Annotated in this window: 97 protein-coding genes, 4 tRNA genes, 3 rRNA genes, 3 pseudogenes and 1 riboswitch (1 of these 108 running past the window's edge); of the genes and pseudogenes, 57 read left to right on the top strand and 50 right to left on the bottom strand. The window is 59.2% G+C overall.

Annotated features, from left to right (window positions below; translation table 11 throughout):
- Positions 1-643, bottom strand: partial view of an MBL fold metallo-hydrolase gene (locus tag ACI514_RS00535; protein ID WP_405122890.1) — the 5' portion only. The gene continues 2 nt to the left of window position 1, outside the view; only the first 643 of its 645 coding nucleotides appear in the window; it begins with the start codon at positions 641-643; only part of the stop codon is in view: it crosses the left edge, with 1 base visible at position 1.
- Between the two features lie 201 nt (positions 644-844).
- On the opposite strand from ACI514_RS00535, the gene ACI514_RS00530 reads away from it, so the two are divergent.
- On the top strand, positions 845-5,377 hold the full coding sequence (locus ACI514_RS00530; RefSeq protein WP_405122889.1) for a M10 family metallopeptidase C-terminal domain-containing protein: 4,533 nt from the start codon (positions 845-847) through the stop codon (positions 5,375-5,377).
- Positions 5,378-5,477: 100 nt separating this feature from the next.
- Here ACI514_RS00530 and ACI514_RS00525 read toward each other — a convergent pair whose 3' ends face one another.
- The 5 genes from ACI514_RS00525 to ACI514_RS00505 all read right to left on the bottom strand — a co-directional run bounded on the left by ACI514_RS00525 (position 5,478) and on the right by ACI514_RS00505 (position 15,157).
- Positions 5,478-8,210, bottom strand: a complete 2,733-nt coding sequence (locus ACI514_RS00525) for a LuxR C-terminal-related transcriptional regulator (RefSeq protein ID WP_160059364.1) — start codon at positions 8,208-8,210, stop codon at positions 5,478-5,480.
- 315 nt (positions 8,211-8,525) lie between these two features.
- Complete coding sequence (locus tag ACI514_RS00520) at positions 8,526-9,890, bottom strand: DUF1329 domain-containing protein (protein WP_160059365.1); 1,365 nt, start codon at positions 9,888-9,890, stop codon at positions 8,526-8,528.
- A 26-nt stretch (positions 9,891-9,916) separates the two neighbouring features.
- Positions 9,917-11,806: a DUF1302 domain-containing protein gene (locus tag ACI514_RS00515; protein WP_160059366.1), complete on the bottom strand. Its 1,890-nt coding sequence runs from the start codon at positions 11,804-11,806 to the stop codon at positions 9,917-9,919.
- 337 nt (positions 11,807-12,143) lie between these two features.
- A complete protein-coding gene (locus tag ACI514_RS00510; RefSeq protein WP_160059367.1) occupies positions 12,144-13,826 on the bottom strand; it encodes a fatty acid--CoA ligase in 1,683 nt (560 codons plus the stop codon).
- A 146-nt stretch (positions 13,827-13,972) separates the two neighbouring features.
- On the bottom strand, positions 13,973-15,157 hold the full coding sequence (locus tag ACI514_RS00505; protein ID WP_405122888.1) for an MFS transporter: 1,185 nt from the start codon (positions 15,155-15,157) through the stop codon (positions 13,973-13,975).
- Positions 15,158-15,242: 85 nt separating this feature from the next.
- On the opposite strand from ACI514_RS00505, the gene ACI514_RS00500 reads away from it, so the two are divergent.
- Positions 15,243-16,007, top strand: coding sequence for a helix-turn-helix domain-containing protein (locus tag ACI514_RS00500; RefSeq protein ID WP_160059369.1), 765 nt, complete (start codon positions 15,243-15,245; stop codon positions 16,005-16,007).
- 88 nt (positions 16,008-16,095) lie between these two features.
- Here the strand turns inward: ACI514_RS00500 and ACI514_RS00495 are convergent, their stop codons facing one another.
- Positions 16,096-16,725: a LysE family translocator gene (locus ACI514_RS00495; RefSeq protein WP_129395456.1), complete on the bottom strand. Its 630-nt coding sequence runs from the start codon at positions 16,723-16,725 to the stop codon at positions 16,096-16,098.
- Between the two features lie 91 nt (positions 16,726-16,816).
- On the opposite strand from ACI514_RS00495, the gene ACI514_RS00490 reads away from it, so the two are divergent.
- The 4 genes from ACI514_RS00490 (at position 16,817) to ACI514_RS00475 (ending at position 20,334) form a co-directional block, all read left to right on the top strand.
- Complete coding sequence (locus ACI514_RS00490; RefSeq protein ID WP_160059370.1) at positions 16,817-17,782, top strand: 2-hydroxyacid dehydrogenase; 966 nt, start codon at positions 16,817-16,819, stop codon at positions 17,780-17,782.
- A gap of 32 nt (positions 17,783-17,814) precedes the next feature.
- Entirely contained in the window at positions 17,815-18,813 is a 999-nt protein-coding gene (locus ACI514_RS00485) for a methyltransferase (protein ID WP_405122887.1), read from the top strand.
- A 51-nt stretch (positions 18,814-18,864) separates the two neighbouring features.
- A riboswitch (yybP-ykoY riboswitch) is annotated at positions 18,865-18,987 on the top strand.
- A gap of 88 nt (positions 18,988-19,075) precedes the next feature.
- On the top strand, positions 19,076-19,663 hold the full coding sequence (locus ACI514_RS00480) for a TMEM165/GDT1 family protein (RefSeq protein ID WP_160059372.1): 588 nt from the start codon (positions 19,076-19,078) through the stop codon (positions 19,661-19,663).
- A 134-nt stretch (positions 19,664-19,797) separates the two neighbouring features.
- Positions 19,798-20,334 (top strand): hypothetical protein, encoded by a 537-nt coding sequence (locus tag ACI514_RS00475; protein ID WP_160059373.1) that lies wholly within the window; start codon positions 19,798-19,800, stop codon positions 20,332-20,334.
- A 15-nt stretch (positions 20,335-20,349) separates the two neighbouring features.
- On the opposite strand, the gene ACI514_RS00470 is transcribed toward ACI514_RS00475, so the two are convergent.
- Positions 20,350-21,168 carry a M48 family metallopeptidase gene (locus tag ACI514_RS00470; RefSeq protein WP_007912815.1) on the bottom strand — a complete coding sequence of 273 codons (819 nt, stop codon included), beginning with the start codon at positions 21,166-21,168 and terminating at the stop codon, positions 20,350-20,352.
- 202 nt (positions 21,169-21,370) lie between these two features.
- On the opposite strand from ACI514_RS00470, the pseudogene ACI514_RS00465 reads away from it, so the two are divergent.
- Both ACI514_RS00465 and ACI514_RS00460 read left to right on the top strand, forming a co-directional pair.
- Positions 21,371-22,717: pseudogene (locus ACI514_RS00465) on the top strand (HAMP domain-containing protein); the annotation flags it as partial.
- Between the two features lie 12 nt (positions 22,718-22,729).
- On the top strand, positions 22,730-23,572 hold the full coding sequence (locus ACI514_RS00460) for a methyl-accepting chemotaxis protein (protein WP_405124183.1): 843 nt from the start codon (positions 22,730-22,732) through the stop codon (positions 23,570-23,572).
- Between the two features lie 76 nt (positions 23,573-23,648).
- On the opposite strand, the gene ACI514_RS00455 is transcribed toward ACI514_RS00460, so the two are convergent.
- From ACI514_RS00455 to ACI514_RS00445, 3 genes are read right to left on the bottom strand one after another with little or no spacing between them, the layout of a single operon-like run.
- Positions 23,649-24,272 carry an SOS response-associated peptidase gene (locus tag ACI514_RS00455; RefSeq protein ID WP_160059375.1) on the bottom strand — a complete coding sequence of 208 codons (624 nt, stop codon included), beginning with the start codon at positions 24,270-24,272 and terminating at the stop codon, positions 23,649-23,651.
- A 36-nt stretch (positions 24,273-24,308) separates the two neighbouring features.
- Complete coding sequence (locus ACI514_RS00450) at positions 24,309-24,569, bottom strand: putative signal transducing protein (RefSeq protein WP_405122886.1); 261 nt, start codon at positions 24,567-24,569, stop codon at positions 24,309-24,311.
- Between the two features lie 9 nt (positions 24,570-24,578).
- Positions 24,579-24,761 (bottom strand): CPXCG motif-containing cysteine-rich protein, encoded by a 183-nt coding sequence (locus ACI514_RS00445; protein WP_405122885.1) that lies wholly within the window; start codon positions 24,759-24,761, stop codon positions 24,579-24,581.
- A gap of 142 nt (positions 24,762-24,903) precedes the next feature.
- Here ACI514_RS00445 and ACI514_RS00440 point away from each other — a divergent pair, with 142 nt between their 5' ends.
- Positions 24,904-26,067: a 1-acyl-sn-glycerol-3-phosphate acyltransferase gene (locus ACI514_RS00440; protein ID WP_174244479.1), complete on the top strand. Its 1,164-nt coding sequence runs from the start codon at positions 24,904-24,906 to the stop codon at positions 26,065-26,067.
- 60 nt (positions 26,068-26,127) lie between these two features.
- Here the strand turns inward: ACI514_RS00440 and ACI514_RS00435 are convergent, their stop codons facing one another.
- The gene (locus tag ACI514_RS00435) at positions 26,128-26,406 is read right to left on the bottom strand and encodes a hypothetical protein (RefSeq protein ID WP_077574500.1); all 279 of its coding nucleotides are present in this window, start codon (positions 26,404-26,406) and stop codon (positions 26,128-26,130) included.
- Positions 26,407-26,599: 193 nt separating this feature from the next.
- Between ACI514_RS00435 and ACI514_RS00430 the strand changes: the two genes are divergently transcribed.
- Positions 26,600-26,806 carry a hypothetical protein gene (locus ACI514_RS00430; RefSeq protein ID WP_008083982.1) on the top strand — a complete coding sequence of 69 codons (207 nt, stop codon included), beginning with the start codon at positions 26,600-26,602 and terminating at the stop codon, positions 26,804-26,806.
- Between the two features lie 240 nt (positions 26,807-27,046).
- Here ACI514_RS00430 and ACI514_RS00425 read toward each other — a convergent pair whose 3' ends face one another.
- Positions 27,047-27,631: a YajG family lipoprotein gene (locus ACI514_RS00425; protein WP_160059378.1), complete on the bottom strand. Its 585-nt coding sequence runs from the start codon at positions 27,629-27,631 to the stop codon at positions 27,047-27,049.
- 204 nt (positions 27,632-27,835) lie between these two features.
- On the opposite strand from ACI514_RS00425, the gene ACI514_RS00420 reads away from it, so the two are divergent.
- Together ACI514_RS00420 and mqo are read left to right on the top strand one after the other, a co-directional pair.
- The gene (locus tag ACI514_RS00420) at positions 27,836-28,069 is read left to right on the top strand and encodes a hypothetical protein (protein ID WP_405122884.1); all 234 of its coding nucleotides are present in this window, start codon (positions 27,836-27,838) and stop codon (positions 28,067-28,069) included.
- A 708-nt stretch (positions 28,070-28,777) separates the two neighbouring features.
- Positions 28,778-30,286 (top strand): malate dehydrogenase (quinone), encoded by a 1,509-nt coding sequence (gene mqo, locus ACI514_RS00415; protein WP_160059379.1) that lies wholly within the window; start codon positions 28,778-28,780, stop codon positions 30,284-30,286.
- A gap of 67 nt (positions 30,287-30,353) precedes the next feature.
- Here the strand turns inward: mqo and ACI514_RS00410 are convergent, their stop codons facing one another.
- The 3 genes from ACI514_RS00410 to ACI514_RS00400 form a co-directional block, all read right to left on the bottom strand.
- A complete protein-coding gene (locus ACI514_RS00410; protein ID WP_127929737.1) occupies positions 30,354-30,641 on the bottom strand; it encodes a PA4642 family protein in 288 nt (95 codons plus the stop codon).
- 63 nt (positions 30,642-30,704) lie between these two features.
- Entirely contained in the window at positions 30,705-31,184 is a 480-nt protein-coding gene (locus tag ACI514_RS00405; RefSeq protein WP_137219522.1) for a hypothetical protein, read from the bottom strand.
- Positions 31,185-31,316: 132 nt separating this feature from the next.
- Positions 31,317-31,874, bottom strand: a complete 558-nt coding sequence (locus ACI514_RS00400) for a hypoxanthine-guanine phosphoribosyltransferase (RefSeq protein WP_064387625.1) — start codon at positions 31,872-31,874, stop codon at positions 31,317-31,319.
- Between the two features lie 162 nt (positions 31,875-32,036).
- Between ACI514_RS00400 and upp the strand changes: the two genes are divergently transcribed.
- Together upp and ACI514_RS00390 are read left to right on the top strand one after the other, a co-directional pair.
- Positions 32,037-32,675 carry a uracil phosphoribosyltransferase gene (gene upp, locus ACI514_RS00395; RefSeq protein WP_007912842.1) on the top strand — a complete coding sequence of 213 codons (639 nt, stop codon included), beginning with the start codon at positions 32,037-32,039 and terminating at the stop codon, positions 32,673-32,675.
- Between the two features lie 2 nt (positions 32,676-32,677).
- A complete protein-coding gene (locus ACI514_RS00390) occupies positions 32,678-33,952 on the top strand; it encodes a uracil-xanthine permease family protein (RefSeq protein WP_077574503.1) in 1,275 nt (424 codons plus the stop codon).
- 102 nt (positions 33,953-34,054) lie between these two features.
- Here ACI514_RS00390 and hemH read toward each other — a convergent pair whose 3' ends face one another.
- Both hemH and ACI514_RS00380 read right to left on the bottom strand, forming a co-directional pair.
- The gene (hemH, locus tag ACI514_RS00385; protein ID WP_405122883.1) at positions 34,055-35,080 is read right to left on the bottom strand and encodes a ferrochelatase; all 1,026 of its coding nucleotides are present in this window, start codon (positions 35,078-35,080) and stop codon (positions 34,055-34,057) included.
- Positions 35,081-35,093: 13 nt separating this feature from the next.
- Entirely contained in the window at positions 35,094-35,996 is a 903-nt protein-coding gene (locus ACI514_RS00380; protein ID WP_405122882.1) for a TIGR01777 family oxidoreductase, read from the bottom strand.
- Between the two features lie 197 nt (positions 35,997-36,193).
- Here ACI514_RS00380 and ACI514_RS00375 point away from each other — a divergent pair, with 197 nt between their 5' ends.
- The 12 genes from ACI514_RS00375 (at position 36,194) to ACI514_RS00320 (ending at position 46,319) form a co-directional block, all read left to right on the top strand.
- The gene (locus tag ACI514_RS00375; protein WP_405122881.1) at positions 36,194-37,180 is read left to right on the top strand and encodes an NAD(P)/FAD-dependent oxidoreductase; all 987 of its coding nucleotides are present in this window, start codon (positions 36,194-36,196) and stop codon (positions 37,178-37,180) included.
- Positions 37,177-37,392 (top strand): TIGR02450 family Trp-rich protein, encoded by a 216-nt coding sequence (locus ACI514_RS00370; RefSeq protein ID WP_405122880.1) that lies wholly within the window; start codon positions 37,177-37,179, stop codon positions 37,390-37,392. Before ACI514_RS00375 ends, ACI514_RS00370 begins: the two co-directional genes overlap by 4 nt.
- Before the next feature lie 213 nt (positions 37,393-37,605).
- Positions 37,606-38,568 (top strand): DUF523 and DUF1722 domain-containing protein, encoded by a 963-nt coding sequence (locus tag ACI514_RS00365; RefSeq protein ID WP_160059384.1) that lies wholly within the window; start codon positions 37,606-37,608, stop codon positions 38,566-38,568.
- Complete coding sequence (locus tag ACI514_RS00360) at positions 38,568-39,509, top strand: MerR family transcriptional regulator (RefSeq protein WP_160059385.1); 942 nt, start codon at positions 38,568-38,570, stop codon at positions 39,507-39,509. Before ACI514_RS00365 ends, ACI514_RS00360 begins: the two co-directional genes overlap by 1 nt.
- Positions 39,510-39,529: 20 nt before the next feature.
- Entirely contained in the window at positions 39,530-40,975 is a 1,446-nt protein-coding gene (gene phrB / locus ACI514_RS00355; protein ID WP_174244480.1) for a deoxyribodipyrimidine photo-lyase, read from the top strand.
- Positions 40,968-41,390 carry a nuclear transport factor 2 family protein gene (locus tag ACI514_RS00350; RefSeq protein ID WP_016987206.1) on the top strand — a complete coding sequence of 141 codons (423 nt, stop codon included), beginning with the start codon at positions 40,968-40,970 and terminating at the stop codon, positions 41,388-41,390. Before phrB ends, ACI514_RS00350 begins: the two co-directional genes overlap by 8 nt.
- Positions 41,387-42,169, top strand: coding sequence for an SDR family oxidoreductase (locus tag ACI514_RS00345; protein ID WP_160059387.1), 783 nt, complete (start codon positions 41,387-41,389; stop codon positions 42,167-42,169). The genes ACI514_RS00350 and ACI514_RS00345 overlap by 4 nt, the downstream gene beginning before the upstream one ends.
- The gene (locus tag ACI514_RS00340; protein ID WP_160059388.1) at positions 42,166-43,413 is read left to right on the top strand and encodes an NAD(P)/FAD-dependent oxidoreductase; all 1,248 of its coding nucleotides are present in this window, start codon (positions 42,166-42,168) and stop codon (positions 43,411-43,413) included. Before ACI514_RS00345 ends, ACI514_RS00340 begins: the two co-directional genes overlap by 4 nt.
- The gene (locus ACI514_RS00335) at positions 43,410-44,225 is read left to right on the top strand and encodes a DUF1365 domain-containing protein (protein WP_160059389.1); all 816 of its coding nucleotides are present in this window, start codon (positions 43,410-43,412) and stop codon (positions 44,223-44,225) included. Before ACI514_RS00340 ends, ACI514_RS00335 begins: the two co-directional genes overlap by 4 nt.
- Positions 44,212-45,477, top strand: coding sequence for a cyclopropane-fatty-acyl-phospholipid synthase family protein (locus tag ACI514_RS00330; RefSeq protein WP_160059390.1), 1,266 nt, complete (start codon positions 44,212-44,214; stop codon positions 45,475-45,477). The genes ACI514_RS00335 and ACI514_RS00330 overlap by 14 nt, the downstream gene beginning before the upstream one ends.
- Positions 45,470-45,961, top strand: coding sequence for a DUF2878 domain-containing protein (locus tag ACI514_RS00325; RefSeq protein ID WP_405122879.1), 492 nt, complete (start codon positions 45,470-45,472; stop codon positions 45,959-45,961). The genes ACI514_RS00330 and ACI514_RS00325 overlap by 8 nt, the downstream gene beginning before the upstream one ends.
- 52 nt (positions 45,962-46,013) lie before the next feature.
- A complete protein-coding gene (locus ACI514_RS00320) occupies positions 46,014-46,319 on the top strand; it encodes a YkgJ family cysteine cluster protein (RefSeq protein ID WP_077574517.1) in 306 nt (101 codons plus the stop codon).
- Positions 46,320-46,411: 92 nt separating this feature from the next.
- Here ACI514_RS00320 and ACI514_RS00315 read toward each other — a convergent pair whose 3' ends face one another.
- The 6 genes from ACI514_RS00315 to hemA form a co-directional block, all read right to left on the bottom strand.
- Positions 46,412-46,930 carry an acyloxyacyl hydrolase gene (locus ACI514_RS00315; RefSeq protein ID WP_141127540.1) on the bottom strand — a complete coding sequence of 173 codons (519 nt, stop codon included), beginning with the start codon at positions 46,928-46,930 and terminating at the stop codon, positions 46,412-46,414.
- Between the two features lie 112 nt (positions 46,931-47,042).
- Positions 47,043-47,834, bottom strand: a complete 792-nt coding sequence (gene murI, locus ACI514_RS00310) for a glutamate racemase (RefSeq protein WP_160059392.1) — start codon at positions 47,832-47,834, stop codon at positions 47,043-47,045.
- Positions 47,827-48,582 (bottom strand): molybdopterin-synthase adenylyltransferase MoeB, encoded by a 756-nt coding sequence (locus ACI514_RS00305; protein ID WP_405122878.1) that lies wholly within the window; start codon positions 48,580-48,582, stop codon positions 47,827-47,829. The genes murI and ACI514_RS00305 overlap by 8 nt, the downstream gene beginning before the upstream one ends.
- Positions 48,576-49,406, bottom strand: a complete 831-nt coding sequence (gene prmC, locus ACI514_RS00300; protein WP_405122877.1) for a peptide chain release factor N(5)-glutamine methyltransferase — start codon at positions 49,404-49,406, stop codon at positions 48,576-48,578. The genes ACI514_RS00305 and prmC overlap by 7 nt, the downstream gene beginning before the upstream one ends.
- The gene (gene prfA / locus ACI514_RS00295) at positions 49,407-50,489 is read right to left on the bottom strand and encodes a peptide chain release factor 1 (protein ID WP_160059395.1); all 1,083 of its coding nucleotides are present in this window, start codon (positions 50,487-50,489) and stop codon (positions 49,407-49,409) included.
- A complete protein-coding gene (gene hemA, locus ACI514_RS00290; RefSeq protein ID WP_007951716.1) occupies positions 50,486-51,772 on the bottom strand; it encodes a glutamyl-tRNA reductase in 1,287 nt (428 codons plus the stop codon). Before hemA ends, prfA begins: the two co-directional genes overlap by 4 nt.
- Positions 51,773-51,954: 182 nt before the next feature.
- Between hemA and ACI514_RS00285 the strand changes: the two genes are divergently transcribed.
- The 10 genes from ACI514_RS00285 to ACI514_RS00240 all read left to right on the top strand — a co-directional run bounded on the left by ACI514_RS00285 (position 51,955) and on the right by ACI514_RS00240 (position 60,644).
- The gene (locus tag ACI514_RS00285; RefSeq protein WP_160059396.1) at positions 51,955-53,679 is read left to right on the top strand and encodes a tetratricopeptide repeat protein; all 1,725 of its coding nucleotides are present in this window, start codon (positions 51,955-51,957) and stop codon (positions 53,677-53,679) included.
- A gap of 3 nt (positions 53,680-53,682) precedes the next feature.
- Positions 53,683-54,300, top strand: a complete 618-nt coding sequence (lolB, locus tag ACI514_RS00280; RefSeq protein WP_053123767.1) for a lipoprotein insertase outer membrane protein LolB — start codon at positions 53,683-53,685, stop codon at positions 54,298-54,300.
- A gap of 3 nt (positions 54,301-54,303) precedes the next feature.
- A complete protein-coding gene (gene ispE / locus ACI514_RS00275; protein WP_160059397.1) occupies positions 54,304-55,155 on the top strand; it encodes a 4-(cytidine 5'-diphospho)-2-C-methyl-D-erythritol kinase in 852 nt (283 codons plus the stop codon).
- A 36-nt stretch (positions 55,156-55,191) separates the two neighbouring features.
- Positions 55,192-55,266, top strand: a tRNA-Gln gene (locus tag ACI514_RS00270).
- 45 nt (positions 55,267-55,311) lie between these two features.
- Positions 55,312-56,253 (top strand): ribose-phosphate pyrophosphokinase, encoded by a 942-nt coding sequence (locus ACI514_RS00265; protein ID WP_003171603.1) that lies wholly within the window; start codon positions 55,312-55,314, stop codon positions 56,251-56,253.
- 141 nt (positions 56,254-56,394) lie between these two features.
- Entirely contained in the window at positions 56,395-56,994 is a 600-nt protein-coding gene (locus tag ACI514_RS00260; RefSeq protein ID WP_064387646.1) for a 50S ribosomal protein L25/general stress protein Ctc, read from the top strand.
- A 171-nt stretch (positions 56,995-57,165) separates the two neighbouring features.
- Positions 57,166-57,750, top strand: a complete 585-nt coding sequence (pth, locus tag ACI514_RS00255) for an aminoacyl-tRNA hydrolase (RefSeq protein ID WP_007912902.1) — start codon at positions 57,166-57,168, stop codon at positions 57,748-57,750.
- 22 nt (positions 57,751-57,772) lie between these two features.
- Positions 57,773-58,873 carry a redox-regulated ATPase YchF gene (gene ychF, locus ACI514_RS00250; RefSeq protein WP_034156038.1) on the top strand — a complete coding sequence of 367 codons (1,101 nt, stop codon included), beginning with the start codon at positions 57,773-57,775 and terminating at the stop codon, positions 58,871-58,873.
- Between the two features lie 156 nt (positions 58,874-59,029).
- Positions 59,030-59,854, top strand: a complete 825-nt coding sequence (locus ACI514_RS00245) for a DUF692 domain-containing protein (protein WP_160059398.1) — start codon at positions 59,030-59,032, stop codon at positions 59,852-59,854.
- Positions 59,844-60,644 carry a DNA-binding domain-containing protein gene (locus ACI514_RS00240; protein WP_160059399.1) on the top strand — a complete coding sequence of 267 codons (801 nt, stop codon included), beginning with the start codon at positions 59,844-59,846 and terminating at the stop codon, positions 60,642-60,644. The genes ACI514_RS00245 and ACI514_RS00240 overlap by 11 nt, the downstream gene beginning before the upstream one ends.
- Here the strand turns inward: ACI514_RS00240 and ACI514_RS00235 are convergent.
- The 7 genes from ACI514_RS00235 to ACI514_RS00205 all read right to left on the bottom strand — a co-directional run bounded on the left by ACI514_RS00235 (position 60,641) and on the right by ACI514_RS00205 (position 68,365).
- The gene (locus ACI514_RS00235; RefSeq protein WP_405122876.1) at positions 60,641-62,578 is read right to left on the bottom strand and encodes an aconitase family protein; all 1,938 of its coding nucleotides are present in this window, start codon (positions 62,576-62,578) and stop codon (positions 60,641-60,643) included. The two genes, ACI514_RS00240 and ACI514_RS00235, sit on opposite strands and share 4 nt — an antisense overlap.
- Positions 62,579-62,688: 110 nt before the next feature.
- A complete protein-coding gene (locus ACI514_RS00230) occupies positions 62,689-63,915 on the bottom strand; it encodes an MFS transporter (protein ID WP_160059401.1) in 1,227 nt (408 codons plus the stop codon).
- Positions 63,916-63,987: 72 nt separating this feature from the next.
- The gene (locus tag ACI514_RS00225; RefSeq protein WP_160059402.1) at positions 63,988-65,022 is read right to left on the bottom strand and encodes a cyclase family protein; all 1,035 of its coding nucleotides are present in this window, start codon (positions 65,020-65,022) and stop codon (positions 63,988-63,990) included.
- Positions 65,023-65,099: 77 nt separating this feature from the next.
- On the bottom strand, positions 65,100-65,744 hold the full coding sequence (locus tag ACI514_RS00220) for a glutathione S-transferase family protein (protein WP_160059403.1): 645 nt from the start codon (positions 65,742-65,744) through the stop codon (positions 65,100-65,102).
- Positions 65,745-65,799: 55 nt separating this feature from the next.
- The gene (locus tag ACI514_RS00215; RefSeq protein ID WP_160059404.1) at positions 65,800-66,018 is read right to left on the bottom strand and encodes a 4-oxalocrotonate tautomerase family protein; all 219 of its coding nucleotides are present in this window, start codon (positions 66,016-66,018) and stop codon (positions 65,800-65,802) included.
- On the bottom strand, positions 66,006-67,280 hold the full coding sequence (locus tag ACI514_RS00210; RefSeq protein ID WP_405122875.1) for an aminotransferase class I/II-fold pyridoxal phosphate-dependent enzyme: 1,275 nt from the start codon (positions 67,278-67,280) through the stop codon (positions 66,006-66,008). Before ACI514_RS00210 ends, ACI514_RS00215 begins: the two co-directional genes overlap by 13 nt.
- A gap of 20 nt (positions 67,281-67,300) precedes the next feature.
- On the bottom strand, positions 67,301-68,365 hold the full coding sequence (locus ACI514_RS00205) for an iron-containing redox enzyme family protein (RefSeq protein ID WP_160059406.1): 1,065 nt from the start codon (positions 68,363-68,365) through the stop codon (positions 67,301-67,303).
- Positions 68,366-68,790: 425 nt separating this feature from the next.
- Here ACI514_RS00205 and ACI514_RS00200 point away from each other — a divergent pair, with 425 nt between their 5' ends.
- The 5 genes from ACI514_RS00200 (at position 68,791) to ACI514_RS00180 (ending at position 74,471) form a co-directional block, all read left to right on the top strand.
- On the top strand, positions 68,791-69,693 hold the full coding sequence (locus tag ACI514_RS00200) for a LysR family transcriptional regulator (protein ID WP_160059407.1): 903 nt from the start codon (positions 68,791-68,793) through the stop codon (positions 69,691-69,693).
- A gap of 104 nt (positions 69,694-69,797) precedes the next feature.
- A complete protein-coding gene (gene leuC, locus ACI514_RS00195; protein WP_405122874.1) occupies positions 69,798-71,231 on the top strand; it encodes a 3-isopropylmalate dehydratase large subunit in 1,434 nt (477 codons plus the stop codon).
- 13 nt (positions 71,232-71,244) lie between these two features.
- Positions 71,245-71,892, top strand: a complete 648-nt coding sequence (leuD, locus tag ACI514_RS00190) for a 3-isopropylmalate dehydratase small subunit (RefSeq protein ID WP_405122873.1) — start codon at positions 71,245-71,247, stop codon at positions 71,890-71,892.
- A 171-nt stretch (positions 71,893-72,063) separates the two neighbouring features.
- Positions 72,064-73,053 (top strand): LysR family transcriptional regulator, encoded by a 990-nt coding sequence (locus tag ACI514_RS00185; protein ID WP_405122872.1) that lies wholly within the window; start codon positions 72,064-72,066, stop codon positions 73,051-73,053.
- Between the two features lie 14 nt (positions 73,054-73,067).
- Positions 73,068-74,471: an SUMF1/EgtB/PvdO family nonheme iron enzyme gene (locus tag ACI514_RS00180; protein WP_160059411.1), complete on the top strand. Its 1,404-nt coding sequence runs from the start codon at positions 73,068-73,070 to the stop codon at positions 74,469-74,471.
- A 46-nt stretch (positions 74,472-74,517) separates the two neighbouring features.
- Here ACI514_RS00180 and ACI514_RS00175 read toward each other — a convergent pair whose 3' ends face one another.
- Positions 74,518-75,735 (bottom strand): MFS transporter, encoded by a 1,218-nt coding sequence (locus tag ACI514_RS00175; protein ID WP_160059412.1) that lies wholly within the window; start codon positions 75,733-75,735, stop codon positions 74,518-74,520.
- A gap of 421 nt (positions 75,736-76,156) precedes the next feature.
- On the opposite strand from ACI514_RS00175, the gene ACI514_RS00170 reads away from it, so the two are divergent.
- Together ACI514_RS00170 and ACI514_RS00165 are read left to right on the top strand one after the other, a co-directional pair.
- Positions 76,157-78,214, top strand: coding sequence for a methyl-accepting chemotaxis protein (locus ACI514_RS00170; RefSeq protein WP_405122871.1), 2,058 nt, complete (start codon positions 76,157-76,159; stop codon positions 78,212-78,214).
- Between the two features lie 115 nt (positions 78,215-78,329).
- Positions 78,330-78,406: transfer RNA gene (locus ACI514_RS00165), tRNA-Met, on the top strand.
- A 68-nt stretch (positions 78,407-78,474) separates the two neighbouring features.
- Here ACI514_RS00165 and ACI514_RS00160 read toward each other — a convergent pair.
- Both ACI514_RS00160 and ACI514_RS00155 read right to left on the bottom strand, forming a co-directional pair.
- Positions 78,475-78,873 (bottom strand): helix-turn-helix domain-containing protein, encoded by a 399-nt coding sequence (locus ACI514_RS00160; protein WP_238785170.1) that lies wholly within the window; start codon positions 78,871-78,873, stop codon positions 78,475-78,477.
- A 190-nt stretch (positions 78,874-79,063) separates the two neighbouring features.
- Positions 79,064-80,164 carry a DUF2817 domain-containing protein gene (locus ACI514_RS00155; RefSeq protein WP_160059414.1) on the bottom strand — a complete coding sequence of 367 codons (1,101 nt, stop codon included), beginning with the start codon at positions 80,162-80,164 and terminating at the stop codon, positions 79,064-79,066.
- A gap of 267 nt (positions 80,165-80,431) precedes the next feature.
- On the opposite strand from ACI514_RS00155, the gene ggt reads away from it, so the two are divergent.
- From ggt to ACI514_RS00140, 3 genes are all read left to right on the top strand, one after another.
- Positions 80,432-82,264 (top strand): gamma-glutamyltransferase, encoded by a 1,833-nt coding sequence (ggt, locus tag ACI514_RS00150; protein ID WP_160059415.1) that lies wholly within the window; start codon positions 80,432-80,434, stop codon positions 82,262-82,264.
- Positions 82,265-82,513: 249 nt separating this feature from the next.
- Complete coding sequence (locus ACI514_RS00145) at positions 82,514-82,816, top strand: type II toxin-antitoxin system HigB family toxin (protein WP_095122959.1); 303 nt, start codon at positions 82,514-82,516, stop codon at positions 82,814-82,816.
- A 3-nt stretch (positions 82,817-82,819) separates the two neighbouring features.
- Complete coding sequence (locus ACI514_RS00140; protein ID WP_064387655.1) at positions 82,820-83,191, top strand: type II toxin-antitoxin system HigA family antitoxin; 372 nt, start codon at positions 82,820-82,822, stop codon at positions 83,189-83,191.
- A 41-nt stretch (positions 83,192-83,232) separates the two neighbouring features.
- Here ACI514_RS00140 and ACI514_RS00135 read toward each other — a convergent pair whose 3' ends face one another.
- The 4 genes and pseudogenes from ACI514_RS00135 to ACI514_RS00120 form a co-directional block, all read right to left on the bottom strand.
- Positions 83,233-83,865, bottom strand: a complete 633-nt coding sequence (locus ACI514_RS00135) for a LysE family translocator (protein WP_160059416.1) — start codon at positions 83,863-83,865, stop codon at positions 83,233-83,235.
- Positions 83,866-83,939: 74 nt separating this feature from the next.
- Positions 83,940-84,539 (bottom strand): flavin reductase family protein, encoded by a 600-nt coding sequence (locus ACI514_RS00130; RefSeq protein ID WP_160059417.1) that lies wholly within the window; start codon positions 84,537-84,539, stop codon positions 83,940-83,942.
- 189 nt (positions 84,540-84,728) lie between these two features.
- Positions 84,729-85,166 (bottom strand): annotated as a pseudogene (locus ACI514_RS00125) (methyl-accepting chemotaxis protein); the annotation flags it as partial.
- Positions 85,167-85,268: 102 nt separating this feature from the next.
- Positions 85,269-86,045, bottom strand: a pseudogene (locus ACI514_RS00120) (PAS domain-containing protein); the annotation flags it as partial.
- A gap of 238 nt (positions 86,046-86,283) precedes the next feature.
- Here ACI514_RS00120 and ACI514_RS00115 point away from each other — a divergent pair.
- Positions 86,284-87,654, top strand: a complete 1,371-nt coding sequence (locus tag ACI514_RS00115) for a gluconate:H+ symporter (protein WP_160059419.1) — start codon at positions 86,284-86,286, stop codon at positions 87,652-87,654.
- A 39-nt stretch (positions 87,655-87,693) separates the two neighbouring features.
- On the opposite strand, the gene ACI514_RS00110 is transcribed toward ACI514_RS00115, so the two are convergent.
- On the bottom strand, positions 87,694-89,007 hold the full coding sequence (locus ACI514_RS00110; protein ID WP_160059420.1) for an MFS transporter: 1,314 nt from the start codon (positions 89,005-89,007) through the stop codon (positions 87,694-87,696).
- Positions 89,008-89,358: 351 nt separating this feature from the next.
- Between ACI514_RS00110 and ACI514_RS00105 the strand changes: the two genes are divergently transcribed.
- The 6 genes from ACI514_RS00105 (at position 89,359) to ACI514_RS00080 (ending at position 98,209) form a co-directional block, all read left to right on the top strand.
- The gene (locus tag ACI514_RS00105; protein ID WP_208939769.1) at positions 89,359-90,777 is read left to right on the top strand and encodes a TIGR00366 family protein; all 1,419 of its coding nucleotides are present in this window, start codon (positions 89,359-89,361) and stop codon (positions 90,775-90,777) included.
- Between the two features lie 189 nt (positions 90,778-90,966).
- Positions 90,967-92,664, top strand: a complete 1,698-nt coding sequence (locus ACI514_RS00100) for a molecular chaperone HscC (protein WP_160059422.1) — start codon at positions 90,967-90,969, stop codon at positions 92,662-92,664.
- Between the two features lie 11 nt (positions 92,665-92,675).
- Entirely contained in the window at positions 92,676-94,403 is a 1,728-nt protein-coding gene (locus ACI514_RS00095) for a J domain-containing protein (RefSeq protein WP_160059423.1), read from the top strand.
- 99 nt (positions 94,404-94,502) lie between these two features.
- The gene (gene acpA / locus ACI514_RS00090; protein ID WP_405122870.1) at positions 94,503-96,197 is read left to right on the top strand and encodes an acid phosphatase; all 1,695 of its coding nucleotides are present in this window, start codon (positions 94,503-94,505) and stop codon (positions 96,195-96,197) included.
- Between the two features lie 119 nt (positions 96,198-96,316).
- Positions 96,317-97,504 carry a hypothetical protein gene (locus ACI514_RS00085; RefSeq protein WP_160059425.1) on the top strand — a complete coding sequence of 396 codons (1,188 nt, stop codon included), beginning with the start codon at positions 96,317-96,319 and terminating at the stop codon, positions 97,502-97,504.
- Positions 97,505-97,684: 180 nt separating this feature from the next.
- Entirely contained in the window at positions 97,685-98,209 is a 525-nt protein-coding gene (locus ACI514_RS00080; protein ID WP_160059426.1) for an SET domain-containing protein-lysine N-methyltransferase, read from the top strand.
- Between the two features lie 20 nt (positions 98,210-98,229).
- Here ACI514_RS00080 and can read toward each other — a convergent pair whose 3' ends face one another.
- Complete coding sequence (can, locus tag ACI514_RS00075) at positions 98,230-98,874, bottom strand: carbonate dehydratase (RefSeq protein ID WP_160059427.1); 645 nt, start codon at positions 98,872-98,874, stop codon at positions 98,230-98,232.
- 141 nt (positions 98,875-99,015) lie between these two features.
- Here can and ACI514_RS00070 point away from each other — a divergent pair, with 141 nt between their 5' ends.
- Positions 99,016-99,420 carry a serine kinase/phosphatase gene (locus ACI514_RS00070; protein ID WP_160059428.1) on the top strand — a complete coding sequence of 135 codons (405 nt, stop codon included), beginning with the start codon at positions 99,016-99,018 and terminating at the stop codon, positions 99,418-99,420.
- 97 nt (positions 99,421-99,517) lie between these two features.
- On the opposite strand, the gene rimI is transcribed toward ACI514_RS00070, so the two are convergent.
- Both rimI and ACI514_RS00060 read right to left on the bottom strand, forming a co-directional pair.
- The gene (gene rimI / locus ACI514_RS00065) at positions 99,518-99,970 is read right to left on the bottom strand and encodes a ribosomal protein S18-alanine N-acetyltransferase (RefSeq protein ID WP_007912963.1); all 453 of its coding nucleotides are present in this window, start codon (positions 99,968-99,970) and stop codon (positions 99,518-99,520) included.
- Complete coding sequence (locus ACI514_RS00060; protein ID WP_405124182.1) at positions 99,963-100,712, bottom strand: energy transducer TonB; 750 nt, start codon at positions 100,710-100,712, stop codon at positions 99,963-99,965. The genes rimI and ACI514_RS00060 overlap by 8 nt, the downstream gene beginning before the upstream one ends.
- A gap of 232 nt (positions 100,713-100,944) precedes the next feature.
- On the opposite strand from ACI514_RS00060, the gene mksB reads away from it, so the two are divergent.
- Genes mksB through mksF form a run of 3 tightly spaced genes read left to right on the top strand, consistent with a single transcriptional unit; the run spans position 100,945 to position 105,750 of the window.
- A complete protein-coding gene (gene mksB, locus ACI514_RS00055) occupies positions 100,945-102,222 on the top strand; it encodes an Mks condensin complex protein MksB (protein WP_026000484.1) in 1,278 nt (425 codons plus the stop codon).
- Entirely contained in the window at positions 102,212-102,913 is a 702-nt protein-coding gene (gene mksE / locus ACI514_RS00050) for an Mks condensin complex protein MksE (protein ID WP_007912968.1), read from the top strand. The genes mksB and mksE overlap by 11 nt, the downstream gene beginning before the upstream one ends.
- Positions 102,910-105,750 (top strand): Mks condensin complex protein MksF, encoded by a 2,841-nt coding sequence (mksF, locus tag ACI514_RS00045; protein WP_405122869.1) that lies wholly within the window; start codon positions 102,910-102,912, stop codon positions 105,748-105,750. Before mksE ends, mksF begins: the two co-directional genes overlap by 4 nt.
- A gap of 190 nt (positions 105,751-105,940) precedes the next feature.
- Here the strand turns inward: mksF and ACI514_RS00040 are convergent, their stop codons facing one another.
- The 8 genes from ACI514_RS00040 to ACI514_RS00005 all read right to left on the bottom strand — a co-directional run bounded on the left by ACI514_RS00040 (position 105,941) and on the right by ACI514_RS00005 (position 114,861).
- Positions 105,941-108,244, bottom strand: coding sequence for an MlaD family protein (locus ACI514_RS00040; protein WP_405122868.1), 2,304 nt, complete (start codon positions 108,242-108,244; stop codon positions 105,941-105,943).
- On the bottom strand, positions 108,237-108,860 hold the full coding sequence (locus tag ACI514_RS00035; RefSeq protein WP_160059432.1) for a paraquat-inducible protein A: 624 nt from the start codon (positions 108,858-108,860) through the stop codon (positions 108,237-108,239). Before ACI514_RS00035 ends, ACI514_RS00040 begins: the two co-directional genes overlap by 8 nt.
- Complete coding sequence (locus ACI514_RS00030) at positions 108,847-109,506, bottom strand: paraquat-inducible protein A (protein WP_160059433.1); 660 nt, start codon at positions 109,504-109,506, stop codon at positions 108,847-108,849. Before ACI514_RS00030 ends, ACI514_RS00035 begins: the two co-directional genes overlap by 14 nt.
- 149 nt (positions 109,507-109,655) lie before the next feature.
- Positions 109,656-109,771: ribosomal RNA gene (rrf, locus tag ACI514_RS00025) — 5S ribosomal RNA — on the bottom strand.
- Positions 109,772-109,919: 148 nt separating this feature from the next.
- A 23S ribosomal RNA gene (locus ACI514_RS00020) occupies positions 109,920-112,813 on the bottom strand.
- A gap of 247 nt (positions 112,814-113,060) precedes the next feature.
- Positions 113,061-113,136: transfer RNA gene (locus ACI514_RS00015), tRNA-Ala, on the bottom strand.
- 30 nt (positions 113,137-113,166) lie between these two features.
- A tRNA-Ile gene (locus ACI514_RS00010) sits at positions 113,167-113,243 on the bottom strand.
- Positions 113,244-113,324: 81 nt separating this feature from the next.
- Positions 113,325-114,861: ribosomal RNA gene (locus ACI514_RS00005) — 16S ribosomal RNA — on the bottom strand.
- Together the 16S, 23S and 5S rRNA genes with 2 tRNA genes alongside form the textbook arrangement of a ribosomal RNA operon.
- Positions 114,862-115,343 lie beyond the last annotated feature (482 nt).

The raw sequence follows: 115,343 nt of genomic DNA, 5'->3' as shown, positions 1-115,343 counted from the left end.
AGGCGCGCACAAACGGGTTTTCGCGCATCTCATCCCCCAGACGCGTATCCGGCCCATGTCCGGTCACCACGGTCGCGTCCTCGTCCAAGGTGTATAGCCGCTGCTTGATCGAACGCACGATGGTCGCCTGATCGCCGCCCCACAAATCCGTGCGCCCTACGCCGCGACGAAACAACGTGTCGCCGGCTATCAACAGCTTAGCCTCGGAAAACCAAAAGCTCATGGATCCAGGTGTATGCCCCGGCGTGTGCAATGCGACGCCGCAGCCGCAGGCCAGTTCTTCATCGTCGCTCAGCCAGCGATCCGGCGATGGCACCGGAACATATGGCACACCGAACATCTGGCATTGCATTTCGAGGTTGTCCCAGAGGAACTGGTCTTCCTTGTGCAAGTGCAAGGTCGCACCGGTTTTTTCCTTCATCTGCCCGGAGGCGAGGAAGTGATCGAGATGCGCGTGGGTGTGAATGATGCTGACGACTTTCAGGCCATGCGCATCGAGACGCGCCATGATCAGGTCGGGGTTGCCGCCCGGGTCGACAACGATGGCTTTCCTGGTAACGGGATCGCCGATGATCGTGCAATTGCACTGAAGGGGACCGACGGGGAAGGTTTCGCGAATCAGCGCGGTTGTGGCAACAGACATAAACATCCTCGACAGACGGTAATTAGCGTTTGCTCAGGATTCTACTGCAAGGGCCGATAAAGAACGCCAGGCCAGATATTTGGCGCCATTAATCAGAAAATAATGGCTCAATGATATCAAGCGCACAAAATCTGGTGCAAAATCGCATTTTTTGTAGCGGTCGCATTCAGGAAGGGCCGCATAGTACTCAGGAAATTCCGCATGCCAACGCCCAAGACTTACTCCTTCGCCTTCCCTGCCTCATTGACTGGCAACGCTATCGTCGACAGCCTTATTTCCGGAAAATTCTGGCTGGGATCCGGCTGGAGTCCATCCGGGGCGACTAATTTGAGCTACAGCTTCATGGCGCCGGTAACTTCTTACTTCGTCACCGACTACAGCCCAAAAAATGAATACAACGCTCTGTATGAGCTGACGGCGGCACAGAAAACCGCAATAACCGGTGCGTTGGGTGCCTGGAGCGCGGTTGCCAACCTCAACTTCACGTTGACCAGCGACACCCTGACCAACGTTGGCGACCTGCGTTTTGGCGGCTATCGGTTGATGGATGACAAAACAGCGGCCTGGGCCTATTTTCCTGAGAATCTGCCTGCGGGTGGCGATGTCTGGGTCGGCGAGGCAACCAATGACCCGAATCCCGTCAAAGGCAGTTACGACTTCATGACGTTCGTGCATGAAATCGGTCATGCGCTGGGCCTCAAGCATCCGTTCGACACCAGTGCTACCAACAAGACTCTGCTGGACCCTTCGCTCGACGATGTGCACTTCACGGTGATGAGTTACAACAGTAACTATTCCTATCAACCGACCACACCGATGGTTCTGGACATCTTGGCGATCCAGAGCCTGTACGGCGCCAATATGACGTGGCAGGCCGGTGACAACCTGTACAAATGGGCGGCGGACCAGTCGATTTTCGAAACCATCTGGGATGCCGGTGGCAACGACACGATCGATGGCAGCAATCAACTTGCGCCCGTCAGCATCAACTTGAATGAAGGCGCCTATAGCCAAATCGGAAAGGCGTTCGTCGATTACAACACTCTGACAGCGATCAACGACGGCCTGGCGATTGCCTATGGTGCCAAGATCGAGAACGCGGTCGGCTCTGTCTTCGATGACATCCTGACCGGTAACGCACTGAACAATACGCTCAATGGCAATCTTGGCGCTGACACCATGATCGGTGGCGACGGCATCGACACCTACTACGTCGACAACATCGGCGATGTTGTCATCGAAACCGATACCTCGCTGACCGCCATCGACCAGGTGTACTCCTCCATCGACTACACCCTGGGGGCCAACGTCGAGCAACTGATCCTGATCGGCAACGCCATCAACGGCACCGGCAACTGGACCAACAACACCCTCATCGGTAACGCCGGTGATAACGTGCTGGACGGACGCATGGGTGGCGACACCATGATTGGCGGTCTGGGCAACGACACCTACATCGTCGACAACATCTACGACAGCACGATTGAAACCAGCACCCTGGCGGGCGAAATCGATACCGTGCGCTCTTCGGTCAACTGGACCCTGGGCGCCAACCTGGAAAACCTCATACTGACCGGCAATGCCAACCTCAATGGCACGGGCAACTCGGTGAACAACGGCATCATCGGCAATGATGGCGATAACGTCCTTGACGGTGGCGTGGGTGCCGATGTGCTGGTCGGCGGTCTGAGCAACGACACTTACATCGTCGACAACGTCTCCGACATCGTAAGGGAAAACAGCACCCTGATCAGTGAGATCGATACCGTACGTTCTTCGGTGGACTGGACCCTGGGTGCCAATCTGGAAAACCTGGTGTTGACCGGCTCGGCCATCAATGGCAACGGCAACGCACTGAACAACACGCTGACCGGTAATGCACTGAACAACGTGCTCAACGGCGGCCTCGGCGCTGACACCATGATCGGTGGCGACGGCATCGACACCTACTACGTCGACAACATCGGCGATGTCGTCATCGAAACCGATACCTCGCTGACCGCCATCGACCAAGTGTACTCCTCCATCGACTACACCCTGGGGGCCAACGTCGAGCAACTGGTCCTGATCGGCAACGCTATCAACGGTACCGGCAACTGGACCAACAACACCCTCATCGGTAACGCCGGCGACAACGTGCTGGACGGCCGCATGGGTGGCGACACCATGATTGGCGGTCTGGGCAACGACACCTACATCGTCGACAACATCTACGACAGCACGATTGAAACCAGCACTCTGGCGGGCGAAATCGATACCGTGCGCTCTTCGGTCAACTGGACCCTGGGCGCCAACCTGGAAAACCTCGTACTGACCGGCAATGCCAACCTCAACGGCACGGGCAACTCGGCGAACAACGACATCGCAGGCAACGATGGCGATAACATCCTCGACGGTGGCGCGGGTGCCGACGTCCTGGTCGGTGGTCTGGGCAACGACACCTACATCGTCGACAACGTCTCCGACATCGTAAGGGAAAACAGCACCCTGATCAGTGAGATCGATACCGTGCGCTCTTCGCTGGACTGGACCCTGGGCGCCAACCTGGAAAACCTGGTGCTGACCGGCTCGGCCATCAACGGCAACGGCAACGCACTGAACAACACGCTGACCGGTAACGCACTGAACAACGTGCTCAACGGCGGCCTCGGCGCTGACACCATGATCGGTGGCGACGGCATCGACACCTACTACGTCGACAACATCGGCGATGTCGTCATCGAAACCGATACCTCGCTGACCGCCATCGACCAGGTGTACTCCTCCATCGACTACACCCTGGGGGCCAACGTCGAGCAACTGGTCCTGATCGGCAACGCCATCAACGGCACCGGCAACTGGACCAACAACACCCTCATCGGTAACGCTGGCGACAACGTGCTGGACGGCCGCATGGGTGGCGACACCATGATTGGCGGTCTGGGCAACGACACCTACATCGTCGACAACGTCTACGACAGCACGATTGAAACCAGCACTCTGGCGAACGAAATCGATACCGTGCGTTCTTCCGTCAACTGGACCCTGGGGGCCAATCTGGAAAACCTGGTGCTGACCGGCTCGGCCATCAATGGCAACGGCAATGCACTGAACAACACGCTGACCGGTAACGCACTGAACAACGTGCTCAACGGTGGCCTCGGCGCTGACACCATGATCGGTGGCGACGGCATCGACACCTACTACGTCGACAACATCGGCGATGTCGTCATCGAAACCGATACCTCGCTGACCGCCATCGACCAGGTGTACTCCTCCATCGACTACACCCTGGGGGCCAACGTCGAGCAACTGATCCTGATCGGCAACGCCATCAACGGCACCGGCAACTGGACCAACAACACCCTCATCGGTAACGCCGGCGACAACGTGCTGGACGGACGCCTGGGTGGCGACACCATGATTGGCGGTCTGGGCAACGACACCTATATCGTCGACAACGTCTACGACAGCACGATTGAAACCAGCACCCTGGCGGGCGAAATCGACACTGTACGCGCCTCGATTGACTGGACCCTGGGCGCCAACCTGGAAAACCTCATACTGACCGGCAATGCCAACCTCAACGGCACGGGCAACTCGGTGAACAACGGCATCATCGGCAATGATGGCGATAACGTCCTTGACGGTGGCGTGGGTGCCGACGTGCTGGTCGGCGGTCTGGGCAACGACACTTACATCGTCGACAACGTCTCCGACATCGTAAGGGAAAACAGCACCCTGATCAGTGAGATCGATACCGTACGTTCTTCCGTCAACTGGACCCTGGGGGCCAATCTGGAAAACCTGGTGCTGACCGGCTCGGCCATCAATGGCAACGGCAACGCACTGAACAACACGCTGACCGGTAATGCACTGAACAACGTGCTCAACGGTGGCCTCGGCGCTGACACCATGATCGGTGGCGACGGCATCGACACCTACTACGTCGACAACATCGGCGATGTCGTCATCGAAACCGATACCTCGCTGACCGCCATCGACCAGGTGTACTCCTCCATCGACTACACCCTGGGGGCCAACGTCGAGCAACTGATCCTGATCGGCAACGCCATCAACGGCACCGGCAACTGGACCAACAACACCCTCATCGGTAACGCCGGCGATAACGTGCTGGACGGCCGCCTGGGTGGCGACACCATGATTGGCGGTCTGGGCAACGACACCTATATCGTCGACAACGTCTACGACAGCACGATTGAAACCAGCACCCTGGCGGGCGAAATCGACACTGTACGCGCCTCCATCGACTGGGCCCTGGGCGACAATCTGGAAAACCTCGTACTCACCGGCAGCACCAACCTCAATGGCTCGGGTAACGCATTGAACAACAGCCTGACCGGCAACGACGGTAACAATTTGCTGAATGCCGGCGCGGGCAATGACCTTCTGATCGGCGGACTCGGGACAGATTCGCTGACCGGCGGCATTGGTGCGGACGTGTTCATTTTCAACGCTTGGAACGAGAGCGGCCTTGGCAGCCTGCGCGATGTCATCACGGACTTTAGCAGTGCCCAAGGTGACAAGATCGATCTGACCCACTTCGATGCCAACCTGCTGACCGCGGGCTTCAATGGTTTTTCCTTCATTGGCGCCAACGACTTCACCGGCGCAGGCCAGTTGCGCTTCGTCGACCAAGTGCTGTCGGGCAACGTCAGCGGCAACGTCGGTGCGGATTTTGAAATCCAGCTGGTCGGTGTCAACAACTTCAACGCCACTGATCTGGTGGCGTGATCTTCGTCGCGCTTGTACCGGCCGGTCTGTAGAAGAGACCGCAGCCACAAAAAACGCCCCGACTGGTTCGGGGCGTTTTTTTTATTGACTGGTACGGCGGCTAATCAAGAACACCTAGCTCCTTGGCCCGCGCGACCGCCTGAGTTCGACGCTCCACCCCCAATTTGCTGTTGATATGGCTGGCATGGGTTTTCACCGTATGAAGCGAGATGAACAATTGCTCGCTGATCTGCTGGTTCGAACAGCCTTGGGCGATCAGGCGTAGCACTGCAAGCTCCCTGCTACTGAGCTGTTCGGCGGCACCAGACTCAACGACTGGACGTCCCGCCGCAGGCGGAAAATGCTCCAGCAATTGCTGCCCTGATAATGTCGGTATCATCTGCAATTGCCCGCGCAACCAGTCCGCATGCCCCTTCACCAAGGTATCGAACGGTTGCAGCACGCCCCCCGCCGCCGCTTCCAGTGCCTGACTCAATGCTTTGCGGGCCTCAGTCTCTCGTCCACCCACCAACAGCAACGCCACTTTTTGCGTCAACGCCATCACACTGAGCAACTGCCGCCCGGTCTGCTGACCGTTTTCATGCAATACATTCAGCCGCCCTTCGGCGAGCATCGGATGCCCTTGAATCATGTCGAGCAACGCCTGTTGCAGTTCAACATGCAACGGCAACTGAGGATGAAACTCTGGCGGCGCAGCGGCGCGTTCACCCGTGTACGTCTGACCAAGCCGTGCGAGCCAGGCCTCGGCCAGATCAGTGCGCCCCTGCGCCAGCCACAGTTCACATTTGACCAGCGTGATCATCGCCAGATAGTAGATCGGCGGCACGTCCCAGATATGCATCAGGCGTTCGGCTTCGGCGAGTTCGGCAAAGGCCTTGGCGAACTCGCCACTGCTGCCGTCCAGTCGAGCGATGACGCAGTGGCCGATCAACACGCTGATATCGCGACAGGCCCGTGCCTCGCCGATCCCGGCCATCAAACGTGCGCGCGCGGCCTGAGGCTGCAAGCGCATGGCCAACAGGAAGCCCTCGTACAGGGTCAGCCGTGCGCGCACCGCGTACAGGCGTTGCGGCGATAGACCGCGCAGGCGCTCAAGACCCTGATGGACTTCATCCAGTGCGCGCAGAATTTCACCACGTGATTGCAACACCCGTGCACGGTCGTAATGGGCCAAAGCTTCGAACAGCGGATTGCCGACCCGTTGCGCCAGTTCAAGGGATTCACGGTTAAGACCGCGTGCACGCCACAGATCGCCGTCGGCGATGGCCAGATTAGACAGGGTCGATAAACACATCAGCCGCTGGCCATAACGTTTCGCCGGCAGGCTTTCCAAAGCTTCACTGCAGTATCTGAGCGTCAGCTCACGATGGCCGCGACCACGGGCAATGATTCCGCTAAGTGCCAGCCATTGCGCCAGCATCGACTTTTGCGCGGTGGCCGAAGGTGCCGGCAGGAAGCGGCTCAAGTGGCTGGACAACTCCTCGGCGGCATCGAGCTGGCAGGCCAGCCCCAGCGCCCAACTGTAGAGAACGATCAGCCGCGGCGTGCTGATCAGCAGGCTGTCGGGCAAATCCATTTTCCAACGCAGCAGCATGCCGACGTTTTGCTCGGCCAGCAGTTGCTCCTCGGAGAGGTTCTGCACCAGGTTCGCGGCGACATCGAGGTGACCGGCGCGCAACGCCTGTTCAACCGCTTCATCCAGCAGCCCCTGTGCGTTGAACCAGCGACAGGCACGCAAATGCAGCGTTGCAGTCGGCACCATCGCTTGCGCAATCGGCCGGCTGCGCAGCAGATCCGAGAACAGATGGTGATAGCGATACCAGTGACCGTGCTCGTCCAGCGGCACCAGAAAGACCTGATGCGCCAACAGGAAACGCAGGATCTCGGCGCTGTCATGAGCTTCGCGCACGGCATCGCACAGCTCACTGCAGAAGCGTTCCTGTGGCGCCGTCTCGTAGAGAAAGGCTTGCACTTCTGCTGGCAGACAGTCGATGACCTCTTCCAGCAGATAGTCGCGGATCAGCCCTTCACCGCCGTTCAGCGCTTGCGGTAACGCCGCATCGCTGCCGGCCTCAGACACCGCAAGCAGCCAGAAACGTAAACCGGCGACCCAGCCCTCGCTGCGCTGGATCAGGTTTTCCAGCGCTTCACCGCGCAGTGAGCTGCTGTGGCGATCAAGCAAGGTCAGCGCTTCGTCGTGGGTCAGGCGCAGATCCTGTTCATGCAACTCCAGCAACTGTCGGGACAGACGCAAGCGCGCCAGATGCCAGTCCGGGCGCTGGCGACTGGTGACCATCACCAGCAAGCCATCAGGCAGGTGATTGAGAAAAAATTGCAGGCAACGGTCAAGCACCGGGCCTTGGGCGAGATGATAATCGTCGAGCACCAGCAGCAGTGGTGCAGCGGAATCGAGGTGCAGCGCCAGCTCATCAAGCAAACCGTCGAGCCACTCTTCGAAGGCAAATGGCTGATGGCGTTGGCGCATTTTCAGCAGGCCGAGTGCGCGACTGCCCAGTTGCGGAAAGTAGTCCTGCAAGCCTTCGAGCAAACGCTCGAGAAAGCGGCCGGGGTCACTGTCGCGAGGACTCAGGCCGAGCCAGAGACTTTGCCATTGCGGCGGCAGACTCTGACAGAACTCCACCGCCAGAGAACTCTTGCCGAACCCGGCAGGGGCGCTGACCAGCAACAGCCGCCCACCGAGCCCGGCCTGCAGGCGCTCGCAAAGACGTGGTCGCAAGACGTAACCGTCGGGCAACGGCGGGCGAAAAAAACGCCCGTCCAATGCCGCGACAGCAACACTTGCGGGACCCGGAAGTGGGGACAGATCAGTCATGGCCGGCTCTTGTTCGAATTGCTGTTGGCGGCGTTGCAGATGTCCGCAGACTAGCCTTAAACGAACCGGTTATGAAGGTTGCTGCTACAAATGGCTACAAAAAGGCTACACGAACCTTTGAACCCAACCCCGTAGGAGCTGCCGCAGGCTGCGATCTTTTGACTTTGACCTTTCAAAATCCAAAGCAAGATCAAACGATCGCAGCCTGCGGCAGCTCCTACAAAAGCGGTTCAACAGTGCGCCAGAAAAAGCAAAAAAAACGCCCCGAACCAGTCGGGGCGTTTTCACGAGGATGCGGCCTCGAATTACAGCGGGTTAGCGAACACCATCCTGACGCAGTGCGGCCGGGGTGAAGTCGCTGGTGGTGGCAGTGAAGCCGAAGTCATACGCACTCTTTTCCTCGTTCTTCATGCCCAGTGCCAGATAGCGGCCGGACTGCAGGTCGTAGAGGGTTTCCAGGGCGTACCACGGGACTTGCTTGTCGTAGTAGTTCTCGGCATGCGCTTCGGCAACGCGCCACAGTTGGCCACGACCGTCGTAGTGATCGATCACCGCGGCTTGCCAGGTGTCTTCGTCGATGTAGAAGTCACGTTTGGCGTAGATGTGGCGCTGACCTTCCTTCAGGGTTGCTACCACATGCCACACGCGGCGCAGCTCGTAACGCGCCAGATCCTGATTGATGTGGCCGGCCTTGATGATGTCGGCGTACTTCAGTTTCGGATCGTCGAGCTTGTAGCTATCGGAGGCGATGTACATCTCTTTCTTGCCTTCGAGCTTCCAGTCGTAGCGATCCGGCGCACCGTTGAACATGTCGAGGTTGTCGGAAGTCCGCAGGCCATCCGCCGCAGTACCCGGACCGTCATAGGATACTTGTGGCGCACGACGCACACGACGCTGGCCGGCGTTGTAGACCCACGCCGAACGTGGCTCTTTGACCTGATCGAGAGTCTCGTGCACCAGCAGCACACCACCGGCCAGACGCGCCGGCGCGGTCACTTTCTGCTTGAAGTAGAACAGGATGTTGCCCGGATTTTTCGGGTCGTAGTCCTTCATCTTGTCGCGGAACACGAACTGATCCTGGAAGTACACCAGGCTGTACGAGCCGTTCGGTTGCGGCGTGGCCTGGGTCACCAGACGGGTCACGCTGCCACCGCGATAGCGGGTGATGTGGTTCCAGATGACTTCCACACCGCTTTTCGGAATCGGGAACGGCACTGCCGTATCGAAGTTTTCCAGACCGTTGCCGCCGGACACCAGATTGGTGGTGGTGGCGTTTTTCTTGATCGCGGCGAACACGTCATCCGGCACGGTTGCGCCACGGTGGGACGGATAAACCGGCATCTTGAAGGTCTCCGGGTAACGCTTGAACATCGCGTATTGGCCCGGCGCCAGTTTGTCCTTGTACTTGTCGACATCCTTGGCGGTGATGGTGAACAGCGGTTGTTCGCTGGCGTAAGGGTTGGACAGGAAGCCCCGCGCATCGACGCTGCCGGCATTTTTCGGCAGCGGCTTCCACGCCGGGATCGAATTGTCGGCATTGCCGGCCATTTCCGCGCCCATCGGCGTCAGGCTCTTGCCCAGCTTGTCCGCTTCGGCAGCTGGCACCGCCGCCATGACACCTGTCGCCAGCAGCGACAGGCCCAGAACACCGGCGTGGAACAGACTCTTTGTTATTTTCATAAATTCGTTCGTCCTGAATGCAGTGCTTAGAAGTTCACGCCGAAGCTGAGCGCAACGAAGTCGCGGTCATCCACAGTGGTGTACTTGCCGTCGAAGAAGTTGGTGTAAGCCAGGCTCGCGGTGTAGGTGTTCTGGTATTCGGCATCGACGCCCAGGCTGACCGCTTTGCGACCTTCCTCGAAGTTGCCGCCAGGGCCTGGCGAGTAACCGCTGACGTCGTGGGACCAGGCCACGTTCGGCTTGAGGTTCACACCGGCGAAGACGTCGTTGTATTCCCAGATGGCGCGACCGCGGTAGCCCCACGACATCGAGGTGGTGAAGCCGTCGTTATCGCAATTGCGGCTGCGGTTGTTCTGCGGCGAACCCGGTCCTGCACCGTTGATGGTGCTGGCGTTGAGAATGTTGGCGCAGGTGTTGGTGGTGCCAGTGGCCGGCAACTCGCCCGGGCCATACACCGGATCGCGGCCATAACGCTTGTCGGAACGGCTTTCCAGCCCGCCGACGTAGGTCGCGCCGACTTCACCGACGAGGGTCAGACGGCTGGCGCCCATGACCTGATCGAAGAAGTGCGTGAACGTTGTCTGGATCTGGGTGATTTCCTTGCGCTCGTAACCGTGCAGGTCTTGACCCGGCACACCATTGAGTATCGAAGCGTTGGTCAGTGCGCCGCCGATCGGACGCACACCGGCGAACAGGATGTCGGTGGAGTTCAGTTGCACCGGCGCGTTCGGACGGTAGCTGATCTCACCGCTCCACGCCGTACCGGTAGGCAGGGTGGTGGAGAAGCTCAGACCGTAGAGGCGAATGTCTTCAGGGTATTCAATGAAGTAGTTCGAATTGCCCGCGACCAGCAGCGGTGCAAGTGCCGCAAACGGCCCCGGCAGCGCGCGCGCCGTGTTGTAGACCGATTGCGGCGCACCGGTGGCGCTGAAGATCGGCGCACGGCTGTGGTAGTTCATGAAGTAGGCGCCGAACTCGGTATCGAGCGGCTCGTACATGTACTTGAAGGACGCGCCCCACTGGCCGCTGTCACGCGCATCGCGGTCCGGGCCACGGCGCACCAGAACGCCCTCTTCGTTGACGCTGACGCCGTTGGCGGCCAATGGGCCAAGGGCCACGGCCGGGATTTGCGAACGCTTGTTCAGCACGCGCAGGTTGTCGTTGCAACCGTCGGCGACGATGTCCGGCTGCGAGAAGAACGTGCCGCAGTTATCGACGACGGTCTGGTCCCATTCCAGTTGATAGAACGCTTCGGCCGACAGGTTTTCGGTGAGGCTCTGGGACACGTAGAACATGTTGACCGGGATCAGGCCTTCCTTGATCTCGGCGCCCGGACGACGGAACGCGGAAACGTCGATCGGGTTGATCGAGTTGATGCCGCCGCCGATGAAGGTACTTTCACCCCAGCTCACCACCTGCTTGCCCAGACGCACGGAACCCGGCTGATCGGCAATCGCGTAGTTGTGGTAGACGAAGGCGTCGAGGATCTGCCCGCCGGACGACTTGGCGCCCTCTTTGCGACCCGAATCACTGATGTCCTTGAACTCGCGACTTTCATCCTTGAGTTCGAAGTCGTACCAGTACTTGCCACGGACGAACACACCGGTGTCGCCGTATTTCAGTTCAAGGTCATGGATGCCCTTGAAGATCTTCGAAAAGGTTTCACCGCTCTTGAAGTTGGCGTGACCGTCATCGGACGTCTGCGACAGGCCGTGGCCGCCGTTGTTGACGCCAATGAGGTTCTTGTTCGGGCTCTGAGTAGACCAACTGGCACCGATCGACAGGGACGAGTCGAACTGGCCCTCGATTTCACCGACGTTGAAACTGACGCCGAATGCGGGCCCGGCGAGCGAAGAGGCAAGACTGACTGCCAGAGGCAGTTTCGCCCGGCGCCAGAACTGGTTTACTGAGGTCATCGACGCTACTCCATGTGCATTATTGTTATGGCAGTGAGTACTTTTAAAAACGCCTGAAGGACCGGGTGCCAGAGACAACCCGAAATCACTTCAAAGATGCATCGCCCCGATTTGTGCGTGTGCTCCGTTCTTAAAAATCCTTGAGCGGACTATAGCCAGCAGGTGGTACCGCTTGATCCCTCTAAAGTGTGATTTGCAGCTGCCGGCCACTCTGGAACAGTCCTTTCGCCAGACCGACGCATGTCGGCACGGCAAGGATGGCTGATTTTTTCGATTTCACAAGCCAAGCGCTTGCTTGGTGGGTCTGGCGCGCCGTTTTCGGCGCGCCAGCAGACACTTAAAGTGTCGAGAGGAAGGTGCTGTTGTTGGCCTGCCATTCGGTGATATCGAGGCGGATGCGCTTCTTGTCGAGCTTGCCGACACTGGTCTTGGGAATTTCGGTAACAAGGGCGATCTGACTCGGAATCGCCCACTTGCTCAAGTGGCCCAATTCCACGAACGGCTTGAGGTGCTCCTTGAGCTCACGTGCCCCGATCACATGCCCTTCGCGGATCACCAGCAAGGCAAACGGGCGCTCGCCCCACTGCGGGTCGGCGATGCCCACCACTGCTACTTCGCGTACCGCGACGTGACGACTGATCAGGTCTTCGAGGTCCAGCGAAGAGATCCACTCGCCGCCGGTCTTGATCACGTCCTTGATGCGGTCGCGGATGTCGATCACGCCCATGCTGTCGAGCGTGGCGACATCGCCGGTGTGCAACCAGCCGCCGGCCCAGAGCTCGGCGCCCTTCTGCGGCTCGTTGAAATAGCCTTCGGTGAGCCACGGCGCACGCAGCACCAATTCGCCTTGAGTCTCGCCATCGGCCGGGAGAAAGTTACCCTCGCCGTCGACAATCGCCGCTTCCACCAGCGGCCCCGGTACACCGGCCTTGATCCGGTAAGTGGTGCGTTCGTCTTCGGTGCCGGCCATCAACTCGTCATTGAGGTGCGCACAGGACACCAGCGGACCCGTTTCCGACATGCCATACGCGGCAGTCAGCTGAATGCCGCGCGCCTTCGCGGTTTCATACAGCGTGCGGTTGAGCGCACTGCCGCCAATGACAATTTTCCAGCCGCCGAAATCGGTGCCTTGCGCCCCTTTGGCATTGAGCAGCATCTGCAGGATGGTCGGCACGCAATGGGAGAAGGTGACCTTTTCCTTGCGCCACAGCTCCACCAGAAACTCGGGATCGTAGCGCCCCGGATAAACCTGTTTAAGGCCAAGCATGGTCGCCACGTACGGCAGGCCCCAGGCGTGGACGTGGAACATCGGCGTGATCGGCATGTACACATCGTTGGTGCCAAGCAGGCGCACGCTGTCGATCGAGCCCATGATCGTCGACACGCCCATGGTGTGCAGCACCAGTTGCCGATGGGTGAAATACACGCCCTTCGGGTTGCCGGTGGTGCCGGTGGTGTAAAACGTGGTGGCGACGGAGTTTTCGTCGAAGTCCTGGAAATCGTACTGCGGACTCGCCGCCGCCAGCAGTTGCTCGTACTCGCCGACCAGATTCGGCAGATCGGCGGTTTTCTCCGGCAGATCGGTCAGCAGCAGGGTTTTCTCGACCGTAGTCAGGTGCGGTGCGATCGCCTGGTACAGTCCGACGAACTCGCTGTTGACCAGCACAAAGCGGTCTTCGGCATGGTTCATGGTGTAGAGGATCTGCTCCGGCGACAGGCGCACGTTGATCGTGTGGATCACCGCGCCAATCATCGGAATCGCAAACATGCATTCCAGGTAACGATGGCTGTCCCAGTCCATCACCGCCACAGTGTCACCGGCCTTCACACCGGCCGTCGTCAGCACGTTGGCTAACCGCGCCACGCGCTCGATCAGGGTCGGGTAGCTATAGCGAATCTGGTCGCGGTAAATGATCTCGCGGGTTTTCTCGTAACGGGCCCCGGACATCAGCAGCCGTTTGATCAGCAATGGATACTGGTAGGCCCCATCGGCCGGGGGAATGACGCGAGTCTGCAACATAAGAATCCCTTTTCTGACTGCACGGTGTTGGCGTAGAGATTGGTACTCTAGAACCCTTATACGCCTGCCAAATCAGCCAAAGGAATGATTTGCAAAGCCGTACAAATGCTAGCTTTGCGCCAGCATTTGCCGGTTTTCGTCTTCGGTCAGGCGGTTTGTCCCACAGCCTCTTCAGAAGGCGTGCGTGGGAAAACCACCGCAGCGAGGAAGGTCAAAGCTCCGAAACCCGCAAGAATCAAGTACAGGCCTACAAAACCATGGCGCGGTTCGACATAGGAAATCAGTGGAATCGCCGTAGCACTGGCGCCGAACGATAAACAATAACGCAGGGCGAAGATTCGCGATTGCCATTGCGGGGCGACGAAGTTGGCGACCATCGCATCGTTCACTGTTACCTGACCAAACACCACGAACATGAACGCTGCCCCAAGGGCGATCACCGCCCAGCCATCGGCATAGGCCAGCGCAAATAACAGCGGTGCCTGGCACAGCGTCAGGACAATGAACGGCCATTTCAGGCTGAGACGATGCAACACCCGGCCAATGCTCAACTGCGCCACCGCGCCAAAGGCATAGGCCAGACTGACCACCACGCCGAGGGTTTGCGGCGAAGCGAACAGCTCATGCAAACGTTCCTCAAACAGTTTCGGATAAGTCATGGTGGTGGCGTTGAACACCACGCCGCCAGTGGCGGTGGCCAGCGCCAGCACGCCGAACACCATGACCATCGAAATGCGCTGGCCGGCGGCACCTTTGAGTGGTGTGTGCAGGCGCTTCGGAATGGGTTCTTCACGCACCTGCAAGGCGAAGCCAACCCCCAGCACAATCGCCACTGCGCCCGGCATCAGAAACGCCGAGCGCCAGCCGAACTGCGCCACCAGCAAGCCTGTGATCAGCGCCGAAAACGCCACGCCCAGATTGCCCCACATGCCGTTGATGCCGATTTCACGGCCACGGTTTTGCGCATAAGCCACCAGCATCGCCGTGCCGACCGGATGGTAAATCGCGGCAAAAATACCGATCAGGGTCAGGCCGATCACCAGCATGCTCGGACTGTTGCTCAGCCCGGTGAAGATCGCCGAAGCGCCGATACCGAAGAAAAACACCAGCATCATCTGCCGCCGGCTCCAGTGATCGCCGAGCCAACCAGCGGGTAGCGAACAGGCGCCGAAGGCAATGAAGCCGCCCAGCGACAAGCCGATCAGCGCGGCGTAATCGAGACCGAAGGCCTGAGTCATGCCGAGCACGGCGGTGGGAAAAATCAGCATGAACATGTGATCGATCACATGCGCGGCGTTGATATAGCGAATGACGTTTCTGGATTGATTCATGGCGGCACGCTTTACGTTGTTGTGTACCACCTATGCTAAGTTGGCGAAAAAGCGCATTCCTGCCACATAAGTCACTCAATCAGACATGTTGATCAGCCATTTCGAATACGGTCCGGTGAGCGCCTACCCCCGGGATTACCTGGACGGCGCGCACCAGCCGTTGCATCTGCATCGTGAGGCGCAGTTGTTGTATGCCGTCAGTGGCATCATGCGCGTGGTCACGGAATCGGGTGCCTGGGTGATTCCACCGAGTCGTGCAGTGTGGATTCCGCCCGAGGTGGCGCACGAGATTTTCATGAGCGGCGACGTGCAGATGCGCTCGCTGTTCATCTCGCCCGCGCTGTCGCCGGCCGCCCTGCAACAATGCTGTGTGCTGGCGGTGACGCCGTTGCTGCGAGAGCTGATCCTGCGCGCGGTGCAAGGGCCGCCGCATGCCGACAATCCGCTGATTCAGCAATTGATGCTGGAAGAACTCGCCAGCCTGGAAAACCTGCCACTGCACATTCCGATGCCCACCGACCGGCGCCTGCAAAACATCTGTCTGGCGCTGCTGCACACGCCCGATCACCCCAATACGCTGGAAGACTGGGCGCAGCAGGTCGGCGCCAGCTCACGGACGTTAGCGCGGCTGTTTCAGCAACAAGTGCAGATGAGTTTCAACGCCTGGCGCCAGCAACTGCGCTTGATGGAAGCCCTGCCACGTCTGCTCGCCGGGGACAGCGTGCAGCGTGTGGCGCGGGATCTGGGTTACGGCAGCGCGCGGGCGTTCAGCGCGATGTTCCGCCGTTTGCTCGGGGAGAATCCCCGCGATTACCTCAACACACTGAGCAAGCTCAGCGAACTCGTGTAGGAGCTGCCGAAGGCTGCGATCTTTTGATTTTGTTGTAAAAAGACAAGATCAAAAGATCGCAGCCTTCGGCAACTCCTACAAAAGGCAATCAATGCATCTCGGTAAACGCGATTTTCACGCCGAGAGCGATCAGCACCGCGCCCATGGTGCGATCGAACCAGTGACCCATGCGGGCGAAACCGGCACGCACGCGTTGCTGGCTGAACAGCATCGCCACCAGGCAAAACCAGATGGCCGTCGCAACGGCGAGATAAACGCCATAACCGGCCTGCACCGCCAGCGGCGTGTGCGGGTTGATCACCACCGTGAACAGCGACAGGAAGAACAGCGTGGCTTTCGGATTCAGACCGTTGGTCACAAAGCCCGAGGTGAACGCGCCGCGAGCGGTGCGCACACCGGCCTCCTTGTGCAGATCATCGGTCACGGTTTTTGCTGGTTGCGCACGCAAGGCTTTGAAACCGATGTACAGCAAGTAAGCCGCCGCTGCCCATTTCAACGCGTTGAACAACACGATCGATTGCGACACGATCAGGCCGATGCCGAGCAGCGAATAACCGACGTGCAGGAAAATCGCCGTGCCTACGCCCAGCGCGGTCCAGGTACCGGCGCGACGACCATGGGTCACGCTCTCGCGCACCACCACGGCAAAGTCCGGGCCAGGGCTGGCGACGGCCAGCAAGTGGATCAGTGCAACGGTCAAGAACTCGGTCCAGTACATGGGGGCTCCTTTCGGCCAAGCGTATCAATTTGTTTCATCTGGTAGGCTCGGCAGATTACGCCCAACGCTCACAGCACAAAAGGTACAGTTGATGACGAACACGCGCCGCGCGGTATTCCTTGATCACCCTTCGCTGGATCTCGGCGATCTGGACCTCAGTCCGTTGCGCGAGTGTTTCAGCGATCTGCAGCTATTCGCCCAGACCTTGCCCGAGCAAGTTGCCGAGCGCCTGCAAGGTGCCAGCGTGGCGATCAGCAACAAGATCCTGATCGACGCCGCCGCGATGGCCGCCAATCCCGATCTGAAACTGATCCTGATCACCGCCACCGGCACCAACAACGTCGACCTTGCTGCCGCCCGCGCTCAGGGCATCACCGTGTGCAACTGTCAGGGTTACGGCACGCCGTCGGTGGCGCAGCACACGATCATGTTGCTGCTCAACCTCGCCACGCGTCTGGCCGATTATCAGAAAGCTGTCGGCGAAGGTCGTTGGCAGCAGGCCAAACAGTTCTGCCTGCTCGACTACCCGATTGTCGAACTGGAGGGCAAAACCCTCGGTTTGCTCGGCCATGGCGAACTCGGCGGCGCTGTGGCGCGACTGGCCGAAGCGTTCGGCATGCGCGTGTTGCTCGGGCAGATTCCGGGCCGCCCTGCTCGCCCGGATCGTTTGCCGCTGAATGAACTGCTACCGCAAATCGACGCCCTCACCCTGCACTGTCCGCTCAACGAACACACTCGCCATTTCATCGGCGCCCGCGAACTGGCTTCGATGAAGCCAGGCGCGTTCGTGGTCAACACCGCCCGTGGCGGTCTGATCGATGAACAGGCGCTGGCCGATGCCTTGCGCAATGGCCACCTCGGCGGCGCGGCTACCGATGTGTTGAGTGTCGAGCCGCCGACCCAAGGCAATCCGTTGCTCGCGGCGGACATCCCACGCCTGATCGTTACACCCCACAACGCCTGGGGTAGTCGCGAAGCACGGCAACGCATCGTCGGCCAATTGACCGAAAACGCTCAGGCGTTCTTCAGCGGTAAGGCGCTGCGGGTCGTCAGTTGATAAACTGCGGCACTTTTTTTTGAGGAGCAGTTATGGATCCGCGCAGTGAAGTACTGCTTCGTCAGCCCGAGTTGTTTCAAGGTTCGCTGTTGCTGGCCGGTTTGCCCGCCGACGATTTGCTTGGGCGCCTGCCCAACGCATTCGGCTGGTGCTGGCATGCCGGCGACCAGGCCGCGCTGGACGCCCGTTTCGAAGGCCGCAGCCATTTCGGCGTGAACGTGCCGGAGCGCGAGTTCGACAGCGTCGTGGTGTTCCTGCCCAAGTCCAAAGACCTGACCGATTACATCCTCAATGCCGTGGCCTCGCGTCTGGCCGGGCGTGAAGTATTTCTGGTCGGGGAAAAGCGCAGCGGCATCGAAGGCGCATCCAAGCAGCTCAACCCGTTCGGCAAGCCGCGCAAACTCGACAGCGCGCGGCACTGCCAGCTCTGGCAGGTCACCGTGGCAAGCGCGCCGGAAGCGAAATCCCTGGAGAGCCTGGCGCAGATCTATGAATTGCCACTGGCCGAAGGCCCGCTGAAAGTCATCAGTCTGCCGGGCGTGTTCAGCCACGGTCGACTGGATCGCGGCAGTGCCCTGCTGCTGGAGCATCTGGACAAACTGCCGAGCGGCCATCTGCTCGACTTCGGCTGCGGTGCAGGGGTTCTGGGCGCTGCGGTCAAACGTCGCTACCCGCACAATCAGGTGACCCTGCTCGATGTCGATGCCTTCGCCGCCGCCAGCAGCCGCCTGACATTGGCGGCCAACGGTTTGGAAGCTGAAGTGCTGACTGGTGATGGTATCGATGCCGCGCCGATGGGTTTGAGTGCGATTCTGAGCAATCCACCGTTCCATGTCGGCGTGCACACCGATTATTTCGCAACCGAGAACTTGCTGCGAAAAGCAGCCAAACATCTGAAAAATGGCGGCGAACTGCGCTTGGTGGCGAACAGCTTCCTCAAGTATCAACCGCTGATCGAAGAGCATCTGGGCGTCTGTGCAATCAAGGCCGAAGGCAATGGTTTCCGGATTTACCGAGCCAAGCGCGGCTGAAACCTCTTTTAAAAAAGAGGCTTGCTCAATCGGATTTGCCTAGGCAGAATCCGCTCCGTCCTAGGGGAGTAGTCTCCCACGAGCGCCATGCTCGTCCGGCATACGTCAACATACTTGATCCTCAGATCATGGCGTATGCGACCCAAGCGTCCGCAGCAGACGGATCGCAGGGTTTGACAAGACCTATGACACGCACACCTTACCCGGGGCGGGAAGGCTGTACGTGTCATAGCCGTGTCGACCCGCCCCTTAGGAAATCCTGATGCTGGACTCGTTACTCGTTCCCACCGCAATCGTTGCCTTGGCCGAAATCGGCGACAAGACGCAACTGCTCGCGCTGATTCTCGCCGCTCGCTTCCGCAAACCCTGGCCGATCATTGCCGGCATTGTCGCTGCGACCCTGGCCAACCACGCAGCAGCCGGTGCGGTAGGCGCCTGGTTCGGCAGTTTCTTCTCGAATGCGACACTGCACTGGATCCTCGCGGCGAGCTTCACAGCCACGGCGTTGTGGACGCTGGTCCCGGACAAAATGGATGACGATGAAACCAGCACCGCGCGCAAGTTCGGGCCGTTCCTGACCACGCTGATTGCGTTCTTCCTGGCGGAGATGGGCGACAAGACTCAGGTCGCGACGGTGATGCTCGCGGCGCAATACCCGGATCTGTGGCTGGTAATTATCGGTACCACTGCGGGCATGTTGATTGCCAACGTGCCGGTGGTGCTGGCGGGTAATTTTGCTGCGGACAAATTGCCCCTGACCTTGATCCGTCGCCTTGCGGCTTCGGCGTTCATGATTCTGGCAATCGTTGCGGTGTACAAGGCGATGCAGAGCAGCGGATGGGTTGGATAACGCTAACCGACGATACAAACTACCTATCAATATAAGGCGACCGATAGCTGTCAGAGTTGACAGCTATCGTCACCGTATTAACGGGCCTACATTCATGACTTCTGATCTCACTGAACTTCACAAGGATCGTAATCATGAGCAAGCCCAAGCATTACTCCAAACTAAGCAAGTCCGGCATCATCATTCCCTACATGCCTTTCAGCCATTCTTGCGCGTACAAGATAACCGTCGATGAATTTGATCCGAAGCGGGTGCATTTCCTGCTGACAGGGCTCACTGAAAACGGTCTGAAAGAATTGGCATTCCTGGACGGGAGAGCTGACCTGCTCGCTCAAAACTTTGGTGGTTACAGGAGTCGTGCTACTGAATACGGGAGTGACTCATCCGACAGTTACTATTGGACGTTTCCTGCCGCAGGCACGCCGACCCACTTCACAATTTCAGACGGTGCGGGAAACCCGTTCAGGATCAACTTCACAAAGAAAAACGCTCGAGAGTTCAAGTTCGAGTGCGAGTTCTTCCTCGTGTTTGGGAAAGATCATGACTACGACCCGCGCGGTAACTACATCTTCATCGATTATCTACTGCCCTCACCAGGCTCCGTGCTAAGAGACAACTTTGCCAAATGCATAGCCCGGCAAATAAAACGGGTCAAGGCGCTCTCGCTGTGAGAGCACCTTTTTTACTCAGGATTTCGGCGCCTGTTCGTACAACGGCATAACCTTCGGAATCGCCGCCTGCAACGAGGCGATCCGGCTGGTCGAAGCCGGGTGAGTGCTCATGAACTCCGGCGGCGAACCTTCCGACGCCTTGCTCATCTTGTTCCACAGAGTGATCGCGGCATTCGGGTTGTAGCCCGCACGAGCGGCCAGCTCCAGACCAATCAGATCAGCTTCGTTTTCGTTGGCACGACTGTTCGGCAGGGTCATGCCGTAGTTGGCCACGGTGTCGGCCAGCGCCAGGCTGTCCTGACCCAGACCGAGCAACGCACCCGCACCCTGCTTGGCCATTTCAATCCCGTAGGCTTTGGACATCGCTTCACGACCGTGCTCGCGCAAGGCGTGGGCGATTTCATGGCCCATGACCGCGGCAATTTCATCGTCGGTGAGTTTCAGGCTGTCGATCAGCCCGGTGTAGAAAATGATCTTGCCGCCAGGCCCGCAATTGGCGTTGAGTTCATCGCTCTTGATCAGATTGACTTCCCATTGCCATTGCGCCGCATCCGGACGGAAGTTCGGCGCCTGGGCGATCAGGCGGTTGGCAATCGCCTGAACCCGCTTGGCCTCGGGACTGGTCTTGTCCAGCACACCTTTGCTGGAGGCCTCGCCGACGGTCTTCTGATACGACTGGGCATACATCTGGTCGACCTCTTGCGAGGACAGCATGCTGAACATGTACTGCTTGCGCTCCACACCCACGGCACCGCCGCTGGTGGTGTTGACCGACTGACAACCGGCCAGCAACAGCGCTGCGCTCAGTGCACTTACAACCAATGTCTTGTTCATTCAAAAGCTCCCTGAAAACCTGCGCGTATCCTAGGCGGGTAATTGTATCGACGCCAGATACAACGGACGTGTTGCAGCGACTTTCAGACGTTTCCCGCCAAAACTGTCGTAAAAAATTCACAGCGTTCACCAAGCCCGCAGCAACTGCGTCGTGCACGGACCCATTTGCGACATCGGCTTGCAATTGCACCGGCTCGCACTCATGGCCCAATCCCGCCTGCCGATACATCAGCGCAGACGTCCTCTTGCGTGCGGAGCTCCCATGAAGTTCAAGTCGATCCAGTTTTCCGTCGCCGCCCTGGCCGGCGCCATCGTGCTTAGCGTGGTGGCCGCGCTGGTGCTGTATGCGCTGTTTTCCGGCGCCCGTACTCAAGAGATGGTGCAACAGCGCACCCAGGCGCAGTTCGAGCAAGTCATCGAACAGCGCCTGACTTCGCTGGCACAAACCCAGGTCAGCCAGATCCAGCGCGAACTCGAAGCACCGCTGCTGATTGCCGGCGGACTGGTACGGGTCAACGCCCTGCTCGGCACGCCGGGCACCGATGGCCAGCCGCGCCTGAGCGTCAGCCGCGAGCAACTGATCAGCCTGATCAAAGAGAACGTCGAGCAGAACCCGAAAATTCTCGGCACCTACATCGGCTGGGAGAAGAACGCCCTCGATCACAATGACGCAGCTTATGTGGGCACCAGCGTGGTTGGCATCGACGCGGCCAACGGGCGCTTCCTGCCGTGGTGGTTCCGCAACGATGACGGCACCCTCGGCCTGGACAAACTGGTTGACGTCGACGACCAGAAAACCCTGTCCACCGGTGTGCGCGCCAGCGAGTACTACCTGTGCTCGAAAGAGAGCAAAAAATCCTGCGTGATCGATCCGGCGCCCTACAAGGTCGGCGACAAGATCGTCATGCTCGCCTCCTTTATTGAACCGATCATGCTCAACGGCGCCTTCCAGGGCATCGTCGGCGCCGATCTGTCGGTGAACTTCATCCAGGAAATGCTCCTCGCTGCCAACCAGAAGCTCTACAGCGGCGCCGGGCAAATGGCTCTGATCGGCGGCAATGGCCGCATAGTTGCCTACACCAAAGACACCAGCAAATTCGGCGAAAAAGTCAGCGATATCCTCGATGCCGAGCAGATTGCCAACATGGCCAATCTCAAGCGCGGTGAAGTGACTTACTCGGTCAACAAGGACAAGGGGCGCATCGAGTTGTACCTGCCGTTCGGCATCGGTCAGACCGACGCGCGCTGGACGCTGATGCTGCAACTGCCGCTCAACGCCGTGATGGCGGATCTGCAAAAACTGCAGGCCGACCTCGATGCGCAACGCAAATCCGACACCTTCGGCATGGCCATGGTCGGTCTACTGATCGCCGGCCTCGGCCTGCTGGTGATCTGGCTGGTCGGCCACGGCATCGCCCGACCACTGAAGCAGATGGTAGCCATGCTCAATGACATCGCGCAGGGCGAAGGTGATCTGACCCGACGCCTGAGCAGCGATCGCAGTGATGAACTGGGCTCGATCGCCAAGGGCTTCAACACCTTTTTGGCCAAGTTGCAGGCGATGATCACGCAGGTGGTGACGTCGGTGCAGAGCGTCAGCGATTCCTCGGAGCACACCGCTGACATCGCGATTCGCACCAACATCGGTATCCAGAAACAAATGGCCGAGATCGATCAGGTGGCCACGGCGGTGCAGGAAATGACCGCCACCGCACAGGATGTCGCGCGTAATGCGACTCAGGCTGCGCAAGCGGCCAACCATGCCGATCAGGCGGCGAGTCAGGGCATGCAGATTGTTCGTGACACCTCGAACTCGATTGGCATGCTGGCGGTGGAAATCGGCAAGGCCGTAGACGTGGTGCAGACGCTGGCCAAGGACAGCGAGAACATCAATGCGATTCTCACGGCGATTCGCGGGATTGCCGAGCAGACTAACCTGTTGGCGCTGAACGCGGCGATTGAAGCGGCACGTGCCGGTGAGCAAGGTCGCGGTTTTGCCGTAGTGGCCGACGAGGTGCGCAATCTGGCGCAGAAAACCCAGAAAGCCACCGAAGAAATCCAGAGCATGATCCAGCAGCTGCAGCAGGGCACGCGCGATGTGGTGCGGGTCATGGAAGACAGCCAGAACCGCACTGATGAAAGCGTGCAGCACGCGGCGAAAGCGGCTGAGGCTCTGGAGACCATTACGCAGGCGGTGTCGGTGATCAACGACATGAATACGCAGATCGCCAGTGCGGCGGAAGAGCAGAGCGCGGTAGCCGATGACATCAACCGCAACGTGATCAATATCGGCCAAGTAGCGAATGAAGTGGCGGGCGGCGCGGATGAGTCGAGTTCGGCGAGTGCGGATTTGACCAAACTGGCGGAGCAACAGCGGCGGTTGATCAATCAGTTCAAGGTCTGAAAAGCCAAGAGCCCCCTCACCCTAGCCCTCTCCCAGAGGGAGAGGGCTAGGGTGAGGGGCTTTTGATCTACAGGCTTTAACCCGGGGTCAAACACTCCGGCCCATTGAGTTTCGGATCATTGATCAGATTCGCCAACACCCGCTCGCGCAACGCACCCGGCTCACTGGCCAGCAACCCCTGCAACACATGCAAAGGCGTTTCGGGATCCAGCCACGCCGCCTGCCCCACCTCATCAAGAATTAGCGGCCGCCGCTGACTCGACGCCGGTTGAGTAATCACCGCCGTGCTCAACCAGACCTGCTCCTGCACCGGATACGCCTCCCAGATCGCCGCAAAAAACAGTGACGATCCCTCCCCCGGCGTCAGCCAGTACGGCCGCTTGCGCTGGGTCCCGCGCCACTCGTAAAAGCCATTGGCCGGCAACAGGCAGCGACGCTGACGCAGCGCCTCACGAAACATCGGCTGTTCCGCAACGGTTTCCGCACGGGCATGCGCCGGCGTCTTCGACAGATCAGTCAGCCACGGCGGTGTCAGCCCCCAACGAGCGCGAGCCAGGGTGCGCTGGCCATCTTCACCGGCACGCAGCATCAACACCGAATCATTGGGGGAAATGTTCCACTGCGCCTGCTGATCGGCGGGAAAACCTGGCAGGGCCGCGAAATCGCGGTTCCAGCGAAACAGGGCATAACGTCCACACATGGGGCAACACGACTCTGAAGTAAAACGAAGCTCAGCCTAACAGACCAGCGTCCCGGGGAAGCTCTCCGGTTCATCGCCGGGCAGCGGCAGCGCGGCATTGTACGCGGTGATCAGCTCGCGGGCGTACTCGGCCTGATCGTTATCCACAGACAAGCCCAACAGACCGAAGATCGGCAATTCACCGGTGCCACCGAGCAAATCGCAGCCAATCAAGTGCGCCTCGATGCCTTCGCTGGCGAGCATGCCCTTGAGCATTTCGCCTTCCATCAGGTTTTCCGGCTCGTAGATTCGCTGCATGGGCGCGCCTCACTCGTTTTCGCTGAAGACTTCCAGAAACCAGTCCTCTCCGTGGACCTGCAATACGAACGTTATGGGCCGGCAACACACCTGGCAGTCTTCGATATAGGTCTGATCGCCGCCGGATAAGTCCACCGTCGTCTCAACAAGCTCCCCACAATAAGGACATTCGTATTCAGCGGTTTCCAGCATCGCGGTCTCCCAAGTGACTTGTGCGTATAATCGCCGGTCTATTTGCAGGGCTATTTTTGTCTGGCTACTTTTTCAGACCGTGCCCCGCGGGTTTTCGATCAAAACCTTTACTTACCCTAGCCGTTTCCAACAAGAGAGCATGATGGGCGAATTCGATGCCATCCGACCTTACGACGACAGCGAAGTACCTGTGGTACTGGCAAGACTGCTCGGCGACAAGGCGTTTCTAGATATCCTCACCCACTTCCGCTTCCCGCGTTTTGCCGGTGCCTTCGGCTGGATGCTCAAACCACTTATAGCCCATCGGCTGCGTCGTGAGTTCGCCGACGTGACGTCGGTGGCGACGTTGCAGGACAAGGTCGAGTCCTACGTCGACCACACCATCGAGCGCGCCACCGACGGCGTGACCTACACCGGTGTCGAGCAATTCAAGTCCGGCAGCGCCTATCTGTTCATCGCCAACCATCGCGATATCGTGATGGACCCGGCCTTCGTCAACTACGCCGTGTACCACGCCGGCCTGCCGACGCCGCGCATCGCGATTGGCGACAACCTGCTGCAAAAACCGTTTGTCAGCGACCTCATGCGCTTGAACAAGAGCTTCATCGTCCACCGTTCGATCACCGGCCGTCGCGAAAAAATGGCCGCGTATCAACTGTTGTCGGCGTACATCAACCACTCGATCCGCAACGATTGCGCCTCGATCTGGATCGCTCAGGCAGAAGGTCGGGCGAAGGATGGCGATGACCGTACCGAGTCGGCGATTCTCAAGATGTTCCACATGAGCCGCAAGGACGAGCCGTTCGGTGAAGTGATCCGCTCGCTGAATGTCACCCCGGTGTCGATCAGCTACGAATACGACCCGTGCGACCAGGCCAAGGCCCGCGAGTTGTACATCCGCGCCACCACCGGCACTTACGCGAAAGCGCCGGGCGAGGACGATGTGAGCATCGCCAAGGGCATCACCGGCTACAAGGGCCGCGTGCACGTGAACTTTGCCGCGCCGATCACCGAGCTGTTCGAAGACACCAAGCAATTGGCGATCGAGATGGACAAGCAGATTCTCGGCGGCTACCGGTTATTTCCGGTGCATTACCTGGCGTACGCGCAGTGGGCCGATGCCGATCCGCAATTGAATGTGCCTAAGGCTGTCGAAGTGTTCCCGGCGGATGAATTGGCCAAGGCGCAGGAAGAATGGCAGAGCCGGCTGGATGCGTGCCCTGCAGAGCACCGTCCGTATCTGGTGCTGCAATATGCGACGCCGGTGCGCAATCAGTACCGGGTCAAGGCTGGGTTGCCGCTGTAAGCGGTTTCCACCTGACGCAAAAACGGCGCCTTCGGGCGCCGTTTTTTATGCCTGAAGCTTTTAGAAGCGCGTGCTGATCCAGGAAACGACCAGGGCCAGAGCGAGGCAAGCAAAACCGAAGCGATAGAAAAACCGGTTCATGCGCAAAGTCGCCCAATCCAGTATCGGCTCGGCATTCGGCTGCGCCTGACGCTGGGCGGCAATGCTAGCCATCGCGCGCTGCTCACGGCGGCGAGTGGCGTGCAGCAGCCAACTGCCCGGAAACGCCAACAACAGCGCCAGCAGGTTGATCAACTTGGCGGGATGGGCGGTAAACAGCGTCATCAAGTGCAGCGACATCACAGACCTCTATCTGAACCGGTATGGCAGACGCCAGATCGACGACTGCGGCGCGGATTCTACCCAAACCTTGCTCCCCTACCCCAGCCTTTGCGACAAATTACCTGACAATCGACCGATGGCTGTCCTGTGTCACGGCATCGTCATATGGATAGGCCACCCTGCGCGCCTCGAAACACACATGGAACGCGACATGCTTCACGCTGAAAACCAGGATCGTCTGTACCTCATCACCCCTTACGACGAACAACAGAGCCTCGTCGGCAGCCTTGCCTTCAATGTTCAGGATCGCCATTGGCTGGTGTATTGCGCGCTGGGCGGGCATCAGCATGCGGATTTGCCAGAGACGGATTTGCTGACGGGTGTCAGCGTTCTCGACTTCTACTCCCAGGCTGCCTGAGCAAAAAGCCCCTCACCCTAGCCCTATCCCGGAGGAAGAGGGGACTGACCGGGTTGTTCTGTCGAGGTACATCGACCTGAAAAACTCGAGTGAACTCCGGTTCTGAAAAACCGCCGATCGGCTCCCTTTCCCCCTCGCCCCCCTGGGGGAGAGGGCTGGGGTGAGGGGGTACGATTTCATGCCCGACAAAAAAGCCCGAAACCATCACTGGTCCCGGGCTTTTTCACATCCGCTGAAAACCTACTCAGCCAAAACCTGACCCACAGTAGGATCCTTGAACAGACGCGTCAGCGCATCGCTCAATACATCGCTGACCAGTTTGGTGTTGGTTTCCTGATTCGGCGCCATGCCGAAACGCTGGTCCAGCGACGCACCATAACGGCCGCTGTAGCGACGGTTGGCGTTCTGCACGTCGGAGCGGAAGGTCGCGCCGATGGTCGCTTCAGTCACGTACATGCCTTCTTTCGGCGACTGATACTTCAGCTCGGCCAGAGTCACGGTCAGCTGCGGAGCATTCGGTGCGTTGCTGGTCGGGGTGAAACCCAAGAGGCGCACGGCAGCTTCGGCCTGAGCCTGCAGCTTGGGCAGGATCTGCTCGCGCTGCACGGTGATGGCGCTGGTTTCCGGGTACAGGCCGCCGCGGGTACCGAGGGTTGGCGACGGCCGACCGTCGACAACACGCACGACCACTGGCTGGCCACGGCCGACCGCTGGCAGCTGGGTGGTCAGCTTCGGCTCCGGGTTCAGTTGTTGCGGGCTGTGGGCGCAGCCGGCCAGGGTCAAACCGGCCACAGTGATCAAACCGAACAACAGGCGTTGCAACATGCTCTTCTCTCCAGAATCAGGCACAAACAGGCCGGCAGTATAGCGGTGGGCCACTGCGGGTAACCAGCGCCCGGCAGTGAATACTGAAATGTCTGACAAACCCTTGGGAAAGCGGTTCCTGTCACAGATTATTCACCCGCCATACACGTTCACGTCACGGCACCTTGGCAACCTTGCAATCAGTCCCCCACAAGGTACTCAACCATGCGTTATCTGATCTCGTTGTTCGCACCGCGCCCGCTGCACCGCAGCTTCGCCCTGCTCGATCGCAACGGCCATTGCCAGGCATTCAAGCAGTGCAGCCTGCAACCAATGGGCGACGGTTGGGTGGAAATCGAAGAAATCCGCCTCAACTGGTTGCTCCAGCCACTGCCCGCCAGCGCCCGCGTCATAGCGTCGCAGCCCCGTGCACGGGTGCAAGCGATGTTGAGCATCTGACCGGATGCCTAATAAAAGTCATTAAACACGAGCAACTGCCCGCATTTCTTCGATACAATCTCCCCCCGATTATAAGGACGTCTCCTGATCGGGCCCCGCAACAGCGTCAATGCGCATGCATTTGACATCAAAATCGCCCACAGAGAGCCGCCCACACAGATCGAGTGAAGTTGGCGCGCTTGCCTGTTCTTCCGGCAAAAACCCCGCTTTTCGCGAATCTGCAGAGCTGTCATGACGCTCGGCCACCGCGTTGTTTTTGCCCTCGGGCAAGGTGCCAGGCCTGGACAGCCCTTTTTTGAGGTTCACGTCTTCAAAAGAGCGTGAAAAAAACGGGTTTTCACAACTTCACAAGAGTGTGGCGAGCAAATGAAAAGTTTTGCGTCTGAACATGCACCATTAGCGTCTGAAACAGCCCAACGACACAGGACCGGGTATACCTCGAATATCGGAGCCTGAAGCCTGTCCGCTACGGATTTGGTTGCACAAAAATGGATGTCTCGACCATAAGTCGAATTGCCAGCTGTGCGCTGAAATGAGTTCATGGAGCTCTTGAAAGCCAAGCCGCATACATCCGTCGAAGTTGCGAAAAATTGCGAAGATTCGGACATGGCGACCTGACCACGGATAGCTGGGGCATAACTGATCTGTCCCGGAACGCCTGGCAGCCATGCCGACAATTTGGTGCTGCAGATTTTGGAGACGCGTTAAATGGCGCATAACGAAGCAGTCGACGTAGTTCTGGTTGGGGCGGGCATCATGAGTGCCACCCTGGCCGTGCTGCTCAAAGAGCTCGACCCCGCGATCAAGCTGGAAGTCGTCGAGCTGATGGATTCCGGTGCTGCGGAGAGTTCCAATCCATGGAACAACGCCGGTACCGGTCACGCCGGCCTGTGCGAGCTGAACTACACGCCGCAAGCCGCCGATGGCACCGTCGACATCAAGAAAGCCGTGCACATCAACACCCAGTTCGAGGTGTCGAAGCAGTTCTGGTCGTACCTGACCAAGCAAGGCACCTTCGGCTCGTGCAAATCCTTCATCAGCCCGGTGCCGCACCTGAGTTTCGTCCAGGGCGACAGCGGCGTGTCTTTCCTCAAATCGCGCTTCGACGTGTTGAGCAAGCACCACGCCTTCGCGGACATGGAGTACACCGAAGACAAGGCCAAGATGGCCGAGTGGATGCCGCTGATGATGCCGGGCCGCTCGCCGGACGAAGTCCTCGCTGCCACTCGCGTGATGAACGGCACCGACGTCAACTTCGGCGCCCTGACCAATCAGTTGCTCAAGCACCTGACCAGCGCCCCGGACACTCAAGTCAAATACTGCAAGCGCGTCACTGGCCTCAAGCGTAACGGCGCCGGCTGGACCGTCAGCATCAAGGACGTCAACAACGGCAACACCCGTGAAGTCGATGCCAAATTCGTCTTCCTCGGCGCTGGCGGTGCGGCGCTGCCGCTGCTGCAAGCCTCGGGCATCGAAGAAAGCAAAGGCTTCGGCGGCTTCCCGATCAGCGGCCAGTGGCTGCGTTGCGACAACCCGGAAGTGGTCAAGCACCACCAAGCCAAGGTTTATAGCCAGGCTGCCGTAGGTTCGCCACCGATGTCGGTGCCGCACCTGGACACACGCGTGGTCGACGGCAAGAAATCCCTGCTGTTCGGGCCATACGCCGGTTTCACCACCAAGTTCCTCAAGCACGGCTCCTTCATGGACCTGCCGCTGTCGGTTCGCGCCGGTAACATCGGGCCGATGCTGGCCGTGGCGAAAAACAACATGGACCTGACCAAGTACCTGGTCAGCGAAGTGATGCAATCGATGGAACAGCGTCTGGATTCCCTGCGCCGTTTCTACCCGGAGGCGAAAGCCGAAGACTGGCGCCTGGAAGTGGCCGGCCAACGGGTGCAGATCATCAAGAAAGACCCGAAAAAGGGCGGCATCCTGCAGTTCGGTACCGAACTGGTGTCGGCCAAGGACGGTTCCCTCGCCGCCCTGCTCGGTGCTTCGCCAGGCGCGTCGGTAACCGTTTCGATCATGCTCGAACTGATCGAGAAGTGCTTCCCGGCCAAGGCCAAGGGTGAGTGGGCCGGCAAACTGGCGGAAATCTTCCCGGCCCGTGAAAAGGTCCTGGAAACCGATGCTGCGCTGTATCGCAAGATCAACACGCAGAACAACATCGCGCTGGAACTGGTTGAAGAAAGCAGCGAGACCCCAAGCTACGCTTGATCTTGCCGCATAAAAAACGCCCCGTACTCAGTGAGCGCGGGGCGTTTTTTTATGCCTGGGAAAAGCCTCAGGTGCGGGACTTTTCGATCAGCTCAATGTATTCCGGGGCGTTGCGCTGATCGGCTATCACCTCAACGAAGGTCTTGCCCTGCTCGTCCTTGCCATCCACGTCATAACCAGCTGCAACGAAGAAACCCAGAAAGCGTTCGAAGTCGTCGATACGCAGGCCACGGTAGGCCTTGATCAGTTTGTGCAGCGACGGCGAAGTGGCGTCGACCGGCTCAAAATCGAGGAACAGCTTGATCTGCTCATCGCCGATCTCGTCACCAATCACTTGTTTCTTATCTTTACGCATTGCCGACTCCAGCTCGCAGACATTACACGGGGCGGGCAGTTTACCCCTGCGCGGCCGCCCGGCTCAACGCGATCGCACCGCCCCGGTGTGCAAATCGGCCCAGATGTGGCCGTTGGCGTAACTGAGGAACTGCACATACACGGTGTCATTGCGCAGCAGATCGATGATCACGCGGTATTGGGCCTGTGGATAAAACAACGTCAGGGTTTTGCTCTTGTCGTCGTAGATCGGCTTTTTCAGGCTTTTGCTTTCGCCGTCGAAATTGACCAGCACCTGGGTGATCGTCGCGCCCTTGTTCAGGGATTTACCTTTGAGGCGGATCATCAGCGGCGAGGTGACCGGGATCGGCTGCTGATTGGACTGGCGTTGCGCGCCGACCACCACGGAGTAATCGGTGACCTGCAGCAGTTGCTGCTGCTCGGGTTCGGCATCGCGCACGGTCAGATCATCCGGCGGCAGGAACTGGCTGTGCATCGGCGCGGCGGACAGCGGCAGGCTGAGGGCCAGCAACAGGGCGGCAAAGCTGCGGATCAAGAGGCGCATGACAGGCTCCGGAGGGCGGGGCCGAGCACTCTAGCATGGGATTAAAAGCAAAAGATCGCAGCGTTCCGCAGCTCCAGGGTGGACATCAATCCCATGTAGGAGCTGCCGAAGGCTGCGATCTTTTGATCTTGCTTACATGCCTTTAACGGCAAAGATCCCGTTGGCATTGCGCCAGTAGCCTTTGTAGTCCATGCCATAACCGAAGATGTAGCGGTCGATGCACGGCAGGCCGACGAAATCGGCTTTCAGGTCAGGACGCGCCTTGCGGTCGTGGTCCTTGTCGATCAGCACGGCGGTGTGCACTTTGCGTGCGCCGGCATGTTTGCAGAAGTCGATGATCGCGCCGAGGGTGTGACCTTCGTCGAGGATGTCGTCGATGATCAGCACGTCGCGGTCGATGAACGAGACTTCCGGCTTGGCTTTCCAGAACAGGTCGCCGCCGCTGGTTTCGTTGCGATAACGGGTCGCGTGCAGGTAGGACGCTTCCAGCGGGAAGTGCAGATGGGTCAGCAGTTTGCCGGAGAAGATCAGGCCGCCGTTCATCACGCAGAACACCACCGGGTTGCTGTCAGCCAGTTGTTCGTTGATTTGTGCACCGACACGGGCGATGGCCGCTTCGACTTCAGCTTCGGTGTACAGGCAGTCAGCCTCTCGCATGATTTGACGGATATGCTCGAGATCAGCGGACATGGCGCTCTCCAGGGGTGGCGGAATTGGAAAAGCGGGCAAAGGTACGCATCCATTGAGGCCGAATCAAGCCTTTATGGACTAACGTACAGAATGTCCTATAGGACATCCCCCTCGGATAGATTAATCTAGGCCGGTTTTTTTGCCCGCCGCCGGAGTTTTTCCATGCCCATCCTCGAGATCCGCCATCCGCTGATCCGTCATAAACTCGGCCTGATGCGCCGCGCCGATATCAGCACCAAGAACTTCCGTGAGCTCGCTCAGGAAGTCGGCGCCCTGTTGACCTATGAAGCTACAAAAGATTTGCCGCTGGAGTCCTACGATATTGCGGGCTGGTGCGGCACCGTGTCGGTCGAGAAGATCGCCGGCAAGAAGATCACCGTCGTGCCGATCCTGCGCGCCGGTATCGGCATGCTTGAAGGCGTACTGAGCCTGATCCCGGGTGCCAAGGTTTCCGCTGTGGGCGTCGCCCGTAACGAAGAAACCCTGCAAGCGCACACCTATCTGGAAAAACTGGTTCCGGAAATCGACGAACGGTTGGCGATGATCATCGACCCGATGCTCGCCACCGGCAGCTCGATGGTTGCGACCATTGACCTGTTGAAAAAAGCCGGCTGCAAAGACATCCGTGCGATGGTGCTGGTTGCCGCGCCGGAAGGCATTGCTGCAGTAGAAAAAGCTCACCCGGACGTGACCATCTACACCGCGTCCATCGATGAGCGCTTGAACGAGCACGGTTACATCATCCCTGGACTTGGCGACGCCGGTGACAAGATCTTCGGCACCAAGCAGAAGGACGCGTAACCATGCAGCAAGAGTTCAACGATCCGCTCTGGCGCACGGTGCTGTCCGGCGCCCAGATGCTGTTCGTGGCTTTCGGCGCCCTGGTGCTGATGCCGCTGATCACGGGCCTGGACCCGAACGTGGCACTGTTTACCGCAGGTCTTGGGACGATCCTGTTCCAGATCGTCACCGGGCGTCAGGTGCCGGTGTTTCTGGCGTCGAGCTTCGCTTTCATCACCCCGATCATTCTCGCCAAGGGCCAGTTCGGCCTCGCAGCGACCATGGGCGGTGTGATGGCGGCCGGTTTCGTCTACACCTTCCTCGGCCTTGCCGTGAAGATCAAAGGCACCGGGTTCATCGACCGTCTGCTGCCGCCGGTGGTGATTGGTCCGGTGATCATTTCCATCGGCCTGGCCATGGCGCCGATTGCCGCGAACATGGCGATGGGCAAGGCTGGCGACGGTTCTGAACTGATCCATTACCAGACCGCAATGCTGATCTCGATGCCGGCGCTGCTGACCACGTTGATCGTGGCGGTGTTCGGTAAAGGCATCTTCCGTCTGGTGCCAATCATTTCCGGTGTGCTGGTCGGTTTTGCCATGGCGTTCTATTTCGGCGTGGTCGACACGGCGAAGATTGCCGCAGCGCCATGGTTTGCCATCCCGCATTTCACCGCGCCGGAGTTCAACTGGCAGGCGATTCTGTTCATCGTTCCGGTGGCACTGGCGCCGGCCATTGAGCACATCGGTGGCGTGATTGCCGTCGGCAGCGTGACCGGTCGCGACTATTTGAAGAAGCCGGGCCTGCATCGCACCCTGCTCGGTGACGGCATTGCCACCACCGCAGCCGGTCTGTTCGGTGGTCCGCCAAACACTACTTACGCCGAAGTGACTGGCGCAGTGATGCTGACCAAGAACTACAACCCGAAAATCATGACCTGGGCGGCGATCTTCGCCATCAGCCTGGCGTTCATCGGCAAGTTCGGCGCGCTGCTGCAGAGCATTCCGGTGCCGGTGATGGGCGGGATTCTGTGCCTGTTGTTCGGTTCGATCGCGGCGGTGGGCATGAACACCCTGATCCGGCACAAGATCGATCTGGGCGAGGCGCGCAATCTGGTGATCGTGTCGGTAACGCTGGTGTTCGGGATTGGCGGTGTGCTGGTCGGCACCGGGACTGGCCCGGATGATTTCGGCCTCAAAGGCATCGCGCTGTGCGCGGTGGTGGCGATTGCGCTGAACCTGATTCTGCCGGGCAATGATGGCTGGAAGAACAAGAAGGCGGATGAGCCGCTGATCTAAGCCTTTAGATCGTCGCTGCCTGAAAAATAGCTTTCGCGAGCAGGCTCGCTCCCATATTGGAATGCATTCAAATGTGGGAGTGAGCCTGCTCGCGATTTGCTTTTAGAGCGCCAGCGGTGCTCTTTCGCAGAGGGTCGCCAAGGCCTTGGCCCATTGCGGGTCATCATTCAGGCATGGCACCAGCACCAACTCCTCGCCCCCCGCTTCGCGGAACTGCTCCTTGCCGCGATCACCAATCTCCTCCAGCGTCTCGATGCAATCGGCGACAAACGCCGGGCACATCACCAGAATCTTCTTCACGCCGCTTTTCGCCAGCTCATCCAGCCGTGCCTCGGTGTAGGGTTCGATCCACTTGGCCCGGCCCAGACGCGACTGAAACGACACCGACCATTTGCCCTCCGGCAGGCCCATGCGCTCGGCGAACAACGCCGCTGTCCGCAGGCATTGCGCGCGATAACAGGTCGCCAATACCGCAGGCGAAGCGTTTTTGCAGCAGTCATCATTCTTGAAGCAGTGATTGCCGGTCGGATCGAGTTTGGTCAGGTGCCGCTCAGGCAAACCGTGGAAGCTCAGCAGCAAATGATCGTAGTCCTGCTGCAGATGCGGCCGGGCGCTTTCGACCAGCGCCTCGAGGTATTCCGGCTGATCGTAGAACGGTTGCAGCACCGACAATTGCACGTCGAGTTTCTTCTGCCGGATCACCCGTTTCGCTTCTTCGATCACCGTGGTGGTCGTGCTGTCGGCGAACTGCGGGTATAGCGGCGCCAGCGTGATGCGCTTGTGCCCCGCCGCGACCAGCTTGAGCAAACAGGTTTCAATTGACGGTTCGCCGTAACGCATGGCCAGTTCTACCGGGCCGTGGGTCCATTGCGTGGTCATCTGCTGCTGCAGACGACGGCTGAGCACCACCAGCGGCGAACCCTCGTCCCACCAGATCGAGGCATAGGCATGAGCCGATTGCTCGGGGCGTTTGACCAGGATCAGCGACACCAGCAAACGCCGCACCGGCCATGGCAGGTCGATCACATACGGGTCCATCAGGAATTGATTGAGGTAGCTGCGTACATCGGCCACCGAGGTGGAAGCCGGGGAACCCAGGTTGACCAGAAGCAAGGCGTGATCGGTCATGCAACGTCCTATTTCAAAGGCGGCTGGAGAGATCATCCAGGGCCGCGCGTAAATCCGTGAACTGGAAAGTGAAACCCGCTTCCAGCAAGCGTGTCGGTATGGCCTTCTGGCCGCCGAGCAACAATAAAGACATCTCGCCGAGGCCGACCTTTAGCGCCAGCGTCGGCATCGGCATGAACGCCGGGCGGTGTAAAACGCTGCCCAGCGTCTTGGCAAATTCGCGATTGCGCACCGGTTGCGGCGCGCAGGCATTATAAGGACCAGTGGCCTGCTCGCGGTGCAGAAGAAAATCAATCAGGGCGATTTGATCGTTGATATGAATCCACGGCATCCACTGCCGACCATTGCCCAAAGGCCCGCCCAATCCGAGTTTGAATGGCAACAGCAAGCGCGACAAAAAGCCGCCCTCAGCCGACAGCACCAGCCCGGTGCGCACCAGCACTACACGAATGCCCTGCGCTTCGGCGCGCAGTGCGGTCTCTTCCCAAGCGATGCACAACTGACTGGCGAAGTCGTCGATCACCGGCGGCGAATCTTCGGTCAATTCGCGCTCACCACCGTCGCCGTACCAGCCGATCGCCGATCCGGAGATCAGTAGCGCCGGTTTTTTTGATCGCGTTTCCAGCCAGGCCAACAGGGTTTCCGTCAGGGTGATACGGCTGCTCCACAGCAACGCTTTGCGGCGATGGGTCCACGGCCGATCGGCAATCGGCGCGCCAGCCAGATTGATGATCGCCTCCACAGGCTCTTCGCCAAGATCTTCCAGACGCGCAATACCACGCACCTGCGCACCACAGATTTTCGCGACTTTCTCCGGTTTGCGGCTCCACACCGTCAAGCGATGTCCCTGCCCCAACCAGTGTCGGCAGAGCTGACGTCCTATCAAACCAGTACCGCCGGTCAGCAATATGTGCATGACATCTTCCTCGCGTGGCGTTTAACCCGGATCACTAGTCTATTTTTATAAACAGGGATCTTTTCTATCGGGCAGGCTCTATTGTTTAACCATAGGCCAAGCTGTCAGAACGAGAATGCTAGAAGTTATACCAAAAAACAAAATTGTACAGGTTTCATCCACGGCGTAGTCTGTACAGAAAGGTAAACGAGGCCCCTATGACTGTACCTATCGCAATCATCGGCACCGGCATCGCCGGACTCTCCGCCGCCCAGGCTCTGACAGAGAGCGGGCACACCGTCCAGTTGTTCGACAAGAGTCGCGGTAGCGGCGGGCGCATGTCGAGCAAGCGCAGCGACGCCGGTTCACTGGACATGGGCGCGCAATATTTCACCGCGCGCGACCGCCGCTTCGTCACCGAAGTGCAGCGTTGGCAAAGCTTGGGCTGGGTCGCCGAGTGGACGCCGCAGCTCTACACCTATCAGGGCGGGCAGCTGAATCTGTCGCCGGACGAGCAGACTCGCTGGGTCGGTGCGCCGCGCATGAGCGCCATCACCCGTGGCCTGCTTGACGGTCTGGAAGTGCACTTTGCCTGCCGCATCACCGAGGTCTATCGCGGTGAAGAACATTGGCATTTGCAGGACGCCGAAGGTTTCACTCACGGGCCGTTCAGCCATGTCGTGATCGCCACCCCGGCACCGCAAGCGACTGCCTTGCTGGCCGCCGCACCGAAGCTTGCCGGGGCGGCTGCCGGGGTGAAAATGGAACCGACCTGGGCCGTCGCCCTCGCCTTCGACACCCCGCTGGACACGCCCATCGAAGGTTGCTTTGTGCAGGACAGCCCGCTCGACTGGCTGGCGCGTAACCGCAGTAAACCGGGGCGCGACAACACTCTCGACACTTGGGTGTTGCATGCCACCAGCGCGTGGAGCCGGCAGCACATCGACCTGTCCAAGGAAGCGGTGATCGAGCAACTGCACGGCGCCTTTGCCGAGTTGCTGCACAGCGCCATGCCGGCGCCGAGCTTCAGCCTCGCCCATCGCTGGCTCTACGCGCGCCCGGCGACGGGCCACGAGTGGGGCACATTGGCCGATGCCGATCTGGGCCTTTATGCCTGCGGCGACTGGTGCTTGTCCGGGCGTGTCGAAGGCGCCTGGCTCAGTGGCCAGGAAGCCGCGCGCCGCTTGCACGAACATCTGCAATGAACCGCCTCAATCCGCGTAAATTGCTGCTGTCGAAATGGACAGCAGCTCACCCGCAAAACCGTGAAAAACACTTTCTGGTGACCGAGTTGTTCCGTGATGAGGAAGGCACGGTGCTGGAAGTTGAATTGCAGGCGGTGCTGACCAAGCGTGCCGAACGCCTCGATTGGCAAGCCCTCAAGAACGACGATCACTGGTTATTGGGTTGGCAATAAAGCCCCTGTAGGAGTGAGCCTGCTCGCGATGGCGGTGGACCATTCAACATTTTTTATTGAATGACATACCGCTATCGCGAGCAGGCTCACTCCTACAGGAATCGCATCAACCGAAAAAGTTATACAAATAATTTGACTTGTACACCCACGAATCTATGCTGAAGAAAGTTGTACAGAGATCTACCTCTGTACAGGTATAGATTCGAGGTGCCCATGTCAGATCCTTGCCTAGCCAAGCCAAAAATCGCCATCAGCGCCTGCCTGCTGGGTGCCGAGGTGCGCTACAACGGTGGGCACAAGGAATCACGCCTGTGCAGCCGCACCCTCACCGAGCATTTCGATTTCGTCCCGGTTTGCCCGGAGGTCGCCATCGGCCTGGGCATCCCGCGCGAACCGATCCGCCTCGTCGGCGATGCCGAGCATCCACAAGCGGTCGGTACGGTGAACCGGGCGATCAATGTCACTCAGCCATTGGCTGAATACGGCGAGAAAATGGCTGCCGAACTCGATGACCTCTGCGGCTACATTTTCATGCAGCAATCACCGTCCTGCGGCCTGGAAAGGGTCAAGGTCTACCACGCCAACGGCGCCCCGGTGAACGGCGGTGGTCGCGGGATTTACGCCCAGGCGTTTTGCGCACAGCACCCGGATCTACCCGTGGAAGAAGCCGGGCGTCTCAACGACCCGGTGCTGCGAGAAAACTTCATCACCCGTGTGTTCGCCTACAGCGAATGGCAACAAGTCCTCGCTGGCGGCCTGAGCCGTCGCGCCCTCACCGAATTTCATTCGCGCTACAAATATTTGCTGATGGCGCACAACCCGCCGCAATACAAAGCGCTGGGCAAACTGCTCGGCAACATGGCCGACACCGATCCCGTCGAACTCGGCCCACGCTACTTCAGCGAACTGATGGCGGCGCTGAAAAAATGCGCCACCCGTGGCACGCACTGCAACGTGCTGCTGCACATCAGCGGTTATCTGAAACAGGTAATCAGCGCTGAAGACAAACAGGAAATGCAACACGTCATCGGCCAGTACCGCCAAGGCATCGTGCCGCTGGTGGTGCCGTTGACGCTGCTCAAGCATCACTTTCGCCTCCATCCGGATTCGTACATCGCGCAACAGGTTTACCTGCAGCCGCACCCGGAAAACCTCAGCCTGCGAAACGCAATCTAATGAACGAGAAAATGGATACCAGCGCCCAGGAAGACCTCGGCGCGGATTTTAAAAAAGCCCTCGACGAGGGCTGGCTGCCGATCCGCGAAGTCGCCCGGCAGACCGGCGTCAATGCAATCACCCTGCGTGCGTGGGAACGCCGCTACGGGCTGGTCGTCCCGCAACGCACGCCCAAGGGGCACCGGCTGTATTCGGCCGAGCATGTGCAGCAAATTCTGACCATCCTTACCTGGCTCAACCGTGGCGTCGCAGTCAGCCAAGTCAAACCGCTGCTCGACGCACCACAGGCGTTCAGCGAATCGGTGGAAAACGACTGGCAGCGCTTGCGCCAAACCCTGCTTGCCGCCGTCACCCAACTCAATGAACGCAGCCTGGATGACAGCGTCAATCAGGCCATGGCGCTCTACCCGCCACGCACCTTGTGCGAGCAATTGCTGATGCCGCTGCTGGCGGAACTGGAGCAGCGCTGGCAAGGCCAGTTCGGCGCGCAGATGGAGCGGGTGTTCTTTTATTCGTGGTTACGCAGCAAATTCGGCACACGCATCTACCATAACAATCGTCAGTTACATGGCGCCCCGCTGTTATTGATCAATCATTCCGACCTGCCACTGGAACCTCATCTGTGGCTGTGCGCGTGGCTGATCAGTAGCGCTGATTGTCCGGTGCAAGTGTTTGACTGGCCGCTGCCGGCCGCTGAACTGGCGCTGGCGGTCGAACATCTGCAAGCCCGTGGCTTACTGCTGTATTCCAGCAAAGCCATGAACCTTGCGCAGTTGCCGAAACTATTGAACGGAGTCAGTTGCCCGAAAATGCTGGTCGGACCAACGGTATGCATCCACCACGCCGAGTTGTCCGTAAGAACTTCCGAGATGGCTGATGTGTTCCTGGCTGAAGACGCGCTTGTAGCGCACCAGGTGCTCGTTCAGCGTGGGCTGATCTGATGGACGCAGTGAGTTCCGACATGCAATTGATCTGGCTGCGCAGCGATTTGCGCCAACATGACAACACCGCTCTCGCGGCCGCCGCAGCGCGCGGCCCGACGGTCGCCGTGTATCTGTTGAGTCCGCAGCAATGGCTTGAGCATGACGATGCCGCCTGCAAGGTCGATTTCTGGCTGCGCAACCTGCGTGAGCTGAGCGCAAGCCTTGGCAAACTCAACATCCCTTTGCTGATTCGCACTGCAACCCATTGGGATCAGGCGCCGGCGGAACTGCTCAAGCTCTGCCGGCAGCTGAAGATAGCGGCGGTGCACGTCAATGAAGAATATGGCGTCCATGAAAGTCGTCGCGATGCAGCGGTAGGCGCAGCCCTGAAGGCCGAGGACATCGATTTCCACAGCTATCTTGATCAACTGTTGTTCAAACCCGGCACGGTGCTGACCAAGACCGACAGTTACTTCAAGGTATTCAGCCAGTTCAGAAAGGTTTGCTACGAACGCCTGCACCGCTCGATGCCTGCCCTGGTCAAAGCCCCCGGCAAACAGGAAAAACTTGAGGTCGACAGCGACCCGATTCCCGACTCGGTCACGGGCTTCTCGACGCCGAGCCAGACCTTGCGCGATCTGTGGCCGGCCGGTGAACAGGAAGCCCGACGCCGCCTCGACACCTTCACCGACGCGCAGATCGATTACTACCAGAGCGAACGCGACTTCCCGGCCAAGCCTGGCACCAGTCAGCTTTCGGCGTATCTCGCTTCCGGTGTAATTTCGCCGCGGCAATGCCTGCACGCCGCCCTGCAAAGCAATCAGGGCGAATTCGAAAGCGGCAAGGTCGGTGCGGTCACCTGGATCAACGAGCTGTTGTGGCGCGAGTTCTACAAACACATTCTGGTCGGTTATCCCCGCGTTTCCCGCCATCGCGCTTTCCGCCCGGAAACCGAGGCGCTGGCCTGGCGTGACGCGCCGGACGATCTCGCCGCGTGGCAAGAGGCGCGCACCGGTCTGCCGATCATCGACGCGGCCATGCGCCAATTGCTCGAAACCGGCTGGATGCACAACCGCCTGCGCATGGTCGTGGCGATGTTCCTGACCAAAAACCTGTTGATCGACTGGCGCGAAGGCGAACGCTTTTTCATGCGTCACCTGATTGATGGCGATCTGGCGGCGAACAACGGTGGCTGGCAATGGAGTTCGTCGACGGGCACCGATTCGGCGCCGTACTTCCGCATCTTCAACCCGTTGAGCCAGTCGGAAAAATTCGACAGCGAAGGCCTGTTCATCAAGCACTGGCTGCCGGAACTGGCCGATCTCAACAAAAAAGAGGTGCACAACCCGGCCAACCTCGGTGGATTGTTCGGCGCGGTGGATTATCCGTCGCCGATCGTCAACCTCAGCGACTCACGCCAACGGGCACTGGCCGCGTTCAAGAATCTGCCATCGCGTACGTCTTCAGGAGGTGATGATGAGTGAATTCCTGCGCCGCTTCGCCCGGCAATTTTCAGCGTTGAACAAAGACAACCTGCAAAGCCTGGGCGAGCTGTACAGCGATGACATTCACTTTACCGACCCGCTGCACGAGGTGCAGGGGCTGGCGCAGCTACGCGACTATTTCGGCGAGTTGTACGCCAACGTTAGTGAACTGCGGTTCGACTTTCATGGTTTCGACCAGATCGGCGACTGCGAAGGCTACCTGCGCTGGGTCATGAGTTATCGCCACCCGCGCCTGGCGGGTGGCCGCGTCATTCGCGTCAGCGGCTGCTCGCATCTGTTGTGGCACGACAAGGTTTATCGCCACCGGGATTATTTCGATGCCGGGGCGCTGCTGTATGAACACTTGCCAGTATTGGGCCGGGTCATCGCCTGGCTGAAAAGGAGAATGGGATGAGTCGTACACCTCCAAGGCGTTATTGGTTGACCGGGGCCAGCAGTGGCATCGGCGCGGCACTGGCTGAGGAAATTCTGAAAACCGGCGCACACTTGGCGGTCAGTTCCCGCCAGATCGCCCCGCTCAAGGTCTTGTCGCAACGCTATCCGGGGCAGGTTTTGGTGGTGCCCGGAGATCTGACCAACAGCCAGACTGTGCGCGAAATCGGCGAGCAGATCGCGGCGGACTGGGGTTCGCTGGACTCGGTGATTCTCAACGCTGGCACCTGCGAATACGTCGATGCCAAGCAGTTCGACTCATCGATCATCGAACATGTGGTGCGCACCAACCTGCTCGCCAGCAGTTATTGCATCGAGGCCGCGCTGCCGCTGCTGCGCAAAGGCACCGCGCCACATCTGATCGGTGTAGCCAGTTCGGTGACCTACCTGCCGCTGCCACGGGCCGAAGCCTATGGCGCGTCGAAAGCCGGTTTGCGTTACCTGTTCGAATCGCTGCGTATAGACCTGGCCGATGAAGGCATTGAAGTCACCGTGGTCAGCCCGGGGTTCGTGGAAACACCGCTGACCGCCAAGAATGATTTCCCCATGCCGTTGAGCTGGCCGGTGGATAAAGCCGCGCGGCACATCTTCGCCAAGCTCAAGGAACGGCCGCTGGAGATCGCCTTCCCGGCGCTGTTCATGGCAGCGTTGTGGCCGCTGTCGAAACTGCCGGCGCGGGTGCAACTGGCGATCGGCAAGCGCATGGTGCGCAAGTCCCCTCCGTTGACGGATCCGACATGAAAATCGCCATCGTCGGCAGCGGGATCGCCGGGCTGACCTGCGCCTACCTGCTCAATCGCCGCCATGACGTGACGGTGTTCGAGGCGGGCGACTGGGTCGGCGGCCACACGCACACCGTGCCAGTGACCGTCGATGGCCGCCAGTACGCCGTGGACACCGGTTTCATCGTGTTCAACGACTGGACCTACCCGAATTTCATCCGTCTGCTTGGCCAGCTTGGCGTAGCGTTCAAACCGACGGAAATGAGTTTCTCGGTGACCGACCCGGACACCGGCCTGGAATACAACGGCAACAACCTCAACAGCCTCTTCGCCCAGCGCAGCAACCTGTTTTCGCCCGGGTTCTGGGGCATGTTGCGCGATATTCTGCGTTTCAATAAAGAAGCCCAGCGCGACCTCGTCGAGCTGCGCATCGCCGCCGACACCACCCTCGACGAATACCTCAAGGCCGGCGGTTACGGTGAACGCTTCATCCTGCATTACATCGTGCCGATGGGCTCGGCGATCTGGTCGATGCCGATGGCGGAAATGCTCAATTTCCCGCTGCAGTTTTTTGTGCGGTTCTTCAAGAATCATGGCTTGTTGTCGGTCAGTGATCGGCCGCAATGGCAAGTCATCGAAGGCGGTTCCAGCGCCTATATCACGCCGCTGACAGCTGGGTTCAAGGACAGGATTCGTCTCAATTGCCCGGTGACACGGGTTGATCGTGACGTGCATGGCGTGGTTATCCACAGCCCGGCAGGCCTCGAACACTTCGACCAGGTGGTGTTCGCCTGCCACAGCGATCAAGCGTTGCAACTGCTGGCGGTGCCGAGCGATGCCGAACGCGCGATCCTCGGCGCCCTGCCCTACGCCGACAACGAAGTGGTGCTGCACACCGACACGCGCCTGTTGCCGACACGCAAACTGGCCTGGGCGAGCTGGAACTATCGGCTGAGCGGCGCCGGCCACACCCACGCCGCCGTCACCTACGACATGAACATTCTGCAGGGCATTCAGAGCGATACCACGTTCTGCGTCAGCCTCAATCAAAGCGCCGGCATCAGCCCGGAGAAAGTGCTTGCCCGTTACACCTACGCCCACCCGCAATTCAGCCTCGCGGCGGTGGCGGCACAGAATCGCTGGGGCGAACTGGATGGTGCGCAGCACACCCATTATTGCGGCGCCTATTGGGCCAACGGTTTTCATGAAGACGGTGTGGTCAGCGCCTTGCGCGTGGCCGCCGCGTTCGGGGAAACCTTATGAACAGCGCCCTGTACAGCGGCTGGATCGGCCATCGGCGCTTCTCGCCGCGCCGCCATGAATTCCGCTACCGGATCGGTTTGCTCTACCTCGACCTCAGCGAACAGGACGCCGTACTTGGACTGTCGCCGCTGGCCGGGCGCAGTCGCTTTGCGCCCTTTTCATTTCGCGAGACCGACTACCTGAAGACCTTTACCGGCCGAGGCATGCGCCTGATCGACGCCGTACGGCAGCAGGTCGGCATCGCCATCGGCCATGAACCGCAAGGCTCGATCTGCCTGCTGACCCAAGCGCGCAGTTGGGGGTTGTCGTTCAACCCGGTGAGTTTTTTTTATTGCCATGAGGCCGACGGGCAACTGGCGGCGATTGTCTGCGAAGTCACCAACACGCCGTGGCGCGAGCGCTATCACTACGTGCTGCCGGCGCGTGCGCCCGCCAATCTGCAGGATTTTCACCAGCACTTCGCCGTGACCAAGGCCTTTCACGTTTCGCCGTTTTTGCCCCGCGATCTCGAATACCGCATGAGCTTCAGTCCCGCCGCGCAAAACCTCGGTGTGCACATGGCCGACTGGCAAGGCGAGCACAAACTGTTCGACGCCACGCTCAATCTGCAACGCGAAAGTCTCGACCGTCGCAGCCTGCACCGCTACTTGCGGCGCTTTCCGTGGATGACCGCAAAAACCGCGTTGGCGATTTACTGGCAAGCGCTGCGACTGCTGCTCAAACGCGCACCGATCTTTGCTCATCAGACTGCCGACGGCAGCTTTCAAACCGCCACTGTGCCTCCCAAGGAGCACCGCCATGAAATCCTCTAGTCTGTCGGTCATTCGGTTCAGCGCCAACGGTCTGACCGGATCGCTGCTGCGCCGTGGCGTGTTGCGCCAATTGGCGCAACTCAAACACGGGCAACTGCTGGTGATCGAGGATGGCGAACGGCTGATGTTCGGTACTCCGGGCAGTGCCTTGCTCGGGGAAATCCATGTGTTGGATCCGGCCGTCTGGGGCATGGTTGCCGGCAACGGTTCGATTGGTGCCGGCGAGGCGTTTATTCACGGCTATTGGAGTTCACCGGATCTGACGGCCGTGGTACGCGTATTCGTCAGCAATCTCGACGTGCTCGATGCCATGGAGGGTGGTCTGGCCCGACTCGGTCGGCCGTTGGTGCAAGGCCTGCATTGGCTCAACCGCAATACGCGTAAGGGTTCGCAGAAGAACATTGCTGCGCACTACGACCTGGGCAACGATCTGTTCGAGCAGTTTCTCGACCCGACCATGATGTATTCGGCGGCGCAGTTCCTTACGCCCGAAGACAGCCTGGAGCAGGCGCAGTTGAATAAGCTGGAGCGGATCTGTCAAAAGCTCGCGCTCAAGGACAGCGACCATTTGCTGGAAATCGGCACAGGTTGGGGCAGCATGGCGCTCTACGCGGCGCAGAACTACGGTTGCCGCGTCACTACCACGACGCTGTCAAAAGAGCAGTATGCGTTTACCGCGCAACGCATCGAACAACTGGGCTTGCAGGATCAGGTCACGCTGCTACTCAAGGACTACCGCGACCTCACTGGCGAATACGACAAACTGGTGTCGATCGAGATGATCGAGGCGGTCGGTCACCGGTTCCTGCCGACCTACTTCAAACAATGCGCGCACCTGCTTAAGAGCAACGGTTTGATGCTGATCCAGGCGATCACCATTCGCGAACAACGCTATGAACAAGCCAAGCGTGGCGTCGACTTTATCCAGCGTTACATCTTCCCCGGCGGCGCCCTGCCCTGCGTGCAGAAAATGCTCGAAGTGGTCAGCCGCGACACCGACATGAACCTGCTGCACATGGAAGATTTTGGCCTGCATTACGCAAAAACCCTACGCCTGTGGCACGAGAACTTCCGCCGCGCCCACGGCCGTTTGAGCGAGTTGGGTTATGACGATTACTTCCTGCGTCTGTGGGAGTTTTACCTGTGTTACTGCGAGGGCGGTTTCCTCGAACGCACCATCGGCACCGCGCAGTTGCTGCTGGCCAAACCGGCTGCAATGACCGCACCGCTGCTCGGACGCTTCGATGCTTGAGCGTGTCGCCAATGCCTTGTTGTTCCAGATCGGCTGGCTGACCTGCGTGCTCGGCGGCAACAGTTTGTGGTTGCTGGTCGCGTTGGCGGTGCTGATGATTCATCTGCGCTGGATCAGCAGTTGGGCGGCTGAAGGCCGTTTGATTTTGAGCGTGGTGATTGTCGGCACAGCCGTGGACAGTGTGTTGCGTGGTGTCGGGGTGTTCGAGTTTGAGGATCAGTCGCCGCTGATTCCGCTGTGGCTGATGCTGCTCTGGGCGCTGCTAGCGACCACATTGCGCCATTGCCTGCAATGGAGCGCCCGGCCGTGGTGGCTGGCCAGCGTGCTGGGCGCGGTCGGCGGCGCGTTGTCGTATTACGCTGGCGGGCGACTGGCCGGGGTGCAATTTCCCTATGGTGAACTGCCGACACTGATCGGCATCGCCCTGCTCTGGGCGCTGCTGTTTCCGCTGCTGCATGCAATGGCGCGGCGGCTGGCGCACTGAGCGTCTGTCAGAGCTTTCACACGCACGGCGGCGACTGCCTTACACTGCCGCCATGAAAACCATTCCCCACCAGCAAATCACCGAGCCTGCAGTCACCTGCTCGACCTGCGCGGCGTGCTGCTGCCAGCTCGAAGTGATGCTGATCACCGACACCGGCGTGCCTGATCGCTTTATCGATACCGATGAATGGGGCGGCGAAGTGATGCTGCGTCTTGACGACGGCTGGTGCGCGGCGCTGGATCGCGACACGATGATGTGCACGATTTACGAAAAGCGTCCGCTGATTTGCCGCGAGTTCGAGATGGGCGCGCCAGAGTGCATTGAAGAGCGCAAAGGCATCACGACTGCCTACCGCTGATTTAAAGCAAAAGATCGCAGCCTTCGGCAGCTCCTACAGGAGAAATCATTCCCATGTAGGAGCTGCCGAAGGCTGCGATCTTTTGATCTTTTTTAGAGCGGCATCGTGTAATGCAGCGAGTAACTTTCTACACCGTCGTTGTCACTGGCCAGGCCGGCGTTGGAATAGTGTGTCGCACGAATCCCGACTTCATGCCCGCCATTGAAACGCAGGCCAAACCCGAAACGGTCTTCGAACTGGAAAGAGCCGCCGAGGTTATTCGACTCGTACTTGGTGTTGGAGAACGCCGCGACGCCAATCCCCGCCTCGATATACGGTTTGACCGACTGACCGGCAAACTCGTAAACAAACACCGGCGAGAACGACAGGCTGTTGTTGCTCGACGTCTTGTCACCTTCCCAGTAGGTATAGGCGCCGCTCCAGTAACCGGTCAGACGACCGACATCACTTTGCAGCCAGCTCTTGTCCCAGTCGAAATTCATGCCCAGGCGGTACGTCATGGTCGAGTCGCTGGTGGCCCCCACTGCGAACTCAACACCTGCCGCTTGTGCAGTAAAACTTTGCCCCATCAGTGCGGCCGCAATCGCGGCCAAGCAGAATAGTCGCTTCACGTTGAAACTTCCTTTTCCGGAACGATCGTTTGGTTTTCTAGATAACTCTTCGCTATAGAAGCTAGCGCCTGCTTAGAAGTTCAGCTGATTTTTTAGTTATTTCACAATTTTTTTACAAGTCAAAGTTTTGCACTTCGCCGGCACTCTGACCCAGTAGCGGCAGGATGTTTGTGAAGTACGCAGGATCAGCGCTGGTCCAGAATCTGACCGGCTGGTTCGGGCCGGCAGCGAGCAAATCGCGCTCCGCCAAAAGGCGCTGAAGTTGCCGCGCTACAGCAGCACCGGTATCGATCAGGCTGATCTCCACAGGGATCATCGACTTGAGCATCGGCTTGAGAAAGGGGTAGTGGGTGCAGCCCAGAATGATCGTGTCGCAACCGCTGGCCAACAGCGGGTCGACATAACTTTGCAGCAATGCGCGCAACTCGGCGCTGTGCAGATCGCCGCATTCAATCAACTCGACCAGGCCGGGGCATGGCTGGGTGATCACGCGTACGTCAGCGGCAAAGCGATCCAGTAACGCGGCAAACTTGGCGCTCTGCAACGTGCCGGTGGTGGCAAGCACGCCGACAACACCGCTGCGGGTCGCGGCGGCGGCAGGTTTGACCGCAGGCTCCATGCCGACAATCGGCCAGTCGGGAAAATCACGTCGTAAATCGGCAACGCCTGCGACCGTCGCCGTGTTGCAGGCCAGCACCAAGGCCTTGGCGCCTTGCTCACGGAAAAAACCGGCCATCACGCTGCAACGCTGACGGATGAATTCCGGGGTTTTCTCACCGTAGGGAATGTGCCCGCAATCGGCGACATAGAGTAGCGATTCGTTGGGCAGCAAACGCTGGACTTCCGCCAGCACCGACAGGCCGCCGACGCCGGAGTCGAACACGCCGATCGGCGCTTCACGCATGTCGCGAACCACAGACGCTGCAACCCGGATCGCGCTTGACGCGCAACTCGCGGAAACGCGAACCCAAAGCATCGATCAACAGCAAACGGCCCACCAGCGGCTCACCGAAACCGACCAGTACTTTCAACGCTTCCAGCGCCTGAAGACTACCGACCAGGCCGACCAGCGGCCCGACCACACCGGCCTCGCTGCAAGTCAGTTCGGCTTCGCTGCCGTGCCCGTATAAACAGTGGTAGCACGGGCTCTCGGCACGACGCGGGTCGAACACCGACAACTGCCCTTCGAGTCGAATCGCCGCGCCGCTGACCAACGGTTTACACGCAGCTACACACGCAGCGTTGACCGCTTCGCGCGTGGAAAAGTTATCGGAGCAATCGAGCACCAGATCCACCGCCGCCACGGCAGCCGCGAGAGAATCCTCGTCGAGCGCCTGACGATGAGGGATCAGTTGGATTTCTGGATTGATCGCGGTCAGACGCTTGAGCGCCGAGTCGACCTTGCTCATGCCGACGCTGTCGGTGTCATGGATGATCTGGCGTTGCAGGTTGGTCAGGTCGACGGTATCGAAATCCGCCAAATGCAACTCGCCGACACCGGCCGCGGCCAGATACAGCGCAACCGGCGCACCGAGACCGCCGAGACCAACGATCAGCACGCGACTGTCCTTGAGCTTCAATTGCCCGTCGATGTCGATGTGTTGCAGCAGAATCTGCCGGCTGTAGCGCAGCAATTCCTGATCATTCAGCACGGCAGGCGCCCCAGACTGATGCGTTGATGGCCGCCCAGATCGGTGCGGCTGTGGACGTCTTCAAAACCGCGCGTCAGCAACAGATCACGCACGGCTTCGGCTTGATCATAGCCGTGTTCGAGCATCAGCCAGCCAGCGGCCTGCAGATGCTCCGGGGCCTGCGCAACGATCAGACGCAGATCGTCGAGCCCGTCTTCACCGGCGACCAATGCGCTGGCCGGTTCGAAACGCACATCGCCTTCAACCAGATGCGGATCGGCGGCGGCAATGTACGGCGGGTTGCTGATGATCAACTGAAAACGCTGACCTTCCAGCGCGCTGAACCAATGACTGCTCAGCACCGTGGCGTTGTTCAAATGCAGACGCTGGCGATTGCGTTCAGCGAGGGCCACGGCTTCGAGCACGCGATCCACTGCAGTAACTTTCCATGCAGAACGCTCGCTGGCCAAGGCCAAAGCAATCGCGCCGCTGCCGGTGCCGAGGTCGAGCACTTTGGCCGGCGTCGCGGGCAGCAATTCCAGCGCCGCTTCCACCAGCAATTCAGTGTCCGGACGCGGAATCAGCGTGTGCGGTGCGACTTCCAGATCGAGTTTCCAGAACCCCTGCTGACCGAGAATGTAGGCCACCGGCTCACCGCCACGACGCCGTTGCAGGTATTCGGCAAAGGTCAGCGCCGCTTCACTCGGCACGATGCGCTCGGGCCAGGTGTGCAGAAAGCTGCGCGACTTGCCCAGTGCGGCGGCAAGCAGCAACTCGGCATCCAGACGCGCAGTCGGTGAATCCGGCAATTCAGCGGCACGCAACAGGCTGGCAATGATGGTCATTTATTCACCTATCGCTGCGAGTTGGTCAGCCTGGTACTCGGCCAGCAACGGTTCGATCACCGCTTCAACGCCACCGGCAAGGATTTCATCGAGGGAATACAGGGTCAGGTTGACGCGATGGTCAGTGACCCGGCCCTGAGCAAAGTTGTAGGTGCGGATGCGCTCGGAACGGTCGCCGGAACCGACCAGCAATTTACGCTCGCTGGCGATCGCATTGGCCGCCGCTGCGGTCTGCTGATCGTTGAGTTTCGCCGACAGCCAGGCCATCGCCCGCGCACGGTTCTTGTGCTGGGAACGTTCTTCCTGACACTCGACGACGGTGCCGGTCGGGATGTGTGTGATGCGGATCGCCGAGTCGGTGGTGTTGACGTGCTGACCACCGGCCCCGGACGAGCGGAAGGTGTCGACGCGCAAATCCGCCGGGTTGATCTCGATGGCTTCACGCTCATCCGGCTCGGGCAATACCGCCACGGTACAGGCCGAAGTGTGGATACGGCCCTGGGATTCGGTGGCGGGTACACGCTGAACGCGGTGCGCGCCGGATTCGAATTTCAGCTTGCCGTAAACGTTGTCGCCTTCGATGCGCGCGATGACTTCTTTATAGCCGCCGTGTTCGCCTTCGTTTTCCGAGAGGATCTCCACGCGCCAGCCGCGACGCTCGGCGTAACGCGAGTACATGCGGAACAGGTCGCCGGAGAAAATCGCCGCCTCGTCGCCACCGGTGCCGGCGCGGATTTCGAGAAAGACGTTGCGGCCGTCATTCGGATCCTTGGGCAGCAACATGCGTTGCAGGTCGGCTTCCAGGGTGATCAGCAACTCCTTGGCTTCGCGGACTTCTTCCACGGCCATTTCACGCATGTCCGGGTCGTTGTCCTTGAGCAGCGCCTGGGCGCCTTCAAGATCGCTTTGTACGCTGAGCAACTTTTTATAGCCTTGCACGACCGGCTCGAGTTCAGCGTATTCCTTGGAATAAGCGCGGAATTTGGCCTGGTCGGCAATGACTTCGCCGTCGCCGAGCAGCGCGGTCAGTTCCTCGAAACGGTCCTGGAGAACATCCAGCTTATTGAGCAGTGACGCTTTCATTGCGGTTTTTTATCCGAAAAGCTATCCGGTGAGCCCTCAAGGGCAAAGAGTTCCTGAGCCATGGCCAGCGCATCGAGGCGGCCTTCGGCAGAAAGCTTTTTCAGTTGCACGCTGGGCGCGTGCAACAGTTTATTGGTCAGGCCACGGGCCAGTTGCCCGAGCACGTCTTCGGCGTTGCCACCGTTGGCGAGCAGACGCAGGGCCTTTTGCAGTTCTTCGTCGCGCAGGCGTTCGCTCTGTTGACGATAGGCCTTGAGCACATCGACCGCCGCCAGCTCACGCAGGCGCACCATGAAATCATCGGCGCCGACCGAAACCATCTCTTCAGCGGCTTGCGCTGCACCCTGACGACTCTTGAGATTCTCGGCGACCACTTCGTGGAGATCATCGACGCTATAAAGGTAAACGTCGTCCAACTCGCCGACTTCCGGCTCGATATCGCGGGGAACGGCGATGTCGACCATAAAGATCGGTTTGTGCTTGCGCAGCTTCAATGCGCTTTCCACCGCGCCTTTGCCGAGGATCGGCAACTGACTGGCAGTCGAACTGATGACGATATCGCTGCGCACCAGTTCTGCCGGGATGTCCGACAGCAACACCGCGTGGGCGCCGAACTGCTCGGCCAGCAGACTGGCGCGTTCCAGCGTGCGATTGGCAACGACGATGCGCTTGACCCCCAGCTCGTGCAAATGGCGGGCGACCAAAGTAATGGTCTCGCCGGCGCCAATCAGCAGGGCCTGGCTGCGCTGCAAATCACTGAAAATCTGTTTGGCCAGGCTGACGGCGGCAAACGCCACCGATACCGGATTTTCACCGATGGCGGTGTCGGTGCGCACCTGCTTGGCCGCGTTGAATGTCGCTTGAAACAGTCGTCCCAGCAGCGGACCGATGGTGCCGGCCTCGCGGGCCACGGCGTAGGCCGATTTCATCTGACCGAGAATCTGCGGTTCGCCCAACACCAGCGAGTCGAGCCCGGAGGCGACGCGCATCATGTGACGAACTGCCGCATCATCTTCATGCACATAAGCACTCGCGCGCAGCTCATCGAGACTTAAATGGTGATAGTCGGCCAGCCAGCGCAGCACGATATCGGCAGAAAGCTGATCCTGTTCTATATAAAGCTCACTGCGATTGCAGGTCGAGAGGATCGCAGCTTCGCGGCTGTCGGTCAGTCGGCAAAGCTGCTGCAAAGCTTCCACCAGTTGCTCAGGGGTAAAGGCCACGCGCTCGCGGACGTCTACTGAAGCAGTCTTGTGGTTGATACCGAGTGCAAGGAAGGCCATTCAAAGTCGCTGATGGTGACGTGAAGCCGGCAATTGTCCTACTTCGAAAGATTCAGAACAACTACCGCTGACTATTGTCCCAATCGTCAGCCCCTATAATGGGCACAACTGAGACTCGGTTATGTTTGGCCGAAGGCTTGTGTCATGATGATCCGACCGCAGGTTAGTCGTCCTCTTCCTATATGAATAGATCTTCCGCGTTGCTCCTCGCTTTTGTCTTCCTCAGCGGCTGCCAGGCTTTGGCTCCCGTGTCGACGGACGGTACGCCGTCGGTTGAAGACACCACGCCCGCGCCTGAAAAGCCCAAGGTTTACAGCTCGTTCAGCGAGGAAACCGTTTTCAGCCTGTTGAGCGCCGAACTCGCCGGCCAGCGCAATCGTTTCGACATTGCCCTGGATAACTACGTGACCCAGGCCATCAATACGCAGGATCCGGGCGTCTCCGAACGTGCATTCCGTATCGCCGAATATCTGGGCGCCGATCAACCGGCCCTCGATACCGCGCTGATCTGGGCGAAAAATGCGCCGGACGACCTCGAAGCGCAACGCGCCGCCGCCGTGCAACTGGCACGCGCCGGGCGCTATGACGACTCGATGGTCTATATGGAGAAAGTCCTGCAGGGCAAGGGCGATACCCATTTCGACTTCCTCGCGCTGTCGGCCGCCGATACCGATCAGGAAACCCGCAACGGCCTGATGAAAAGTTTTGACCGTTTGTTGCAGCGTCATCCGAACAACAGTCAGCTGATTTTCGGCAAGGCCCTGCTGTTGCAGCAGGATGGCGACAACAAAGCGGCACTGGCACTACTGGAAGACAATCCGCCGGAAGATGGCGAAATCGCTCCGATTCTGCTGCGCGCGCGCCTGCTTCAGTTGCTGAACCGTGGCGATGAAGCGCTGCCCCTGCTGCAAAAAAGCATCAAGAAATACCCGGACGACAAACGCCTGCGCCTGACTTACGCACGCATGCTGGTCGAACAAGACCGCATGGACGACGCCAAAGCCGAGTTCTCCAGCCTTGTGCAGCAATACCCGGAAGATGACGAACTGCGTTACTCGCTGGCCCTGGTCTGCCTGGAAGCCAAAGCCTGGGACGAAGCCAAGGGTTATCTGGAAGACCTGATCGCTCGTGAAAGCCACGTCGATTCGGCGCATCTGAACCTCGGTCGCATCGCAGAAGAGCGCAACGACCCGCAAGGCGCCCTCATCGAGTACGCCCAGGTCGGCCCGGGCAACGACTATCTGCCTGCGCAATTGCGTCAGGCCGATATTTTGATGAACAACGGCAAAACCGCTGAAGCGCAAAGCAAACTCGCCGCCCAGCGCGACGAGCAACCGGACTACGCGATTCAGTTGTACCTGATCGAATCGGAAACCCTGTCTGCCAACAAGCAGGACGACAAGGCCTGGAAAGTCTTGCAGACAGCCTTGCAGCAGTATCCGGACGATCTGAATCTGCTGTACACCCGGGCCATGCTCGCGGAAAAACGCAATGACCTGGCGCAAATGGAAAAAGACCTGCGCCTGATCATCAAGCGTGATCCGGACAACGCCATGGCGCTTAACGCGCTGGGCTACACGTTGTCCGACCGCACCACCCGCTACGCTGAAGCCAAAGTGCTGATCGAGCAGGCGCACCAGATCAACCCGGAAGACCCCGCCGTACTCGACAGCCTCGGCTGGGTGAATTACCGCTTGGGCAATCTGGATGACGCCGAGAAATATCTGCGTCAGGCGCTGGAGCGTTTCCCGGATCACGAAGTCGCCGCGCACCTCGGTGAAGTGTTGTGGACCAAGGGCAACCAGCGTGAAGCCAAACAAATCTGGGGCAAATTCCTCAAAGATCAGCCCGACAGCACCATTCTGCGCAGCACCATCAAGCGCCTGACCGGATCCGAGACTCTTTAACTCATGTTTTTGCGCCACGTTATTGTTTTCAGCTTCATCGCCCTGCTCGCCGGTTGCTCCGGTTTTGGCACTCGCGAATCGGTCGAGGGCCACGGCAGTCCAGCTCAATGGGCCGCGAACAAACAACAGCTGACCGGCCTCGACGGCTGGCAGATCGACGGCAAGATCGGCATCCGCGCACCGAAAGATTCCGGTAGCGGCACGCTGTTCTGGCTGCAACGTCAGGATTATTACGACATTCGCCTGTCCGGCCCGCTGGGTCGTGGCGCGGCACGCCTGACCGGGCGTCCGGGCAAGGTCTCGCTGGAAGTCGCCAACCAGGGCCGCTACGAATCGCAATCCCCGGAAGCCCTGCTTGAAGAGCAGTTGGGCTGGAAACTGCCGGTGTCGAATCTGGCCTGGTGGGTGCGTGGCCTGCCGGCTCCGGACACTAAAAGCCGTTTGAATCTGGACGCCGACAGTCGTTTGGCCAGCCTTGAACAGGATGGCTGGAAAGTCGAATACACCGCCTACACCGAACAAAACGGTTACTGGTTGCCGGAGCGCATCAAGCTGCACGGCACTGACCTCGACGTGACGCTGGTGATCAAGACCTGGCAGCCGCGCAAGTTGGGGCAATAACCCATGACCGCTGCACGCCTGACTTTGCCCTCGCCGGCCAAACTCAACCTGATGCTGCATATTCTCGGGCGCCGCGACGACGGGTATCACGAGTTGCAGACGCTGTTCCAGTTTGTCGATTACGGCGATGAAATCACGTTTGCCGTGCGTGATGACGGCGTGATTCAGTTGCACACCGAATTCGCTGGCGTGCCGCATGACAGCAACCTGATCGTGCGCGCGGCAAAAATGCTCCAGCAACAATCGGGCTGTACGCTGGGTATCGACATCTGGATCGACAAAGTGCTGCCCATGGGCGGTGGCATTGGTGGGGGCAGTTCAAATGCGGCGACCACGTTGCTCGGCCTCAATCATCTCTGGCAACTGGGTTGGGATGAAGATCGCCTGGCTACTCTGGGCCTGACGCTGGGTGCCGACGTGCCGGTTTTCGTCCGTGGCCATGCGGCATTTGCCGAGGGTGTGGGTGAGAAACTGACCCCGGTCGATCCCGAAGAACCTTGGTATCTGGTGCTCGTACCGCAAGTCTCTGTTAGTACGGCAGAAATTTTTTCCGATCCTTTGTTGACACGTAACACGCCGCCCATTAAAGTGCGCCCCGTTCCCGAGGGAAACAGTCGAAATGACTGCTTGCCGGTGGTTGCAAGGCGTTATCCAGAGGTACGTAACGCATTGGATTTGTTAGGTAAATTTACCGAAGCAAAGCTCACCGGAACTGGAAGTTGTGTGTTTGGGGGCTTCCCAAGCAAAGCTGAAGCTGATAAAGTCTCGGCCCTTCTGACAGAGACCCTTACAGGGTTTGTAGCGAAAGGAAGCAACGTTTCGATGTTGCACCGCAAGCTGCAAAGTCTGCTCTAAAGGAACCAAGTGCACGGCACTTGATGCAACAGATACAGGGGCGTCGCCAAGCGGTAAGGCAGCAGGTTTTGATCCTGCCATGCGTTGGTTCGAATCCAGCCGCCCCTGCCATTTTCTATACTCATCCAGGTTACCCTCAGCCTCTAGGTACTGCGCGTGTCCAAGATGATGGTCTTTACGGGGAACGCTAACCCCGATCTGGCTCGACGTGTCGTACGTCAGCTGCATATCCCTCTCGGTGACATCTCTGTCGGTAAATTCTCCGACGGCGAAATTACTGCCGAGATCAATGAAAACGTTCGCGGTAAAGACGTTTTCATTATTCAGCCGACTTGCGCTCCGACCAACGATAACCTGATGGAACTGGTAGTGATGGCTGATGCCTTCCGCCGCTCCTCGGCTACTCGTATCACTGCTGTTATTCCTTATTTTGGTTATGCCCGTCAGGATCGCCGTCCGCGTTCCGCACGTGTGGCTATCAGCGCGAAAGTCGTCGCTGACATGCTTACCGTAGTCGGCATCGACCGTGTTCTCACGGTTGATCTGCATGCTGACCAGATTCAGGGTTTCTTCGATATTCCGGTAGATAACATCTACGGCTCCCCGGTTCTGGTGGATGACATTGAAGATCAGCGCTTCGAAAACCTGATGATTGTGTCCCCGGACATTGGTGGCGTCGTGCGTGCACGTGCTGTTGCCAAATCCCTGGGCGTGGATCTCGGGATCATCGACAAACGCCGTGAGAAAGCCAATCACTCTGAAGTGATGCATATCATCGGTGATGTCGAAGGGCGTACCTGCATTCTGGTCGATGACATGGTCGATACCGCCGGCACTCTGTGCCACGCGGCCAAGGCCTTGAAAGAGCATGGCGCAGCCAAGGTCTTTGCCTACTGCACACATCCTGTGCTGTCGGGTCGGGCCATCGAGAATATCGAAAATTCCGTGCTGGACGAGTTGGTGGTGACTAACACCATCCCGCTGTCCGCTGCAGCACAAGCCTGTGCACGTATCCGTCAACTGGATATCGCACCGGTTGTTGCCGAAGCGGTTCGCCGCATCAGCAATGAAGAATCGATCAGCGCGATGTTCCGTTAAGGGCCCTGCCCTTCTCGAAATGTCTCGTTGACGAAAAGCGCCCCGCCCCGGCATTCCTGTCGGGGCGGGGCTTTTTTGCCCATACCGTGTTCGGCGCTGGTCGCAAACGCCACTCGGTCATGGCTATTTTGGAGATACAAAATGAACGATTTTACTCTGAATGCTGAAGTGCGTTCCGACCTGGGGAAAGGTGCGAGCCGCCGCCTGCGTCGTCTCGCCGCTCTGGTTCCAGCTGTTGTTTACGGTGGCGAAAAAGCCCCTGAATCCATCAGCATGCTGGCCAAAGAAGTTGCCAAACTGCTCGAAAACGATGCTGCCTACAGCCACGTTATCGAACTGAACGTTGGCGGCAAAAAGCAGAACGTCATCATCAAAGCTCTGCAACGTCACCCGTCCAAGGGTCACGTTCTGCACGCTGACTTCGTACGCGTCGTAGCCGGCCAGAAACTGACTGCTATCGTGCCTGTGCACTTTGTTGGTGAAGAAGCTCCGATCAAGAAAGGCGGCGAGATCTCGCACGTCCTGAACGAAATCGAAGTAACTTGCCTGCCGAAAGATCTGCCTGAGTTCATCGAAGTCGACCTGTCGGCTCTGGAAATCGGCGCAATCGTTCACCTGTCCGACCTCAAAGCCCCTAAAGGCGTTGAGTTCGTTGCACTGGCTCACGGTGACGACAAAGCTGTTGCAAACGTACACGCTCCACGCGTTGCTCCAGAAGCTGAAGAAGGCGCAGCAGAGTAATTCACTCTGTCGTGCCTGAGTGAGCAAGTAACATCGCGGACTGGAACGTAGCGAGAAAGCGGGCGAGAACGCGGAGTTTACATCCATGGTAAATGAGCATTTTTCGTCCACTTTCGCCGCCTTTCCTGATCGCGGCGATGTTATTCACCACTCAAAGGAAGGGCCCCTATCGTGACTGCCATCAAACTGATCGTTGGCCTGGGAAATCCAGGCGCTGAATACGACCAGACCCGGCATAACGCAGGGGCCCTTTTTGTTGAGCGCATCGCTGACGCACAAGGTGTCAACCTTGTCGCCGATCGCAAATATTTCGGCCTGACCGGGCGCTATTCGCATCAGGGTCAGGATGTTCGTCTGCTGATTCCCACCACTTACATGAACCGCAGCGGCCAGGCCGTGGCGGCACTCGCCGGTTTCTTCCGCATCAAGCCTGAAGAAATTCTGGTGGCGCATGACGAACTCGACTTGCCTCCGGGCGTTGCCAAGCTCAAGCAGGGTGGCGGCCATGGCGGTCACAACGGGTTGCGCGACATCATTGCGCAACTGGGCAATCAGAATACGTTCTACCGTCTGCGGCTTGGCATCGGCCACCCAGGCGTTGCCAGTATGGTTTCAAATTTCGTCCTGGGTCGTGCGCCACGCGCCGAACAGGAAAAACTCGATGCCAGCATCGACTTTGCCCTCGGCGTGCTGCCGGATATCCTCGCCGGTGAATGGAACCGCGCGATGAAAAACCTGCACAGCCAGAAGGCCTGACTCTACTCCGAGGGGAAACACCATGGGATTCAATTGCGGCATCGTCGGCCTGCCTAACGTCGGCAAGTCCACCCTGTTCAACGCCCTGACCAAATCCGGTATTGCGGCCGAGAACTTCCCCTTCTGCACCATCGAGCCGAACAGCGGCATCGTGCCGATGCCGGATCCGCGCCTGGAAGCCTTGGCGGCCATCGTCAATCCGAAGCGCATCCTGCCGACCACCATGGAATTCGTCGACATCGCAGGCCTGGTGGCCGGCGCCTCGAAAGGTGAAGGTCTGGGCAACAAGTTCCTCGCCAACATCCGCGAAACCGACGCGATCGCTCACGTCGTACGCTGCTTCGAAGACGAAAACGTGATCCACGTTTCCAACAGCGTTGACCCCAAGCGCGACATCGAAATCATCGACCTGGAACTGATCTTCGCCGACCTCGACAGCTGCGAGAAGCAACTGCAGAAAGTCGCGCGCAACGCCAAGGGTGGTGACAAGGACGCGGTGGTTCAGAAGGCTCTGCTGGAGCAACTGATCGCGCATTTCACCGAAGCCAAGCCGGCACGCAGCCTGATGAAGAACATGAGCACCGACGAAAAAGCGGTAATCAAGGGCTTCCACCTGCTGACCACCAAACCGGTCATGTACATCGCCAACGTTGCTGAAGACGGTTTCGAGAACAACCCGCACCTGGACGTGGTTCGCGCCATTGCCGAAGAAGAAGGCGCGATGGTCGTTCCGGTCTGCAACAAGATCGAAGCGGAAATCGCCGAGCTCGATGACGGCGAAGAGAAGGACATGTTCCTCGAGGCCCTGGGCCTGGAAGAGCCTGGCCTGAACCGCGTGATCCGCGCTGGCTACGAGATGCTGCACCTGCAGACCTACTTCACCGCCGGTGTCGAAGAAGTCCGCGCATGGACCGTCAAAGTCGGTGCCACCGCACCTCAGGCTGCCGGCGTGATCCACACCGACTTCGAGAAAGGCTTCATCCGCGCCGAAGTGATCGCCTACAACGACTTCATCCAGTACAAGGGCGAAGCCGGTACCAAAGAAGCCGGTAAATGGCGTCTGGAAGGCAAGGATTACATCGTCAAGGACGGCGACGTGATGCACTTCCGCTTCAACGTCTGATCCGGGCCGTGGCAACACGCTATCGCGCCTGAAAAATCCCCGCATCACTGAGTGATGCGGGGATTTTTCGTTTGTGGATTTCATCAATTTCATCGCAGGCAGCGCGCGGCACCTACGTTATGATCAGTCGCGAGCCCAGCAACCGCGAGACCTGACGTGCCTCCACTGCCACCCATTGGCGTTGGCCTGCGAGCCTTCCACTACCACGATTTCCTCAAGGATCTACCCGCCGTCGACTGGCTGGAAGTTCACAGCGAAAATTATCTGAGCGCGGGCGGTCGCGATCTGCAAATCCTTGAACGTCTGGCCCGGCACTACCCGATCAGCCTGCACGGGGTTGGGCTGGGCATCGGCTCGGTGCGCGGGTTTTCCATGGCGCACGTCGAGCGTATTCGCCAACTGGCCGCACGCGTTGAACCGTTTCTGGTGTCCGAGCACTTGAGCTGGGGCGCGGTCGAAGGCCGATGCCTGAATGATCTGCTGCCCCTGCCGCTGAACGAGACATCCCTGAGCCTGGTGTGCGAACGGGTCGACCAAGTGCAAACGGTGTTGGGTCGCCAATTGTTGCTGGAGAACGTCTCCACCAGTCTGCGCTTCAAAGACGACACCTTGGGCGAAAGTCAGTTTCTTGCCGAGGTCGTCACGCGAACGGGCTGTGGTGTACTTCTGGACATCAACAACCTCTACGTCAATCAATACAACCATGCTGAGCCTGCGCTGCCGGCCATGCACAAACTCGCGCGCGGCTGCGTGGGCGAGTTGCACCTGGCCGGGCACAGCGAAGAAGAAGGTCTGCTTGTTGACGACCATGCCAGCGCTGTGTCCGAACCCGTCTGGGCGTTGTACCGCGAGGCATTGAAACGCTTCGGCGATGTTCCGGTGCTGGTCGAATGGGATGCCTGTCTGCCGCCTCTGGGCGAATTGTTGAAACAGGTCGCGACGGCACGCGATATCGCCCGGGAGGTATTGCATGACGCTTGACCAGCTAGCGACCTTGCAGGAGCGTTTCGTCCGAGCGCTCGATGCTGACTCGGCAGCCTCGGTGTTGCCCGACGGCTGGTGCAACGGTCATGGGGATGACTGGCAACGTTTTTCCCGTTATCGAAAAGGGCTTTGGCAACATCAGGTGCAATCGTTGGGACTGACGTTTCCGGTGCTCACCGCATTGGTGGGTGAAGATTTTCTCCGCACGCTCGCCTATGACTTCGGGCGCGTGCACCCTTCACGACACCCCGACTTGAGCCTGTTTGGTGAACACCTTCCGGGATTTCTCACCCATTACCCGGCCGCCCGCGATTATCCATATTTTGCCGAGATAGCCGCACTGGAGTGGGCTGTCCACTGCAGCGCACGCACCGAAGAGATCGTCGCCTTGAGCGCGCTGGATCTCGCCGTGCTGAAGCCCGAGCAGATCGATGGGCGGCGATTGTCCCTGCATGCTGGTTGCGCGCTGTTGCACAGCGAGTGGCCGATAGCGGCCTTGTGGCAGGCCCATGTCGAGCACGCGCAAGTGCTGCCGGCTCTGCAATCGGGAAGTTATGTCACGCTGGTCTATCGGCAGGGCTGGCACGCCAGGGTGCGCCCGGTTTCTCCATGGGAGGCGGCGGCATTGAGCCTTTTCATCGCGGGCGCCACGCTGGGCGAAGCGTTGCTGGCGGCACAAGCACAATGGGCCACCACCAGACCCGCTGCGGCCACGGCACTGATCGACAGTGCCGCACTGCTCAGTCGTTGGTTGGGCGAGGCGTTACTCATCGCCACCGAAGATTAGCCGGCGCTCGCCTGTTGCAGCTCATCAAAGGTCACAATACGTCCGGCAATCGCGCTGGCCGCCACCGTGTACGGACTGGCAAGCCACACGCTTCCCGGTCCGGAACGCCCGGGAAAGTTGCGATTGATGGCACTGATGGTGACCTGATCTGCCGACACTGACTGCCCCGGGCCGCAGTTGGCGCAAGCACCGCATCCTGGCTTGATCAGCACCGCTCCCGCCCGTGCGAAGGTCTCCAGATAACCGCTCTGCTCACAGTAATCGTGGACATCCATCGTGCCGAATTGCAGAAACAGCCGAGTGTCGGCGGTAAGTGGGTACTGGTTATCCAGCGCCCACTGCAAGACCTCGTGATAGCAGTCGAAGTCGCTACGCTTGCCAGCGGTGCAGGAACCTCCATAGGCGATGTCGACCTTCACCGACTCTGGCAGATCGCCAACCGCCACGCCGTTGCCCGGATCGCCAGGTCGCGCCAGCATCGGTTGCAGCTGCGCGCCGTCGATGCGAATGGTTTCCCGGTAATGCGCATCGGGATCACTGCGCATCCAGTCTTGCAGTTGGAAATCGATGCCCCGCCGCTCCTTGAGAAACGCCACGGTTTTTTTATCCGGGGCGACAATGCCGGTCATGCCACCCAGTTCGGCAACCATGTTGGTCAGGGTCGCGCGCTCATCAAGACTCATGGCTTCGATCGCCGAGCCGGCATACTCGAACACTGCGCCAATGGCACCGCCGGCCTTGATTGACTCCATCTGCAGCAGATACAGGACCAGATCCTTGGCCATCACGCCTGGCGCCAGCGGCCCGCTGACTTCGATGCGCAAGGTGTCGGGGACCTTGCAGCGCACGTAACCGGTGACCCAGCTGTTGGCCATTTCGGTGGCCCCGACGCCGAAGGCCAGACAGCCCAGTGCGCCGGAGTGCGGGGTGTGCGAGTCGGTGCCGGCAATCACCTGCCCAGGTAAGGCGTAGCGTTCGATCATCAGGGCATGACAAATCCCCTCGGAACCGCTTTTGTCGTGCAATGCGCCGTGGGACTGCACGGGATATTGCCGGGAAAAATGTTCATGTCCGCGAGCCAGATCGGCGACACCGTCCAATAAACCCTGCTGGATATGCGGAATGCTTTGCGGCGCCAGCACCAGGTGATCTTCGAAGGCAATGATCCGCGCCGGATCGATCAGCTGCGCTGGCTGCCCGAATGCCTGATGCATCAGGTGCGCGCTCATTCCGGTGAAATAGTCATGGCTGAAACGGAAATCCGCAGCGATAAACACACCCTCGCCGCGCACTACCCCTCGCGTATCGGGATGCACATGGCGGCTGATGATTTTTTCCACCAGCGTCTGCGGCCCCTGCGCGACCGGGCTTGCGTCCGGTAACGGCCAACGCGCCGAGCGACTGTATTTGAGCAAGCCGCCGCTGCGAATGATCGCTTGGGTCAGCTCGTCACGTCCCTCCAGAAAGGTCGAAAACTCGATGGCTTCACCGGCCGCAATTCGCTCAAGCACGGAAAAGTCGGTGGTGGTCAGGATGCCGATGTTGTCGCAGTTCTGTTGGTAGATACGTTCAAAACTCTCGGCAACAATCAGTCGAATCCCCGCCGACAACTCGGCCACCGGTGAGGACTCCCGCGAAGATCCTTTGCCGTAGCGCTTGCCAGCAACAGTGATTTCAAACCCGGCGTTCTTCACCGCATTGCGGGCGATCGGCAATTGTTCACCGGCCTTGAATCCGACATAGGGGAATTCGCCCAGGCGTTCGTCGTACACCATCATGACGGTGACGGGGGTGATTTCGTCGGTTGAGATGTTGTCTCGCAGCGGCCCGGCCTCGGCCAGTGTCAGGTCCTCACCGTCGAGTTGGCGGCGAATGGCTTGAGGATTCTGCGAGAGGTACAGGACGCGTCCGGAAAAGCGTATGGCATTGTTCATAGATGTGGTCTCCTGAAAACCACTCTATCAGCGGCCACCGACGCTCGTGCTGACGGTTGGAGAACCCAGCGATGCCCATCGGAGACGAATGGGCAAACACCCGACGCGGCTTAGTCGGCGAGCTTCCCGGCAAGCGCCGTGCGCCGATGTTGCAGGCACAAACGAGCGATCCACAAGGCGCAACACAGCAGCAGCACGCAGGTAGCCATGAACACAGAACGGATGCCGATGTGCCCGGCAAAAAAACCGCCCGCCACCGGGCCCAGCACCTGTCCGGCATACTGTGCTGAGGTCGAGTAGCCGAGCATCCGCCCCACCGAACGGTCATCGACATTGTGCCGGATCAGTGCCGTCACGCAGGGCAACAGGCCACCGAGCGCCAATCCCATGAAAAAGCGCAAGACGATCAGTTGCCAGATGTTCGTGACGAACGCCTGCGGGATTAGCAGCAGACCGGCCAGTGCAAGGCTGGCGGCGACCACTTTCAGGCCACCGATGCGGTCGGCGATCTTGCCCAGACGCGGCCCGGAAATGATGCTGCCGAGCGCGGCGACCGACATGGTCAGGCCCGAATAAAACGTGACGCTATCAACGGCGTCCACCAACTGCTGCACGTACACGGTGATGATCGGTTCGATCGACATGTTGGCGACCATCAGCAACGAGGCCGTTGCCAGCATGGTCAGCACCAGCGTGCGCTGGCTGGAAGAGAGTGTGGTCGCTGCCGCCGTTTTATCCTGCGCAGCTTTCGTGCGCGGCGCGACACGCTCTTCGCGCACAAACAGGCACGTCGCCAGAAAATTGAGGAAGATGCAGCCGCTGGCAATGAAGAAGATGCTGCGGATATCCAGCACCGTTGGCAGCACCCCGCCAATCAAGGGCCCCACCAGACTGCCCGCCATGATCCCCGACGCCAGCATGCCCAAGGCCCACGCCGAGCGATCCTTGGGCGTCTGCGCGGCGATGATCACATACGATCCAGAGGTATACCCTCCGGCCAGTCCGACCAGAAAGCGCAGGATCACCAACTGCCAGACGTTTTCCGCCAGACCGATCAGGCCCATGGTCACGACCATGCCGAGACTGGCGCGAATCAGGTTCGGCTTGCTGCCATACCGATCGGCAAGACGCCCCCACAGCGGTGCGACCAGCGCTGCGGAGAGAAAAGTGGCGCCGTAGGCGATACCTGACCATTGCACGATTTGCGCGTGCCCCTCCACGCCCAGTTGCTCGATGTAGAGGGGCAGAAACGGCAGCAGCAAGGTCATGGCAACAATGTTGATGAAGGAGCCAAAAAAGCAGATGGCCAGATTACGCTGCCAATACAGGCTGTTCATGGAATGGATTCCTGGAAAATTGACCGCACGCGCGGGGCGTTGACAGCATCCCGCGCGTCCTTGGTGCGATGCTCAGACAGTCGCCACCGGCGTTACCGGCGATGCCACCGCACCGGTCAGGCGCAGGGGCGGAGCGGTCAACAGGCAACGGCTACGCCCTTGTTCACGCAGCCATTGGGCCAGCGGCGTCAGATACCACAGCTCTCCCAGATGGATACCCAGTTTGAACAGACACAGTTCGTGTAAAGGCAAAATCGGGTAATGCGGCAAGTCGAGTTTTTCCGACGGAAACGCCTCCACCGCATGGTTGTCGGCAGCAATGGCACTGATCTGTGCTTCATCAATCCAGCGTAAAAGTGCTTCATCGCGACCGTTGAGGTCAACACAAGAATGTTCCAGCAGGTGCACGTCCGGGTCGCCTTGCATGTCGACGAGCATCTGCGCAAACCCGGTGTGGAACAGCACGATATCTCCAGGTTCGACGACAATATTGTCGATATCCATGATCCGGCGGATATCGTCATAACCGACGCGGCGTTTTTCCCGGCCGAAATGCGCATGCAGATCGATCAGCACCGCCCGCCCCTGCATGCCGGTAGCCGCCATGTGCTCAATACCGAGAAACTTTGCCGGTGCCGGCGGAAAGTCGCCATGAGCATCCGGCTCGCGGACAATCTCGCCGAAAATATCGCGTTCGGCGCGGTAGCCGTTGTAGAAACAGCTTTGCAGGCGTCCGTCGCCATCGGCATCGAACAGGCTGCCGACTTGGGCGAGGCTGTCCCACTGGGTCGAATACTGGGTGCACAAGGTCACGGTGTGATCGCACAAAACATCAGTCAGGTGCGGGTCGTCCTGGCTCAATTCATAGTCGATGTTCGAGCGATTGTTACGCAGCACCGGTTTCAGAACGGGCGGCTGGCGGCGCGAATTCCATTTCGAGCCACCGGGCAGATCCAATGGCAGGCTCAGGCAAAACGACTTGCCGGCGACCACTTCAGCAGCGCCCTGGCGGATCTTTTCAGCGGTCAGCAAATTCAGTCGCCCCAGTTGATCGTCGGGGCCGAAATCTCCCCAGTTCGAACCCGCCGGCCGTTGTTTGTAGCGCATGTGTCACTCCCTCAGACAAGTGGGCAGCCCGCAGGCTGCCCGTTTCAACTCAGATGAACATCTTCAGCACGGCTGACTCAGTTGTGCTCAGTCGGATCCGGCTCCGGTGGCAGCACGGCAAAGCGCTTGAAGCCCGGGCGCTGGCTGATGCGCTGGTACCAGGCATCCAGATGCGGCGTCACCGGTTTGTTGTCGAGCTCGAAGGTTTCGTAGGTTTGCGCGAGGACGCCCAAAGCGATGTCGGCGATGGTGAAGTAGTCGCCCGTGATGTACTGCTTGCCCGCCAGGTACTCATCGGCAATGGCCCAATTCTTCGCCAGGCGCGCTGACTGGGTGCGCACGGAGGTCATGTCGCGACGGTCCGGCGCCGTGCGGATCAATGAGGTGAACAATGGCACGATGTCTGGCCACAGTGCGCCCACCGACCAGTCCAGCCAGCGGTTGCAATCGGCATGCAGCTTCGGCTCGGACGGATACAGGCTGGCCGGACCATAGCGCAGCGCCAGATAACGCATGATCGCGTTGGACTCCCAGAGCACAAACTCGTCATCGATCAGCGTCGGCACCAGACCGTTGCGATTGAGCCGCAGGTACTCCTCGTCGTTGGTGCGACCGTACTGGCGACCGGCATCAATGCGTTCGAAATCCAGCTTCAGGTCTTCCAGGCACCACAGCACCTTTTTGACACACAAACCGCGCTCTCTGCCCCAAACTGTCAACATGACTGATCCCTCGTTCAATTTTATTGGTTGATTGGCATTGCTGTTGTCAATGGCCCTACTCGGCCGGCTTCTTCATGAACATTTCCCGGTACTCGGGCACTTGCAGCCCGGCCATGCCCCAGTTGTCGACATTGATTTCGTCGATCACCACCGTGGTACTGCGGGGGTTCTTCTGCAGTACGCGCTCCAATACTTCAGTGACTTGCGCGATCAATTCGCGCTTCTGCTCGCGGGTCACACCCTCATCGGTGATCTTGATATTTACGTAAGGCATGCGGCGCTCCTCATGGCAGTGGGCTGGATGTCCGGGGTGGTGCTGCAAAGGCTCAATTGCGCCTCAAGACCTCGCGCCAGCCGCGTCATTGCGCGGCGCAGCAATTCGGGTTTCTGGGCGAAGCAGATACGGATAAAGCCTTCGCCAGCCGAACCGAAGGCACTGCCAGGCGCAATGGCGACGCCATGTCGTTGCACCAGCGCCATGGCCAGCGCAAGGCTGTCGGTCACACCTTCCAGCCGAATGAACGCGTACAACGCCGCGTCGGGGACATGACACGTCACGCCCGGTACATCGGCCAAAGCGCTGCAGACGATCTCCCGACCGGTGCGGCAGTAGTCGCGAAAGCTGTCGACAAAAACGCTGTCCTGCAACGCCGCCAGTGCCGCCATCTGTACGAACGGCGCGACACCGGAATGGGTCAGCTCGATCAGTTCACCGAGCTTTTCCCGCTGCCCGGTGGGCACCACCAGCCAGCCGACGCGATAACCGGTCATGGCCCAGGCCTTACTGAAGCTGTTGCACACCACGAGGCGATCCTGGTCAGTGGCGAATTCGAGCATCGAAGGGGCTGAGCGACTGCCGTCGTAAGTCAGATGTGAATACACTTCGTCACTGATGATCCACACCCCGTAACGCCGACACAGCGTCAGGATCGCTTGCATCTGCTCGCGACTGGCCGTCCAGCCGGTGGGGTTGTTCGGTGAGTTGAGAAACAGCACCCGCGCGCCGGGCAACGCAACTTCCAGCGCGTGCAGGTCGAGCGTGAAACCGTGTTCTCCCGCGTCCAGCGCCACCTCCCGGACGTTGACACCTTTCAGCGCGGCAAGATTGCCCGGGTTGGGCCAGGCAGGAGAGATCAACACCGCGCTGTCGCCCTCGCGCAGCAACGCGGCAAAGGCAACGTTGATGGCAGCCATGCCCGACGCGGTCACGGCAATCCGGCTTTCATCGACATCGGTCTGGTAGAGATCACTCAGATAATCCGCCAGGCCCTGACGCAAAACCGGCATCCCGCGAATGTCCGGGTAACGCGTCAACCCGGCGTCAATCGCCTGCTTGAGCGCCACTTGGGCGCTGACAGGACTCGGGTGATCGCTTTCGCCGAAGCAGAGAAAATCCACATCGCCCAAGCGAAACGCTTCACGTGCAACGCCGACCAATTGCGAACCGGCAATGTGATCCAGATCGAATGCCGCCACGTGTTCGAACGCCGAGGCCGCCGCGTCGTCTGAGCGCTTGTAGTTATTCAGGGTAACCATGGACGCCATCCTCGGCCGGTTCAGGCAATCGAACGCACGTTCTGCGGTTGAAGGATTCGATCCTGGCGCTGCAGATGCCCGAGCAATGCATCGAGGAACGTGTTGGAGGAATTGAGGCGGATAAGGGCGCCATACACGATTTCCTTGATCACGCGAGGATCGTGCTCGACCGCGGGTTCGATGACGTTGTCGAACCAACCTTTGCCATGGATGGCGTCAATGCGGATATGCAGGTCGTGATAGGCCAGACCGAATTCCGGCAGGCCCAGGCGCCGCCAGCCGGCGACCAGTTTCTTGAAGCGCCGGGGCGCGAGATATTCGGTCACGCCGAAATAGCCGATGGCTTTGTAGTGATGCCGCGGGCTCAGCGCCAGGCACGCCGAAAGATTGCCGCACACTCGCGCTTCAGGCAGCAATGACTGTTCGATGTAGCGTGCATCGACCTCCAGCGCTTTCAAGGCTTTGCTGAATAACAGTGTGTGGACTTCACGCTCATCGCCGTTACCCATTTCATCGAAATAGTTCTTGGCGATCTCCATTTTCTCGGCGCCGACCGTGCCCACTTGCATCAGGGCGAGGATGTCGTCGAAGCGCGGATCAAGTGTGGTTTCCTGAGCCAGGAAAGTTCTGAACCCTTCGACACTCGCCTGATCGCGAAGATAGTTTTGAAAGAACGGATGCGCGCCCGCCGGATGTTGCGAAATCAATTGTTTGAACCAAGTAACGAATGCAGCGCCACCGGTGGGCATGACATCGAATATATCGGCAGGAATACCATCTATTTCTTTTTGCAGGATAGCCGGCTCAAGCAATGTGGTGATATCTGCAAATACACAAGAGACATCGACCTCTACTGTTTCCATGGCCGGAACGGAAAACCGGTAGTCATAAATGACGGCCAGCACTCGATGCAGTTCTTCGCGGGCCTGCGCTTGGCCAGAGGCGGCCAGACGCTTGAGGCGCAGGCATTCGTCGAGGACACGCTGACGCAATTCATTATTAAGCGCATACGGCTGAACGCCACTCGCCCCTTGGCTGCAGTAGTCGCTGATAAATGAAATCAAATTGAAATCTTGAGTTTGCATCAAATACTCCTTTTGACGAAAAGCCTGACTTTCATCCGCAAATAACAGCCAAACCAACTCACACTAAGCACACCGTATCAGTTGCACTTAGAGCCATTCAGTAGGTTGCTATTCAGTTGCGTTCTATAGTCCATTCAGGTTGTTCTAAAATCAATTCTCGAATTTTCGAACGCTTTCAACTTATCGAGAACGAAGGCGCAAAATGTCGTTCTGTTCATGTCGCGGGCAGCGGCTTTTTTTCCCGCTCATGGATGAACGGGTCGTCACGGCGCACTTCTAATACCGTGCAAAACCGTGTATTCGTAATACCAAAGAAGAAAGCCGCGAGCGCCCGGCAGTTGCTTTTTCGGGCGGCATAAACAATAACGATTCTTATTGTCGCGGTATGGAGATAGTTAAAAGTCTGTCGTACCCAAGGGATTGTCATGAATCACTTAGTCAGAAAGCTGGACTTCACTTCCTTGCGTCTGTTCGTGACAGTGTGCCAAGAGAAGAACATCGCCCGGGCCGCCGAGCGCGAGTGCATCACCCCTTCCGCCGTCAGCCGTCGTATCACGGAAATCGAAGCGATCGTCGGGCTGCCGATCATCCATCGCGAATCGCGGGGTATTTCCGTTACGCCGGTGGGCGAGATGATCATTCGCCACGCCAAGGCCATGATCGCCAGCCTGGAAAGTCTCAACGCCGAACTCTCGCAATTCACCTCCGGTGCCAAGGGCAGCGTGCAGATTGCCGCCAACCTGTCAGCCATCGTGCAGTTTCTGCCTGAAGACCTGGCCGCCTTCAAACGGCTGTTTCCGGACGTCGAAATCCTCGTCGACGAACACAACAGCGCGCACGTGATTCGCAGCGTCAGCGAAGGCAGCGCCGAAGTCGGTATCTGCAATGCCAACTACGGCACCGGCGAACTGGAACACTTGCCCTATCGCACCGATCGTCTGGTGTTGGTGGTGCCGCTCGGCCATCCGCTGGCCGAAGCCAACGCGGTGACGTTTGCCGACATCGTCAATGAAAGTTTCGTCGGGCTGGGTGAAGAAACCTCGCTGATGACCTTGCTCGCCCAGCGCGCGCGGGACATTGGCGGAGAACTCGACGTCAAGATCCGCGTCCGCAGCCTCGACGTGCTGTGCCGCATGGTCCACGTCAAACTGGGTGTGGCGGTGGTCCCGCAATTGGTCGCGGAGCTGAATGTGAATGCCCTCGACCTGCGGGTCATCCCGATCGTGGAGCCGTGGTCGACGCGCAAACTGGTGGTGGTGTTCCGCCACCGCGATCGCCTGACCGCCACGGCGGCGGCGCTGGTCAACTATCTGACCAACAAGCACTGAGGTGCTGACGCTCGCCAATCGGCACGGTAGCCATCTCGACATGTCACGTCTGGAAGTGGATCGACGAAGTAATATTTGGAAACACTTCCACCGGGACCGCTGCCATGACCATCACTGCCCGCCCCAGGACTCTGTACGAAAAGATCTGGGACGCCCATGCCGTTGACACCGATGCCGACGGTACGACGCTGCTCTACATCGACCGTCACCTGATCAACGAAGTCTCCAGTCCGCAAGCCTTCGAGGGCCTGAAGCTCAGCCAGCGCAAGCCTTGGCGAGTGGCCTCCAATCTCGCCGTGGCCGACCACAACGTGCCCACCAGTGATCGTGCCGGCGGCAAGATTCGCGACCCGTTCTCGCGCATGCAGGTGCAAACCCTTGACGCCAACGCCCAGACCTACGGCTTCACGTACTTCGGCATGAACGATCCGCGCCAAGGCATCGAGCACGTCATCGGCCCGGAGCAAGGCGCGACGCTGCCAGGCATGACGGTGGTCTGCGGCGACTCGCACACCTCGACCCACGGCGCCTTCGCCTGCCTGGCGCACGGCATCGGCACATCCGAAGTCGAACATGTGCTGGTCACCCAGACTTTGCTGACGAAAAAGATGAAGTCGATGAAAGTCCAGGTCGATGGTGAACTTCCGCCCGGCGTGACGGCCAAGGACATTGTCCTGGCGATCATCGGCAAGATCGGTACCGCCGGTGGCACCGGATGCGCCATCGAATACGCCGGCTCGACCATTGCCGCGCTGTCGATGGAAGGCCGCATGACCATCTGCAACATGTCCATCGAAGCCGGGGCACGTGCAGGGCTGATCGCCTTCGACGAGACGACGCTCAACTACGTCAAGGGACGTCCCTTGGCTCCGGTGGGTGAGCAGTGGGATCAGGCTGTCGAGTACTGGCACACGCTGCACTCCGATGCCGAGGCGCACTTCGACGTCGTGGTCAATCTGGACGCCAGCACCATCGAGCCGCAAGTGACCTGGGGCACGTCGCCGGAAATGGTCGCGCCCATTGGCGGCTCGATTCCCGACCCCGCCCAGGAGGCCGATCCGGTCAAACGTGACGGCATGCGCAAAGCCTTGGCCTACATGGGCCTGCAAGCCGGAACGGCGATCAACGATATCGTCATCGACAAGGTCTTCATCGGCTCCTGCACCAACTCCCGCATCGAGGATCTGCGCGCCGCCGCCGACGTCGTACGGGGTCATTCGCTGGCGCACAACATCAAACTGGCCATGGTGGTGCCGGGCTCTGGTCTGGTGAAAAGCCAGGCCGAACTCGAAGGTCTGGATCAGGTGTTCATCAATGCCGGCTTCCAGTGGCGCGAGCCCGGCTGCTCGATGTGCATGGCCATGAACGACGATCGCCTGAGTGTCGGCGAGCGCTGCGCTTCTACTTCCAATCGCAACTTCGAAGGACGCCAGGGTGCCGGTGGGCGCACGCATCTGGTCAGCCCGGCGATGGCCGCAGCCGCCGCGATCGCTGGACGCTTTATCGACATCCGCACCCTGCAGAATCCATCACCATAATAAGGACGTTACCGTGAAGCCATTAACCCAACATCGAGGCTTGGTCGTTCCCCTCGATCGAGTGAACGTCGACACCGACGCAATCATTCCCAAGCAATTTCTCAAGTCCATCCGGCGCACCGGGTTCGGTCAGAACCTGTTTGACGAATGGCGTTACCTGGACCTCGGCGAGCCGGGCCAGGACTGTGCACAGCGGCCATTGAACCCGGATTTCGTGCTCAATCAGCCGAAGTACGCGGGCGGTTCGATTCTGCTGACTCGCGCCAACTTCGGCTGCGGATCGTCACGCGAGCATGCACCCTGGGCGTTGGAGCAATACGGATTCCGGATCATGATCGCGCCCAGCTTTGCCGACATCTTCTTTCACAACAGCTTCAAGAACGGCATGCTCCCGATCGTCCTCAGCGAAGCGCAAGTAGACCGCCTGTTCGACGCTGCCACCGGCGCCACACCGCTGCAGTTGACCGTTGATCTTGAAGCGCAACGGATCCGCGACGACCAGCACTCGCTGGATATCCCTTTCGACATCGATCCCTTCCGCAAGTCCTGTCTGCTCAATGGCCAGGACGACATCGCCCTGACCCTGCAACGTGAAGCACGTATTCAGGCGTTCGAGCAGACTCATCTAAAGCGTTTTCCCTGGCTGCTGAACACTTTGTAAGCGCCATCCGCTGACCGCGTTGCCGCACGGGACTGTCACCGTACCTTCGACACAATCCCTGCGGAATCGACGCCCCACAGCACCGGCGCGTGATATCGCCGATTGCCTGCGGGGCTGGAATGGATGCCGGTTGCCCTGTCCAGGGCCGCCGAGGTTTAACGGAGTGAGTACATGTATCCGATCAGTTTGTTGCATCATTTGGACCTGACCACGCTGAAGCTGCTGCTGTCGATCAGTGAGGAAGGCAATCTGACCCGCGGCGCCCGTCGAGAATCCATCGCTATCTCCGCAGCCAGCAAAAGACTGCTCGGCCTTGAGCAAGCCATTGGCCTGCCCCTGTTTATCCGTGAATCCAAAGGCATGACGCTCACCGCCGCCGGCGAGACCCTGCTCGACCACGCGCGGCAAATGTTGCAAGGAGTGCAACGCATTCACCTGCAACTGCTCGAGCACGCCCGCCAGGCGCAGGACTGTGTGCGGGTGGCGGCCAACCCCTCCTCCATCGCGCAATTCGTGCCGGACGACGTCAGCCAGTTTCTCAAGACGCACAAGAATATCTGCGTCGACCTTACCGAAGAATCGAGCCTGAATGTCTTGCAGTCCGTGGAGAATGGCAGCGCCGACATTGGTGTTTTCGCCGACAACGGCAGCGCTCACGGGTTGTACAGCGAGCCCTACCGACAGGATCGGCTGGTCATGGTCGTGCATGACAAGCACCCGCTCGCCACACGCGGACGCATCAGCTTCGAAGAGTCCCTGGACAATCACCACATTGGCCTGCATGGCAATGACTGGATCAGCCAACACACTCTGCAGGCCTCCCTCGCCGCCGGCAAACCGCTGAACATTCAGACCCAAGTGCCAAGCTTTGAAGTGCTCTGCCGCATGGTGCAGGCCGGTGTGGGCGTCGGCCTGATTCCGTATCAGGTGTTCACCAGCCTTGGGCCACCGAAGAATCTGGTGTCGCTGGATCTGCACGAACCCTGGGCCACCCGCAATCTGATGGTGGTGGTGCGCAATCCACGGCTGCTGTCACCGGCGGCCAGCAAGTTGTTCGGCCACCTGACCCATGCCAGCAAAGCGCAAACGGGCACCCTGTGGATGGCCCACGCCGGCGAGCGCAAGCCGCAAGACCGTCCTTCACTGCTGCGTGTTTCCTGAGCCCGGGTGATTTGATGAACCTGAAAGATCTTTTGGTTGCCACTGCCCTGGCCTCCCTCAATGCCGCAGGCGTGAGCGAAAGGGCGGACGCCGCCGATTCTGCCGCCACCGAAGTCTGTTACGGCGTGGCCAAAGCCGGCCATAACGATTGTGCCGATACCAGTTGCTTCCACTCCTGCTCAGGCATGAGCAGTGTCGACAATGACCCTGGCGAATGGACCATGGTGCCCAAAGGCACCTGCACGCAACTGGGCGGTGTGCCGCATGCCCAGCCCCAGGCCTGCTCGGCACACACGGCCACCATCGCCCCGTCCACGGATCTGCAGGCCGGCGCGGCCTTGTACGCCCGAGGCGATCCGGCCCGTACCATTCCAGCCTGTGTCGCTTGCCATGGCCCGCAGGGTAACTCGCAAAACAGTGCTTACCCGAAACTGACCGGGCAATTCGCCGATTATCTCGATGGCCAGTTACAGGCCTTTCGCGACGGCTCACGGCCTTCTTCGGTCATGGCGGTGGCGGCGAAATCATTGTCGGATAAGGACATTACCGAGCTGTCCTACTATCTGGCGACACGCCCCCCGCTCACCGAAGCCAATCGCCTCAGAACCGAAGCCCTGCAAACCCGACTACGCGAGAACGATCGGGTGATCGGCGAGCCGTTCAGCGATTGCGACAGGGCTTGTCCGCCTCTGGTGCCGATCCCGGCCGGAGACTTCACCATGGGTTCACCCGCCTCCGAGGAACAGCGTTTCGGCAATGAACAGCAACATCCGGTGAACATCCCCAAGGCGTTCGCCATGGGGGTCACCAGCGTCACCTTCGATCAATGGCAGGCCTGCGTGGATGACGGTGGCTGCGCAGGCTACACGCCCAGTGATGAAGGCTGGGGCCGCGGCAATCGGCCGGTCATCAACGTCAGCCCGGGGGATGCCCGCGCCTACCTGCAATGGCTTAGCGCCAAGACTGGCCATCGCTATAGCCTGCCCAGCGAAGCACAATGGGAATACGCCGCCCGTGCAGGGACGAGCACGGCGCGCTGGTGGGGGGAAGCGGCCAGACGTGATCACGCCAATTACGGTCCCGACGATTGTCCGGCACAGATCCGCTGCGGGGGATTTGTATCGGGCCAGGACGCCTGGCTGAACACCGCCCCCACGGCCAGCTTCGCCGCCAACGGCTTTGGCCTGTACGACATGCTCGGCAACGTCTGGCAATGGACCGCTGACTGCTGGCACCACGACTACACCGGTGCGCCCGAGGATGGCAGTGCCTGGCAGGACGCGCAGTGCGGTCAACGGGTCATTCGCGGTGGCGCGTGGGGCAATATTCCCGCCTTCATCCGCTCGGCCAGCCGAGCGGGTTACAAGGTCGAGGGCCGCACCAGCAACATTGGCTTCAGAGTGGTGCGCGAACTTTAGAGTGACGGCAGTCGACAGGAGCGGATTGCCCGCTCCTGTCGGTGCTTCAGGCTTTTTGGGTGCGCGGCAGGAAGATCGCCAACACGCCAAACAACGGCAGGAACGAGCACAGGAAATACACGTACTCAATCCCGTGAATATCCGCCAGATGCCCGAGCAACGCCGCGCCAATTCCGCCAAAACCAAACATCAGACCAAAAAACACCCCGGCAATCATCCCGACATTGCCCGGCACCAGTTCTTGCGCGTACACCACAATCGCCGAGAACGCCGAAGCCAGAATGAAGCCGATCACCACGCTAAGAACACTGGTCCAGAACAGATCAACGTGAGGCATGAGCAGCGTGAACGGTGCCACGCCGAGGATCGAGAACCAGATCACCGCCTTACGCCCGATCTTGTCGCCGATCGGCCCGCCGAAGAACGTCCCCGCTGCTACCGCACCGAGAAACAGGAACAGATGCAACTGCGAACTGGCCACCGACAGGTCGAACTTCTCGATCAGGTAGAACGTGAAATAGCTCGTGAGGCTGGCCATGTAGAAATACTTGGAGAACACCAACAGCCCCAGCACCACCAAAGCACTGATCACCCGGCCCTTCGACAGCCCGTGAGTCGCCGCTTGGCCAGCCTTGAGCTTGAACAGATTGAGGTGATGGGCGTACCAGCGACTGATGCGGTACAGCACGAACAGTGCAAATACCGCGAACAGACCGAACCACGCCACATTGGCCTGACCGAACGGAATGATGATCGCCGCCGCCAGCAACGGACCGAACGCGGAACCGGCGTTACCGCCAACCTGGAAGGTCGATTGCGCCAGGCCAAAGCGTCCACCGGAGGCCAGTCGCGCAATCCGCGAGGCCTCAGGGTGAAACGTCGAAGAGCCGATACCAATCAGCGCCGCCGCCAGCAAAATCAACGGAAAACTGCCAACCATCGACATCATCACGATGCCGATCAGCGTGCAGATCGAACCCGCCGGCAACAGCCACGGCTTCGGATGCCGATCGGTGTGATAACCGACCCAAGGTTGCAACAGCGAGGCGGTCAGTTGAAAGGTCAAAGTGATCAGGCCGACCTGAGTAAAGGTCAGGCCGTAATTGGCCTTGAGCATCGGGTAGATCGAGGGCAACACTGACTGAATCAGGTCGTTGATCAAATGCGCCAGCGCCACCGCGCCGATGATACGCATCACCAAAGGACTGCTTTGCGGAACAGCGGGCGCCGAGGCAGCGGCGGTCTGAACGTTGCTGATAGCCATGAAAGTTTCCGGACAGCAGATGGGTGCACACAGGCAGGTGCGTCAATGTGCCATTTTTCGGTGCGCCAGCGCCATCCCCTTAGCCAGCTAACTAACTGACCTGACCGAATCATGTAGGAACTGCCGCAGGCTGCGATCTTTTGATCTTGCCGTTAAAAACACAGATCAAAAGATCGCAGCCTTCGGCAGCTCCTACAAGGGATAGGTGATAGCGCAACGCCATGGTCTGAATCTTGCCTTGCTACTTGCCTTGAACGCGGCGCCCTTACAAAGGGCACCGACAATGGGAAGTTTCGCTACAGAGCCGGCCTACAGAGCGGGCGAGAGTGAACTTTCGAGGCCTTTTAGCAGGGCACAGGTCGCGATCGAAACGAGCGCGATGCACGCCGATGGTGCGTGGTGTCCAGAGGAGTCATGGGGCATGCAGGCTTTCCTTTCACCGGGGATCAAATTGCTGGGGCGGTTTGGCTTCGCAGGTAAATTCCAGTTGTTGTTTCTGCTGTTCATTCTGCCGTTGGCCGGCAGCCTGTTGATGATCGGCCAGGACTATCGCGACAAGCTCAATCTGATTTCCGGCGAACGCGCCGGCGTACGCCAGTTGCTCGCGCTGGATGCGCTGGACAACCTGCTCGCCGCCCAACGCGACCGCGCCGCCCGCTGGCGCGCCACCGAAACCAATCGCCAACCGACGCCGGCCACCCTCGCCGCCATGGGCGCGTTTGACGCGGTGCAACCGGCGGTTCTGCAAGCCACCACGGACTTGGGCAACGCGCTGAAAAACGAAGGCGCCGAAGGCGAAACCCTCACCCGCTATCAGGCGCTGCAAACCGCGCTCAATGGTCTGGATTCGAAAAGTCTGAGCAGCGTCGGCTGGTGGCCGGACGGTTACGACCGCTTCACCAACGCCCTCAGCGCCCTGCAAGCGTTGCGCGAGCAGATAGTCATGGACAATCGCCTGACCCTCGCGCCGTGGCTGGAAACCTACCTGTTGACGCAAATTTCCACGCAACACGCACCGGACCTGATCGAACGGGTCGGCCGCCTCGCTGCGGTCGGGCAGGCCTCGGTGGTCTCCGGCCAATTCACCCTGCAAAGCCGTCTGCAATTGCGCGACCTGCGCAGCCGCATCGGCGATGCCCGCGAGCAACTGGTGAAAACCGCCACGCTGCTCGAAGCACGCCTGCCGAAGGATCAGCAGAGCTGGGCCAGCCAATATCACGACAGCCTCAAACACCTCGACAGCGGCCTGAAGGTGCTGGATGACGGCGTGTTCGGCGGCAGCATCAACCTCAAACCGGAAGATTTCGAACGCAGCCTCGACGCTTTACTGACCGATCTCGCCGCCCTGCGCCAACAGTCATTGGTATCGCTGGATCAGCGACTCGACGCCTATCACGGCTCGGCGATCCGTCAGTTCATCATCGTCGCGGCGATCTTCGGCTGCCTGCTGCTCGCGGCGCTGTACCTGTTTGTCTGCCTGCAAGCCTCTATCCGTCGCAGCGCCAGCGGCATCACCCTGCTCGCCGAAGCCCTGCGTGACGGCAACCTCAGTCTGCAAGTGCCGGTGGAGGGGCGCGATGAGCTGGCCGCGATCAGCACCGCGCTCAACGTTGCCGTAGTGCAACTGCGCAGCAGCATGCTCGGTGTCGATCACGAGACCTCGCAACTGAGCAACGCGGTGCGCAGCCTCAACGAACACTCCAGCGGCGCTCTCAGTGAAGTCGAAGCACAGCAGTTGCAGATCAGCCAGATCGCCGCAGCTGCCACGCAACTGGCCGCGACCTCGCAAGGCGTGGCGCAAAGTTGCGAACAGGCCTCCGGCAGCGCACAGCACACCCGGCGCATCGCGGCCGACAGCAGCCGTGACAGCCAGCGCACCACGGCGAGTATTCAGCAGCTCAATCAACGCTTGAACGACACCGCTGCAGCGCTGGGCCGGGTCAGCGAGCAAGGCCAGCAGATTCAATTGGTCGTCGACACCATTCGCGGCGTCGCCGAACAGACCAATCTGCTCGCGCTCAACGCGGCCATCGAAGCTGCGCGTGCTGGTGAACAAGGTCGCGGCTTTGCCGTGGTCGCCGACGAAGTGCGCAGTCTGTCGCAACGCACGCAGTCGTCCACCGCGCAGATCGCCGGCACCGTCGACAGCCTGCGCGCGACGGTCAACGAAGCCGTGAGTTTGATGGAAGCCGCGTGCGGCCAGGCGCAAACCGATGCCGATTCGGTCACTGGTCTCGGTGAGCGTTTAGGAGAAATCGCCAGCGCCGTGCAGAGCGTCACCGACACGTTGGCGCAGATCGCCACAGCGGTTGAGGAGCAAGCGAGTACCGCCGACGAAGTCAGCGGCAATATCCAGCAGGTAGATCAGGCGGCCGTGCGTTTGCTCGAAGGCGCGCGGGCGGTGAACCTCGCGGCGGACACCCTGAGTCAGGGCAGCCATGCCTTGAGCGCCAATACTGCAAGATTTCAGCTGCGTTGAAGCCCTGCCCGGCCCGGATTTTCCGGGCTGGAGGATAAGCGGTTGAAAATAAGAAGAAATATTTTAAATTTACGCTTGACGCTTTTCCATTTCAGGGGAATAATGCGCGCCACTTGGCTACATAGCTCAGTTGGTTAGAGCATAGCATTCATAATGCTGGGGTCCGGGGTTCAAGTCCCTGTGTAGCCACCAAGTACTAAAAACGGCTTACCGAAAGGTAGGCCGTTTTTTTATGCCTCGAGAAAAGTCTCGGTAATCGGTTACTTCAAAACATCCTTCTCTTCGTCGCTCGCTTTGGTCGCTGCCTGTGCGATCAGTGCATCAAGCATCTGCGCAATGACCTTCTGTTGGACCTTCGAAAGCTCATTGATGGACTGCAACCGTCGATACCACGTCGAGGTCAAGCTGCGCCTGGGCGTCTCGGTGTACGAGGGAACCCCGAGCAGGTCTTCAACAGGCACGCGCAGCGCAAATGCCATCTTCACCAGCGTCGTGACCGGCATGCTGCGCGTGCCCTCCTCGTAACCCTGAAAGGTCTGCCGGGAAAGACCTAAAGCCCGTGCAAACCGAGTCTGTGTGATCTCGTGAACTGTGCGTAAGTGAACAATGCGACTGCCCATCGCCACCAGAAAATCGCGATCCTCATTGGAAACACTCATGACAATGGCCGACTGAAAATAGAGTTGAATGGCAACGGACTTATCCCTTTCATCTGAAATCCATCCTGGAAAAAACGATAGAAACCATCCTCAGGTAAGGGCGCGTAAGTTGTCGACCTGAAAAATCTGTAGGAGAAATGTGGAGCAACCGCCAAGTTGCGGCGAGGTACTACAGGCGCGAAATGCCTTTTCAGCAAGCCAACGCCACCAACCCTTTCGCCCAGATTTGCCGCGTGCGCAAACCGACCATCGCCCGCCAATCCGGATCAGCCGGATAGAACTGCTCGAGCAGATTCACTTTGATCCCCCGCCCCGTCGCATCCAGCGGATCGCCATGCAAATGCAACCAATGGTCATCGCGCAAACGCCGATGCACATCCGGCCCCGGATACGTTCCGCACTCGATCACGAACGGCATCAACTGCACGTCCGGCAAGGCATTGAGCAACGCCTGCGAGGTGTACCCGGTAGCCGTCGCTGCCACTCCGGTTTCGCTCAAGGTGTCGGCGCCCGTGTGCAGCGTGTAAAGCCATGGGCCATAAATTGCCTGGGCCTGCGCGAGTGCCGGGTAAGGCGCCTGGGTGATAGTCAGCAACATCGGATGACCGTATTCACCAGCGCCGGTGTGCAGATCGAAACACATCACGGTTTCAGCGCCGGCCAGGTGCGCTTCGATGATTTGATGCAACGTGCGATTCGACCAACTCGGCGCGCGGCCGCCGTAAAACAGGCCGTCGGGATGGCTGTGTTGACCGCCCTCGACAATCGACATCACCGCTGGCCAGCCGTGCTCTTTGATCTGCGCATCGAGCAAGGCGTCGGCACGCTGACGCTCGGCGCCATTCAGATCAGTGCAGGCGTAGATTTCATGCAGTGCGGCGTACGCGCGGTTATCCGGCAGCGGCCCGGTAAAATCGAGGTGGTTGCGGTTGAGGTCGATGTTGTCTTCGTTGACCCGGCGCCACCACGCCGTGCCCCATGGGTTGATCAGGTGAACCATGACCACCGCAACATCCTTGGGCAGCGAACCCGGTTCGAAGGTTTTCAGCCAATCGATCTGACAATCCGAGCCGTAATAGCCCTCGACGCCGTGAGTGCCGCTGAGCGCTACCAGTCGGCGTTTGGCCTGTGGATCGCCGAGCACGGCGACGTCTGTGCTCAGCGGTTCGCCAAAAGGGCCGCAACTTGGATGTGCGTAGGAGGTGAGCGTGGCGCCGGCGGCAGTGGCGGCAGTGATGAACTGTTCGCGTTGATCGCGGTAGCTGGATTCGGTGGGGAACTCGCTGTGCATGCGTGGCCTCTTGTGATTTTTATGCCTTTACCTGTAGGAGTGAGCCTGCTCGCAATAGCGGTGGTTCAGTCAACACTGATGTTGGCCGTAATGACGCTATCGCGAGCAGGCTCACTCCTACAGGGGATGTTGGTGCTCCATAAATTTGAGCTTGACCCTAGCGAACATCCGCCCCGAAAAGAAAGACAAAAATGCCCATCGGTTTGCGTCGCGACCGAGCGGTCGATAAAGTCCCGAAGACTTTTATCCCACGGACGGAGAGCCCGCGTGTTTTCAGCCTTGCCCTTGAGCCGCTTTCGCCTGCCAGCCCTGACACTGATCATCAGCGCCCTGACCCTCACCGCGTGCAACGCCCCGCCCTCTTCGACCCTGCCGCTGGCACCGGAAGCTGCTTCCGGTTTCCGCACCGATCTACAAACCCGTCACGCCAGCAAACACATGGCCGCCGCAGCCAATCCCTTGGCTGCTGAGGCCGGGCGCGAGATGCTGCGTCAGGGCGGTTCGGCGATTGATGCGGCGATTGCGATGCAAGCAGTGCTGACCCTGGTTGAGCCGCAGTCTTCCGGGATCGGCGGCGGCGCGATGATCGTGTTGTGGGACGGCAAACAGGTGCGCACGTATGACGGTCGCGAAACCGCACCGGCCGAGGCGACCGATAAGCTGTTCTTGCGTGCTGATGGCCAGCCGATGTCGTTCCCGCAGGCGCAGATTGGCGGTCGTTCGGTCGGCACGCCGGGCGTGTTGCGCGCGCTGGAGATGGCACACAAACAACACGGTCGCCTGCCATGGGCGAAGCTGTTTGCACCGGCGATCAAACTGTCCGAGCAAGGCTTTGCGATATCCCAACGTTTGCATTCGCTGCTGGAATCCGACCCGGTTATCCGCAAGTCGCCTGATATGGCGAAGTACTTCCTCAATGCCGATGGCAGCGTCAAAGCCGTCGGCACACGTCTGCAAAATCCGGCGCTGGCTGCGGTGCTCAAACGCATCGCCAGCGAAGGCGCGGACGCGCTGTACAAAGGCCCGATCGCCGAAGAAATCGTCGCCAAGGTGCAGGGCCACGCCAACCCCGGCAGCCTGTCGATGAACGATCTGCAGCGCTATCAGGCCAAGGAACGCGCGCCGCTGTGCACCGATTACAAACGCTGGCAGGTCTGCGGCATGCCACCACCGTCGTCGGGCGGGATCGCCGTGGCGCAGATTCTCGGCACATTGCAGGCACTGGAAACCCGCGATCCACGCCTTTCCGTGACACCGCTCAAACCAGTAAAAACCGACACACCGGCGGGCATCGAACCGGTGCCACTGGCAGTGCATTTGATTGCCGAAGCCGAACGTTTGGCCTACGCCGACCGCGCGCAATACGTCGCTGATACCGACTTTGTGCCGGTGCCGGTCAAAGGCCTGGTCGACCCGGGTTATCTCGCCAGCCGCGCCAGCCTGATCGGCGAGCGCAGCATGGGCAGCGCCAAACCGGGCACGCCACCGGGCGTACAAGTGGCCTACGCCCCGGACCGCTCGCCGCTGCGCATCTCCACCTCGCAAGTGGTCGCGGTGGATGACCTCGGCGGCGCCGTGTCGATGACCACCACCATCGAAGCCGCGTTCGGTTCGCACCTGATGGTTCAGGGCTTCTTGCTCAACAACCAGATGACCGACTTCTCGTTCATCCCCGAAGAAAACGGCCAGAAAGTCGCCAACCGCGTCGAGCCCGGCAAACGCCCACGCTCGTCGATGGCGCCAACGCTGATCTTCGATCGAAACAGCGGCGAATTCGTCGCCACGGTCGGCTCACCCGGCGGTTCGCAAATCATCGAATACGTGGCGAAAACCACCGTCGGCCTGCTCGACTGGAACCTCGACCCGCAAAGCGCCATCAGCCTGCCCAACTTCGGCAGCCGCAATGGCCCGACCGAACTGGAACAAGGCCAGTTCAGCCCGGCGCTGATTCAGGCACTGAAGGACAAAGGGCATGCCGTGAACGAAATCGACATGACCAGCGGCACCCAGGCCATCGTGCGGGTCAAGGATGCGCAGGAGAAAGCGTCGTTGGAGGGTGGCGCGGATCCACGGCGTGAGGGGGAAGCGTTGGGGGATTGAGGCTAGGACGCAAAGAGAAAAGGCTTACCGTGAGGTAGGCCTTTTTTGTGGCTAACAGATTGTGTTCACTCGCATCCCGTCGCCTTTTCCTACACCGAAAATTTGCTGCCACGGATAGAGTAAGTGGCCGTTCAGCAAACAACACTTTCGGGATCTGCTGGCATTTATGAACACGCAAATATTAGAACCGTACGTCCACCGACAGCCAGCAGCCTTGCATCAGTCCCATAGTGGGACTAGGATCGCGTCATGAGAATTATCGCTGTCAGTCAGCTCAAAAATTTTTGGGAACGGTATCCGGACTCAGAGCAACCACTGTTGGCGTGGATAGATGAAGCGAGGAAAGCAAGCTGGTCAACGCCCTCGGACATCAAGGCACATTTTGCTTCTGCGAGCATTCTGAAAAGCCGCAGAGTGGTGTTCAACATCAAGGGCAATGACTTTCGCCTGATCGTAGCCGTGGCCTACCGCTTCGGCGCCATATACATAAAATTCGTCGGCACCCACAAGCAGTACGATGCAATCGACGCTGATACCGTCGAAATGGAGTAACCCATGAACATACGTCCGATTCATAACGAAGAAGACTACCGTGCGGCGCTCAAAAACGTGTCTGCACTTTTCGACAACGAGCCAGAACCGGGTACCCCTGAAGGTGATTACTTCGACATCATGATCACTCTCATTGAGGCCTATGAAGCCAAACAGTTTCCACTGGATTTGCCCAATCCGATCGATGCCATCAAATTCCGAATGGAACAGTCAGGCCTGTCAGCCGCGGATCTCGCTCCGGCTATTGGTCGAACAAACAGGGTCTATGAAGTGTTGAATGGCAAGCGGGCACTCACTTTGCCAATGATATGGAAACTTCATGAGCTGTTTGGAATTCCTGCCGAAAGCCTGATCAAACCAATGAAGCAAATCTGATAAAAATTGCAGCAACCCAGTCTTTGACTGCAGCTTAGCGATCAGCGATTAGCCACCAGATGCGCCCCAAACAGCAAATAACAACCACCGGCCAAGCGATCCAGCCATTGCCGCGAACGCTCATATACAGCGGCGATCCGACGACTGGCGAAGAACAGCGCCACGCAGCAATACCAACTGAACGACAGCGTCGCCATGGTCATGACTGCCAGCGCCAGTAACAGTGGCGGGATGTGAGCCGGCATGGCGGTGGCGAAGATGGTGGCGACGAACAATGCTGACTTGGGATTGGTCATGTTGCCCAGAAAGCCCCGCCCGTAAGCGCCGAGCAATGTTTGCTCCGAGGTATCGAGCGTGCCAGGGACGATCGGCGCCTTGCGCTTGAACTGCTTGAGCCCGAGGTAGATCAGGTAGCAGCCACCGGCGATTTTGAAACTCAGGTATAGCGTCGGCGCGGCACTGAACAGCGACTGAATGCCCAAGCCACCCGCTAGCCCCCACAACACGGTTCCGCTGGCCACGCCGAGCGCCGCGACGACACCGTGTCGGCGGGAACGGCTGACCGCGAGTTGCGCGATGTTGAAGAAGTTCGGGCCGGGCGTGACCACGGCCACCGTCCACAACAGGGCCAACGACAGCAGCGGCGCCAGATAACTTGAAAGGGAAAGATCCATGGGCATGCGCCTGATAGGTTTGACGATGCCCTCTACCTTGCAACATCCTGCAATGTTTTGCCATCAGCCGTCATTCAGACCGCTAGCGTCTTGCCATCCACCGCATCACCAATCGTTAGAAAATGCCCGCCCGCCACGTGGTGCAAGGTGCGTAAACCATCGTGGCCTTCGAAATGCCAGCGCCCGTCGCTGAACACGCGCTCATCGGCATGGGCGGCGATGACTTCGGCGAGGAACAGGTCGTATTGCTCGTGATTGCGCGGCTCTGGCAGCAAGCGACACTCCAGCCAAGCGACGCAGCCGTCGAGCAGCGGTGCTTCGACTTTTTCGCCGGCAAACGTCTGCAAGCCGTAAGCCTGAAACTTGTCTTGCCCTTGGGTTTGGGTGATGTCCAGGCCCGAGGTATTGCCGACGGTTTGCACGATGTCGGCCTGATTGACGCAAGGGACGTTGAGCACGAAGGTGCCGGACGCCTCAAGCAACTGGCGGGTCCAGGTGGATTTATCGAGGACGACGGCAACTTTCGGTGGCTCGAAATCCAGCGGCATGGCCCAAGCGGCAGCCATGATGTTGCGCTGGCCGTCGTGGGCAGCGCTGACCAGCACGGTCGGCCCGTGGTTGAGCAAACGGTAGGCTTTGTTCAGGGGCACCGGGCGGCGGTGGGAATCGCTCATGGGAATCTGCTCCGGGGGAAAAGGAGCAGATTGTAGCGCCAGCATCGAAATACAGGCAGGTGAAAACTTTGTAGGAGCTGCGGCACGCTGCGATCTTTTGATCTTGATCTTGATCTTGATCCTCGGAATCAAGATCAAAAGATCGCAGCCTCGTTTCACTCGACAGCTCCTACAGGGGTTGTGTGCAGGTCAGTTGGAGAGTTGATTGGCGAATTGTCCGACGGCATTCACGACTTTCTGCGCACCGTCCTGAATCTCGACAATCACCGTGCCCGCCTCTGCCGCCAGCGCCAGCCCCTGTTCAGCCTGAAGCTTGCCGTCGGTCATCAGCGCTACGGCGTTGCGCGCCATTTCCTGGTTCTGCCGCACCACGGTGACAATCTCTTCGGTCGCCTGACTGGTGCGCGAAGCCAGTTGCCGCACTTCGTCGGCCACCACCGCAAAGCCACGACCCTGCTCACCGGCGCGCGCCGCCTCGATAGCAGCGTTGAGCGCCAGAAGGTTGGTCTGCTCGGCAATCCCGCTGATGGTTTTGACGATCGTGCCGATCACCTGCGACTGCTCGTTCAGTGCCTCGATACCCTCACCGGCGGCTTGCATGTGTCGCGACAGATCTCGCATTACGTTGACCGCTTCAGTCACCACCGTGGTACCGCGCTGGGCGGTGCTGTCGGTTTGCTGCGAGGTGCTGTAGGCAATGCTCGCCGCGTCGGCGACGGCTTGTTCGCGGTTGACCTGATCAGTGATCACGGTGGCGAACTTCACCACTTTGTACAGTTTGTTGTTGGCATCGACCACCGGGTTGTAGGACGCCTCCAGCCACACCGTACGACCGTGGCTGTCGACACGCTTGAAGCGGTCAGCCACGAACTCACCGTTGTTCAGACGCCGCCAGAAGTTCTGGTACTCGGCGCTGTTGTATTCCTCCGGGGTGCAGAACAAGCGGTGATGTTTGCCCTTGATCTGCGCCAGGCTGTAACCCATGCCGCTGAGGAAGCGATCGTTGGCGTTGAGCACATTGCCGTTGAGGTCGAACTCGATCACCGCAGTCGAACGCACCAACGCACCGATCAGGTTTTCGTGTTCACGCGAGGCTTCGATGGTGCGGGTCAGGTCGCTGGCAAACAGCGAAATGTGCTTGATCCGCCCATCCGAAGAACGCACCGGCTGCACAATCGATCGCAACCACGCTTCTTCACCATTGCCACGCAGCAGGCGCACGGCACCGGCGAAGTGCTCGCCGCGGGTCATGGCGTTTTTGAAGCGGTGATGGAATTCGTCAGTCTTCACATGCGCCGGGACGATGTCTTCAATCGCCCGACCGATCAGGTCCTGACTCTTGTAGAGCATCTCGGTGAGGAAGTTCTGGTTGACCGATTGAATGCGCCCGTCGGGCTCAAGGTTCAGCACCAGCATCTCGCTTTCCAGGCTTTCCTTCACCTGCACGAGGCTGGAGAGTTCTTCACGAAGAGCGGCCAGCTCTTGCTTCAGGCGTTTGTTGAACATGGGAAAGTACCGGTGGGCAGGGTAGAAAGCGGGATGCAGCCTAACCATCGGCCTTGAAAATCTTTTCTGAAGAGCGCTCGCGACCGGTCAGTCAAAAATAATCTCAACAGGCCATTGGACCTCTCAGCCCTGCGCAAGCCAGATACAAAACCCAGCGCTCTGGCCCGGCCATATCAGGTATTCTCAAGATAAATTGCAACAACATGTTGCAGCTATCCGCCCGATAAGGAGTTCCGTTTTGGATTTATCGACCGCTGCCTGGATGGTTCACGATACCCGCCTGATTCTCTGCTGCCTGCTGGCCATTGCGACGATCATCGTGTTGATCAGCGCCACCAGACTTCCGCCCTTTCTCTCGATCCTGATTGGCACTTTCATCGCGGGTGTCGGCGCCGGTTTACCGCCCGAAGACGTGGCCAAGGCGTTCAGCAAAGGCGCCGGGGCGATTCTCGGTGAAGCAGGGATCATCATTGCGCTGGGTTCGATGCTCGGAGCGCTGATGGCCGAATCCGGCGCCGCCGACCGCATTGCCTCGACCTTGCTCGGGCTGGGCAAAGGCAAGTCGCTGCCGTGGGTGATGGCGTTGGTGGCGATGGTGATTGGCCTGCCGCTGTTTTTTGAAGTGGGTCTGGTGATGATGGTGCCGATCATCTTCGTCATGGCTCGCCGTTCAGGTCAGCCGCTGCTGAAAATCGCCATTCCGGCTCTAGCCGGGATGACCACGCTACACGCTCTGATGCCGCCGCATCCGGGGCCGCTGATTGCGGTCAGTGCGTTGCATGCCGACCTCGGGCTGACCATGTTGCTCGGCTTCAGCATCGCCATCCCGGCGGTGATACTGGCCGGGCCGCTGTACGGCAATTGGCTGTCGAAACGCATGCACGTCGATGAGCCGGCAGAGCTTGGTGCTTTGTTCAGTGCGCCGCCGAAAGCGCCGCGCCAGCCGAGTTTCGGCATATCGCTGCTGATCATTTTGTTGCCGGTGCTGCTGATGCTCGGCAGCACCCTGGCGAAAGTCGCGATGAGCCCGGAAAGCAGCGTCGCCCTGAGCCTGAAGTTCCTCGGCGAACCGTTGGTGGCGTTGAGCATTGCAGTGATGGCGGCGGTGATCTGCCTCGGTTGGGCCAACGGCATGCCTCGTGAAGACGTCGGTGGCACCCTGCGCAAAAGCCTCGCGCCGATTGCCGTGCTGTTGCTGACCATCGGTGCCGGCGGCGGCTTGAAGCAGACCTTGCTGGACGCCGGCGTCAGTCAGACCATCAGCAAAGTCGCCGAGGGCGCGCACATGCCATACCTGTTGCTGGCCTGGCTGATCGCCGTGGCCTTGCGTCAGGCCACAGGCTCCGCGACGGTCGCGACCACGACGACGGCGGGAATTCTGGCGCCGATGATGGCGGGACTCGCCGCGACGCAAAGTTCATTGGTGGCGTTGGCGATTGGTGCCGGCTCGGTGTTCTTCTGCCACGTCAACGACGCCGGGTTCTGGATGGTTCGCGAGTACTTTGGCTTGCAGCTGAAACAGACCATCTGGGTCTGGTCGATCCTGCAAACCATCGTCTCGGTGGTGGGCCTGGTGGGAACGTTGCTGTGGTGGCACTGGTTGACGTGACGGCCTCGGCGGGTTTTCGCTGAGGCGGTTAACTTGCCTTCAGGAACAAGGCGCCACGGATTGGCTGCCGACTCGCGGCATACGCGCGCCGAAATACGCCGCACTGAGGATGCCGACCATGCCCATCACCGCGCAGAACATCACGCAGATCCATGGACTCCACGGCATCAGACCGATCAGCAGCAGCGGTGTGATGCTCGCCCACGCGGCGTAGGCAATGTTGTAGGTAAAGGAAATGCCTGACACGCGAATACGTGCCGGGAACAACCCGACCATCACCGACGGCACCGCGCCGACCACACCGCAAGCCAGACCGGCCACCGCGTAAGCCAGGCCTACCCAGTTACCGCCCATGATCAAACAGCCATACAGCACGCCGATGCCCAACGGCAGTAGAAGGCTATACAGCATGACCGTGCGCCACGCGCCAATTCGGTCGACCAGCAATCCGGCAATCACGCAGCCTATATTGAGAAACACGATGCCCAAGGCACTGAGGGCAAAGGTGTGGCTGGCGGTCATGCCGAAGGTTTTCTGCATCATGGTCGGGGTGATCACCACGAACACCACGACCGCCGAGGTCAGCACACAGGTCAGCAGCATCGCCGGCCACATGGCCAGTCGATGCTCACGCAGCACCGTGCGCAACGGCAGTTCGACCCGCGCTTCACGCTGCGCTTCCATGGCCATGAACACCGGGGTTTCGCTCAACCAGCGACGCAGGTAAACGCCGATCACACCGAAGACGCCACCGAGCAGGAACGGATAGCGCCAGGCGTAATCAAGGATTTCCGCCGGAGTGAAGACTTGTGCCAGAAACGTCGCGGTCAGCGCGCCGATCAGGTAACCGAAGGTCAGGCCGGCCTGCAAAAAGCCCAAGGCATACCCGCGATGGCCGGCCGGCGCGTGCTCGGCGACAAACACCCAGGCGCTCGGCACCTCACCGCCCACCGCCGCACCTTGAAGGATGCGCAGCGCCAGCAACAGCAGCGGCGCGAAGTAACCAATCTGCGCATAGGTCGGCATGATCCCGATCAGCAGACACGGCAGCGCCATCATCAAAATGCTTAGGCTGAAGACTTTCTTGCGCCCGAGTTTGTCGGCGAAATGTGCCATCAGAATTCCACCCAGCGGCCGCGCCAGGTAACCGGTGACGAAAATCCCGAAGCTTTGCAGCAGACGCAGCCACTCGGGCATTTCCGGTGGAAAGAACAACTGGCTGAGGGTCAGGGCGAAGAAGACGAAGATGATGAAATCGTAGATTTCCAGCGCGCCGCCAAGGGCCGCAAGACCGAGGGTCTTGTAGTCGGAACGGCTGAACGGCGCAGGTTTGGCCGGGGATTGGGCTGTCATGGCAAAGAACTCGGAAACAGGCAAAAAACCAAGGCGCCCATGGTCTACGCAAATGGGCTGGTGGACAACCCGTTAGACCATAGTCCCGGTTTTGCAAAACCTGCTCACAAAGCATCGGCTGTTGAATTACTGTTAAAGCCTGTCCAGCGGGACCACGCCAACGCCGGCCAACCGCCGTGAACCCCATGTGGGAGCGAGCCTGCTCGCGAAAGCGCCAGCCCAGCCAACTTCAATGTTGAATGTGCCGACCTCTTCGCGAGCAGGCTCGCTCCCACAGGGATCTCTGTGTTGTCGAGATCGGCGAGCGTTCCCGCGGACCACAATAACCATAAAAAATCCGAGGTACTTCCTGTGGCCGTTGATATCGAAGATAGCCGCTCCGCACGCTTTGCCCTGCGCTGTTCAAGTTTCGCCGAACGCTGGTTCCCCGATTCCTGGGTGTTCGCCGCGCTGGCCGTGATCATCGTCGCCCTGGCCACACTGGCCATGGGCGCCAAACCCACCGCTGCGGCGATGGCGTTCGGAGACGGCTTCTGGAGCCTGATCCCGTTCACCATGCAGATGGCCTTCGTGGTGATTGGTGGCTACGTAGTCGCCAGCTCGCCACCCGCCGTGAAACTGATTGACCGGTTGGCACGCATCCCGAAAAACGGCCGCTCCGCTGTGGCGTGGGTCGCGCTGATTTCGATGGTCGCGTCCTTGCTCAACTGGGGCCTGTCGCTGGTGTTCGGCGGTTTGCTGGTGCGCGCCCTCGCCCGCCGCACTGATCTGAAAATGGATTACCGCGCCGCCGGCGCCGCGGCCTATCTGGGCCTTGGCGCGGTGTGGGCACTGGGTCTGTCGTCATCGGCTGCGCAGTTGCAAGCCAACCCCGCCAGCCTGCCGCCGTCGATCCTGTCGATCACCGGGGTGATTCCGTTCACCGAAACGATTTTCCTCTGGCAGTCCGGCGTCATGTTGCTGGCGCTGATCGTGATCTCGATCATCATCGCCTACGCCACCGCCCCCGGGCCGAATTCGGCGCGCGACGCCAAGGCCTGCGGCATCGACCCGGCCTTCAACCTGCCACCGCTGCAACCGCGGACGCGGCCGGGTGAATGGCTGGAACACAGTCCACTGCTGATCATCGTGCTGGTGCTGCTGGCGGCGGGATGGCTGTTCCACGAGTTTTCGACCAAACCGGCGATCACCGCGATTTCCGGGCTCAATACCTATAACTTCCTGTTCATCATGCTCGGCGCCTTACTGCACTGGCGCCCGCGCAGCTTCCTCGATGCGGTGGCCCGTGCAGTACCGACGACCACCGGCGTGCTGATTCAATTTCCGCTGTACGGCTCGATTGCCGCACTGATGACCACGGTCAAAGGCGCCGATGCGCAAACCCTGGCGCATCACATCTCGACGTTCTTCGTCAGCATCGCCTCCCACGACACCTATGCGCTGTTGATGGGCGTGTATTCGGCGATTCTCGGTTTCTTCATTCCGTCGGGTGGCGGCAAGTGGATCATCGAAGCGCCGTACGTGATGCAGGTCGCCAACGATCTGCAGTATCACCTCGGCTGGGCAGTGCAGATTTATAACGCTGCAGAAGCGCTGCCAAACCTGATCAACCCGTTCTACATGCTGCCGCTGCTCGGCGTACTCGGACTGAAGGCGCGGGATCTGATCGGTTTCTCCTTCGTACAGTTGTTGGTGCACACGCCGCTGGTGCTGGTTTTGCTGTGGGCGCTGGGGACGACGCTGGCGTATACGCCGCCAGTCATGCCGTAATCCCGAGCGGGGCGCAGTCATGCTGGCCGCGCTCCGCACTTTTCTTCTGAAACAGCCGCGTATCGGGCTGCCTGTCGCAAATAATGGCTCAGAGCCATCATCCTGCTTTACCGCATCGCACCCTCGGTAATATTCTGCGCACCGATAAATGTTTCCATTTTTTACCAAGCGCAAAGGGAGTTCGTTGCAATGATCGTAGGGATTGACCTGGGAACCACCAACAGCCTGGTCGCCGTCTGGCGGGGCGATGCCACCGAGTTGGTGCCCAATGCCCTGGGCCAGTTCCTGACACCGAGCGTTGTCGGCCTGGATGATCAAGGCCGGATTCTGGTCGGTCAGGCGGCGCGTGAGCGTCTGCACACGCATCCGCGCCTGACCGCATCGCTGTTCAAGCGCCACATGGGCAGCGCCACGCAAACGTACCTGGCCGACAAGGCGTTTCGCCCGGAAGAGTTGTCCGCGCTGGTGCTCAAGAGTCTGAAAGAAGACGTCGAGCGTGCGTTTGGCGAAACCGTCACCGAAGCCGTGATCAGCGTCCCGGCCTACTTCAGTGATGCCCAGCGCAAGGCTACGCGGATCGCCGGCGAACTGGCCGGGCTGAAGGTCGAGAAGTTGATCAACGAACCGACCGCTGCCGCCCTCGCCTATGGACTGCACCAACGGGACAAGGAAACTTCGTTCCTGGTTTTCGACCTCGGTGGCGGCACGTTCGACGTGTCGATTCTGGAGTTGTTCGAAGGCGTGATGGAGGTACGCGCCAGCGCCGGTGACAACTTCCTCGGCGGCGAAGACTTCGATACCGTGCTGCTTGAGCACTTCATCAGCCAGCACCGTTCGGCCGCCGACTTCCCGGAGCGCAGCAGCGTCATCCAGCCGCTACGTCGCGAGGCCGAGCGCGTGCGCAAGGCGCTGGGGCAGGACGACAGCGCCGAATTCCGCTTGCAGCTCGGTGAGCGGCAGTGGACGCAAACCATCACCCAGCAACAGTTGGCGACGCTGTACATGCCGCTGCTTGAACGCCTGCGCGCGCCGATTGAACGGGCGCTGCGCGATGCACGCATCCGCGTCAGCGACCTCGACGAAATTCTGCTGGTCGGCGGCACCACGCGCATGCCGCTGGTACGCAAACTCGCTGCCGGACTGTTCGGCCGGTTCCCGTCGATCACCCTCGATCCGGATCAGGTCGTGGCACAGGGCGCGGCGATTCAAGCGGCACTCAAGGCCCGCGCCGCCGCGCTGGAAGAAGTGGTATTGACCGATGTCTGCTCCTATACGCTGGGCATCGAGACCTCCACGCAGGTCGGCCGCAACTATGAGAGCGGCCACTACCTGCCGATCATCGAACGCAACAGCATCGTGCCGGTCAGTCGAGTGAAAACCGTGTACACGCTGCACGACGATCAGGAACAGGTGGTCGTGCGGATCTTCCAGGGCGAAAGCCGCCTGGTCAAAGACAACGTGGCGCTCGGCGAACTGGACATCAAGGTGCCCAAACGCAAGGCCGGCGAAGTTGCCCTCGACGTGCGCTTCACCTACGACAACAACGGTCTGCTCGAAGCCCAGGTAAAAATCCCCCTGACCGGACAACAGCATTCGCTGGTCATCGAGAACAACCCGGGCGTGCTGTCCCCCGAGGAGATCCAGCAACGCCTGGCGAACCTCGCACAGCTGAAGATTCATCCGCGCGAGCAGCAGGTCAACACGCTGCTGACTGCACGTCTGGAGCGCCTCTATCAGGAAAGCCTGGGCGATCTGCGTGATCTCATGGGCGATTGGGCCAAGCAATTCCAGATCGCGCTCGACTCTCAGGACGAGCGCCAGATCCGTGAAGTGCGCACCGACTTGAGCCGCCGCCTGAGCGAACTTGATCGCACCCCGTGGCAATAAGGAGCCTGGCCATGGATTGCTGGTCGGTGCTGCACCTGCACGATGACGCTGAAACACGCGACATCAAGCGCGCCTATGCGCGCCTGCTGAAAACCTTCCGCCCCGATGAGGATGCCGAAGGTTTCCAGCGCCTGCGTGAAGCCTACGAACAAGCGCTGGCGATTGCCCGGTGGCGCCTTGAAAACGCTGAGCCTGCGGACGAAGACGACGTCGCCGTGGCCACGGCTTCCAGCGCCTTTGCCGCGCTGGCGGTCGATGCTGCACTGGCAAACAAACACAGCCACCGGCAAAACCCGTCGTGGGATTTTGCCGATCTCGACGTTCCGCCCGTCAACCCGGCAGCCCCCGAGCCTTTTGCGCCGCCGGCGAAGGATGATGTTTTGCCTGTCGAGCCACTGCCGGCGGCCCCGGACACAGAGGCGTATGCGCTTGAAGCGCAGGCCGCACGGCAACTGCTTGAGGGGCTATCGCCCGAAAACCTCGGCGAGCGTTGGGATCAGGCGCAACAGCAAGGCTGCGCCAAGGCCTTCGAAAGGTTGTTGCTGCAATTGTGTTTTGAACAGCCGCAACTGCGCAGCCCGGTGCTGCACTGGGCCGTCGAGCAACTTGGATGGTTGGGGCCGTGGCAGGACGTTCTGATGAATGATCATCAGCGCGACCAGCTCGCCGAAAGCCTGCTGGCCGATTACCGAAACGCCTTGCAGGCGCTGCTCGAAAGCCAGAGCGAACGCGAATTTCTCAACGTGCTCAAACGCTACAGCGCTCAACCGTGGCTGCAGGTATTCGATCGCCGCGAACAATGGCAGCAAACCCTGCTGCACTTGCTCAATGACACCGAGTGGAGCGTGCCGCTGTTCGACCGCATCGGCCAACTGTTCGGCTGGGATCACAACAAAGGCCTGCACCCGCAACCGGACTGGCTCTGGGACGCCTTGATCGAACGCTGCGATCAGGAAAGCTTCTACGACAATCTGCGCGCCAAGGCTGAAAGCGACCGGATGTGGGCGGCCGACGTGCAAGCGGCGCATCTATTGATCAATCCGCTCAAGCCCCTGCAGCAGAAGAAGATCATCGACGGCTTTGGCCAGAATGAATGGCAGGCCTGCCACGATCTGTCGGAAAACCTCAAATGGCGCTTCCCGGAACTGCTGGCGCGCTTGCCCTACGCCGACGTTTTTTACTGGCGGCGGTTTTTTCCACGGCCCATCGCTGCCGAAACCTGGGTACGCGTGTGGGCGGCCATTGCCTTGGCTCTTTGCCTGTTTTATCTGGGCCTTGAGAAAAGAGATACCGCCAATCTGATCTTCATTCCGATGATCTTTGCCTGCGTACCGGTCTGGTTTTTCCGCTTTGCACTGAGTTGGTGGGTGGTGCTCACGGCCCATGTGATAGTCCCCGACCTGTGGCTCACCGAAGGACTGATTCCACGCAAATGGAACCCTGACACGCACTGGCTGGTGATACGTCACGGGATCCCGCAGGTGGTCATGCTGTTGCTGTTTTCGCTGATGCTCGGGCCGCTGGGCGCGCTCACTTATGTCGGCACGCTGCTGATAGGACTGGTGCACAAACGCCGTATCGGTTCGCTCGATCCGGAGCTGAGCCACAGCCGTCCTTGGCTGACCGCACTGCACTGGGCGCACTTCAGTCCGCTGCAATTGCTGTTTCTGGTGGTCATGACCGCGATCACGGCGGCCAGCAGACTCGGCTTTTCGCTCAGTCAACTCATGCCCGGCTAGGCAAACAGCGCCAGTGCCGCTTGTCATCCAACCGTCACATTCACTTGCTAGCGTCCGCCCGAAACATACTGAAACAATTAAGCAGGAACGGGCTGACAGATGAAAGACGACACAGACGGCACTGACGCACCTGAATCCAATCACCCCACCGACACCAGTCGCCGCCGCTTTCTCGGCGGCGTCGCGGTGCTGGGTGTCGGTGCCACGCTGGCGGGGTGTGGCAGCGCCAGCGATCAACCGGGCAAACCGACCGAACGCCCGCTGACGCCCGCCGAACTGGACAAGGCCCTGCGCGATCAGGTGAAAACCGTGGTGGTCATCTATGCCGAAAACCGCAGTTTCAACAACCTGTTCGGTGATTTCCCCGGTGTCGAAAAACCGCTGGCAGCGCTCAAGCCCGGCGACTATCAACAACGTGACCGCGACGGCTCGCTGCTGCAAACCCTGCCTCCGGTCTGGGGCGGTGTGCTGCAGATCGGCCCGCAAACCCTCGATGGCGTGACTTATCCCAACGCCACGCAGTTTCAGCAAAACCTGGCCAATGCACCGTTCGCCCTCAAAGGCCCGAATGCTGAAGATTTGCCATTCGGTCTGGTGACCCGCGATTTGTGGCACGTGTTCTATCAGAACCAGATGCAGATCAACGGCGGCAAGAATGACGGCTTCGTCGCCTGGGCCGACTCCGGTGGCTTGACCATGGGCCACTACGCCCAAAGCCGTTATTTCCTGCGCCTGTGGGACGTCGCGCAGGAGTTTGTGCTGTGTGACAACTTCTTCCAGGGCGCCTTCGGTGGCTCGTTCCTCAACCATCAGTACCTGATCAGCGCCACCGCGCCGTTCTATCCGGACGCGGCCAACTCCGTCGCCAAATCACAGATCGCCGCGTTGCAAAGTGATGATCCGGCCGATCCGCGCCTCAAGCCGCTGGACGCATCGCCGGCCAGCGCCATGACCGGCCCGCCGCAGTTCGGCCCGAGTGCGCTGACTCCGGACGGCTTCGGCGTCAACACCCTCGCCCCGCCCTACTGGCCCACCTGGATTCGCGACCCGGAGCGCCCGGCGTATTCCAAAGCGGATCTGCCCAACGTCATGGTGCCGCAAACCCACGAACACATTGGCGACAAGCTGTCGAAAAACAACATCGATTGGGCGTGGTATGCCGGTGCGTGGCAGGCGACGCTGGATCAGTACAAGGACTCCGGCGGCATCCCGAAGATTCCGAATTTTCAGTATCACCATCAGCCGTTCAACTACTTCAAGCAGCAAGGTCCGGAGAATCCCGACGAGCGCAACAAGCGTCTGCGTGATGCTGGCTTGGGTGATGAATCGAGCAGCAACAAATTCTTCGCCGATGCCGAAGCGGGCAAGTTGCCGGCGGTGAGTTTCTACAAACCCCAAGGCAACCTGAACATGCACGCCGGTTATGCCGACGTGGCTTCCGGGGATCGGCACATCGTGCGCGCGCTGAAAGTGCTGCGCGAAAGTCCGCAGTGGAAAAACATGGTGGTGATCGTCACGGTCGATGAAAACGGCGGCTGGTGGGATCACGTCGCACCGCCCAAGGGCGACCGTTGGGGGCCAGGCTCACGAGTACCGGCGCTGGTGGTGTCGCCGTTTGCACGCAAGAGCACGGTGGATCACACGGTCTACGACACGGCATCGATCCTGCGGTTGATCACTCGTGTCTTCCAGTTGGAGACCCTCGACGGCCTCAAACAACGGGACGAGTCGATGATTGCCCGGGGCCAGAAACCCATGGGCGATCTGACCAACGCTCTGCATTTTCAGGCCTGAAAACCAGCCCTGCGAGTTTGCGCAAAATTCTGCCGATGACGGCTTCTCTGTCAAACGCGGCTGATCCACTATGAGCCGCCCCCGAAACGCGGGGAACCGACGCTGAAAAGGATCTGAGCATGTTCAAACTCGCAGGACTTACCCCCGTTGCACTGGCTCTCACCGCACTCACGCTGAGCGCGGCCGCCCACGCCGATGTCGACTTGAAACTGGGCAGCACCGAACGCGTCACCCGTCTCTTTGCTTATCCCAACAACTGCAGCGTGATCTGTTTCCGCAACTGGACGCTGGAACAGACCGTCGCCCATTACCTGAGCCAGAGCGTACAACGCGATGGTTATACCGATGCCAAGGTGTTGGTAAAAACCGACAACGGCCAGCTCTATGCCGAAATCACCGGCGTGCCGAAGGATTACGACAAACCGCTGTCGGCGCTGCTGGATGCGGGGGATCTGGCCTACACCGGCGCCAGCAAACTCAACGCCGACGGCAAATGGGCCTACAGCTGGTATCTGTTCCTGCCGCTGGGCATGGCTCTGGAAAACCGTAAAAGTGTCGAGTTGCTGCACTTTCCGCCAGATTACTCGCTGACCCAGGCACAGGATTATCTGCGGTCGAACACCACCGACCGCTGGGCGACGCTGCTGACTGACAATGGCATTCCTGCCGGGCAGACGCCGGCCTATCAAACCATCATCGACATCGCCCCGATTGCCGCGCCGTCCAATGCCGGCAGCGATCTGGAAGGCGTGTATGACTACTTCAAGGACTACCAGACCACGCTGGTCAAACAGTTCAGCCAGACCGCCAGCGGCACGACGCTGCCGATGGTCGCGTTCGGTGCGCCGGTGCGTAACTGGATCAAGCAGCAATACGGGCCGACTGTGAATGTCTTGGGGCTGGCGACCATCAGCCCGAGCGAAGGCGTGAAAGTGCCGGTGCTGGGTTCCAACCACCCGAGTTACATCTGGTACGCCGCTGACCCGAAGAGCTACACCGGCGACGATGCACAGGCCAAGGCTGATGCAGCAGGCCTGAAAGTCATGGGTCAGGATTTGAGTGCCGCCTGCTGGCAGGCCGGGATGGGCAGCAAACCTGGCAGCGATGCCCAGACTACCCTCAGCAGTTGCACACAGACATGGCAGGTCACGCAGAAAGTCAAAACCTGCGAGCTGTTCTACACCTCGATCCGTAATCTGACCCCGGAACAAGCCACCGCCAAGTGCGCTACCACCCCGATCAAGGCCCAACTGAAGCAATTGCAAGCACCGTTGCCAACCACCGCCGTCCCTGCCCCGCACCTATAGCCGCTTGAAGCGTTCCCGTGTCAGCCAATGCTGACGCGGGAAAGCGTCTAAATCGCCTGTCAGATCTGACAGTAGACCCGCTATACCTAATAGGACACGATTGGATCCAACCAGTGGCGTTGCAGTACTGACAGGACGTCAACCCAAGGAAGTCGCAAAAGCTTTGCGACAAGGACTGATATGAATATCCACGCCATGGCGCAATCGGCGTCACGCGATACTGAAGGCATCTATCCTTTCGCCGGTCTGCCCGTACGGCTGGGGTTTCCATCGAGCGTCGATTTCGAAATCATCAAGGATGAGCACGGCACCCCAACGGCGGTCGCGGCGCGGCGCGAGTTTCTGCACACCCACCGGATGTGCCGGGTGTCCGGGCAATTACTGCCGTATCGCTGCCGCCAGACCCGGCAACTGCTGACGGGGATCCACATTTACGACCCGCGCTTCTGCGGATTGATCGAACACGCCTGCGACCCCAACGTATTTCTCGACATGAGCGAGTTATGGCTGTGGGCGCTGAAAGATATCCACAGGGGGGAACGGTTGACCATGGACTACGCCGCCACCGAAGACAAACTCTTGCACCAGTTCGCCTGCGGTTGCGGTTCCTCACGTTGCCGCGGGTGGATCACCGGTTTCGACGAACCACCCAGCCTCGAAGGCCACCACTTTCTACAGCGCTGGCGGCATTCCGGTTTGCGCTGAAAGGTGCGCTGAAAAGCGGCTTACAACGCGCCGACCGGCCGCAAACGATACTGCGGCGGCAATTGCTCGAAACCACTGATGGTGGTGTTGAGACTTTTCCAGCGGCCATCCTTGATGCCGTAGATGCAACCGTGGATCGACAGGCTCTGCCCGCGATGCCAGGCGTTCTGGATAATGCTGGTGTGGGCGACGTTAGCCACTTGCTGGACCACGTTGAGTTCGCACATGCGATCAACCTGCTCTTCTTCCGTCGGCAACTTGGCCAGTTCTTCACGTTTTTCGTAATACAGATCACGGATCGAACGCAGCCAGCCGTCGATCAGACCGAACTGCCGATCCTGCATCGATGCGCGCACACCGCCGCAGCCGTAGTGGCCCGTGACAAGAATGTGCTTAACCTTGAGCACATCGACCGCGTACTGAATCACCGACAGGCAGTTGAGATCGGTGTGCAGCACCACGTTGGCGACGTTACGGTGAACGAACAGATCGCCTGGCAACATGCCGACGATTTCGTTGGCCGGCACGCGTGCGTCGGAACAACCGATCCACAGATATTCCGGCGTTTGCTGGCGCGCCAGTTTGGCGAAGAAATCCGGGTCTTCCTTGGTGATCGCGTCAGCCCAACGCTCGTTGTTATCAATCAGGTCTTGTAAGTCATGCATGCTGTAAGGCCTCAAGAAAGATGCGCTGGTATGACAGACGACCACCCGTCGGGGTCACGCCGCCAGCGCAAGTGATTTCATTGGAATTCTCGTGTGCCCGGTGAGTCCACCTAAGTAAGGCCCACAGTATGAGGAATTGCCATGACTGATTCACGACGCCCTTACGATGCGGAGCAACCAGAGCCCATCGATGATAACGAAGACCGCATGGGTTCGGTGCATGAGCTGGATTTCGATGAAGACCAACCGAGCGCGAAAATCGGTGATGAGATTCCTGAACGTGAACGCGAGCAGTTGATGCCGCGTGAGCGGGTGCGCGAGGCCGGGATGACCGGGGCTTCAGTCGCCGATCATGAGCCGACTGACGATGACCTGAGCCCGGAAACGCTGATTCATGAAGACGGTGCGCGTGATGCCGAAGAGGCAGGTGAAGGCAATCAGGCGGATTGGGATTTGAGCATTGTCGATGAGGATGACATTGGCGGTGGCAATGGGCTGGATGAGGCGGAGCTGGCGCGGCGCGATCCGATGGATGGCAACCGCTAATAGACGCGCCGCCCTGTAGGAGCTGCCGAATGCTGCGATCTTTTGATCTTGGTCGCAACATCAAAAGATCGCAGCCTTCGGCAGCTCCTACAGGTCATTAGTCAACCAAGGTGCAGGCCATGACCACGGCATCTTCACGCCCACCCACCGCCGGATAATAATCCCGGCGCCGGCCAATCTCGTTGAAGCCATAACGCTCGTACAACTTGAACGCGCCCGTATTGCTGTCACGCACTTCCAGAAAACATTCCCGCGCCGAAGCCGCATACGCCCGCGACATCAGATGCTCAAGCAACGTCAGCCCCAGCCCGCGCCCCTGATTCTCAGGTTTGACAGTGATATTGAGCAGATGCGCCTCATCCAGAATGATCTGCACCACGCCGTGGCCAACCTGCTGCTCACCTTCGAACATCAGCCAGATCTGGTACTTGCCCAGCCCGTCGAGAAAAATCCCGCGAGTCCACGGATGGCTGTAAGCGGCGTACTCGATTTTCAGCACGGTTTCCAGATCCGCCTCGGTCATCGGGCGGAACGATACAGCGTCACTCATTCGATTCTTTCCAGAGCGCCATCAGCCGACGCATGGCTTGCCACACAGCGGCCTTGCGCTGTGGCTCTTCCATTAACAATTCCAGACCGGGAATGGCCCAGGCCGAGCCCAGGCCTTCGATCTGCAATTCACGATTGAACGCTTCGGCATCCGCCTCACCGGCAAAACGCACCGCCGGCAGGCCGATCAGCCACAGGCAGGCACACGGAGCGGCTTCCATTTGCACGGAAAGGAAACCCTGTACAAAGTCACGCGCCGCTTCCGGGCCCTGATCCATGGTGCCGCGATTGAGCCACGGCCAACGTACCGGCTCGCCGACAATTTGCGGTGCATCCGGCAGACCGGCAGCGCGCAGCATGTCTTTGAGCAGCAAATACGCGGGATCACGGCTCTGGAACGGTTCGCCTGTGGGTAACTCGACCAGCAGCAGGCAACGCCCGGCGCGCAGCAGTTGCAGGGCGAAACGCGGTGGCGGCTCCGGTGCCGGTTTGGCGACCACTGGCGTGTCGTCGGCCTCTTCCACCGGTTTGGCGTTGGTCCGGGTGCTGGCCAACGACGGACGCGGCACTTCGATCTTCGGCCGTTCGACCGGACGAGCGGCAGCCGTTTGCACCGGGGCTTCGGCCTGCGGTGCAAGCACGACCGGCGCCTCTACCTCGGGCTCGGGCATGTCCAGCAGCTCGGGCCGCGAGGGTGCGGCGAAGGGCAATTCGGTGCGCGGCAGCCAGTTGACCACCTGCATGGCGTTCAAATAGGCGCGGCGGCGGGACTCGATTAGCAAGGGTCGGCCACTTGTGGATAACTGAAGTGCGCTGATTCTACCGCCCTTCGTTCAAGATCGCTTGCTGTTGATCGATAGCCTTTACCTAAGCTCTGTCCCTTAGAAAATTCGACAGCCCGTCCCGAGAGTGAATCGCATCCTTCGTGATGCAGTACAATCGCCGCTTTTCATTGCCAACCAGCCGGGCATTCCGATGATCGAACCCAAGCGCGTCTTGCGCGCCCTCGCTGAACACTGGGCACTGCTTGAGCCACTGTGTGAGCACTTCGACCAAGGCACATTGAGCCTCAACGAACTGCGCACGCAACTCGCCGCCCAACAACTGGACAGCACGCCACAGGACATTACCAGCCTGCTCGACGTGTGGATTCGCCTCGATATTCTGATTCCGGTGGCAAAAAGCCCGAACCGTTTCGAGCTGAACGCGCAGATTCACGACTTCCTCGCCTACTTGCGGCGTGAACACCGCTTGGGCCTGTGCCTGGAAATCGAAGCCTATCTGCGCCACCTCGAGCGTCTGGCCGGTTACATCCAGGACGCGTTCGAAGTCCGCGATGGCCACGACCTTGCCCGCCAGTTGCGCTTGCTCGACATGCGTGTACGCGACGTACTGAAGAAGCTCGACAACGACGAACAGGCCCTGGTCGCCGTCGCCGAGCGCGCGAAGACCAGCGACCGGCAGATTCCGCTGCGTCAGCGTTACGCTGAAGTACTGGCGACGTGGGACGAATACGTCGAACCGATGATCGATCTGGTGAACGCCGACGGCGCCTTCGAACAAGGCGTGCGCAAGGTCGAAACCGTGTTGCTGAAGATGCTCAGCGAACAGCAGCGCCTCGGTCATCTGGTCGACGACGACATGCTGCTGCGCACCCACGCGCGCATCCTCGAAATGCAGACCAGTGCCCAGCTGACTTTGCGTCATGCCCGCGAACTGCTGCTGCCGCTGCGTGAAGAAGCGCGTCGGCACAACGCCGTGACCCGTGGTGCCGCACTCGCATTGGCCGCGATTCGTCGTAAAGGCATCGACGCCGTTCCGCAAGCGGCGATGCCGCTGTTCACCCGCCCGCAAAGTACTTTCCTTGGCAGTGCGAGTCAGGTCGAAGCCTACGTGTACGCCTTGGCGCGGTTCGAGCCGAAACCGGCGCGCTTCCCGAAAGCGCACAAGACCCAGAAAGGCGAAGCCCCACGCGCCCCCCGCACCGTGCGCGAGATGGTCGACCGCTGCGAAGAAGCCCTGCCGATGCCGGATCTGATGACCTGGCTGCTGGAGCAGGAACCGGACGGCGCCACTGACGAATTGCTCTACTGGTTCTCGCGCCTGTCGCGGGAAAAACGCTTCAAGCGCGAGCGTCTGGAACGCCGCGAATACCACACTCACGAGCACCAGGTCAGCCTGCGCTCCTTCGCCCTGCTCTCGGCCAGCGACAGCGCCGCCGAGAATTCTGCGAGCATCCCCAATGCATCTTGATCTTTCCGAACTGTCGCAACTCGCGCCGATCTTCCGCGAGCTGTTCAAGGGTTACCACGTCAGCCGCCGCGACCCGGAGCTGTACGCGCAACTGTCGAACTTCCAGGATCAATACCGCACGCTGTTCAAGGCGCTGGGCTTTGAACTGGTCTGCGACACCCGTGGTTTCTACTACTTCGTGCCGGACATGGCCGCCGCAGCGGTGAACAAGACCGCGCAACGTCTGGCGCTGTTCACCTTCATCCTCGTCGAACATCTGGCCGATCAGGGCCGTGACCCGATTGCCGTGCTCGATGGCGGCAGCCTCGGCCGCGAAGAGTTGCCATCGCTACTGGAGAAATACCGCGATCTGTTCATTCAGGCCGAAGTGCAGACCGTCGAAGAACTCGAAGAAAAGATCATGCGCCGCATGACTCAACTCGGTTTCGCCAGCGAAGAAAACGGCGTGTACCGCTTCCTGCCGCCGATGCACCGCTTCCTCGATGTGTGCCTGTCGGTGCAGCAGGATCGCGATCTGGCGGCCAGCGTGCACAGCGTATTGCCGCTGCCAGCCCCGGTGCTGATCGACGAAGCCGCCGAAGCCAAATTCCTCGAAACCGACGACCCGCTCGATCTTTCAGAGTTTGAAGAAGAGAGCGAAGAAGACGCACTGGCCCGCGCCATTGCCGAAGAACAGGAGTCCGACGCATGAGCCAGGAACGCTACGGCATCCGCCGCTTTGCCCTTTTGAACACCGCCGGTTACAGCCTCGGCCTGTTCCCGCTGGAAGAACCGTTGTCGGTTTACGGTGCGAACAACCTCGGTAAATCGGCGTCGATCAACGCCTTGCAGTTCCCGATTCTGGCGCGCATGTCGGACATGAGTTTCGGCAAGTACAGCCTCGAACAATCGCGGCGTTTTTACTTCGCTTCCGACACCAGTTACATCCTTGTCGAAGTGAGCCTGCCCCACGGCCCACACGTGATCGGGGTGGTCGGGCGCGGCCCGGGCGGTGGTTTCGGTCACCAGTTCTTTGCCTATGCCGGCAAGCTCGATCTGGCGCATTACCAGAAGAACGACACCTGCCTGCGCCAGAAAGAGCTGTTCAGCAACCTTGAGAAAGAAGGCCTGAAAGCCTACGAACTCAAGCCGGACGAACTGCGTCGTTTGCTGGTAGGCGGTCACACCTCGATTCCTTTGGATCTGACGTTGATTCCGCTGCGCTCCACCAGCGAGCAGAGCCTGAAGACCTTCCGCGCGCTGTTCATCAACCTGCTGCACATGCGCGAAATCACCGCGGCCAAGTTGAAGCAGTTGTTCCTCGACGCCTTCGAGCACAGCCTGCGTTCCGGCAGCGTCGATTACATCGCCGCGTGCGAAGAAGCTTTCCGCGATGTGCGCCGGATGGAACAGGACTACAACTCGCTGGTCGCTGCCGGCCCATTGGTTGAAGCCTTGGCCAACGGTGTAAAACAGCGCGACGTGCTGCGCGGCAAACTGCATCGCCTGTCGCCGCTGCTCGACTCGTTGCTCGGCACCTGGTCGGACTACGCCAGTGCGCGCAAAGAAGAACTGACCATCCAGGCCGACCATTACCGTGGTGAGCAGGACAGCCTGCAAAACGATCAACGCGGCGGCACCCAGGAACTGATGCGTCTGGAGCGGGAAATTTCCGGCATTCAGCGCTGGCTCGGCGAGCTGTCGGTGTTGAAGAATCGCTTCGCACTGGTCGATGACGTCAAAGTGCTCGAGCAACAATTGCTCGCGGCCAAAGACGCCCACGACGAACTGGCCGGTGCCTTGGCGCAATCGCGTCAGTTCAGTGCAGAAGATCTCGAAGAGCGTCTGCGCGATCTGGAAAAACGCCTGAAGTCGGTGAAACTGCAACTCGATCACGCCGACAACAACAGCTACGCCCGCCTGCGTGAAGAATTCTCGCAACAGGACGTCGAGCGTCTGATGCGCCTGTTCAACAGCGCGCTGTTCAGCCTGCCGCTGGGCGAACACGGCATCACCCTCGACGACGATGGCGAGTGGGTCAAATCGGTTGAGCTGATTCTCGACGGTTTCAAGGGCGAGCGCTTCGAAGTGCCGGGCCTGTCCATCGACATCTCGCACATTGAGCCGCCGGCGCTGCAGGCCTTGGCTGACCGCGCTGCGCTGCGCGATCAGAAAGAGCGCCTGGAAAAAGAACTCAAGCAACTGAAAACCCAGCAAGCCGTGGCCGCCGACCGCGCCGCGAGCAAGACCCAGACCGAAGCGCTGTACCAGCAAGTGCTGGACGCGCAGAAAGCCTTGGAAGATTTCCGCCGCACCCAGACCCTGAGCGCAGAAGAAGGCGACAAGCTCGAACAACTGGCGCAGATGGAAGGTGCACAGGACGAACTCAAGCGTTCCAGCGATGCCTTCACCGAGCGCGTCCAGCAACTGTCGGCCAAGCTGCAACTGGTCGGCCGCCAGATCGCCGACATGGAAGCCAAGCAACGCACCCTTGACGATGCGCTGCGTCGTCGTCAGTTGCTGCCGGCGGATCTGCCGTTCGGTACGCCGTTCATGGATCCGGTCGACGATTCGATGGACAACCTGCTGCCGCTGCTCAACGACTATCAGGACAGCTGGCAAGGCTTGCTCCGCGCTGACGGCCAGATCGAAGCGCTGTATGCGCAAGTGCGCCTCAAAGGCGTGGCCAAGTTCGACAGCGAAGACGACATGGAGCGCCGCCTGTCGTTGCTGATCAACGCGTACGCGCACCGTACCGATGAAGCGCTGACGCTGGGCAAGGCCCGTCGTGCGGCAGTCACCGACATCGCCCGGACCCTGCGCAATATCCGTAGCGACTACGACAGCCTCGAGCATCAACTGGCGCTGTTCAACCGCGAGATCAACAAGCGTCAGGTCTCCAACCTGCAGAGCTTCCGCATCGTCCTCGCGCCGAACAAGGAAGCCCTCAAGCACATCGACCAGATCATCCACAGCGCCGGTCAGTACGAAGAAGGCGAAACCCTGTCGGTGTTCGATCTGAGCCAGAGCGCGGAGCAGGACAACAAGAACGAAGAGGCCAAGGAATACCTGGCACGGCTGGTGGCGGCCAACCACAACCAGCTCGGTCTCAAGGACTTGTTTGAGCTGGCGTTCGAGATCACCAAGGTCAACGGCCAACCGGTGATCCACACCGACATCGATGGCGCGGCGTCCAACGGTACGACGATGACCATCAAGGCGCTGACCAACATGTACTTGTTGCTGCACTTGATGGATCGCGATCTGGCCGGTCGCGTGCGCCTGCCGTACTACCTCGACGAGGCGGCGGACATCGACGAGAAGAACCAGGCCGCGTTGCTGGAAACCAGTCTGCAACTGGGCTTCGTGCCGATTCTGGCGAGTGTGAAGCCGCAGGTCTGCGCCAGTGTCGCGATCGACCTGGAAGGCGGTAGCGGCCCGGCGGGGATCTACATCGATGAGGCGGACTGGAAGTACATCCGTCGCCATGATGTGGTCAAGGCCACGCTGAATGTTGAAGCGGATGAGCCGGAGCTGGATGCGGTTTGATCGGCTTTAGCTGAAGGCAAAAAAAGGGCCGCGATCAGTTTGGATCGCGGCCCTTTTTTATGGCTTGGGGTTTGTGCTGGGCTTTGAGGCCTCTTCGCGAGCAAGCTCGCTCCCACATTGAAACGCATTCCAAATGTGGGAGCGAGCCTGCTCGCGAAGGCGTCTTTGTAGACGCCACATCAACTTCAGGTTATTTACCGAGGGAAATCTTCGGCGCCCATGTCAGCCACTCATCCTCAAACTTGTCGAACAGCGGGAACGTCTGCTCCGCACGCGCCGGGTTGCCCATGCGCTCGCCATCCGGCGTGGCGAAGGCGATGCCACCCTGAATCGCCGTCTCCAACGACTCGGTGCGTACCGTCAGCCCGTTGAACAGACCGATATCAAAACCAACACCGCTGGTGTTCCAGAACCGGCTACCGCTGCGCACCAACGGCGCATACTTCGGCTCGATCAAAATGTGCACCAACACGCGATCAGCGGTCTGCCCCAGTTCATAACCGGTGACCTTACCCACAGTAATTTCGCGGTAGGTGACTGGCACACCCGGTTTCAGCGATCCACGACGGGCAGCGCTCAGTACCAGGCTCAGACCCGCCTCTTGCTTGGTCACTTCCGGCGCATTGGCCAGGGCAACGAAGTTCTTCTGCGGGCCGAGGTTCTTAACCGCCGGTTGTACTTCGATGTACTGACCGGTCACCAGGGTTTCCAGATTCGCTGTCTTGATCAGGCCGAGCTCCGGTTTGACCACCCAGAACTGACTGCCGACCCGGGCGATCTTCTCTGGCACTTCGGTGATGCGCGCCGTGAGGATGACCGATTGCAGATCGTCAGTCAGATCGACACTTTCGATCTTGCCGACATCCAGTCCCTTGAAGCGCACCGGGGTGCCACTGCGCAGACCATCAGCGCGATCGACTTTGATTGTCACCACCGCGCCTTTCTGATTCGCCTCATCATGGTTGGCGAACAGGCGGAAACGCGGAATACGTTTCTGCAGCGGCGCCTTGGCTTGCGGTGTCTCAAAGGCGATACCACCGGCCATCAGGGTCTGCAGCGACTCACTCTTGACCTGAATGCCACCGGTCAGTCCGCCGGTCAACGTGATGCCACTGACATTCCAGAAACGCGTCGAGGCGTTGACCAGGTTTTCGTATTCCTTATCGATGTGCACGCCAATGACCAATTGCTTCTTGGTCTTGGAGAACTGGTAGCTCTGCACCGAACCGACCTTGACCTGTTTGTACAGAATTGGACTGCCGACATCGATCGAGCCGAGGACATCGGTGAACAGCACCAGGTGCAAGCCCGGTGAGCGCAGATCCAGCGGCGGCGCTTTCGGCCGCGCCTCGAACTCGCGCTTCGGCGCAGCGCCCTTGTCGCCCGGGCGCACGGCGATGTAGTTACCTTTCACCAGCGCCTCCAGCCCGGTGATACCGGCCAGAGAAATCGACGGTTTGACCACCCAGAACTGCGTGCCGTCGACCAGATAATCTTCAGCGAGCGGATCAAGGGTCAACTCGGCAGTGGCACTGTTCAGATCTGGATCGACCTTCAGCGCTTTCAGGTTGCCGACTTGGATGCCTTTGTACATCACCGGCGTACGGCCAGCCTGCAGGCCTTCGAAGTCGCTGAGTTTGACCTTTACGCGAATCCCGGCAGCAGCAGCATCGAAGTCTTCATAGAGTCGGAACGGCAGGCTTGGATCGGTCGGTGGGCTGTCCTTGCGGTTTTCTGGTGTGGCGAAAGCGATGCCGCCGGCGACGATACTGGCCAGCGATTCGCTGCGTACTTTCACACCGGACAGGTTGGCGTCGATGCTGATGCCGCTAGCGTTCCAGAAACGCGTGTGTTTGCGCACCAGTTTGGCGTAGGTCGGTTCGATGAAGACTTTGAGCTCAACGGTACTTTGGTCTTCCGACAGCACGTAGCTTTTGATCTGGCCAACCTTGATCTGCTTGTAGAACACCGGGCTGCCTCGGCTCAGTGAACCGAGACGATCAGCCTTGATGGTCAGGTGCAGACCGGGCTTGGCGTCGGACAACGGCGGCTCCTCGGAGAGCGCCTTGAACTTGCGCACCGGTTCACCTTCGCCGGGACTGATGGCGACGTAATTACCCGAAACCAGGGTTTCCAGACCGGTGATACCGGCCAGGGTCACGCTTGGCTTGACCAGCCAGAAACGCGTGCTGGTCTTGAGGTATTGCTCAACGTCTTTATTCATCTCGACGGTGGCAATCACGCCTTTGGAATTGCCCTCATCGTCGAGCTTGAGCGCCTTGACCTTACCGACCGACATGCCTTTGTACATGACCTCGGTCTTGTTGGCCTGGATGCCTTCACCACTCTCGAAGCGGATCTGAATTTCGATACCGGTTTCGGAATAGGCGCGCCAGCCGAGCCAGCCACCGATGATCAGCGCGATCAGAGGCAGTACCCAAATGGCAGACCAGTTCGAAGCCGGTCGGGTTTTCGCTACGGGCAAATCAGTCATGGTCGTCGTCCGACTCCGTGTTATCCCAAATCAGTCGGGGATCGAAAGTTACTGCGGCGAGCATCGTCAGAATCACCACACTGGCGAAGGCGATGGCGCCAAGATTGGCTTCGACACTGGCAAGCCGGCCGAAGTTGACGACCGCCACCAGAATGGCGATCACAAATATATCGAGCATCGACCAGCGGCCAATGAACTCAATGAAGCGGTACATCCAGATGCGTTGACGAGCGGACAGCGGCTGGCGTCTTTGCACAGAGAAAAGCAACAGCGCGATGCCGACCAGTTTGAAGGTCGGTACCAGAATACTGGCGATGAACACTACGGCTGCAATCGGGATCATGCCGTGCTGCACTAACTGAATCACGCCGGACATGATAGTGCTCGGATCACCCTGGCCCAAAGAACTGACAGTCATGATCGGCAAGACATTGGCCGGGATATAGATAATCGCGGCGGTGATCAGCAGTGCCCAGGTGCGTACGAGGCTGTTCGGACGGCGAGCGTGAACCAGCGCACCGCAGCGGGTGCAGGTTTGCTCGTCGGCGTCCGCTTCCTGTTTGTTCAACTCATGACATTCGGTACACACCAGAATGCCCGCATCAATCGCCCGCATGAGCGTCCTCTCCTGATAACGCCTGCCATATCTGGTGCGGTGACATCACCACTTCCAGCCAGACCTGCACCAACAACAAACCGATGAAACACGCCAGGCCCAGACCTACGGTAATGGCGGCCATGTCCGCCAGTTTGACGATCGCCACCAGTACGCCCATGAGGTAAACCTCGAGCATTCCCCAGTCTTTGAGGTGGTGGTAAATGCGATAAAGCAGCAAGCCGTAGCCGCGACCGATATCGAAACGAATAGTCAGTAGAACGAATAACTGGCATAGCAACTTCAGCAACGGTATGGCCATGCTGCACAGAAACACCACGATCGACACACCCTGCATGTCCGTGTTGAACAGGCCGAGTACGCCGCTCCAGACCGTGTCCTGCGAAGATTGTCCGAGGATATTGAGTTGCATGATGGGTAAAAAGTTTGCCGGGATATACAGCAATAATGCCGCGATCACCAAGGCAAGGCTGCGCTGCACCACGTTATGACGGTGGGCATATAACTCGTAACCGCAACGAGGACAGAGCGCTTTCTCGCCGTGAGCAAGCGTTGGCTTGCGCATCAGCAGATCGCACTCGTGACAGGCCACCAAGTCTTCCAGCGGTAAATCTGACAGCCCGGGGGCGTCAACCGACTCTGGCATAAAGGCTCTGGCTCCGAATAAGGTGGGGCTATTCTAGTGTTCTGATTCGAAAATAACTGTGCAAATTTGTTCGCTGTCACGAGTAAAAAACTTTTCTGCGGGCAAAACAAAACCCCAACTGCTTTCGCAATTGGGGTTTCGGAATTTAATCTTGACGATGACCTACTCTCACATGGGGAAACCCCACACTACCATCGGCGATGCATCGTTTCACTGCTGAGTTCGGGATGGGATCAGGTGGTTCCAACGCTCTATAGTCGTCAAGAAATTCGGGTACTGAGTCGTGACCAGAGGGCCTCGCTTCAGCAAATTGGGTATGTGACAGCTGGTGTTTTGTGAACATCGAACTTTCGGTTCGTTTCGTCTTCACACACCGCAACTTGGCCTTTCGACGCAAATTGCTTGGGTGTTATATGGTCAAGCCTCACGGGCAATTAGTATTGGTTAGCTCAACGCCTCACAGCGCTTACACACCCAACCTATCAACGTCGTAGTCTTCGACGGCCCTTCAGGGAACTCAAGGTTCCAGTGAGATCTCATCTTGAGGCAAGTTTCCCGCTTAGATGCTTTCAGCGGTTATCTTTCCCGAACATAGCTACCCGGCAATGCCACTGGCGTGACAACCGGAACACCAGAGGTTCGTCCACTCCGGTCCTCTCGTACTAGGAGCAGCCCCTCTCAAATCTCAAACGTCCACGGCAGATAGGGACCGAACTGTCTCACGACGTTCTAAACCCAGCTCGCGTACCACTTTAAATGGCGAACAGCCATACCCTTGGGACCGGCTTCAGCCCCAGGATGTGATGAGCCGACATCGAGGTGCCAAACACCGCCGTCGATATGAACTCTTGGGCGGTATCAGCCTGTTATCCCCGGAGTACCTTTTATCCGTTGAGCGATGGCCCTTCCATACAGAACCACCGGATCACTAAGACCTACTTTCGTACCTGCTCGACGTGTCTGTCTCGCAGTCAAGCGCGCTTTTGCCTTTATACTCTACGACCGATTTCCGACCGGTCTGAGCGCACCTTCGTACTCCTCCGTTACTCTTTAGGAGGAGACCGCCCCAGTCAAACTACCCACCATACACTGTCCTCGATCCGGATAACGGACCTGAGTTAGAACCTCAAAGTTGCCAGGGTGGTATTTCAAGGATGGCTCCACGCGAACTGGCGTCCACGCTTCAAAGCCTCCCACCTATCCTACACAAGCAAATTCAAAGTCCAGTGCAAAGCTATAGTAAAGGTTCACGGGGTCTTTCCGTCTAGCCGCGGATACACTGCATCTTCACAGCGATTTCAATTTCACTGAGTCTCGGGTGGAGACAGCGCCGCCATCGTTACGCCATTCGTGCAGGTCGGAACTTACCCGACAAGGAATTTCGCTACCTTAGGACCGTTATAGTTACGGCCGCCGTTTACCGGGGCTTCGATCAAGAGCTTCGCGTTAGCTAACCCCATCAATTAACCTTCCGGCACCGGGCAGGCGTCACACCCTATACGTCCACTTTCGTGTTTGCAGAGTGCTGTGTTTTTAATAAACAGTCGCAGCGGCCTGGTATCTTCGACCGGCATGAGCTTACGGAGCAAGTCCTTCACCCTCACCGGCGCACCTTCTCCCGAAGTTACGGTGCCATTTTGCCTAGTTCCTTCACCCGAGTTCTCTCAAGCGCCTTGGTATTCTCTACCCAACCACCTGTGTCGGTTTGGGGTACGGTTCCTGGTTACCTGAAGCTTAGAAGCTTTTCTTGGAAGCATGGCATCAACCACTTCGTGTTCTAAAAGAACACTCGTCATCAGCTCTCGGCCTTAAGATCCCGGATTTACCTAAGATCTCAGCCTACCACCTTAAACTTGGACAACCAACGCCAAGCTGGCCTAGCCTTCTCCGTCCCTCCATCGCAATAACCAGAAGTACAGGAATATTAACCTGTTTTCCATCGACTACGCTTTTCAGCCTCGCCTTAGGGACCGACTAACCCTGCGTCGATTAACGTTGCGCAGGAAACCTTGGTCTTTCGGCGTGGGTGTTTTTCACACCCATTGTCGTTACTCATGTCAGCATTCGCACTTCTGATACCTCCAGCAAGCTTCTCAACTCACCTTCACAGGCTTACAGAACGCTCCTCTACCGCATCATCCGAAGATGATACCCGTAGCTTCGGTGTATGGTTTGAGCCCCGTTACATCTTCCGCGCAGGCCGACTCGACTAGTGAGCTATTACGCTTTCTTTAAAGGGTGGCTGCTTCTAAGCCAACCTCCTAGCTGTCTAAGCCTTCCCACATCGTTTCCCACTTAACCATAACTTTGGGACCTTAGCTGACGGTCTGGGTTGTTTCCCTTTTCACGACGGACGTTAGCACCCGCCGTGTGTCTCCCATGCTCGGCACTTGTAGGTATTCGGAGTTTGCATCGGTTTGGTAAGTCGGGATGACCCCCTAGCCGAAACAGTGCTCTACCCCCTACAGTGATACATGAGGCGCTACCTAAATAGCTTTCGAGGAGAACCAGCTATCTCCGAGCTTGATTAGCCTTTCACTCCGATCCACAGGTCATCCGCTAACTTTTCAACGGTAGTCGGTTCGGTCCTCCAGTTAGTGTTACCCAACCTTCAACCTGCCCATGGATAGATCGCCCGGTTTCGGGTCTATTCCCAGCGACTAGACGCCCTATTAAGACTCGCTTTCGCTACGCCTCCCCTATTCGGTTAAGCTCGCCACTGAAAATAAGTCGCTGACCCATTATACAAAAGGTACGCAGTCACCCAACAAAGTGGGCTCCCACTGCTTGTACGCATACGGTTTCAGGATCTATTTCACTCCCCTCTCCGGGGTTCTTTTCGCCTTTCCCTCACGGTACTAGTTCACTATCGGTCAGTCAGTAGTATTTAGCCTTGGAGGATGGTCCCCCCATATTCAGACAAAGTTTCTCGTGCTCCGTCCTACTCGATTTCATGACCAAGAGATTTTCGCGTACAGGGCTATCACCCACTATGGCCGCACTTTCCAGAGCGTTCCGCTAATCTCAAAGCCACTTAAGGGCTAGTCCCCGTTCGCTCGCCACTACTAAGGGAATCTCGGTTGATTTCTTTTCCTCAGGGTACTTAGATGTTTCAGTTCCCCTGGTTCGCCTCTTGCACCTATGTATTCAGTACAAGATAACCATCTTATGATGGCTGGGTTCCCCCATTCAGACATCTCCGGATCAAAGTCTGTTTGCCGACTCCCCGAAGCTTTTCGCAGGCTACCACGTCTTTCATCGCCTCTGACTGCCAAGGCATCCACCGTATGCGCTTCTTCACTTGACCATATAACCCCAAGCAATCTGGTTATACTGTGAAGACGACATTCGCCGAAAATTCGAATTTCTCAACTAAGAGAACTCACAAATTTTACCTTAGCCTGATCCGTTACCAGTGAAAGTAACGTTCAGTCTATCTTTCTATCACATACCCAAATTTTTAAAGAACGAACTAGTCAAAGACTAGAAATCAACATTCATCATCACAACGATGGAATGCTCATTTCTAAGCTTTCAAACTTTAGAAGCAGTAGTGGTGGAGCCAAACGGGATCGAACCGTTGACCTCCTGCGTGCAAGGCAGGCGCTCTCCCAGCTGAGCTATGGCCCCGTATTTCTACAGGCGTTTCCCACACAAAATTGGTGGGTCTGGGCAGATTCGAACTGCCGACCTCACCCTTATCAGGGGTGCGCTCTAACCAACTGAGCTACAGACCCAATTTCGGGCTGCTTCTTTCGTCTTCTTCAATGAATCAAGCAATTCGTGTGGGAACTTATGGAGCAGCTGATGTCGTCGATTAAGGAGGTGATCCAGCCGCAGGTTCCCCTACGGCTACCTTGTTACGACTTCACCCCAGTCATGAATCACACCGTGGTAACCGTCCTCCCGAAGGTTAGACTAGCTACTTCTGGTGCAACCCACTCCCATGGTGTGACGGGCGGTGTGTACAAGGCCCGGGAACGTATTCACCGTGACATTCTGATTCACGATTACTAGCGATTCCGACTTCACGCAGTCGAGTTGCAGACTGCGATCCGGACTACGATCGGTTTTATGGGATTAGCTCCACCTCGCGGCTTGGCAACCCTTTGTACCGACCATTGTAGCACGTGTGTAGCCCAGGCCGTAAGGGCCATGATGACTTGACGTCATCCCCACCTTCCTCCGGTTTGTCACCGGCAGTCTCCTTAGAGTGCCCACCATAACGTGCTGGTAACTAAGGACAAGGGTTGCGCTCGTTACGGGACTTAACCCAACATCTCACGACACGAGCTGACGACAGCCATGCAGCACCTGTCTCAATGTTCCCGAAGGCACCAATCCATCTCTGGAAAGTTCATTGGATGTCAAGGCCTGGTAAGGTTCTTCGCGTTGCTTCGAATTAAACCACATGCTCCACCGCTTGTGCGGGCCCCCGTCAATTCATTTGAGTTTTAACCTTGCGGCCGTACTCCCCAGGCGGTCAACTTAATGCGTTAGCTGCGCCACTAAGAGCTCAAGGCTCCCAACGGCTAGTTGACATCGTTTACGGCGTGGACTACCAGGGTATCTAATCCTGTTTGCTCCCCACGCTTTCGCACCTCAGTGTCAGTATCAGTCCAGGTGGTCGCCTTCGCCACTGGTGTTCCTTCCTATATCTACGCATTTCACCGCTACACAGGAAATTCCACCACCCTCTACCATACTCTAGCTCGACAGTTTTGAATGCAGTTCCCAGGTTGAGCCCGGGGATTTCACATCCAACTTAACGAACCACCTACGCGCGCTTTACGCCCAGTAATTCCGATTAACGCTTGCACCCTCTGTATTACCGCGGCTGCTGGCACAGAGTTAGCCGGTGCTTATTCTGTCGGTAACGTCAAAATTGCAGAGTATTAATCTACAACCCTTCCTCCCAACTTAAAGTGCTTTACAATCCGAAGACCTTCTTCACACACGCGGCATGGCTGGATCAGGCTTTCGCCCATTGTCCAATATTCCCCACTGCTGCCTCCCGTAGGAGTCTGGACCGTGTCTCAGTTCCAGTGTGACTGATCATCCTCTCAGACCAGTTACGGATCGTCGCCTTGGTGAGCCATTACCTCACCAACTAGCTAATCCGACCTAGGCTCATCTGATAGCGCAAGGCCCGAAGGTCCCCTGCTTTCTCCCGTAGGACGTATGCGGTATTAGCGTTCCTTTCGAAACGTTGTCCCCCACTACCAGGCAGATTCCTAGGCATTACTCACCCGTCCGCCGCTGAATCCAGGAGCAAGCTCCTCTCATCCGCTCGACTTGCATGTGTTAGGCCTGCCGCCAGCGTTCAATCTGAGCCATGATCAAACTCTTCAGTTCAAACATCTTTGGGTTTTTAAGAAACCCTAAACTTGGCTCAGCAATCGTTGGTTACATCTTTGATTTCTCGCGGAGCAACTTGTGATGCTGATAATCTTGTTGACTATCAGTCTGATTCCACAAGCACCCACACGAATTGCTTGATTCAGTTGTTAAAGAGCGGTTGGTTGAGATCTTTCGTATCAACCGAGGCGCGCATTCTACAGCAGCCTCATTTGCTGTCAAGTGATTATTTTCAGAAGTTTTCGAAGATTTCTTCAACAACTTCAACCACTTGCGCCTCCGATCTCTCGTCAGCGGGAGGCGAATTCTACAGCGTTACACGCTGCTGTCAACACCTCTTTTTCAACTTCCTTTTGGCTTCGATGAACTGAAGCAACCCGCCGCCGAAACCTGCATAACTCATTGAATCTCAAGGAGTTTTCCGTTTCGACTGCGCCGGAAGTGGGGCGAATTATAGACATCTGAAATCTGCCGTCAAC

This window comes from Pseudomonas sp. M20, assembly GCF_045037865.1.
GTDB lineage: Bacteria > Pseudomonadota > Gammaproteobacteria > Pseudomonadales > Pseudomonadaceae > Aquipseudomonas.
Note: the sequence above shows the minus strand (reverse complement) of the source record. Positions and strands in the feature narration are given on the sequence as shown.

What these genes read in the sequence shown, in the direction of transcription:
- ACI514_RS00530 (WP_405122889.1), top strand. Translation starts at nt 845, where the DNA reads ATGCCAACGCCCAAGACTTACTCCTTCGCCTTCCCTGCCTCATTGACT.
- ACI514_RS00525 (WP_160059364.1), bottom strand. Translation starts at nt 8,210, where the DNA reads ATGACTGATCTGTCCCCACTTCCGGGTCCCGCAAGTGTTGCTGTCGCG.
- ACI514_RS00520 (WP_160059365.1), bottom strand. Translation starts at nt 9,890, where the DNA reads ATGAAAATAACAAAGAGTCTGTTCCACGCCGGTGTTCTGGGCCTGTCG.
- ACI514_RS00515 (WP_160059366.1), bottom strand. Translation starts at nt 11,806, where the DNA reads ATGACCTCAGTAAACCAGTTCTGGCGCCGGGCGAAACTGCCTCTGGCA.
- ACI514_RS00510 (WP_160059367.1), bottom strand. Translation starts at nt 13,826, where the DNA reads ATGTTGCAGACTCGCGTCATTCCCCCGGCCGATGGGGCCTACCAGTAT.
- ACI514_RS00505 (WP_405122888.1), bottom strand. Translation starts at nt 15,157, where the DNA reads ATGAATCAATCCAGAAACGTCATTCGCTATATCAACGCCGCGCATGTG.
- ACI514_RS00500 (WP_160059369.1), top strand. Translation starts at nt 15,243, where the DNA reads ATGTTGATCAGCCATTTCGAATACGGTCCGGTGAGCGCCTACCCCCGG.
- ACI514_RS00495 (WP_129395456.1), bottom strand. Translation starts at nt 16,725, where the DNA reads ATGTACTGGACCGAGTTCTTGACCGTTGCACTGATCCACTTGCTGGCC.
- ACI514_RS00490 (WP_160059370.1), top strand. Translation starts at nt 16,817, where the DNA reads ATGACGAACACGCGCCGCGCGGTATTCCTTGATCACCCTTCGCTGGAT.
- ACI514_RS00485 (WP_405122887.1), top strand. Translation starts at nt 17,815, where the DNA reads ATGGATCCGCGCAGTGAAGTACTGCTTCGTCAGCCCGAGTTGTTTCAA.
- ACI514_RS00480 (WP_160059372.1), top strand. Translation starts at nt 19,076, where the DNA reads ATGCTGGACTCGTTACTCGTTCCCACCGCAATCGTTGCCTTGGCCGAA.
- ACI514_RS00475 (WP_160059373.1), top strand. Translation starts at nt 19,798, where the DNA reads ATGAGCAAGCCCAAGCATTACTCCAAACTAAGCAAGTCCGGCATCATC.
- ACI514_RS00470 (WP_007912815.1), bottom strand. Translation starts at nt 21,168, where the DNA reads ATGAACAAGACATTGGTTGTAAGTGCACTGAGCGCAGCGCTGTTGCTG.
- ACI514_RS00460 (WP_405124183.1), top strand. Translation starts at nt 22,730, where the DNA reads ATGATCACGCAGGTGGTGACGTCGGTGCAGAGCGTCAGCGATTCCTCG.
- ACI514_RS00455 (WP_160059375.1), bottom strand. Translation starts at nt 24,272, where the DNA reads ATGTGTGGACGTTATGCCCTGTTTCGCTGGAACCGCGATTTCGCGGCC.
- ACI514_RS00450 (WP_405122886.1), bottom strand. Translation starts at nt 24,569, where the DNA reads ATGCAGCGAATCTACGAGCCGGAAAACCTGATGGAAGGCGAAATGCTC.
- ACI514_RS00445 (WP_405122885.1), bottom strand. Translation starts at nt 24,761, where the DNA reads ATGCTGGAAACCGCTGAATACGAATGTCCTTATTGTGGGGAGCTTGTT.
- ACI514_RS00440 (WP_174244479.1), top strand. Translation starts at nt 24,904, where the DNA reads ATGGGCGAATTCGATGCCATCCGACCTTACGACGACAGCGAAGTACCT.
- ACI514_RS00435 (WP_077574500.1), bottom strand. Translation starts at nt 26,406, where the DNA reads ATGTCGCTGCACTTGATGACGCTGTTTACCGCCCATCCCGCCAAGTTG.
- ACI514_RS00430 (WP_008083982.1), top strand. Translation starts at nt 26,600, where the DNA reads ATGCTTCACGCTGAAAACCAGGATCGTCTGTACCTCATCACCCCTTAC.
- ACI514_RS00425 (WP_160059378.1), bottom strand. Translation starts at nt 27,631, where the DNA reads ATGTTGCAACGCCTGTTGTTCGGTTTGATCACTGTGGCCGGTTTGACC.
- ACI514_RS00420 (WP_405122884.1), top strand. Translation starts at nt 27,836, where the DNA reads ATGCGTTATCTGATCTCGTTGTTCGCACCGCGCCCGCTGCACCGCAGC.
- mqo (WP_160059379.1), top strand. Translation starts at nt 28,778, where the DNA reads ATGGCGCATAACGAAGCAGTCGACGTAGTTCTGGTTGGGGCGGGCATC.
- ACI514_RS00410 (WP_127929737.1), bottom strand. Translation starts at nt 30,641, where the DNA reads ATGCGTAAAGATAAGAAACAAGTGATTGGTGACGAGATCGGCGATGAG.
- ACI514_RS00405 (WP_137219522.1), bottom strand. Translation starts at nt 31,184, where the DNA reads ATGCGCCTCTTGATCCGCAGCTTTGCCGCCCTGTTGCTGGCCCTCAGC.
- ACI514_RS00400 (WP_064387625.1), bottom strand. Translation starts at nt 31,874, where the DNA reads ATGTCCGCTGATCTCGAGCATATCCGTCAAATCATGCGAGAGGCTGAC.
- upp (WP_007912842.1), top strand. Translation starts at nt 32,037, where the DNA reads ATGCCCATCCTCGAGATCCGCCATCCGCTGATCCGTCATAAACTCGGC.
- ACI514_RS00390 (WP_077574503.1), top strand. Translation starts at nt 32,678, where the DNA reads ATGCAGCAAGAGTTCAACGATCCGCTCTGGCGCACGGTGCTGTCCGGC.
- hemH (WP_405122883.1), bottom strand. Translation starts at nt 35,080, where the DNA reads ATGACCGATCACGCCTTGCTTCTGGTCAACCTGGGTTCCCCGGCTTCC.
- ACI514_RS00380 (WP_405122882.1), bottom strand. Translation starts at nt 35,996, where the DNA reads ATGCACATATTGCTGACCGGCGGTACTGGTTTGATAGGACGTCAGCTC.
- ACI514_RS00375 (WP_405122881.1), top strand. Translation starts at nt 36,194, where the DNA reads ATGACTGTACCTATCGCAATCATCGGCACCGGCATCGCCGGACTCTCC.
- ACI514_RS00370 (WP_405122880.1), top strand. Translation starts at nt 37,177, where the DNA reads ATGAACCGCCTCAATCCGCGTAAATTGCTGCTGTCGAAATGGACAGCA.
- ACI514_RS00365 (WP_160059384.1), top strand. Translation starts at nt 37,606, where the DNA reads ATGTCAGATCCTTGCCTAGCCAAGCCAAAAATCGCCATCAGCGCCTGC.
- ACI514_RS00360 (WP_160059385.1), top strand. Translation starts at nt 38,568, where the DNA reads ATGAACGAGAAAATGGATACCAGCGCCCAGGAAGACCTCGGCGCGGAT.
- phrB (WP_174244480.1), top strand. Translation starts at nt 39,530, where the DNA reads ATGCAATTGATCTGGCTGCGCAGCGATTTGCGCCAACATGACAACACC.
- ACI514_RS00350 (WP_016987206.1), top strand. Translation starts at nt 40,968, where the DNA reads ATGAGTGAATTCCTGCGCCGCTTCGCCCGGCAATTTTCAGCGTTGAAC.
- ACI514_RS00345 (WP_160059387.1), top strand. Translation starts at nt 41,387, where the DNA reads ATGAGTCGTACACCTCCAAGGCGTTATTGGTTGACCGGGGCCAGCAGT.
- ACI514_RS00340 (WP_160059388.1), top strand. Translation starts at nt 42,166, where the DNA reads ATGAAAATCGCCATCGTCGGCAGCGGGATCGCCGGGCTGACCTGCGCC.
- ACI514_RS00335 (WP_160059389.1), top strand. Translation starts at nt 43,410, where the DNA reads ATGAACAGCGCCCTGTACAGCGGCTGGATCGGCCATCGGCGCTTCTCG.
- ACI514_RS00330 (WP_160059390.1), top strand. Translation starts at nt 44,212, where the DNA reads ATGAAATCCTCTAGTCTGTCGGTCATTCGGTTCAGCGCCAACGGTCTG.
- ACI514_RS00325 (WP_405122879.1), top strand. Translation starts at nt 45,470, where the DNA reads ATGCTTGAGCGTGTCGCCAATGCCTTGTTGTTCCAGATCGGCTGGCTG.
- ACI514_RS00320 (WP_077574517.1), top strand. Translation starts at nt 46,014, where the DNA reads ATGAAAACCATTCCCCACCAGCAAATCACCGAGCCTGCAGTCACCTGC.
- murI (WP_160059392.1), bottom strand. Translation starts at nt 47,834, where the DNA reads ATGCGTGAAGCGCCGATCGGCGTGTTCGACTCCGGCGTCGGCGGCCTG.
- prmC (WP_405122877.1), bottom strand. Translation starts at nt 49,406, where the DNA reads ATGACCATCATTGCCAGCCTGTTGCGTGCCGCTGAATTGCCGGATTCA.
- prfA (WP_160059395.1), bottom strand. Translation starts at nt 50,489, where the DNA reads ATGAAAGCGTCACTGCTCAATAAGCTGGATGTTCTCCAGGACCGTTTC.
- hemA (WP_007951716.1), bottom strand. Translation starts at nt 51,772, where the DNA reads ATGGCCTTCCTTGCACTCGGTATCAACCACAAGACTGCTTCAGTAGAC.
- ACI514_RS00285 (WP_160059396.1), top strand. Translation starts at nt 51,955, where the DNA reads ATGAATAGATCTTCCGCGTTGCTCCTCGCTTTTGTCTTCCTCAGCGGC.
- lolB (WP_053123767.1), top strand. Translation starts at nt 53,683, where the DNA reads ATGTTTTTGCGCCACGTTATTGTTTTCAGCTTCATCGCCCTGCTCGCC.
- ispE (WP_160059397.1), top strand. Translation starts at nt 54,304, where the DNA reads ATGACCGCTGCACGCCTGACTTTGCCCTCGCCGGCCAAACTCAACCTG.
- ACI514_RS00260 (WP_064387646.1), top strand. Translation starts at nt 56,395, where the DNA reads ATGAACGATTTTACTCTGAATGCTGAAGTGCGTTCCGACCTGGGGAAA.
- ychF (WP_034156038.1), top strand. Translation starts at nt 57,773, where the DNA reads ATGGGATTCAATTGCGGCATCGTCGGCCTGCCTAACGTCGGCAAGTCC.
- ACI514_RS00240 (WP_160059399.1), top strand. Translation starts at nt 59,844, where the DNA reads ATGACGCTTGACCAGCTAGCGACCTTGCAGGAGCGTTTCGTCCGAGCG.
- ACI514_RS00235 (WP_405122876.1), bottom strand. Translation starts at nt 62,578, where the DNA reads ATGAACAATGCCATACGCTTTTCCGGACGCGTCCTGTACCTCTCGCAG.
- ACI514_RS00230 (WP_160059401.1), bottom strand. Translation starts at nt 63,915, where the DNA reads ATGAACAGCCTGTATTGGCAGCGTAATCTGGCCATCTGCTTTTTTGGC.
- ACI514_RS00225 (WP_160059402.1), bottom strand. Translation starts at nt 65,022, where the DNA reads ATGCGCTACAAACAACGGCCGGCGGGTTCGAACTGGGGAGATTTCGGC.
- ACI514_RS00220 (WP_160059403.1), bottom strand. Translation starts at nt 65,744, where the DNA reads ATGTTGACAGTTTGGGGCAGAGAGCGCGGTTTGTGTGTCAAAAAGGTG.
- ACI514_RS00215 (WP_160059404.1), bottom strand. Translation starts at nt 66,018, where the DNA reads ATGCCTTACGTAAATATCAAGATCACCGATGAGGGTGTGACCCGCGAG.
- ACI514_RS00210 (WP_405122875.1), bottom strand. Translation starts at nt 67,280, where the DNA reads ATGGTTACCCTGAATAACTACAAGCGCTCAGACGACGCGGCGGCCTCG.
- ACI514_RS00205 (WP_160059406.1), bottom strand. Translation starts at nt 68,365, where the DNA reads ATGCAAACTCAAGATTTCAATTTGATTTCATTTATCAGCGACTACTGC.
- ACI514_RS00200 (WP_160059407.1), top strand. Translation starts at nt 68,791, where the DNA reads ATGAATCACTTAGTCAGAAAGCTGGACTTCACTTCCTTGCGTCTGTTC.
- leuC (WP_405122874.1), top strand. Translation starts at nt 69,798, where the DNA reads ATGACCATCACTGCCCGCCCCAGGACTCTGTACGAAAAGATCTGGGAC.
- ACI514_RS00185 (WP_405122872.1), top strand. Translation starts at nt 72,064, where the DNA reads ATGTATCCGATCAGTTTGTTGCATCATTTGGACCTGACCACGCTGAAG.
- ACI514_RS00180 (WP_160059411.1), top strand. Translation starts at nt 73,068, where the DNA reads ATGAACCTGAAAGATCTTTTGGTTGCCACTGCCCTGGCCTCCCTCAAT.
- ACI514_RS00175 (WP_160059412.1), bottom strand. Translation starts at nt 75,735, where the DNA reads ATGGCTATCAGCAACGTTCAGACCGCCGCTGCCTCGGCGCCCGCTGTT.
- ACI514_RS00170 (WP_405122871.1), top strand. Translation starts at nt 76,157, where the DNA reads ATGCAGGCTTTCCTTTCACCGGGGATCAAATTGCTGGGGCGGTTTGGC.
- ACI514_RS00160 (WP_238785170.1), bottom strand. Translation starts at nt 78,873, where the DNA reads ATGAGTGTTTCCAATGAGGATCGCGATTTTCTGGTGGCGATGGGCAGT.
- ACI514_RS00155 (WP_160059414.1), bottom strand. Translation starts at nt 80,164, where the DNA reads ATGCACAGCGAGTTCCCCACCGAATCCAGCTACCGCGATCAACGCGAA.
- ACI514_RS00145 (WP_095122959.1), top strand. Translation starts at nt 82,514, where the DNA reads ATGAGAATTATCGCTGTCAGTCAGCTCAAAAATTTTTGGGAACGGTAT.
- ACI514_RS00140 (WP_064387655.1), top strand. Translation starts at nt 82,820, where the DNA reads ATGAACATACGTCCGATTCATAACGAAGAAGACTACCGTGCGGCGCTC.
- ACI514_RS00135 (WP_160059416.1), bottom strand. Translation starts at nt 83,865, where the DNA reads ATGGATCTTTCCCTTTCAAGTTATCTGGCGCCGCTGCTGTCGTTGGCC.
- ACI514_RS00130 (WP_160059417.1), bottom strand. Translation starts at nt 84,539, where the DNA reads ATGAGCGATTCCCACCGCCGCCCGGTGCCCCTGAACAAAGCCTACCGT.
- ACI514_RS00110 (WP_160059420.1), bottom strand. Translation starts at nt 89,007, where the DNA reads ATGACAGCCCAATCCCCGGCCAAACCTGCGCCGTTCAGCCGTTCCGAC.
- ACI514_RS00100 (WP_160059422.1), top strand. Translation starts at nt 90,967, where the DNA reads ATGATCGTAGGGATTGACCTGGGAACCACCAACAGCCTGGTCGCCGTC.
- ACI514_RS00095 (WP_160059423.1), top strand. Translation starts at nt 92,676, where the DNA reads ATGGATTGCTGGTCGGTGCTGCACCTGCACGATGACGCTGAAACACGC.
- acpA (WP_405122870.1), top strand. Translation starts at nt 94,503, where the DNA reads ATGAAAGACGACACAGACGGCACTGACGCACCTGAATCCAATCACCCC.
- ACI514_RS00085 (WP_160059425.1), top strand. Translation starts at nt 96,317, where the DNA reads ATGTTCAAACTCGCAGGACTTACCCCCGTTGCACTGGCTCTCACCGCA.
- ACI514_RS00080 (WP_160059426.1), top strand. Translation starts at nt 97,685, where the DNA reads ATGAATATCCACGCCATGGCGCAATCGGCGTCACGCGATACTGAAGGC.
- can (WP_160059427.1), bottom strand. Translation starts at nt 98,874, where the DNA reads ATGCATGACTTACAAGACCTGATTGATAACAACGAGCGTTGGGCTGAC.
- ACI514_RS00070 (WP_160059428.1), top strand. Translation starts at nt 99,016, where the DNA reads ATGACTGATTCACGACGCCCTTACGATGCGGAGCAACCAGAGCCCATC.
- rimI (WP_007912963.1), bottom strand. Translation starts at nt 99,970, where the DNA reads ATGAGTGACGCTGTATCGTTCCGCCCGATGACCGAGGCGGATCTGGAA.
- ACI514_RS00060 (WP_405124182.1), bottom strand. Translation starts at nt 100,712, where the DNA reads ATGCAGGTGGTCAACTGGCTGCCGCGCACCGAATTGCCCTTCGCCGCA.
- mksB (WP_026000484.1), top strand. Translation starts at nt 100,945, where the DNA reads ATGATCGAACCCAAGCGCGTCTTGCGCGCCCTCGCTGAACACTGGGCA.
- mksE (WP_007912968.1), top strand. Translation starts at nt 102,212, where the DNA reads ATGCATCTTGATCTTTCCGAACTGTCGCAACTCGCGCCGATCTTCCGC.
- mksF (WP_405122869.1), top strand. Translation starts at nt 102,910, where the DNA reads ATGAGCCAGGAACGCTACGGCATCCGCCGCTTTGCCCTTTTGAACACC.
- ACI514_RS00040 (WP_405122868.1), bottom strand. Translation starts at nt 108,244, where the DNA reads ATGACTGATTTGCCCGTAGCGAAAACCCGACCGGCTTCGAACTGGTCT.
- ACI514_RS00035 (WP_160059432.1), bottom strand. Translation starts at nt 108,860, where the DNA reads ATGCGGGCGATTGATGCGGGCATTCTGGTGTGTACCGAATGTCATGAG.
- ACI514_RS00030 (WP_160059433.1), bottom strand. Translation starts at nt 109,506, where the DNA reads ATGCCAGAGTCGGTTGACGCCCCCGGGCTGTCAGATTTACCGCTGGAA.